Annotated in this window: 85 protein-coding genes, 29 tRNA genes and 1 riboswitch (1 of these 115 cut by a window edge); of the genes, 86 read left to right on the top strand and 28 right to left on the bottom strand. The window is 31.5% G+C overall.

Annotation, left to right across the window (positions count from 1 at the left end; genetic code table 11):
- Positions 1–2: 2 nt before the first annotated feature.
- The 20 genes from ACJTHF_RS05145 (at position 3) to ACJTHF_RS05050 (ending at position 1,989) form a co-directional block, all read left to right on the top strand.
- Positions 3–84 (top strand) — tRNA-Leu (locus ACJTHF_RS05145).
- A 32-nt stretch (positions 85–116) separates the two neighbouring features.
- A tRNA-Gly gene (locus ACJTHF_RS05140) sits at positions 117–191 on the top strand.
- A gap of 6 nt (positions 192–197) precedes the next feature.
- A tRNA-Leu gene (locus ACJTHF_RS05135) sits at positions 198–286 on the top strand.
- Between the two features lie 9 nt (positions 287–295).
- A tRNA-Arg gene (locus ACJTHF_RS05130) sits at positions 296–369 on the top strand.
- A gap of 18 nt (positions 370–387) precedes the next feature.
- Positions 388–461, top strand: a tRNA-Pro gene (locus ACJTHF_RS05125).
- Between the two features lie 25 nt (positions 462–486).
- A tRNA-Ala gene (locus ACJTHF_RS05120) sits at positions 487–562 on the top strand.
- Positions 563–583: 21 nt separating this feature from the next.
- Positions 584–657 (top strand) — tRNA-Met (locus ACJTHF_RS05115).
- A gap of 36 nt (positions 658–693) precedes the next feature.
- A tRNA-Ile gene (locus tag ACJTHF_RS05110) sits at positions 694–767 on the top strand.
- A 12-nt stretch (positions 768–779) separates the two neighbouring features.
- A tRNA-Ser gene (locus ACJTHF_RS05105) sits at positions 780–872 on the top strand.
- A 26-nt stretch (positions 873–898) separates the two neighbouring features.
- Positions 899–972, top strand: a tRNA-Met gene (locus ACJTHF_RS05100).
- Between the two features lie 13 nt (positions 973–985).
- Positions 986–1,061: transfer RNA gene (locus ACJTHF_RS05095), tRNA-Asp, on the top strand.
- A gap of 20 nt (positions 1,062–1,081) precedes the next feature.
- A tRNA-Phe gene (locus ACJTHF_RS05090) sits at positions 1,082–1,154 on the top strand.
- Between the two features lie 14 nt (positions 1,155–1,168).
- Positions 1,169–1,244 (top strand) — tRNA-Thr (locus ACJTHF_RS05085).
- A gap of 6 nt (positions 1,245–1,250) precedes the next feature.
- Positions 1,251–1,334 (top strand) — tRNA-Tyr (locus ACJTHF_RS05080).
- Between the two features lie 18 nt (positions 1,335–1,352).
- Positions 1,353–1,426, top strand: a tRNA-Trp gene (locus ACJTHF_RS05075).
- A gap of 2 nt (positions 1,427–1,428) precedes the next feature.
- Positions 1,429–1,501 (top strand) — tRNA-His (locus ACJTHF_RS05070).
- A 15-nt stretch (positions 1,502–1,516) separates the two neighbouring features.
- Positions 1,517–1,588: transfer RNA gene (locus tag ACJTHF_RS05065), tRNA-Gln, on the top strand.
- Between the two features lie 6 nt (positions 1,589–1,594).
- Positions 1,595–1,669: transfer RNA gene (locus ACJTHF_RS05060), tRNA-Cys, on the top strand.
- 11 nt (positions 1,670–1,680) lie between these two features.
- A tRNA-Gly gene (locus ACJTHF_RS05055) sits at positions 1,681–1,755 on the top strand.
- Positions 1,756–1,904: 149 nt separating this feature from the next.
- Positions 1,905–1,989, top strand: a tRNA-Leu gene (locus tag ACJTHF_RS05050).
- A gap of 305 nt (positions 1,990–2,294) precedes the next feature.
- Here ACJTHF_RS05050 and ACJTHF_RS05045 read toward each other — a convergent pair.
- The gene (locus tag ACJTHF_RS05045) at positions 2,295–2,510 is read right to left on the bottom strand and encodes a hypothetical protein (protein WP_048539822.1); all 216 of its coding nucleotides are present in this window, start codon (positions 2,508–2,510) and stop codon (positions 2,295–2,297) included.
- Positions 2,511–2,570: 60 nt separating this feature from the next.
- The gene (locus ACJTHF_RS05040; protein ID WP_171992077.1) at positions 2,571–3,536 is read right to left on the bottom strand and encodes a LacI family DNA-binding transcriptional regulator; all 966 of its coding nucleotides are present in this window, start codon (positions 3,534–3,536) and stop codon (positions 2,571–2,573) included.
- 90 nt (positions 3,537–3,626) lie between these two features.
- Here ACJTHF_RS05040 and ACJTHF_RS05035 point away from each other — a divergent pair, with 90 nt between their 5' ends.
- Positions 3,627–3,965 (top strand): DUF4440 domain-containing protein, encoded by a 339-nt coding sequence (locus ACJTHF_RS05035; protein ID WP_078355963.1) that lies wholly within the window; start codon positions 3,627–3,629, stop codon positions 3,963–3,965.
- 28 nt (positions 3,966–3,993) lie between these two features.
- Here the strand turns inward: ACJTHF_RS05035 and ACJTHF_RS05030 are convergent, their stop codons facing one another.
- Complete coding sequence (locus ACJTHF_RS05030) at positions 3,994–4,944, bottom strand: LacI family DNA-binding transcriptional regulator (protein WP_048539825.1); 951 nt, start codon at positions 4,942–4,944, stop codon at positions 3,994–3,996.
- A 160-nt stretch (positions 4,945–5,104) separates the two neighbouring features.
- Between ACJTHF_RS05030 and ACJTHF_RS05025 the strand changes: the two genes are divergently transcribed.
- From ACJTHF_RS05025 to uxaC, 4 genes are read left to right on the top strand one after another with little or no spacing between them, the layout of a single operon-like run.
- Positions 5,105–6,106, top strand: coding sequence for a TRAP transporter substrate-binding protein (locus tag ACJTHF_RS05025; protein WP_078355962.1), 1,002 nt, complete (start codon positions 5,105–5,107; stop codon positions 6,104–6,106).
- Positions 6,099–6,587 (top strand): TRAP transporter small permease, encoded by a 489-nt coding sequence (locus tag ACJTHF_RS05020; protein WP_048539827.1) that lies wholly within the window; start codon positions 6,099–6,101, stop codon positions 6,585–6,587. The genes ACJTHF_RS05025 and ACJTHF_RS05020 overlap by 8 nt, the downstream gene beginning before the upstream one ends.
- Positions 6,587–7,882 carry a TRAP transporter large permease gene (locus tag ACJTHF_RS05015; RefSeq protein ID WP_119650168.1) on the top strand — a complete coding sequence of 432 codons (1,296 nt, stop codon included), beginning with the start codon at positions 6,587–6,589 and terminating at the stop codon, positions 7,880–7,882. The genes ACJTHF_RS05020 and ACJTHF_RS05015 overlap by 1 nt, the downstream gene beginning before the upstream one ends.
- 15 nt (positions 7,883–7,897) lie before the next feature.
- A complete protein-coding gene (gene uxaC / locus ACJTHF_RS05010; RefSeq protein WP_232157086.1) occupies positions 7,898–9,304 on the top strand; it encodes a glucuronate isomerase in 1,407 nt (468 codons plus the stop codon).
- A gap of 43 nt (positions 9,305–9,347) precedes the next feature.
- Here the strand turns inward: uxaC and ACJTHF_RS05005 are convergent, their stop codons facing one another.
- Positions 9,348–11,441, bottom strand: a complete 2,094-nt coding sequence (locus tag ACJTHF_RS05005) for a TIM-barrel domain-containing protein (RefSeq protein WP_078355959.1) — start codon at positions 11,439–11,441, stop codon at positions 9,348–9,350.
- 140 nt (positions 11,442–11,581) lie between these two features.
- On the opposite strand from ACJTHF_RS05005, the gene ACJTHF_RS05000 reads away from it, so the two are divergent.
- From ACJTHF_RS05000 to trmL, 9 genes are all read left to right on the top strand, one after another.
- Positions 11,582–12,634: a PTS transporter subunit IIC gene (locus tag ACJTHF_RS05000; RefSeq protein ID WP_078355958.1), complete on the top strand. Its 1,053-nt coding sequence runs from the start codon at positions 11,582–11,584 to the stop codon at positions 12,632–12,634.
- 416 nt (positions 12,635–13,050) lie between these two features.
- A complete protein-coding gene (locus ACJTHF_RS04995; protein ID WP_058591074.1) occupies positions 13,051–14,049 on the top strand; it encodes a D-2-hydroxyacid dehydrogenase in 999 nt (332 codons plus the stop codon).
- 97 nt (positions 14,050–14,146) lie between these two features.
- Positions 14,147–15,610 (top strand): ABC transporter permease subunit, encoded by a 1,464-nt coding sequence (locus ACJTHF_RS04990; protein ID WP_037589738.1) that lies wholly within the window; start codon positions 14,147–14,149, stop codon positions 15,608–15,610.
- Complete coding sequence (locus ACJTHF_RS04985; RefSeq protein WP_048539832.1) at positions 15,603–16,328, top strand: amino acid ABC transporter ATP-binding protein; 726 nt, start codon at positions 15,603–15,605, stop codon at positions 16,326–16,328. Before ACJTHF_RS04990 ends, ACJTHF_RS04985 begins: the two co-directional genes overlap by 8 nt.
- A 25-nt stretch (positions 16,329–16,353) precedes the next feature.
- Entirely contained in the window at positions 16,354–17,388 is a 1,035-nt protein-coding gene (argC, locus tag ACJTHF_RS04980) for an N-acetyl-gamma-glutamyl-phosphate reductase (RefSeq protein WP_078355957.1), read from the top strand.
- A 15-nt stretch (positions 17,389–17,403) separates the two neighbouring features.
- Positions 17,404–18,642 carry a bifunctional glutamate N-acetyltransferase/amino-acid acetyltransferase ArgJ gene (gene argJ, locus ACJTHF_RS04975; RefSeq protein WP_078355956.1) on the top strand — a complete coding sequence of 413 codons (1,239 nt, stop codon included), beginning with the start codon at positions 17,404–17,406 and terminating at the stop codon, positions 18,640–18,642.
- 14 nt (positions 18,643–18,656) lie between these two features.
- The gene (gene argB, locus ACJTHF_RS04970; RefSeq protein WP_048539835.1) at positions 18,657–19,418 is read left to right on the top strand and encodes an acetylglutamate kinase; all 762 of its coding nucleotides are present in this window, start codon (positions 18,657–18,659) and stop codon (positions 19,416–19,418) included.
- Between the two features lie 529 nt (positions 19,419–19,947).
- On the top strand, positions 19,948–21,075 hold the full coding sequence (gene queG, locus ACJTHF_RS04965; RefSeq protein WP_078355955.1) for a tRNA epoxyqueuosine(34) reductase QueG: 1,128 nt from the start codon (positions 19,948–19,950) through the stop codon (positions 21,073–21,075).
- Positions 21,076–21,078: 3 nt separating this feature from the next.
- Positions 21,079–21,552, top strand: a complete 474-nt coding sequence (gene trmL / locus ACJTHF_RS04960) for a tRNA (uridine(34)/cytosine(34)/5-carboxymethylaminomethyluridine(34)-2'-O)-methyltransferase TrmL (RefSeq protein WP_025904798.1) — start codon at positions 21,079–21,081, stop codon at positions 21,550–21,552.
- Between the two features lie 34 nt (positions 21,553–21,586).
- Here trmL and ACJTHF_RS04955 read toward each other — a convergent pair whose 3' ends face one another.
- Positions 21,587–21,727, bottom strand: coding sequence for a hypothetical protein (locus tag ACJTHF_RS04955; RefSeq protein ID WP_162841915.1), 141 nt, complete (start codon positions 21,725–21,727; stop codon positions 21,587–21,589).
- An 86-nt stretch (positions 21,728–21,813) separates the two neighbouring features.
- Here ACJTHF_RS04955 and nagA point away from each other — a divergent pair, with 86 nt between their 5' ends.
- From nagA to ACJTHF_RS04925, 6 genes are all read left to right on the top strand, one after another.
- Positions 21,814–22,965, top strand: a complete 1,152-nt coding sequence (gene nagA, locus ACJTHF_RS04950) for an N-acetylglucosamine-6-phosphate deacetylase (protein ID WP_078355954.1) — start codon at positions 21,814–21,816, stop codon at positions 22,963–22,965.
- A 48-nt stretch (positions 22,966–23,013) separates the two neighbouring features.
- Positions 23,014–23,613, top strand: a complete 600-nt coding sequence (locus ACJTHF_RS04945; protein WP_048539838.1) for a 6-phosphogluconolactonase — start codon at positions 23,014–23,016, stop codon at positions 23,611–23,613.
- Positions 23,552–23,764, top strand: a complete 213-nt coding sequence (locus ACJTHF_RS04940; RefSeq protein WP_370622769.1) for an SAS053 family DNA gyrase inhibitor — start codon at positions 23,552–23,554, stop codon at positions 23,762–23,764. Before ACJTHF_RS04945 ends, ACJTHF_RS04940 begins: the two co-directional genes overlap by 62 nt.
- Before the next feature lie 152 nt (positions 23,765–23,916).
- Positions 23,917–25,305 carry a class II fumarate hydratase gene (fumC, locus tag ACJTHF_RS04935; protein ID WP_048539839.1) on the top strand — a complete coding sequence of 463 codons (1,389 nt, stop codon included), beginning with the start codon at positions 23,917–23,919 and terminating at the stop codon, positions 25,303–25,305.
- 89 nt (positions 25,306–25,394) lie between these two features.
- Complete coding sequence (gene ppx, locus ACJTHF_RS04930) at positions 25,395–26,921, top strand: exopolyphosphatase (protein ID WP_058591068.1); 1,527 nt, start codon at positions 25,395–25,397, stop codon at positions 26,919–26,921.
- Positions 26,922–26,992: 71 nt separating this feature from the next.
- Positions 26,993–29,158: an RNA degradosome polyphosphate kinase gene (locus tag ACJTHF_RS04925; RefSeq protein WP_058591067.1), complete on the top strand. Its 2,166-nt coding sequence runs from the start codon at positions 26,993–26,995 to the stop codon at positions 29,156–29,158.
- Positions 29,159–29,205: 47 nt separating this feature from the next.
- Here the strand turns inward: ACJTHF_RS04925 and ACJTHF_RS04920 are convergent, their stop codons facing one another.
- On the bottom strand, positions 29,206–30,027 hold the full coding sequence (locus ACJTHF_RS04920; RefSeq protein WP_048539842.1) for an RluA family pseudouridine synthase: 822 nt from the start codon (positions 30,025–30,027) through the stop codon (positions 29,206–29,208).
- 104 nt (positions 30,028–30,131) lie between these two features.
- On the opposite strand from ACJTHF_RS04920, the gene ACJTHF_RS04915 reads away from it, so the two are divergent.
- The 10 genes from ACJTHF_RS04915 (at position 30,132) to yhaM (ending at position 42,790) form a co-directional block, all read left to right on the top strand.
- On the top strand, positions 30,132–31,670 hold the full coding sequence (locus tag ACJTHF_RS04915; protein ID WP_058591066.1) for a bifunctional GNAT family N-acetyltransferase/carbon-nitrogen hydrolase family protein: 1,539 nt from the start codon (positions 30,132–30,134) through the stop codon (positions 31,668–31,670).
- A gap of 17 nt (positions 31,671–31,687) precedes the next feature.
- Positions 31,688–32,797, top strand: a complete 1,110-nt coding sequence (locus ACJTHF_RS04910; protein ID WP_078355953.1) for a GAF domain-containing sensor histidine kinase — start codon at positions 31,688–31,690, stop codon at positions 32,795–32,797.
- Between the two features lie 18 nt (positions 32,798–32,815).
- On the top strand, positions 32,816–33,445 hold the full coding sequence (locus ACJTHF_RS04905; protein WP_058591064.1) for a response regulator: 630 nt from the start codon (positions 32,816–32,818) through the stop codon (positions 33,443–33,445).
- Positions 33,446–33,604: 159 nt separating this feature from the next.
- Positions 33,605–34,882: a dicarboxylate/amino acid:cation symporter gene (locus ACJTHF_RS04900; protein ID WP_078355952.1), complete on the top strand. Its 1,278-nt coding sequence runs from the start codon at positions 33,605–33,607 to the stop codon at positions 34,880–34,882.
- A 162-nt stretch (positions 34,883–35,044) separates the two neighbouring features.
- Positions 35,045–35,503, top strand: coding sequence for a helix-turn-helix transcriptional regulator (locus ACJTHF_RS04895; protein ID WP_025904809.1), 459 nt, complete (start codon positions 35,045–35,047; stop codon positions 35,501–35,503).
- Between the two features lie 75 nt (positions 35,504–35,578).
- Positions 35,579–36,709, top strand: a complete 1,131-nt coding sequence (locus tag ACJTHF_RS04890; protein ID WP_078355951.1) for a DUF445 domain-containing protein — start codon at positions 35,579–35,581, stop codon at positions 36,707–36,709.
- Positions 36,710–36,783: 74 nt separating this feature from the next.
- Positions 36,784–37,152: a YlbF family regulator gene (locus ACJTHF_RS04885; protein ID WP_048539848.1), complete on the top strand. Its 369-nt coding sequence runs from the start codon at positions 36,784–36,786 to the stop codon at positions 37,150–37,152.
- A 577-nt stretch (positions 37,153–37,729) separates the two neighbouring features.
- A complete protein-coding gene (locus tag ACJTHF_RS04880; protein WP_058591061.1) occupies positions 37,730–38,914 on the top strand; it encodes a metallophosphoesterase family protein in 1,185 nt (394 codons plus the stop codon).
- 4 nt (positions 38,915–38,918) lie between these two features.
- A complete protein-coding gene (locus ACJTHF_RS04875; RefSeq protein ID WP_058591060.1) occupies positions 38,919–41,852 on the top strand; it encodes an ATP-binding protein in 2,934 nt (977 codons plus the stop codon).
- The gene (gene yhaM, locus ACJTHF_RS04870; RefSeq protein ID WP_078355950.1) at positions 41,849–42,790 is read left to right on the top strand and encodes a 3'-5' exoribonuclease YhaM; all 942 of its coding nucleotides are present in this window, start codon (positions 41,849–41,851) and stop codon (positions 42,788–42,790) included. The genes ACJTHF_RS04875 and yhaM overlap by 4 nt, the downstream gene beginning before the upstream one ends.
- Before the next feature lie 50 nt (positions 42,791–42,840).
- On the opposite strand, the gene ACJTHF_RS04865 is transcribed toward yhaM, so the two are convergent.
- The 5 genes from ACJTHF_RS04865 to ACJTHF_RS04845 all read right to left on the bottom strand — a co-directional run bounded on the left by ACJTHF_RS04865 (position 42,841) and on the right by ACJTHF_RS04845 (position 45,991).
- Positions 42,841–43,812: a peptidylprolyl isomerase gene (locus ACJTHF_RS04865; RefSeq protein WP_078355949.1), complete on the bottom strand. Its 972-nt coding sequence runs from the start codon at positions 43,810–43,812 to the stop codon at positions 42,841–42,843.
- 71 nt (positions 43,813–43,883) lie between these two features.
- Positions 43,884–44,447 (bottom strand): DUF3267 domain-containing protein, encoded by a 564-nt coding sequence (locus ACJTHF_RS04860; protein ID WP_025904816.1) that lies wholly within the window; start codon positions 44,445–44,447, stop codon positions 43,884–43,886.
- 38 nt (positions 44,448–44,485) lie between these two features.
- The gene (locus ACJTHF_RS04855) at positions 44,486–45,031 is read right to left on the bottom strand and encodes an HTH-type transcriptional regulator Hpr (RefSeq protein ID WP_025904817.1); all 546 of its coding nucleotides are present in this window, start codon (positions 45,029–45,031) and stop codon (positions 44,486–44,488) included.
- 95 nt (positions 45,032–45,126) lie between these two features.
- Positions 45,127–45,504: a YtxH domain-containing protein gene (locus tag ACJTHF_RS04850; protein WP_025904818.1), complete on the bottom strand. Its 378-nt coding sequence runs from the start codon at positions 45,502–45,504 to the stop codon at positions 45,127–45,129.
- Between the two features lie 64 nt (positions 45,505–45,568).
- Positions 45,569–45,991, bottom strand: a complete 423-nt coding sequence (locus ACJTHF_RS04845) for an HIT family protein (RefSeq protein WP_025904819.1) — start codon at positions 45,989–45,991, stop codon at positions 45,569–45,571.
- Between the two features lie 128 nt (positions 45,992–46,119).
- Here ACJTHF_RS04845 and ACJTHF_RS04840 point away from each other — a divergent pair, with 128 nt between their 5' ends.
- Positions 46,120–46,857 carry an ABC transporter ATP-binding protein gene (locus ACJTHF_RS04840; protein ID WP_058591057.1) on the top strand — a complete coding sequence of 246 codons (738 nt, stop codon included), beginning with the start codon at positions 46,120–46,122 and terminating at the stop codon, positions 46,855–46,857.
- Positions 46,850–48,070, top strand: a complete 1,221-nt coding sequence (ecsB, locus tag ACJTHF_RS04835; RefSeq protein ID WP_058591056.1) for an ABC transporter permease EcsB — start codon at positions 46,850–46,852, stop codon at positions 48,068–48,070. Before ACJTHF_RS04840 ends, ecsB begins: the two co-directional genes overlap by 8 nt.
- Positions 48,071–48,129: 59 nt before the next feature.
- Here the strand turns inward: ecsB and ACJTHF_RS04830 are convergent, their stop codons facing one another.
- Positions 48,130–48,657, bottom strand: a complete 528-nt coding sequence (locus ACJTHF_RS04830) for an antibiotic biosynthesis monooxygenase family protein (protein ID WP_058591055.1) — start codon at positions 48,655–48,657, stop codon at positions 48,130–48,132.
- A gap of 166 nt (positions 48,658–48,823) precedes the next feature.
- On the opposite strand from ACJTHF_RS04830, the gene hemE reads away from it, so the two are divergent.
- Genes hemE through hemY form a run of 3 tightly spaced genes read left to right on the top strand, consistent with a single transcriptional unit; the run spans position 48,824 to position 52,264 of the window.
- Positions 48,824–49,876 (top strand): uroporphyrinogen decarboxylase, encoded by a 1,053-nt coding sequence (gene hemE / locus ACJTHF_RS04825; RefSeq protein ID WP_058591054.1) that lies wholly within the window; start codon positions 48,824–48,826, stop codon positions 49,874–49,876.
- 40 nt (positions 49,877–49,916) lie between these two features.
- The gene (hemH, locus tag ACJTHF_RS04820) at positions 49,917–50,837 is read left to right on the top strand and encodes a ferrochelatase (protein ID WP_025904824.1); all 921 of its coding nucleotides are present in this window, start codon (positions 49,917–49,919) and stop codon (positions 50,835–50,837) included.
- Between the two features lie 32 nt (positions 50,838–50,869).
- Positions 50,870–52,264, top strand: a complete 1,395-nt coding sequence (gene hemY, locus ACJTHF_RS04815) for a protoporphyrinogen oxidase (RefSeq protein ID WP_078355948.1) — start codon at positions 50,870–50,872, stop codon at positions 52,262–52,264.
- 524 nt (positions 52,265–52,788) lie between these two features.
- Here hemY and ACJTHF_RS04810 read toward each other — a convergent pair.
- Positions 52,789–53,304, bottom strand: a complete 516-nt coding sequence (locus tag ACJTHF_RS04810) for a GNAT family N-acetyltransferase (protein WP_078355947.1) — start codon at positions 53,302–53,304, stop codon at positions 52,789–52,791.
- A 234-nt stretch (positions 53,305–53,538) separates the two neighbouring features.
- On the opposite strand from ACJTHF_RS04810, the gene ACJTHF_RS04805 reads away from it, so the two are divergent.
- From ACJTHF_RS04805 to ACJTHF_RS04755, 11 genes are all read left to right on the top strand, one after another.
- On the top strand, positions 53,539–54,231 hold the full coding sequence (locus ACJTHF_RS04805) for a DUF5986 family protein (protein ID WP_078355946.1): 693 nt from the start codon (positions 53,539–53,541) through the stop codon (positions 54,229–54,231).
- Between the two features lie 19 nt (positions 54,232–54,250).
- Positions 54,251–55,417 carry an XRE family transcriptional regulator gene (locus tag ACJTHF_RS04800; RefSeq protein WP_078355945.1) on the top strand — a complete coding sequence of 389 codons (1,167 nt, stop codon included), beginning with the start codon at positions 54,251–54,253 and terminating at the stop codon, positions 55,415–55,417.
- A 312-nt stretch (positions 55,418–55,729) separates the two neighbouring features.
- Positions 55,730–55,804, top strand: a tRNA-Glu gene (locus ACJTHF_RS04795).
- 87 nt (positions 55,805–55,891) lie between these two features.
- A tRNA-Met gene (locus ACJTHF_RS04790) sits at positions 55,892–55,965 on the top strand.
- A gap of 14 nt (positions 55,966–55,979) precedes the next feature.
- Positions 55,980–56,055: transfer RNA gene (locus ACJTHF_RS04785), tRNA-Asp, on the top strand.
- 10 nt (positions 56,056–56,065) lie between these two features.
- Positions 56,066–56,138 (top strand) — tRNA-Phe (locus ACJTHF_RS04780).
- Between the two features lie 20 nt (positions 56,139–56,158).
- Positions 56,159–56,234, top strand: a tRNA-His gene (locus ACJTHF_RS04775).
- A gap of 20 nt (positions 56,235–56,254) precedes the next feature.
- Positions 56,255–56,328: transfer RNA gene (locus tag ACJTHF_RS04770), tRNA-Gly, on the top strand.
- Positions 56,329–56,335: 7 nt separating this feature from the next.
- Positions 56,336–56,410 (top strand) — tRNA-Asn (locus tag ACJTHF_RS04765).
- Between the two features lie 3 nt (positions 56,411–56,413).
- Positions 56,414–56,485, top strand: a tRNA-Glu gene (locus ACJTHF_RS04760).
- Positions 56,486–56,527: 42 nt separating this feature from the next.
- A tRNA-Ser gene (locus ACJTHF_RS04755) sits at positions 56,528–56,616 on the top strand.
- Positions 56,617–56,764: 148 nt separating this feature from the next.
- Here the strand turns inward: ACJTHF_RS04755 and ACJTHF_RS04750 are convergent.
- Complete coding sequence (locus ACJTHF_RS04750) at positions 56,765–57,358, bottom strand: NUDIX hydrolase (RefSeq protein ID WP_078355944.1); 594 nt, start codon at positions 57,356–57,358, stop codon at positions 56,765–56,767.
- A gap of 214 nt (positions 57,359–57,572) precedes the next feature.
- Here ACJTHF_RS04750 and ACJTHF_RS04745 point away from each other — a divergent pair, with 214 nt between their 5' ends.
- Both ACJTHF_RS04745 and ACJTHF_RS04740 read left to right on the top strand, forming a co-directional pair.
- Positions 57,573–58,088 (top strand): Panacea domain-containing protein, encoded by a 516-nt coding sequence (locus tag ACJTHF_RS04745; RefSeq protein ID WP_078355943.1) that lies wholly within the window; start codon positions 57,573–57,575, stop codon positions 58,086–58,088.
- Positions 58,075–58,389: a hypothetical protein gene (locus tag ACJTHF_RS04740; RefSeq protein WP_078355942.1), complete on the top strand. Its 315-nt coding sequence runs from the start codon at positions 58,075–58,077 to the stop codon at positions 58,387–58,389. Before ACJTHF_RS04745 ends, ACJTHF_RS04740 begins: the two co-directional genes overlap by 14 nt.
- A 34-nt stretch (positions 58,390–58,423) precedes the next feature.
- Here ACJTHF_RS04740 and ACJTHF_RS04735 read toward each other — a convergent pair whose 3' ends face one another.
- Positions 58,424–59,503, bottom strand: coding sequence for a PolC-type DNA polymerase III (locus ACJTHF_RS04735; RefSeq protein WP_171992076.1), 1,080 nt, complete (start codon positions 59,501–59,503; stop codon positions 58,424–58,426).
- A gap of 603 nt (positions 59,504–60,106) precedes the next feature.
- Between ACJTHF_RS04735 and ACJTHF_RS04730 the strand changes: the two genes are divergently transcribed.
- A complete protein-coding gene (locus tag ACJTHF_RS04730; protein WP_078355940.1) occupies positions 60,107–60,781 on the top strand; it encodes a type 1 glutamine amidotransferase in 675 nt (224 codons plus the stop codon).
- 78 nt (positions 60,782–60,859) lie between these two features.
- Here the strand turns inward: ACJTHF_RS04730 and ACJTHF_RS04725 are convergent, their stop codons facing one another.
- Together ACJTHF_RS04725 and ACJTHF_RS04720 are read right to left on the bottom strand one after the other, a co-directional pair.
- Entirely contained in the window at positions 60,860–61,729 is an 870-nt protein-coding gene (locus tag ACJTHF_RS04725) for a DMT family transporter (protein ID WP_078355939.1), read from the bottom strand.
- A gap of 20 nt (positions 61,730–61,749) precedes the next feature.
- On the bottom strand, positions 61,750–62,181 hold the full coding sequence (locus ACJTHF_RS04720) for a GNAT family N-acetyltransferase (RefSeq protein ID WP_078355938.1): 432 nt from the start codon (positions 62,179–62,181) through the stop codon (positions 61,750–61,752).
- A gap of 362 nt (positions 62,182–62,543) precedes the next feature.
- Here ACJTHF_RS04720 and ACJTHF_RS04715 point away from each other — a divergent pair, with 362 nt between their 5' ends.
- The 4 genes from ACJTHF_RS04715 (at position 62,544) to menC (ending at position 67,202) form a co-directional block, all read left to right on the top strand.
- Complete coding sequence (locus tag ACJTHF_RS04715; protein ID WP_106417457.1) at positions 62,544–63,383, top strand: DegV family protein; 840 nt, start codon at positions 62,544–62,546, stop codon at positions 63,381–63,383.
- A 141-nt stretch (positions 63,384–63,524) separates the two neighbouring features.
- Complete coding sequence (locus ACJTHF_RS04710) at positions 63,525–64,691, top strand: MFS transporter (protein WP_232157088.1); 1,167 nt, start codon at positions 63,525–63,527, stop codon at positions 64,689–64,691.
- A 116-nt stretch (positions 64,692–64,807) separates the two neighbouring features.
- On the top strand, positions 64,808–66,217 hold the full coding sequence (gene menE / locus ACJTHF_RS04705) for an o-succinylbenzoate--CoA ligase (RefSeq protein WP_078355936.1): 1,410 nt from the start codon (positions 64,808–64,810) through the stop codon (positions 66,215–66,217).
- Positions 66,204–67,202 (top strand): o-succinylbenzoate synthase, encoded by a 999-nt coding sequence (menC, locus tag ACJTHF_RS04700; RefSeq protein ID WP_058591983.1) that lies wholly within the window; start codon positions 66,204–66,206, stop codon positions 67,200–67,202. The genes menE and menC overlap by 14 nt, the downstream gene beginning before the upstream one ends.
- 46 nt (positions 67,203–67,248) lie before the next feature.
- Here menC and yidD read toward each other — a convergent pair whose 3' ends face one another.
- Together yidD and ACJTHF_RS04690 are read right to left on the bottom strand one after the other, a co-directional pair.
- The gene (yidD, locus tag ACJTHF_RS04695) at positions 67,249–67,473 is read right to left on the bottom strand and encodes a membrane protein insertion efficiency factor YidD (RefSeq protein WP_025905546.1); all 225 of its coding nucleotides are present in this window, start codon (positions 67,471–67,473) and stop codon (positions 67,249–67,251) included.
- Between the two features lie 10 nt (positions 67,474–67,483).
- A complete protein-coding gene (locus ACJTHF_RS04690) occupies positions 67,484–68,269 on the bottom strand; it encodes a hypothetical protein (protein WP_058591984.1) in 786 nt (261 codons plus the stop codon).
- Positions 68,270–68,335: 66 nt separating this feature from the next.
- Between ACJTHF_RS04690 and ytkD the strand changes: the two genes are divergently transcribed.
- Together ytkD and ACJTHF_RS04680 are read left to right on the top strand one after the other, a co-directional pair.
- The gene (ytkD, locus tag ACJTHF_RS04685) at positions 68,336–68,800 is read left to right on the top strand and encodes an RNA deprotection pyrophosphohydrolase (protein WP_048539511.1); all 465 of its coding nucleotides are present in this window, start codon (positions 68,336–68,338) and stop codon (positions 68,798–68,800) included.
- Entirely contained in the window at positions 68,784–69,560 is a 777-nt protein-coding gene (locus ACJTHF_RS04680) for an alpha/beta hydrolase family protein (protein WP_172968511.1), read from the top strand. The genes ytkD and ACJTHF_RS04680 overlap by 17 nt, the downstream gene beginning before the upstream one ends.
- Positions 69,561–69,581: 21 nt before the next feature.
- On the opposite strand, the gene pckA is transcribed toward ACJTHF_RS04680, so the two are convergent.
- Positions 69,582–71,183 carry a phosphoenolpyruvate carboxykinase (ATP) gene (gene pckA, locus ACJTHF_RS04675; RefSeq protein ID WP_048539512.1) on the bottom strand — a complete coding sequence of 534 codons (1,602 nt, stop codon included), beginning with the start codon at positions 71,181–71,183 and terminating at the stop codon, positions 69,582–69,584.
- A gap of 182 nt (positions 71,184–71,365) precedes the next feature.
- Positions 71,366–71,477, top strand: a riboswitch (SAM riboswitch).
- Between the two features lie 103 nt (positions 71,478–71,580).
- Here pckA and metK point away from each other — a divergent pair.
- The 4 genes from metK (at position 71,581) to ACJTHF_RS04655 (ending at position 76,638) form a co-directional block, all read left to right on the top strand.
- Entirely contained in the window at positions 71,581–72,774 is a 1,194-nt protein-coding gene (metK, locus tag ACJTHF_RS04670) for a methionine adenosyltransferase (protein ID WP_232157093.1), read from the top strand.
- Between the two features lie 640 nt (positions 72,775–73,414).
- A complete protein-coding gene (locus ACJTHF_RS04665; RefSeq protein ID WP_048539514.1) occupies positions 73,415–74,326 on the top strand; it encodes a nuclease-related domain-containing protein in 912 nt (303 codons plus the stop codon).
- A gap of 58 nt (positions 74,327–74,384) precedes the next feature.
- Positions 74,385–75,767: an NAD-dependent succinate-semialdehyde dehydrogenase gene (locus ACJTHF_RS04660; protein WP_084755470.1), complete on the top strand. Its 1,383-nt coding sequence runs from the start codon at positions 74,385–74,387 to the stop codon at positions 75,765–75,767.
- A gap of 28 nt (positions 75,768–75,795) precedes the next feature.
- The gene (locus ACJTHF_RS04655) at positions 75,796–76,638 is read left to right on the top strand and encodes an aldo/keto reductase (protein WP_078355935.1); all 843 of its coding nucleotides are present in this window, start codon (positions 75,796–75,798) and stop codon (positions 76,636–76,638) included.
- Positions 76,639–76,727: 89 nt separating this feature from the next.
- Here the strand turns inward: ACJTHF_RS04655 and ACJTHF_RS04650 are convergent, their stop codons facing one another.
- From ACJTHF_RS04650 to ACJTHF_RS04635, 4 genes are read right to left on the bottom strand one after another with little or no spacing between them, the layout of a single operon-like run.
- Positions 76,728–77,075, bottom strand: a complete 348-nt coding sequence (locus ACJTHF_RS04650) for a fluoride efflux transporter FluC (protein ID WP_058591988.1) — start codon at positions 77,073–77,075, stop codon at positions 76,728–76,730.
- Positions 77,072–77,437 (bottom strand): fluoride efflux transporter CrcB, encoded by a 366-nt coding sequence (gene crcB, locus ACJTHF_RS04645; protein ID WP_058591989.1) that lies wholly within the window; start codon positions 77,435–77,437, stop codon positions 77,072–77,074. Before crcB ends, ACJTHF_RS04650 begins: the two co-directional genes overlap by 4 nt.
- A gap of 43 nt (positions 77,438–77,480) precedes the next feature.
- Positions 77,481–77,783 carry a hypothetical protein gene (locus tag ACJTHF_RS04640; RefSeq protein ID WP_078355934.1) on the bottom strand — a complete coding sequence of 101 codons (303 nt, stop codon included), beginning with the start codon at positions 77,781–77,783 and terminating at the stop codon, positions 77,481–77,483.
- Positions 77,784–77,829: 46 nt separating this feature from the next.
- Positions 77,830–78,678 carry a hypothetical protein gene (locus ACJTHF_RS04635; RefSeq protein ID WP_048539520.1) on the bottom strand — a complete coding sequence of 283 codons (849 nt, stop codon included), beginning with the start codon at positions 78,676–78,678 and terminating at the stop codon, positions 77,830–77,832.
- 197 nt (positions 78,679–78,875) lie between these two features.
- Between ACJTHF_RS04635 and ACJTHF_RS04630 the strand changes: the two genes are divergently transcribed.
- The 3 genes from ACJTHF_RS04630 (at position 78,876) to ACJTHF_RS04620 (ending at position 81,026) form a co-directional block, all read left to right on the top strand.
- Entirely contained in the window at positions 78,876–79,586 is a 711-nt protein-coding gene (locus ACJTHF_RS04630; protein WP_058591991.1) for a transaldolase, read from the top strand.
- Between the two features lie 321 nt (positions 79,587–79,907).
- Entirely contained in the window at positions 79,908–80,765 is an 858-nt protein-coding gene (locus tag ACJTHF_RS04625) for a cation diffusion facilitator family transporter (RefSeq protein WP_078355933.1), read from the top strand.
- 96 nt (positions 80,766–80,861) lie between these two features.
- Positions 80,862–81,026 (top strand): hypothetical protein, encoded by a 165-nt coding sequence (locus tag ACJTHF_RS04620; RefSeq protein WP_162841912.1) that lies wholly within the window; start codon positions 80,862–80,864, stop codon positions 81,024–81,026.
- Between the two features lie 97 nt (positions 81,027–81,123).
- Here ACJTHF_RS04620 and ACJTHF_RS04615 read toward each other — a convergent pair whose 3' ends face one another.
- A complete protein-coding gene (locus tag ACJTHF_RS04615) occupies positions 81,124–82,473 on the bottom strand; it encodes a PepSY-associated TM helix domain-containing protein (protein WP_107603220.1) in 1,350 nt (449 codons plus the stop codon).
- A gap of 211 nt (positions 82,474–82,684) precedes the next feature.
- On the opposite strand from ACJTHF_RS04615, the gene ACJTHF_RS04610 reads away from it, so the two are divergent.
- Together ACJTHF_RS04610 and ACJTHF_RS04605 are read left to right on the top strand one after the other, a co-directional pair.
- Complete coding sequence (locus ACJTHF_RS04610) at positions 82,685–83,074, top strand: hypothetical protein (protein WP_058591994.1); 390 nt, start codon at positions 82,685–82,687, stop codon at positions 83,072–83,074.
- 66 nt (positions 83,075–83,140) lie between these two features.
- Positions 83,141–83,773, top strand: a complete 633-nt coding sequence (locus ACJTHF_RS04605; protein WP_058591995.1) for an HAD family hydrolase — start codon at positions 83,141–83,143, stop codon at positions 83,771–83,773.
- Here ACJTHF_RS04605 and ACJTHF_RS04600 read toward each other — a convergent pair.
- Positions 83,764–84,435 carry a helix-turn-helix domain-containing protein gene (locus tag ACJTHF_RS04600; protein WP_158258787.1) on the bottom strand — a complete coding sequence of 224 codons (672 nt, stop codon included), beginning with the start codon at positions 84,433–84,435 and terminating at the stop codon, positions 83,764–83,766. The two genes, ACJTHF_RS04605 and ACJTHF_RS04600, sit on opposite strands and share 10 nt — an antisense overlap.
- A gap of 97 nt (positions 84,436–84,532) precedes the next feature.
- Between ACJTHF_RS04600 and ACJTHF_RS04595 the strand changes: the two genes are divergently transcribed.
- Positions 84,533–84,988 carry a hypothetical protein gene (locus ACJTHF_RS04595; protein WP_078355930.1) on the top strand — a complete coding sequence of 152 codons (456 nt, stop codon included), beginning with the start codon at positions 84,533–84,535 and terminating at the stop codon, positions 84,986–84,988.
- A gap of 24 nt (positions 84,989–85,012) precedes the next feature.
- The gene (locus ACJTHF_RS04590) at positions 85,013–85,834 is read left to right on the top strand and encodes a DUF5996 family protein (protein ID WP_084755484.1); all 822 of its coding nucleotides are present in this window, start codon (positions 85,013–85,015) and stop codon (positions 85,832–85,834) included.
- Between the two features lie 25 nt (positions 85,835–85,859).
- Here ACJTHF_RS04590 and ACJTHF_RS04585 read toward each other — a convergent pair whose 3' ends face one another.
- Both ACJTHF_RS04585 and ACJTHF_RS04580 read right to left on the bottom strand, forming a co-directional pair.
- On the bottom strand, positions 85,860–86,348 hold the full coding sequence (locus ACJTHF_RS04585) for a competence protein ComK (protein WP_232157095.1): 489 nt from the start codon (positions 86,346–86,348) through the stop codon (positions 85,860–85,862).
- 74 nt (positions 86,349–86,422) lie between these two features.
- Positions 86,423–86,755: the 3' portion of a sigma-70 family RNA polymerase sigma factor gene (locus ACJTHF_RS04580; RefSeq protein ID WP_107603218.1), read on the bottom strand. 144 nt of this gene lie beyond the right edge of the window; only the last 333 of its 477 coding nucleotides appear in the window; its start codon lies off the right edge, out of view; its stop codon occupies positions 86,423–86,425.

Below are 86,755 nucleotides of genomic sequence, written 5' to 3'. Positions count from 1 at the left end.
AAGCGGGTGTGGCGGAATTGGCAGACGCACTAGACTTAGGATCTAGCGCCGCAAGGCGTGGGGGTTCGACTCCCTTCACCCGCATTATTATTAATATGATTTAAGCATTTAATTTTGCAGAAGTAGTTCAGCGGTAGAATACAACCTTGCCAAGGTTGGGGTCGCGGGTTCGAATCCCGTCTTCTGCTCCATTATTTGCCGGGGTGGCGGAACTGGCAGACGCACAGGACTTAAAATCCTGCGGTAAGTGATTACCGTACCGGTTCGATTCCGGTCCTCGGCACCATATTAATATGCGCCCGTAGCTCAATTGGATAGAGCGTTTGACTACGGATCAAGAGGCTAGGGGTTCGACTCCTCTCGGGCGCGTAATGACCATTTTGGTTACGGGAAGTAGCTCAGCTTGGTAGAGCACTTGGTTTGGGACCAAGGGGTCGCAGGTTCGAATCCTGTCTTCCCGACTCTTTAAAAATATACATATTAAATGGGGGCTTAGCTCAGATGGGAGAGCGCCTGCTTTGCACGCAGGAGGTCAGCGGTTCGATCCCGCTAGTCTCCACCATTTAAAAAATAATATCATCATGGCGGCGTAGCTCAGCTGGCTAGAGCGTACGGTTCATACCCGTGAGGTCGGGGGTTCGATCCCCTCCGCCGCCATTAAAATTTTCAATATGATTACATATTTTAAATTTTGGACCTTTAGCTCAGTTGGTCAGAGCAAACGGCTCATAACCGTTGGGTCGCAGGTTCGAGTCCTGCAAGGTCCATACTTATATATTGGAGGAATACCCAAGTCCGGCTGAAGGGATCGGTCTTGAAAACCGACAGGGGCTTAACGGCTCGCGGGGGTTCGAATCCCTCTTCCTCCGCCATTATATTTGTAACTTAATATTATTATCGCGGGATGGAGCAGTTCGGTAGCTCGTCGGGCTCATAACCCGAAGGTCGGTGGTTCAAATCCGCCTCCCGCAATAGCTTTAATGATGGTCCCGTGGTGTAGCGGTTAACATGCCTGCCTGTCACGCAGGAGATCGCGGGTTCGATTCCCGTCGGGACCGCCATTTTTTAAAAATTAATGTATGGCTCAGTAGCTCAGTCGGTAGAGCAAAGGACTGAAAATCCTTGTGTCGGCGGTTCGATTCCGTCCTGAGCCATCTTTTAACTTTTTGCCGGCCTAGCTCAACTGGTAGAGCAACTGACTTGTAATCAGTAGGTTGGGGGTTCAAGTCCTCTGGCCGGCACCATCTAACGGAGGGGTAGCGAAGTGGCTAAACGCGGCGGACTGTAAATCCGCTCCTTCGGGTTCGGCAGTTCGAATCTGCCCCCCTCCACCATTATTATTTTAATTTAATAGGGGCATAGTTCAACGGTAGAATAGAGGTCTCCAAAACCTTTGGTGTGGGTTCGATTCCTACTGCCCCTGCCATGGCGGCTGTGGCGAAGTGGTTAACGCATCGGATTGTGGTTCCGACACTCGTGGGTTCGATTCCCATCAGCCGCCCTTATTTTATATTAATGGGCTATAGCCAAGCGGTAAGGCAACGGACTTTGACTCCGTCACTCGCTGGTTCGAATCCAGCTAGCCCAGTAGTCTGGCGGCATAGCCAAGTGGTAAGGCCGAGGTCTGCAAAACCTCTATTCACCGGTTCAAATCCGGTTGCCGCCTCCATTAATAACTTTGCGGGAGTATTTCAACTTTTAGAATACATTCCTTCCCGGAATGAGATATAGGTGCAAGTCCTATCTTCCGCTCCATTATTATTAATACTGCTATTTATTAAAATGCGGGAGTATTTCAACTCTTAGAATACATTCCTTCCCGGAATGAGATATAGGTGTAAGTCCTATCTTCCGCTCCATTTATTTCTTCCATTGGGAAGATTTTTTTGTAGGATTTTTATTAAGCCGGTGTGGTGGAATTGGCAGACACGCGGGACTCAAAATCCCGTGTCCGTTGAGGACGTGTCGGTTCGAACCCGACCACCGGTATATATTAATAAACCATTTAGAACTATTTAAGTCGTAAACGTTGATTTTACGGCTTTTTTGTTTGTTAATAAACTATTTAGAAACATATAAGTTCAAATTTTTGGTCACAGTTAGGGCTATAAGATCAGACTATATTAACGATTTTGTTAAGTGCTGACGCCTGAGGAAAAAGTATGAGTGAGAGACTACAGGCTCGAACCATAGCCTAAGCAAGCATGGACGTACAAAATCGTAGATTATAAAAAATAACATCTCATTTTTACTGTGAATCAGTAGAATGAGATGTTATTTTTTTAGAGTTTCTTTTAAAGTTTAATAATATAATCAATCTTCTTATCTTTATACATCTTACTTCTTGTCATTACTTGAGGGATATCATATTTGTTTTTCATACTAATTGCTTTCGATAGGCTCTCATCAGTACAAGCGACAATATCAATATTGCTAGTGTGTTGAAGTATTTCTACATAAATTTCTGAAGTAATATTACAACCATCAATACCAACTTTTTGTTTGTTCATTTTAATTACCCCCTAATATTTGTGATTGATTAAAGGATAATCTATGAAATGCATTTCATGTCAATGGTTTAATTTAAATACTGAGTTTCTTTTAATAAGTTTTGTTTCAAATAAATAGTTATTCAGTTTATCTTCATATAGTTGATTAAACAAACTTTTACCAATTTGAAAGAGGGGAATCTCTATTGTAGTAAGGTTTAGCAACTTAGATATTTTATGATTTTCAAACCCAATGATAGATATGTTTTTCTTCTTTTCTTCATCTAAACTTATAAATAATCCTGCTGCTGTGTTATCTCCTGATACAACAATTGCTGTTGTTGGATTTTCTTTATTTTCAATTTCTTGTGCGAGTCTTTGACCATCTTCTAATAATACAAAATTCTCATATATATCTTGATCATTGTAAGTTATAGAATTCTCACTGCAAAAGTCTTTATATGCTTGTATTCTTAAAATTGAACTAGTGCTATTTCTTCTATTTATGGCACATGCAATATGTCTATGTCCATTATTGTATAGATGATTTAATGCTTGTTTGAAGGCATTATAGTGATCAATATATGTAGTTCTAAATTTAGAGTTTGAAATATTTTCGAATATAGAAATTGGACCAAACTCTATATACTGTTCAACTATATTTAATGAAATATTCCTTGAACATATAATGAGTGCGTCTATTTGTTTTAATTTTAACATTTCCAAAGCGTCAATTTCTTGATCAGTATCATAGGCAGTTTGGAACAAAACAATTTTTTTGTTTGATTTAATCGCTTCTTCAGAAATACCTTGAATTAACTGTGAAAAATAGGGATGATTAGAGAATGGTAAAACGACACCTATCAAATTTGTTTTACCTTTTTTTAAATGAATTGCATTGATATTTGGTATATAATTTAATTCTTCTATAGTATCAAGTACTTTTTGTCTTTTTTCTTCATTAACATAAGGGTGGTTATTAATTACTCGTGATACAGTACTTGGTGAAACGCCAGCTCGTTTAGCTACTTCTTTTAAATTTGTCATTTGCATACCCCCTCGATTATACTTATTACTATGTTATTATTTTAGCATATAAATTGAACTATATTTACAAAGATAAAGTAGGTGTAATTTATTAAACAGCAATTTTATGAATTAGAATGTGCACATTTGGATGCTAGTAATAGAAATGATAAGTCGTTTATCATAAATTTACTTGATGATGAATTTAAAGAAATAGGTAAGTCTGGTAGAATGATACATAAACGTGATATTGAAGAGGGCACTTTACATACATTTGATTATGAGATTTCGGATTTTATAGTTGAAAAAATCCAAAAAGGTATTGTACTAACGACTTATGAATTAATCAATAAAACTGATCATATTACAACTAAGCGAAGTACATTATGGATTAGAAAACAATCTGAGTGGAAGATGAGATTCCATCAAGGAACAATAGTAAAAAAATGACTACAAAATTGTAGTCATTTTTTTGTCTTTATTTCCGCTTTACTAATTCAGGCTCAAGATGATAGACATCTGGTTGATTTTCCTTATATTCAATTGCATTGATAAGGATATTAACTAATGTTTCAGCAATTTTTTTAGTAGGGACACCAACTGAATGAATCACTGTATCCATATGGTCAAATTGAGGTACATTGTCGTATGAGTATACAATATGTTGATCAAGTGAATCTTTTAAAGTGTGTATGAGTCCTAAAGTAATATCATAACTTCCACAAATGATACCTTCTGGTAAAGTATGATTGGTTAAATATGATTTTAATGCAAAAAATGTATCTTCAGCAGATAATCCTTTTGAATCAATCATATTATAATTAAGATGGTGTTCTTTACAATAATGTTCAAAGGTTTCTTTCTTTATAATTTGTCGAATATCATCGGTGTTAAGATCTCCAATATAACAAATATTTGTTATATTATTTTGCATTAAATCATCTAATGAAAGAATCATTGCATGTTTATGATTGACATTTACAATAGGGTATTCGAGCTTTCGGTCTGTACCATAGGCAACTACTGGAATATTAGAACTTATGATACTTGGTAAGGTAGAAGCTTCACCTTCATCAAATACGATGATGCCATCAAAACGTAATTCTAAAAATTTATGTGCAGCAGTTTCCACATCATCGATTGATACAGACATAAAATATCCAGTATTCTTTAAAAAGTTATTAATTTCTGAAACAAGAGTTGAAACTGCAACTCTGTCTACTGATGGCCAAATGAGTCCAATTGTTTGGCTCTTATTTGAGACTAAAGAGCGAGCGGAATTATTAGGTATATAATTCATTTCTTTTGCCTTTTGTTGTATGCGCTCTGTTGTTTCAGCAGTAACTAAAGGAGAATTTTTTAATGCTTTACTTACTGTTGAATAACTAACACCACAGGCATTTGCAATGTCTTTTAATGTTACAGCCATGTGAGTCTCCTTTAAATATTATTTTCTATATTATACCATAAGCATACAATTTCTATAAATAACAACGTTGTTATTTTGATTCATTTCATTTATACTTATCAATAAGAATTAAAGATGTAATCAAATTGATTACTTTTTTAGAATTAATGGGGGATGAGAGATGAAAAAAATTTTACTGTTAATTGTAAGCGTATTCATAATTTTGTACGGATGCCAACAAAGTGACGCACAAGATAAAGATGTTAAGACTTTAACATTAGCACATAACCAATCAACAACACATCCAGTACATAAATCTTTAGAAGAATTTAAAAAAGAAGTAGAAAGGAAATCTCATGGAAAATTAAAAATCAAAATATATGCGAACGGACAACTTGGAAGTGAGCGAGAAGCGATTGAAATGACGCAAACAAATGCCATTCAATTTACAAAAGTTTCAGCAAGTGCACTTGAAAGTTTCTCTGAATCGTATTCTTTATTCAGTATGCCTTATCTATTTAAATCTCAAGATAGTTTCCGATCCATTATGAAAAAACCTGAAGTACAAAATTCATTCTTTAATACGACAAAAGACAACGGGTTTGTAGGTATTACTTACTATGACGCAGGATTAAGAAATATTTATACAAAAGATAGAGAGATAAAAACGAATAAAGATTTACATGGTTTAAAAACACGTGTTCAACCTAGTAAAACAAGTGTTGAACTTATTAAATCATTAGGTGGTACACCAACACCAATGGCGTTTGGTGAAGTTTATACAGCACTACAATCTGGTGTTATTGATGCAGCTGAGAATAATGAAACAGCATTGACTGACAATAAACATGGTGAAGTCGCAAAAAATTATTATAATACAGAACACGCTATTGTTCCTGATATTTTAATCATGAATAAGGATGCATATAATGATTTATCTAAAGAAGAAAAAGGATGGATAAAAAGTGCAGCAAGATCTTCAACTGAAAAGCACGAAGTTATCTGGGATAAAGCTATTAAAGAAGGGATTAAGACAGCTAAAGAAGATATGAATGTTAAGTTTCATGATGTAGATAAATCATCTTTCAAAAAAGCTGTAAAACCTTTACAAGAAGAATTTAAAAATAATAAAGGAACTGAAAAACAATACAAATTGATTAAGGAGGCAGAACAAAATGAATAAATTAACACATTATATCGATAGAACTTTGCTTTCTGTTTCAGGTGTATTGGTAACTGTAATGGTTATTTTATCAGTTTGGCAAGTGATAACTAGATATATATTAAACACGCCAAGTACGACAAGTGAAGAAATCATTCGTTTCTTGTTAATCTGGTTTGCATTATTAAGTGCAGCATATGTATTTGGTAAGAAAAAGCATATTGCCATTTTATTTATTAGAGAAAAGTTTCCAGTTAAAGCGCAGTTATTTATAGAAAGGCTGACGAATATCATTATTTTATTAGTTGCTTTAATTTTGATGATTTATGGCGGTATTAAAATTGTTGCACTTACTTGGACTCAAATAGCACCATCTACTGGTGTATCAATGGCGTTAATGTATGGTGCGTTACCTATATCAGGACTTTTCATTGCTTTCTATTCAATTCGAGGCATTATAACAAATGAGTTACCAGAAAATGATGAAGGCGGTGAAGTGTAATGACGACAATTGCTGGAATCGTATTATTTGTATCTTTAGCCGTATTTTTAGCTTTTGGTATTCCAATCGCAATTTCAATAATTTTAAGTTCATTATTAACGTTAATACTTATTTTCCCATTTGATGTCACAATACTTACGGCAGCTCAAAGAATGATAACAGGTATTGATAACTTTACAATGCTTGCCATTCCGCTATTTGTACTTGCCGGAATATTGATGAATAACGGTGGTATTGCATTTAGATTAATTAACTTTGCGAAAGTGTTAGTAGGTAGATTACCTGGTTCTTTAGCACATACGAACATTGTAGGTAATATGTTGTTTGGTTCTATTTCAGGATCAAGTGTTGCAGCTGCTGCAGCAATGGGGAGAATCATGACCCCCATGGAAACAACACAAGGTTATAAAAAATCATATTCTGCAGCTGCTAATATTGCTTCAGCACCTTCAGGATTATTAATTCCACCAAGTTCATTATTGATTGTTTATTCACTTGTAAGTGGTGGAACATCAATTGCTGCATTATTCATTGCAGGTTACATTCCAGGGATTTTATGGGGTCTAGGTTGTATGGTTGTTGCTTACTTTTTAGCAAAAAAACATGGCTATTCAGTTTCTGAAAAAGTGAGTTGGAAAGATAAATTATTTTTAACTTTAGATGCCATTCCAAGTTTACTATTAATTATTATTGTAATCGGTGGTATTGTAGCTGGAATATTCACAGCTACAGAGGGTGCAGCTGTCGCAGTTCTATATGCATTTATACTGTCTCTTATCTATAGAAATTTAAAAATAAAAGATATACCTGCGATTATTATAGAAACGGTTGAAATTACAGGTATGATTTTATTCTTAATTACTGCATCTGCATTATTCTCACTCGTTATGAGTTTCACAGGATTACCAGAAGCAATTTCTGGCGGTATATTATCATTAACTGAAAATCCTATTTTATTATTATTGTTAATGAATTTAATTTTACTAATTGTTGGTACATTTATGGACATAACGCCAGCAGTACTTATATTCACACCAATTTTCTTACCAATTGCAGATAGTATCGGTTTAGACCCGATTCATTTCGGTATTGTGATCGCATTTAACTTATGTATTGGTAATATAACTCCTCCAGTAGGTAGTGCGTTATTTGTTGGTAGTAGTGTTGCAAATGTACGAATTGAAAGTGTCATTAAGACATTAATACCATATTTTATTATTTTAATTATTCTGTTGTTATTAATTACATTCGTACCACAATTATCGTTATTTTTACCAAAATTACTTGGGCTATAGGAAAGGTGAGTATTTATGAGTATGATTCAAGAAAATTTTATTGTTCAATCTAAAAAAGGACAAGCATTATATAAAGTTGCTAAAGATATCCCGATTTTTGATTTTCATTGTCATTTAGATCCGAAAGAAATCTATGAGAATAAACCTTTTACTACGATTACTGAAGTTTGGCTTAAACATGACCATTATAAATGGCGCTTAATGCGCGCATATGGAATTGATGAGTCGTATATTACAGGAGATAAATCCGACAAAGAAAAATTCGATGCTTTTATAAGTTTATTGCCAAAAAGTATTATGAATCCGATGTATCACTGGTGTCATTTAGAGTTAGCAAGGTATTTCAATATCAATGGAAATTTAAATAAAATTGATAAAGAACAATTATATAATCAGTTGAATGAAAGTTTACAACAACCAGAATTTCTTCCAAGAAAATTAATAGAAAGAAGCAACGTCCAAATCATTTGTACAACTGATGATCCGTGTGATGATTTGAAATATCATCAATTACTTCGTGAAGATAAGTCATTTGATGTTAAAGTGTTACCAACATTTAGACCTGATCGTTATATCGCCTTAACGAGAGATAATGTAGAAGCATCAATTAATCAATTAGAAAATGCTACAGGAACAAGAATAAATCATTTGGAAGAATATATTAATGCGCTCAATGAACGTATTGAATACTTTCATCAAAATGGCGCAAGAAGTTCTGATCAAAGCTTTGCGAAAGTACTTAAAGTGGATGTAACAAAAGAACAAGCTGATCAGTATTTTGAACAGATTAAACAAGGTGAAGACTTAGATGAGGAAGATTTAAGTAGATTATCTGGGTATATTTTAACTGAAGTAAGTAAAACGTATAAAAAATATAATTGGGTTGTACAGTTTCATCTTGGACCAGTAAGAAATAATAATACATTATTGTTTGAAGAAGTTGGTCCAGATGCTGGATTTGATAGTGTAGGTGATATGCTCAGTTCGTCTGATTTAAATAGATTTTTAGATCATTTAAATCAAAATGATGCTTTATCAGATACAATTATTTATCCTAATAATGCAAATGATCACTTAATGGTGCAAGCTACAGCTGGAAACTTTACTTCAGATAAAGTCAAAGTGCAACTAGGTGCTGCATGGTGGTTCAATGATACTAAAGAAGGAATGGAACAACATTTAGTAGAATACGCAAATGTTGGATTGATATCTACTTTCGTTGGTATGTTAACTGATTCAAGAAGCTTATTATCGTATACAAGACATGAATATTTTAGAAGAATATTATGTGAAATGATTGGTAAACGTGTGGAAAGAGGAGAAATCATTGATGATGATGAAATTTTTTCTGAAATTATTAAGGATATATGCTTTAATAACGCCGTGACTCTATATAATATCGAAGGTGTAGATGCTATATAATAATTAAGAACCTAAGACAGCATCGTCTTAGGTTCTTTTACATTTAGAACTTTAGATTTTCAATTGTTTTTAAATCATCTTTATAAACTGGTATCTCTGCGCCTTTTACTACAAATGTTGGGATATGTTGTAAAGTCGTTTTTACGGTTATTGTTTGACCACCTTCAAATTGTTTGCCGCTATGAAAATCAATCCAACCTTTGTTGTTGTTAGGTAAATAGATTGTTCTTTCTTGTTGAGATTTTTCTACGATAGGGGCAATTAACATATGCTCACCTAACATAAATTCATCATTTTCTACAAAAGTAGTGATATCATTTTCATATTGGTAAAAAGTAGGTCTTATAATTGGTTCATACGATTCATGTGCCTGTATAACTAATGACTGAAGATATGGTTTAAGCTTTTCATGGAAGTGCATGGCTTGCTTAACTTCAGATAATACTTTTTGATGCATCCAAGGTTCATTTACAGTACCATCATCATTCCATGAGTGGATTGAAAATCTCGGATAATAAGCACCACATTGCACCCATCTTAAAAATAATTCCGCTTCTGGTTTATCTCCAGAAAAACCGCCAATATCATGTCCGAAATTATAAACACCAGATAGACTTAAACCAATTGCCATAGCATTATTATATTTTAATGTATGCCAACTCGTATAGTTATCACCTGTCCAAGTTTGAACATATTTACTCATACCAGCTGCACCAGTTCTACTAATGATATAAGGATATTCTTCTTTATGATATTTTTGTTGAATTTCTCTTGATGCTTTCATCATTAATATAGGCATGATTGCTTTATAATCTTGGAAATTCGCTTCATTTCCGAATCCATTTACGATAGCTTTATCATCCCAAATTTCGAACTCGTTATTATCATTCCATGTGCAATTCACATGATTAGATAATAATTGTTGTTCTATTTTTGATTGCCACCATTTAATAGTGTCTTTATTTGTAAAGTCTAAGTAGTATCCTTTTTCATCCCAAAATTGTACAAGAAGCGGTTTGCCATTCATATCTTTAATAAATCCATCTATGGCTAATACCTCATCTAGTAGAGGATGATCTGTAAGTAGGGTAGGTTTAATATTAGCAACTAATTCTACATTCTGGTCTGTATAAGCTTTACCAAAAGATTTTGGGTCTTTAAATTTATCGTAATTCCAATTAAAAACGTATCTCTTATCATGAATGGATGTATAACCTGATGATAGGTGGAAAGATCTAATCGTTATATTATGTGTGTTACACTGATCTAGAAAAGACAACAATCTTTCATCTGAATTTGGTAAATCTGTATATTGCATTGTTGAGCCAGAATAAGACAAACTCCATTCAGGCATCAGTGTTGGTCTTCCTGTTAAATGACTAAAACGCGTCGTTACTTGTTGAATAGACGGACCAGCAATAACGTAATAATCAAGAAAATCTGATTTAGTTTCATAATATCTATAATGACCGTGATAATTATCTAACTCTTGTCCAAGATCTACAATAGAGTCTTGATAATCATCATAGAAGATACCAAATGCTATATTTTCGTCAGTATTGTATGTGAGATAATAAGGAATATGTTTATAAAGCGGATCAGTCGTTTCAGCATTATAACCCATAGCATCTATATTCTTCATTCTAAATCGTCTGCCATGCTTATTCACTTTTCCACTCTTTTCTCCGAGTCCAAAATACATTTCATTTTTATCTCGATTTAAATAATGACAAGTCGGGTGATTTTTTGATATTTGATGATGATAGCTGCCTGTCTGACGGTCTTGCATGATTTTAATTTCTTTGTCAGATGAACTTAAATCATACCAACTACAATAGAAATCTTCTTTATCAATAATGAGTTTTAATAATTTTGTCTCAATTATAATATTGTGTTGTTCTTCTGAAATTTCATATTGAGGACATGAAAAGTTAGATTGATCGTATCTTGAGAGACCTTCAAACGGTAAGTCAGTATCTCCAGGTGTAATGGTCCAAGTTGGTAAAGATATATCTTTCTGTGTAGAAGATTTAATATTGATTAAGTAATCTTCTAATATGCGAATTGTAAAGAAATGCTCATTTTGCTTGTCACTGATTACAATTGTATTTTTATCTTGTGAAATCATATTAAACATGTAAATAGCCTCCTATAACAACGTTGTTATTTAGACTATTACATTAATCTATACCAAAGTAAAGTAAAATAGTAAAAATAGCATTGTCTATGAAAATAAAGTCATATATCATTAATACATATTATTTCAGGAGGCTTTTTATGGATAAACATTTCACAGTAAAGGAATTTTTCTTTAATATTTTAAATGGTATAGGTGTAGGTATTGTTATAGCATTAATACCAAACGCCATACTTGGTGTGTTATTTAGTTATTTATCACAGTTTCATCCGCTATTAGAAATGTTTAATCAAGCATTATTACTCATGCAGTTTGCGATGAGTTTAATTATAGGGATCGTTGTTGCACATCAATTTAAATTCCAAGCTACTGATGCGGTTATGATTGGCGCTGCAGGATTAATAGGTTCAGGCGCTGTAAAAATACAAAATGGTCAATTTATATTTGTGAGTATAGGGGATGTCGTCAATTTAATCGTTGTGTTAATTATCAGTTGTTATTTGATGATTAAATTGAAAGGTAAATTTGGTTCTTTAGATATGTTGATTATGCCAATTATTATTTCAGTAGTTAGTGGATTTATAGGTATGCTGACACTTCCATATGTTAGTAATGTAACTAAAGGCATCGGCAAATTAATAGAACAATTTTCTACATTGAATCCGTTAATGATGTGTATATTGATCGCGATTACATATGCATTATTAATGGTTACGCCAATTTCAGTTGTTGCAATAGCTACTGCAGTCGGTTTAAACGGTTTAAGTTCAGGAGCTGGCAATATGGGTATTGTTGCAGCATGTGTGACTTTCTTAATGGGCTCATGGAAAGTAAACGAAAAAGGTATCAATATCGTACTTATAATCGGTGCAGCTAAAATGATGATTCCAGTATATTTCAAAAATCCAATCATCGCAGTACCATTAATCATAAATGGATTAATGAGTGGATTACTAACTTATTTCATAGGCATAAAAGGTACACCAATGTCTACAGGATTTGGTTATACCGGATTTGTTGGACCAGCAAACGCATTAAAATTTATGGAAGGATCAGTATTTTTAAATATATTAATACTTGGCGTAGCATATTTCGTCATACCGTTTGTATTTGCATATATCGTACATAAAGTTTGTTTAAAAATACTTCCAAAATACAATCAAGAAATGTTTTTATTTAAAGAAAATAATTAAAATGAAGAGAAGGCTGAGACAAGAAAAATGTCTCAGCCTTTAAATTTGTCTTAATACTGGTGCCTTTATTAGCAAGTTTGGCGAGAAGTGCAAATAAGGAGATCAGTAATTACAATTCTCAGTAGTTTTGTAATTAAGGCTGTCCATAGTAACACTTCAGCTGACTTTTGTAATTAACAACCCCGTTATAAACAAGTTTGGCAAGAAGTGTTCACAAGGCTATCGTTATGAACAAGTTTAGACAAAACTGTTCACAAGGACACTAATTAGTAACACTTCTTGTTAGTTGTGTTATTAACCATACTGCATACATACATTTTTAATTGTAAGAATATTATGAAAAAGAGATTGTTTGTTTTCATAAAGTGTTGTAGAATTAATCATTATTATTTTTTTACTGAAAGGAAGAACATATTATGAAATTTAAATTATTTAATATAAGAGAAGATGAAAAGCCTTATGCATATCAATGGGGGCAATCTAATGGTCATGAAATTGAATGTACTGAAGAGGATTTAACTTTAAATAATGTCCATACTTTATCATCTTTTGATGGTGTGAGTACTCAACAGCTATTTAAGTTTGATGACAGAATATATGAAGCACTTAAAGATGTAGGTATTAAACAAATTGCTGGTCGTGCTGCTGGGTTTGATATGTTTAATTTAACTGAAGCTGCTAAACATGATTTAAAAATAACAAATATTCCTTCATACAGTCCAAATGCGATAGCGGAATTTGCAGTTTGTAGAGCATTAGAATTAGTAAGAAACATTAATAAAATAAATAAAAAAGTAGAACGTCAAGATTTTACTTGGGATGAAACAGTAATCGCTACAGAACTAAGAAATATGACGGTACTGGTTATTGGTGTTGGTAGAATTGGTAAAGTGTCAGCACAATTATTTAAAGGATTTGGTGCGGAAGTTATCGGTTATGACCCATATGATCAATCGTTACGCGATATTGAATATGTACAAAGTTTACAAGAAGGACTATCTAAAGCTGATTTAATTACATTACATGTTCCTGCAAATGAAGAAACGACACATATTATTAATGAAGAGACGATTAAATATATGAAAAATGGTGCATATTTAGTGAATACAGCTAGAGGTGCGACAGTGAATACTAATGATGTCATTCAAGCATTAAATAGCGGTAAATTACATAGTGTCGCTTTAGATGTATATGAAAATGAGTTTGCATATTTCTCATATGATTATAAAGACAAAGAAATTGAAGATCCTACTTTAAAAGAATTGATGTCACGTGATGATGTTTTAATTTCACCTCATATTGCATTTTATACGTATACAGCAGTACAAAATATGGTTGAAATTTCATTAGATAGTGCACTTGAAGTTATCACAACTGGATACAGTGAAAATGAAGTTCAATTAAGTAAAGTATGAATGAACGTTCGTTCATACTTTTTTTATAAAAAGCTATTGCATAAAATTTCATAAATGCGTATAATAATGAATATTATTAATTCAGGAGGTAACGAATTTGAAAAGAAATGTATTTACTAAAGTAGTTATAGCAACAATTTGTTTACTACTTACAATTCCTTATTTAGCCCCCATAAAGTCACAAGCTGCAGAAACTGATCAATGGGATAAAGCTAAAGAACGAGGCGAGTTAAGAGTAGGCTTATCAGCAGATTATGCACCTTATGAGTTTGAGCACACTAAAGATGGTGAACGTGAATATGCTGGGATAGATATAGAACTTGCTAAAAAAATTGCAAAAGACAATGATATTAAACTTAAGATTGTGAATATGCAATTTGATAGTTTACTAGGTGCTTTAAAAACTGGAAAAATCGATATGATTATTTCTGGTATGGCTCCAACTCCTGAGAGAAAGAAACAAGTTGATTTTTCTGATGATTATATGGAAGTTAATCAGAGAATGATTATACAGAAAAAAGATAAAGACAAATTAAAAACGATTGATGATTTTAAAGGTAAAATGGTCGGTGTGCAAAAGCAAACGACTCAAGAAGAATTGGCAAAAACAGAAATGCCAGAATCTCAAGTTAGCTCATTAACGAGAGTACCGGAAGTTATTATGTCACTTAATTCTGGAAAAGTAGATGGCATGATTATTGAAGGGCCTGTTGCTGATGCGTACCTAGAGAAGAATCCTAATTTAACATATTCAGATGTAACATTTTCAGATGCAGACAAGACAACAGCTATTGCATTACCGAAAAATTCACCTGAATTAATGAAGAGAGTTAATAAGAGTGTTAAAGAAGTTCGTGACAATAATTTGATTAAAGACTATCAAGATAAAGCAACTGAAGCGATGTTCGATGATGGTTCTTTCTTCAGTAAATATGGTTCATATTTCTTACATGGTGTAGGTTATACGATTTTATTATCATTCTTAGGTGTAGTAGCTGGGGCATTAATTGGTTGCTTCTTAGCACTTATGAAATTAAGTAATAGTAAAATATTTAAATCGATTGCTTCAGTTTACATTGAATTTATAAGAGGCACACCATTACTTGTTCAAGTATTTTTAGTTTACTTCGGTACAACAGCAGTACTTGGATTAGATTTATCAGCATTAATTTGTGGTATTATCGCACTCATCATTAACTGTAGTGCTTATATTGCAGAAATTATTAGAGCTGGTATTAACGCAGTAGATAATGGCCAAATGGAAGCAGCTAGATCACTAGGATTAAATAAATCGCAAGCAATGACTAAAGTTATCTTGCCACAAGCCATTAAAAATATTTTACCTGCATTAGGTAATGAATTTGTAACAGTTATTAAAGAATCTTCTATAGTTTCTGTTATCGGCGTAAGTGAATTGATGTTTAATGCTCAAGTTGTTCAAGGGGCATCATTTGATCCATTTACACCATTATTAGTAGCAGCAGTATTGTACTTTATCTTAACGTTTACGTTATCTAGAGTGATGTACTTTGCTGAAAGGAGGTTTAGTGTAAGTGATTAAAGTTAACGATTTACACAAATCATTTGGTAAAAATGAAGTATTAAAAGGTATTAATTTAAATATTGAAAAAGGGGAAGTTGTTGCGATTATCGGCCCATCTGGTAGTGGTAAAAGTACGCTTCTTAGATGTTTGAATTTATTAGAAGAACCTTCCTCTGGACAGATTGTATTTGAAAATAATGATTTAACAAATACTAAAGGTGCAAAGTTGGATCAATTAAGACAAAAAATGGGCATGGTTTTCCAAGGTTTTAATCTTTTTCCACATAAAAAAGTAATCGAAAATATTACACTAACACCTTTAACTTTGAAAAAAGGACAAAAATCCGAATTAGAAGATCAAGCTAAACAATTACTTCAAAAAGTTGGTCTAGAAGATAAAGCAGACGTTTATCCTTCTAAATTATCAGGTGGACAAAAGCAACGTGTAGCGATTGCTCGTGCGTTAGCGATGAACCCAGCAGTTATTTTATTTGATGAACCAACATCAGCATTAGACCCCGAAGTTGTTGGTGAGGTATTAAGTGTTATGAAAGATTTAGCCAAAGAAGGTATGACAATGGTCGTTGTAACACATGAAATGGGATTTGCTAAAAATGTCAGCGATCATGTGATTTTTATGGATGAAGGTATTGTTCAAGAAGAAGGTACACCTGAACAAATATTTGATAATCCTCAAAACGAAAGAACGAAACAATTTTTATCTAAAGTATTATAATACTAAAAATAGAAGAGGTGTTTTCGTGTTAGATATAGGTATAGTCGGTGGAAGTGGATACGGTGCAATCGAATTGATGAGATTATTAAATCAGCATAAAGAAGTGAACATCAAATATGTATTCTCACATTCGAAATCTGGTCAAGATATTAAGGAAACATATCCACATTTACAAAATAATATTATTGAACAATTCACAAGTTTAGATGTAGAAACAGTGCAATGTGATTTAATATTTTTTGCGACCCCCTCAAATGTGAGCAAGAATTTTATTCCTAAATTAATAGAACGTGGTATTAAAGTAATCGATTTATCTGGAGACTTTAGGTTAAAAGACCCCACAATTTATGAAAAATATTACGGAGAAAAGCCAGCTCCTCAGAGTGTATTGGATGAAGCGATGTATAGCTTGCCTGAGTGGTCAAGTGTGGATGGATCATCGACACAAATTATTGCAAACCCGGGTTGTTTCCCAACGGCAATACTCTTATCTTTACACCCTCTTTTAGAAAGTGACTTAATTAATAAAGACACGATTGTAATAGACGCTAAAACTGGTGTTTCAGGTGCTGGTAGAACATTAAGTCAAAATGTTCATTTTGGCGAAGCAAATGAAAACTTTTCAGCTTATAAATTAGGATCCCATAAGCATACACCAGAAATTGAACAGTATTTATCACAAGTCTCGAAATCAGACATAAAAGTGACATTCACACCTCATCTCGTTCCTATGACAAGAGGTATATTGGCAACTATTTATGTAGATTTAAAAGATCAAACAAGTGAAGAAGCATTACATCAAATATATAAACAGAAATATGATGACAAACCATTTGTTCGTGTAAGAGACCTTGGCGAATTCCCTACAACAAAAGAAGTTCTAGGCAGTAATTACTGCGATATAGGTATTTATGTTGATGAAGACAGACAAAAAGCTATTATCGTTGCAGTTATAGATAATCTCGTTAAAGGTGCAAGTGGTCAAGCAATTCAGAACATGAATAGATTATTTGGATTTAATGAAGATGAAGGATTAAATTTATTACCAATATACCCATAGAATAGGAGGAATTTGATGTTAGATAAGACTGAAGAATTAATTGACTCTGAAATGATCATTATAGAAGAAGGTGATGTCGCATCACCTAAAGGATACATTGCTGGCGGCATGCATGTTGGTTTACGTAGAGAAAAGAAAGACTTTGGTTGGTTATATTCATCAGTTCCAGCTAATTGTGCAGCGGTATATACACAAAATGCTTTTAAAGCAGCCCCATTAAAAGTCACTGAAGAAAGTATTAATGTTGAACACAAACTTTCGGCAATTGTTATTAATTCTGCCATCGCAAATGCTTGTACAGGTCAAAGAGGTTTGGATGATGCAAAGCAAACTCAGAAATGGACTTCATCTAAACTACAACTACCTGAACATCAAATCGCAATTGCATCTACAGGCTTGATTGGTGAATTTTTACCTATGCAAAAAATTGAATATGGTGTGAATAATATTGATATTCTCAATAATGCGCATTCTTCTGATTTTAATGAAGCTATTTTAACAACTGATAAAGAGACTAAACATATAGCAGTACATATTAAAATTGATGATGAAGTTATTACGATTGGCGGTTCATGTAAAGGATCAGGCATGATTCATCCAAATATGGCTACAATGCTTGGCTTTATGACTACAGATGCAAATGTTGACTCTGAAGATTTGAATGACTTATTAAAAGAATCTGTTGATGAAACGTTTAATATGATTACAGTTGATGGTGATACAAGTACAAATGATATGGTTATACTTTTAGCTAACGGTGAAAGTGGCCAACATACATTAACTAAATCACATCCAGAATGGGAGAAGTTCGCTCAAGCTGTCCAATATGTGAGTCAATATTTAGCTCAGAGTATTGCAAGAGATGGTGAAGGTGCGACGAAGCTAATCAAAGTTAATGTCAAAGGTGCTAAGACTAAAGCTCAAAATAGTGCAATTGCTAAAACAATTGTTGGTTCAAGCTTAGTGAAAACAGCAATACACGGTGCTGATCCAAACTTTGGAAGAATCGTAACTTCAATCGGTTATGCAGATCATACTGTAGATACTAACGAAGTAGACGTTTGGCTTTGTGGACATTTATTAGTCAGTAAAGGTATGAATGTAACATTTGATGAGTTAGATTTAAAAGCTAAGATGGAGCAAGATATAATTGAAATAGAAGCAAAAGTTGGAAATTCTCATCATTCATCTACCGCTTTCGGATGCGATTTGAGTTATGATTACGTAAAAATTAATGCATTATATAGAACTTAATAGGAGGTCATTAAGTGAAGTATGCAGTCATTAAAATTGGTGGAAGTGTATTAAGCAACTTAAGTCAAACGATAATAGAAGATATACTTACTTTAAAAAGTCAAAATTATATGCCAATCATTGTCCACGGCGGCGGCCCGTTTATTAATAAACAACTAACTAAAATTGGTATTGAAAGTAAATTTGTAGATGGATTACGTGTTACTGATGAAGAAGTGTTACTACAAACTTCAAGTACATTGATAGGTGAAGTCAATCCACAAGTTGTGTATCAAATTAATCAACACGACTCATTAGCATTAGGAATAAATGGCATTGATATGAATTTATTTGACATTAAACCTTTAGATTCTAAATATGGATTTGTAGCAGAATGTACATCCGTTAATAAAGAAACACTGGCTAATATATGTTCGAACAGTATTCCAGTTATCGCACCAATCGGTATCGATAGAAATACTGGTCAAAGATATAATATTAATGCAGATAGCCTTGCATATAAAATAGCGAGTGAAATGGAAGGCGACTTATTCTTAATAAGTGATATTCCAGGTGTACTGATTAAAGATGAAGTACAAAGTCATTTAAGTATAAATGATATTCATAATTATATAGAAACAACTGAAATATATGGAGGTATGATCCCTAAAGTTACTGGCGCAATTTCTGCAATAAAAGAAGGCTGTAAAAGCGTCAAGATTATTTCAGGATCATCAGACCATGCATTATTAAAAAGTTCTCATTCAAATAAAATAGGTACAACAATTACATTATAAATTAAAAAATTCGACAGCGTTTTTGAGCACTGTCGGATTTTTTGTTCGCTTATTAGCAGATTTGGATGGAAGTGCAAATACTGGTGTCGTTATTAGCAGATTTGGTTAGAAGTGCAAATAACGAGTGTCTTGTTTACATTTCTCAGGACTTTTGTAATTATGGCTATCCATAGTAACAGTTCGGCCAAGTTTTGTAACTAACGCCCCGTTATGAACAAGTTTGGGCGAAAGTGTTCACAAGAACCCCGTTATGAACAAGTTTGGGCGAAAGTGTTCACAACACCCTCGTTATGAACAAGTTTAGGCAGAAGTGTTCACAACACCCTCGTTATGAACAAGTTTAGGCAGAAGTGTTCACAACAGCCCCCCACCACAAACAAGCTAAATAATGTCTTGCCAAACCATTTACCATATAGTTTATGAAAGCAATTTTTATATACTTATTTAATGGAATTAATACGAATACCGTAAATTTATTTATTAAATGTGTTAAAATGTATTAGCATGTTTGATAGTGAGGTGAATAAATTTGAATTTAGATCAATTGAAGCAAGAAGTGATAGATTATGCACATTCTATTGGTATTGATAGTATTGGATTTACAACTGCTGATCCTTTTGATGAATTAAAGAAAAAGTTAGAAGATTATCATTCTAAAGGATATGCTTCTGGGTTTGAAGAAAGTGATATTGAATTAAGAACAGTCCCTAAATTATCATTACCATCTGCTCGCTCAATTATAGCAATTGCTGTAGGGTATCCGAATAAATTAAAGGGTGCTCCTAAAAGTGTTAGAGGAGATAGAAGAGGTATGTTTGCGCGTGCTTCATGGGGCCAAGATTATCATACTATTATGAGAAATCGCCTTGATAAACTCAGTTTATTCCTAAAAGAAAAAGTGCCTGATGTAGAAATTAAATCAATGGTCGATACAGGTGTCTTGTCTGACCGTTCAGTAGCTGAAAGAGCTGGGTTAGGATTTGCAGGTAAAAATGGATTTATTATTAATGAAGAACTAGGTACTTGGAGTTATCTTGGTGAAATGTTAGTCAGTATACCATTTAAACCTGATGATCCAGTTATAGATAGTTGTGGTGATTGTAACATTTGTGTTGATAGATGTCCGACAGGTGCCTTAGTAGGTAATGGTCAATTAAATAGTCAAAAATGTATCAGCTTTTTAACACAAACAAAAGGTTATTTAAAAGATGAATACCGCTATAAAATAGGAAATCGTCTTTATGGATGTGACACATGCCAACAAGTATGTCCACGAAATAGAGGGATTAATACTGAACATGACGACATTATATTAGAACCTGAGGTACTAAAACCTAGACTTGTACCACTACTCAAAATGTCTAATAAAGAATTTAAAAATACTTATGGACATTTAGCTGGTGCATGGAGAGGTAAAAAGCCGATTCAACGAAATGCGATTGTCGCACTTGCTCACTTTAATGAAGAAAGTGCAATACCTGATTTAATAGATGTTGCGTTAACAGATCCGCGACCAATGATAAGAGGCACTGCGTTTTGGGCTATCGGTCAAATACAAGGTGAAGAGGCAAGACCATTCATTATGTCACACTATGAACGTGAAATAGAAGAAGTCCAAGAAGAAATGATAAAAGGATTAGAGATTAGGAGAAAATAAATTATGACAAATCATGTAGTTTTATATCAACCAGAAATTCCAGCGAATACTGGGAATATTGCACGTAGTTGTGCAGCAACAGATACAACTTTACATTTAATTAGACCATTAGGTTTTAGTACTGATGATAAAATGTTAAGAAGAGCTGGTCTAGATTACTGGAAATTTGTAAATATTGTTTATTATGATAGTATTGAAGAATTTTTCGAAAAGACTGAAGGTGGCAACTATTACTTACTAACGAAGTTTGGTACTCAACCACATACTCAGTTTGATTACAGTAATGTTGAAGAAAATCATTACTTTATATTTGGTAGAGAAACAACAGGACTTCCTGATTGGGTTAAAGAAAAATATAAAGATACAGCATTAAGAATTCCAATGAATGATAATGTAAGATCTTTAAATTTATCTAATACTGCTGCAATATTAATTTATGAAGCGTTAAGACAACAAAACTATCCTAATTTATCATAGAAATAAAAAAACTGAGGCCATATGGCCTCAGTTATTAATTATTATTTGATTTTAAAGATTCAAGTTCTTTGTTTAAATCTTCTTCCTTAAGACCGTAGTCTTTAGAATCGCGACCAGCAGTTAACATCGCAGTAATAAATGCTACACCAACCATACAGATTAATAGCGTATTCATTTAATTAGCCCCCTCGTAATGTTATGTTATCTTTATTATATACGAATTAAGGCAATAATTAAATACATTTTTAAGGAGACATTGATATGGATAATTATATTTTGAAAAATGCACAAATTTATACTGAAACATATAAAATTGATCATGGCTATATCGAAGTGCGTAATGGGTGTATTCACGATATTCAAGAAGGGGAATATACAGGTACATTACATACGATTGATGCGAATGGTCAACACGTACTTCCAGGATTTATTGATATACATATTCATGGCGGTTATGGCCAAGATGCAATGGATGCAACACCAGAAACATTGAATTTATTGTCTGAGAAATTATTATCTGAAGGTACGACTAGCTTTTTAGCCACTACGATGACGCAATCAACTGAAGCCATCAATGCTGCATTAGAAAATGTTGCAAACTATAAACAGATAGATGATAAACGTGCTGAAATACTCGGTGTACATTTAGAAGGTCCATTTATTTCTGAACATAAAGTTGGTGCTCAAAATCCTGCATTTGTTGCAAGACCTACAGTGCAAAAATTCAAAGATTTTCAAGAAAAAGCAAATGGCGCGATTAAAGTAGTGACAATTGCGCCAGAAGTTGAAGGTGCAGAAGAAGTTATTAAAGCACTTCATCAAGATGTTATTTTTTCAGCAGGACATACCGTATCTGATTACGATGGCGTTGAAAAAGCAGTTCAAAATGGTCTTAAGCATATTACACACTTATATAATGCCCAAACGACATTTACACATAGAGAACCAGGCGTATTTGGTGCCGCTCTGACAGATGAAAGATTAACAACAGAAGTCATTGTTGATGGTATTCATTCTCATCCTGCTGCAGTAAAATTAGCGTATCTTGCTAAAGGAAATGAGAATTTCTGCATTATTACAGATGCAATGCGTGCAAAAGGTATGAAAAATGGTAAATACGATCTTGGAGGTCAAGATGTATTTGTTAAAAATAACGAAGCAAGATTAGAAACAGGTTCACTTGCAGGAAGTATATTACTTATGAACAAAGGCTTAAAAAATTTAATGGACTTTGCAAATATACCACTTGAAGAAGCATGGCGTACAGCAAGTTTAAATCAAGCTATTCGATTGAAAGTTGATGATAGAATTGGCTCAATCAAAGTTGGAAAACAAGCAGATCTTGTTATAGCTGATTCAGAATTAAATGTTTTAACTACTATTAAAAAAGGGTATATTATAAATAATGACTAAAGGTTATGATTTTTGTAAATAGACAAGTTGAAATGAGGAGTGGACAAAATGGCTTTAAACTTTAAAGTATTTGAAACAAAAGATATTGCTGCACGATATGCTGCAGATGTAGTTCGCAAACAATTTAATTCAGACAGCACTTCAGTTGTCGGTGTACATTTAGAAGCTGAGCAAACATCATTTTTTGATGAACTATTAGATGATGTTAAGAAAAATCCTGTGAACTTCAGTCAAATTCATATTTTAGATTTTGACGGTAAAGAAGATTATTACACAGAATTAGGTGTCCCAGCTAAACAAGTATTAAAAACTGATGTCGGTAGTGATGTTGAAGCATTTATTAAAGAAAAAGTGAATACTGACAAAAAGAAAAACAAATTGATGTTAGATGTTGTCACTTTAACTGAAGATAGTAGAACTGGATTAGACTATAATCAAGCAATTCACCCAGCAAGAGAAGTTATCGTACTTGTCACTGGTAAAGAAAAAGCTAAAGCAGTAAGTCAGTTATATCAAGAACCTGCAAATGGTTCTGTTGAATCCGCTAAATTAAAACAACATAGAATGGTAACAGTTGTATTAGATAATGAAGCGGCACAAGGCTTACCTGAAGACGTTAGATCTTACTTCTCAATTCAATTTTCATAAGAAGGTGAGAAATTTGAATAAAAATCTAGAAGAAGAAAATGAAATGGTTCAAGACCTAGAAGATGTTAAAGAACTAGGTAAAGAAATGGAACAAATATCAGAACAAAATGATGAAGCTTTTGAAGAAAAGAAATCTGAACAAGAGTCTTAAAAAACGAGTCTGGGACATAATGTAATGTCTCAGTCTCTTTTTTTCGTTAATTTAAATTATCTGACAACTGAGAGTTTAAATCGCTTTCTTTATACGATATAATAGAGATGAATAAAGAATGATGAATTCAAGAAATAAAGGGGAGTATTGAAATGAGTTACAGAATTGAACATGATACATTTGGTGAAATTAAAGTTCCAAGTGAGAAATATTGGAAAGCACAAACACAAAGAAGTAAACAGAATTTCCCAGTAGGTAAAGAACAAATGCCAATTGAAGTGATTTATGGATTTGCACATTTAAAAAGAGCAGCAGCGATTTCAAATCATGAACTTGGTAAATTATCTGATGATAAGAAAGATGCCATTGTATATGCTACTGATGAAATTTTAAAAGGAAACTTAGATGAACATTTTCCTCTAGTAGTTTGGCAAACAGGTAGTGGTACACAAAGTAATATGAACGTGAACGAAGTTGTGAGCTACGTTGCCAATGAATACTTGAAAGAAAAAGGTTCAGAAGAGTCCGTTCATCCAAATGATCATGTTAATATGTCTCAAAGTTCAAATGATACATATCCAACTGCGATGCATGTTGCTTTATACCATGAAATTGAATCTAAATTATTACCAGCAATTGGTACGTTAAGAGATACATTTAAGAAAAAAGAAGAAAATTTCAAAGATATTATTAAAATCGGTAGAACACATTTACAAGATGCAACACCTTTAACTTTAGGTCAAGAAGTTAGTGGTTGGAGATATATGTTAGATAAATGTGAATCATTATTAAATGAATCTAAAGGTCAATTATTAAACTTAGCAATTGGTGGTACAGCAGTTGGTACTGGTATCAATGCACATCCAGAATTCGGCGATAAAGTGGCTAAACAGATTAGCGAACAATTAGGTTATCCATTTGTATCATCTGAAAATAAATTCCATGCATTAACTGCTCATGATGAAGTTGTTTATGTTCATGGCGCACTTAAAGCATTAGCAAGTGACTTAATGAAAATTGCAAATGACGTAAGATGGTTAGCTTCTGGCCCAAGAGCTGGATTAGCTGAAATCTCAATTCCAGAGAATGAACCAGGTTCATCAATCATGCCAGGTAAAGTAAACCCAACTCAATGTGAAATGTTAACAATGGTTGCTGTTCAAGTATTAGGAAATGATGCAGCAGTAGGTATAGCAGCATCACAAGGTAACTTTGAATTAAATGTATTTAAACCAGTTATTTTATACAATACATTACAATCTATTTATTTATTAACTGATGGTATTGAAACATTTAATAACAATTGTGCAGTTGGAATTGAACCGATTGAAGAAAATATCGATAAATATTTAAATCAATCATTGATGCTTGTTACTGCTTTAAATCCACATATTGGATATGAAAATGCAGCAGCAATTGCGAAAAATGCTCACAAAAATGGATTAACATTAAAAGAATCTGCAATTGAATCAGGACTTCTAACAGAAGAACAATTCGATGAGTGGATTAAACCAGAAGATATGATAAGCTCTAAAAAATAATAGCAGCTTTAAGACACAAATATAAAGAACAGAAAAAAGGTGCTATAGGCACCTTTTTCTGTATCAAAATATAACTTTGGAGGCAATTTATGAAGAGATTAGGATTAATAGATATAGGTTCCAATACTATAAGACTTGTTATTTTTGAATACTCTAAAGATACAGGTTTAAATGAACTACAAAACGTTAAAACACCAGCACGTTTGAGTCAATATTTAGAAGAAGATAAAACAATGAACAAAGATGGAATCAATATTTTAGTAGAAACATTAAATAGTTTTAAAAAAGTTGCCGAAAAATTTCAAGTGGAAGAACTTGTCCCTGCAGCTACAGCAGCAGTAAGACAATCTAAAAATATAGATGAAATTATAAAAAGTGTAAAAGACAAAACGAATCTCGATATTGAAATTATTCCAGAACAAGATGAGGCGTTTTACGGATTTTATGCAGCAACACATACTTTAAATATAAATAACGGTATTACAGTTGATATAGGTGGTGGTTCAACAGAAATAACTTATTTTGAAGATAAAAAGTTAAAAGAGGCAATAAGTTTTCCTTTTGGTGTTGTAACTTTAGAGAAAATATTTTTCTCTGATAAAGATCACAATGATAAAAATGCGATAAAAAAATGTGAGAAGTATGTTAAAGAACAGTTTGAGTCTGAAAAATGGATAAAAGATAAAAACGTTCCTATTATAGGAATTGGTGGATCTGCCCGAAATAATGCGCGTATACATCAGTCATTAAATAATTATCCAATTGCAGGTGTACATGGGTATGACATGACTAAAAAAGGACTTGAAGAAGTGTTTGATGTCTTGAAAAAATCTGATAAAAGTGAATTAAAAGATTTAGATGGTTTAAGTAGAGACCGTACAGATATCATTTTACCTAGTTCTATTGTCTTTAATACATTATATGATATCGCAGATGCAAAACGTTTTACGTTCTCAAGAAAAGGTCTACGTGAAGGTTTAGTGATGACAAGAATTAAAGAAGAATTTCCAAAGGCATTTAATAAAAATAATGTTACAAGTGATGCATTAAAACATATAGCAAATGAATATAATATCAATGCTTCAAATGGTAAACAGCGCATGAAATTAGCTGAAGATTTGTTAAACAAATTAGAAGATATCACTAGCTTCAAAATTTCAAAAGAAGATAGAGAAATATTTAAAGAAGCTGCATATTTATATTATTTAGGTTCATTTATTGATGCAGATTCTAGTTCACAACATACGTATTATATTATAGCCAATTCAAGTATTAATGGTTTATCGCATAAAGAAAGGGTTAAATTAGCACTTCTGGCAAGCTTTAAAAACAAGACATTATTAAAGTTCTATATAAAGGGAACGCCTTGGTTTGATGATGAAGAAATGGAAATTATTCATAAGCTTGGCGGCATCATTAAGTTTGCGCATGCTTTAAATGTTTCTAATACGGATTGCATTGAATCAATGGCATTAATTGAAAAGAAAAATGAATTTGAATTAAAAGCCAAATATGTTACAGACCCAATCGCTGAAGAATATCAGTCAGATAGACAGAAAAAACATTTAGAAAAGTTACTACCGAAAAAACTTAATATTATATTTACACAAGATTAATAAACTTACGTTTAAATGAAGTAGTGTGATTTTATAATCTTGATTGGAAATTTGTAAAGGGTGAGATAATTATGGAAGCACAAGCGGAACAATTTTATTTAGACAATCCAGAATATTACAACAACCGAGAATTAAGTTGGCTAGACTTTAATTATCGTGTTCTTGAAGAAGCAATTGATCCTAACAATCCTTTATTAGAACAGTTGAAATTTTTAGCAATTCATAGTTCTAATTTAGATGAATTTTTTATGGTTAGAGTAGCGGGGTTGAAAGACCAAGTTAAGATGAATTTTAATGAACCAGAGAATAAAGCGCAATTGACACCTAAAGAACAACTAATCGGCATTGAAAAGAAAAATAGAGTGAACGTCGAGCTTCAATATAAGCGATTTAATGAATTAAAAGAATTGTTAAAGAGCTATAAAATATTTATTACACAACCAGAAAGATTGCCAGAACCTTTGATTGAGCAGCTTCAACATCAATTTAACACTGAAATATTACCAACACTTTCACCATTAGGAATAGATGCATACAGGCCGTTTCCAAAATTAAATAATAAAATGTTGAATTTATTTGTAGATATTAGGCTAAATGATGGCGAAATTAAATCGGCAATCGTTCCTGTTCCAACATTATTAGATAGAATTATTAAGTTAGAACATGAAGGCGTTAAATATATTGTATTTCTTGAAGATGTCATTTCATTATTTATAGAACAATTATTTAATGGATATGAAGTGATTAATACGTACACATTCAGAGTAACAAGAAATGCAGATTTAACAATTCATGAAGAAGGTGCAGAAGATTTATTAATAGAAATAGAACGATTTTTAAAAGAAAGAAAAAGTGGTGCAGCAGTACGACTTGAAATTGATAGTAGACATATAGACGCAGAAGTGAAGAGTATTTTCTTAATGAATGAACTTGAGTTATCAAACGAAGATATATACAGAGTTAATGGTCCACTAGATTTAACAGTGTTATTCTCTCTTGTAGGACAATTAGAAGATTTATTCCCAGAACTACTATTTAAACCTTATACACCACAAATACCTTCCTCATTAAGTAAAAATAATGTTTTTGAATTAGCATTGGAAAGAGATGTATTTTTCCATCATCCATATGAATCTTTTGAGCCGATTGTTGAATTTATAAAAGAAGCTTCAGAAGATCCAGATACACTTGCTATCAAGCAAACACTTTACCGTGTAAGTAGTGATTCACCAATCATTCAAGCTTTAAAAAATGCAGCTGAAAATGGTAAACAAGTTACAGTTCTTGTTGAATTGAAAGCTCGATTTGATGAAGAAAACAATGTTCAGTGGGCAAGAATGCTGGAGGATGCAGGTTGTAATGTTATTTATGGTATGACATTCCTTAAAACACATAGTAAAATTACGCTAGTTATTAAGAAAGTTAAAGGAAAAGTGATACCTTTTGTGCATCTAGGAACAGGGAATTACAATGATAAGACAGCTAAAATATATACAGATATGGGAATTATTACGACAAACCCTCAAATAGGACAAGATGCGATTAACTTCTTTAATTATTTAAGTGGTTATTCATTAAAGCCTGATTATAATGAGTTAATCGTCGCACCATTTGAAATACGAGATTTCTTTGTTGAACATATCGAACAAGAAATGGAATCTCATAAAGAACATGGTAATGGTCTCATTATAGCTAAAATGAATTCGTTAACAGATAAAAAAGTAATTAAAAAATTATTTGAAGCATCACAGTGTGGCGTCAAAATTAAACTGATAATTCGAGGTATTTGTTGTCTAAAACCAGGTATTAAAGGTGTAAGTGAAAATATCGAAGTCATCAGTATTGTAGGTAGATTTTTAGAACACTCAAGAATCTATTATTTCTACCATAATGGACAAGAAAAAATGTATCTTTCTTCAGCTGATATGATGACAAGAAATATGATTAAACGTGTTGAAATATTATTCCCAGTATTAGATCCTAATTTAGTTAAACGTTTAAAAGGTATTGTTGATTTACAACTCAATGATGGACTAAAAGGTCGTATTCAAAATAATGAAGGTTTATACCAATACAATGATGCAGGGAATAAACATATGAACTCACAAGAAATGTTAATGGATGAGGCTATGTTAGCAGGGAAAGAAATGAGAAAGTCTCACTTAAATATAGGGAGACCTGTAACGAGTAAAAGAAGTAACTTTATTAATAAATTTAAACAAAGATTAAAGAGATAAATAGAAAAAGCCAACAAAGTTAAAGCTTTGTTGGCTTTTCGCGTTATTTAATCGTCTAATGTAACTGAAATCAATTCATCTTTAAATGGATGTTCGAATTCTATTTTGTAGCTGTGTAATTTTAATTTTCTAAGTTTACTGTTGTTGTAAAGTGGATCACCGACAACTGGATGTCCTATTTCTGCAAGGTGGACACGGATTTGGTGTGTTCTACCCGTATCTAATTTTAATTCTACTTCTGCTGTATGTTCATCAATCATATGACTTTCAAGTATATGTGTGATCGCACGTTGACCTGTTGGTGATACACGTCTTTTGTTTGGATGGAACTTGTCTTTACCAATTGGCATATCAATTGTTTGTGGTTTAAGTGGTAATAGACTATCAACTTGCGCTTTATATGTTCTTGTAATTTCTCTATCTTCTAACATACGATCTAATATTTTTTTAGCGATAGGGTGTTTTGCGACTAATAATAAACCAACAGTTTCTTGGTCAAGTCTATGGACAGGCTCAGCATAATCTGAATCTAACGTATAGATCACGTGATTCATAAGTGTGTTTGCTTCTTTTAAATCATTTGGATGTGTTTTAACACCTTTAGGTTTAACAACAATAGCTAAGTATTCATCTTCGTATTTAATTTCAGCTAATCGGTAACTAGAAACATATTGGCTTGATTCGTCAAATAATGGGATATTGAGTTTATCTCCAGCATTTACAGTATTTCTTAATGTACACACTTCGTCATTTATCGTAAGTTCTTTTGACATTCTTAAAAGGTGAAGTTCTTTCTTTGGTAGATGTAAAGATTTAAACATCTCTTCGATTGTTTGACCTTCAAATTTTGATGGTATTGTAATTAGCATAGCGCCCTCCAGGAATATTTCTCTCAAAATCGGGAAAAATTATATTATAACAAAAAATAAGTTATAATTATTATAACAAGAAAAAGAGATGAGGAGTATGTTTCATGTCAAAATCAATCGATAATAATGAATTTAACGTAAGTATTAATACTAGACAGATGACTTTTGATGATATTGAAGAAGTTATTGAATTACAGTCTAAATGTTTTCCAGGGATGGAACCGTGGGAGAGAGGACACCTTGAAAGTCATTTAAGAATGTTTCCGAGAGGACAAATTGTTGTAGAATTTGAAGGTGAAATAATAGGTTCATGTTCTTCACTTATCATCAATTTTGATGAATATGATGACAGACATACTTGGGATAGTATTACGAATAATGGTTATATTACAAACCATAATGATCACGGTCATAATTTATATGGTATTGAAGTCATGGTTCATCCTGATTATAGAGGGATGAAAGTAGGCGCAAGATTGTATGAAGCGCGTAGAGAGATTGCCTATGAATTAAACTTAAAGAGTATCATTATAGGCGGTAGAATTCCTAACTATCATCAATATAGTGATGAATTAACGCCACGTGAATATGTACAAGGTGTCATTAAACATCGTATTAAAGATCCCGTATTAACATTTCAATTGATGAATGATTTTACGTTAATGCGTATTAATCCCAATTATTTAAATGATGATGTAAAAAGTATGAAATTTGCTACTTTGATGGAATGGAATAATCCTGATTACATAGCAAGAAGTAATGTTCATTTTAAAACGAGTGAACCTGTGAGAATATGCACAGTTAATTATATGATGCGTAAAATTAATTCATTTGAAGAGTTTGCAAACCAAATTGAATACTTTATTGATGTTGCATACGATGCGGATAGTGATTTTATCGTCTTTCCAGAATTGTTAACGACACAATTAATGAGCTTTGATGAACAAAGTAATCCGGCAGAATCTATTAGAAAATTAACTACTTATACATCTCAATATATTGAGATGTTCAATCAGTTTGCGATGAAATATAATATCAACATTATTGGTGGTTCTCATTTCGTTGAAGAAGGGGAAGATATTTATAATATTTCATATTTATTTAGACGAGATGGATCTATCGAAAAACAATATAAAATCCATGTAACACCAAATGAAAGAAAATGGTGGGGTGTATCACCTGGTAATGGCGTTGAAGTATTCGATACTGATTGTGGTAAAATAGCGATTCAAATTTGTTACGATAGTGAATTCCCTGAAATGGCTAGAATCGCAATGGAAAAAGGTGCAAAAATTATATTTACACCATTCTCAACAGAAGATAGACAAAGTTATTTACGTGTAAAATATTGTTGTATGGCACGCGCTATAGAAAACCAAGTTTATACAGTGACTTCAGGTACATGCGGTAACTTGCCACAAACTGAGAATATGGATATCCAATATAGTGCTTCAGCGATATATTCTCCTTCAGACTATGGTTTTGCTCGTGATGGTATCGTGAGTGAAACAGGTGAGAATTTAGAAATGGTTGCTATCGGTGAAATTGATTTAGAAGTATTAAGAAGAGGTAGAGAAAACGGAACTGTTAGACATCTTAGAGATAGACGACATGACGTATATAATATTACGTATAATCAATAATAATAAAGGTGATTGATATGGAAAAACCAACGCGTACAAGCCTTTTAAAAGAAATTGCGGAATTTTTAAATGAAGAGACTGAAATGTATAGTATGATGCATGGCGCACTTAAAAAATTAGTGAGTGGTAGTAACTTTCATACAGGTTGGATATTTTTTATTGATGAAGAAGGTAAACATGAACTTGTTGCTGAAGAAGCGTTACCGCCCGCTTTAACACATAATAGCTGCCAATACATGACAGAAGGTACGTGTTGGTGTGTAACAGCATATCAAAATAAAAAACTAACGAAAGCTTCAAATATTATTACATGTTCGAGAATTGTAAAAGCAACTAAAGAACATCATGATAAGACGGATGGGATTACACATCATGCAACTGTACCACTGCGTTCTGGTAATGAACAATTTGGACTGCTTAATATTGCGACACCAAATACGAAACGATATTCAGAAGAAGATTTAGAATTGTTAGAGTCTGTAGCATTTCAAATCGGCTCTGCTATTAAACGGATATTATTAACCGATCAAGAAAAAGAAGCAGCTCGTATAAATGAAAGAAATAGGTTAGCAAGAGATTTACATGATTCTGTTAATCAAATGCTATTTTCTTTAAAAATCACTGCTCATGCTGCGAAAAGTCTTGATGATCATGAAGCGGCTAAGAAAGCTTTTCAAACAATTGAAGAGACGAGTCAAAGTGCTGTCAATGAAATGAGAGCACTAATATGGCAACTTAAACCGATAGGATTAGAACAAGGTTTAATATCAGCTATTAAACAATATAGTCAGTTAATTCATATTGAACCTGAATTTGAAGTTGAAGGACTTATTGATTTGCCGAATACAATTGAAGAGAATGTTTATCGTATTATTCAAGAATCATTAAATAATATTCATAAACACTCAGGTGTAAATAGTGCGAAATTATATCTAGAACAAAATAAAAAATCGTTTAAATTTAAAGTTGTAGATAACGGTAAAGGATTTGAAAGTCAAGATTTAGACAATAAGCTATCTCACGGTTTGAGAAATATTAAGCAACGTGTTCAAGGAATGAAGGGACATGTAGATATTAAATCAAAATTGAATGAAGGAACAGAAATTGTGATTTCTATTCCACTTTAAATGTTAGGAGTATCACACATGAGTTATAAAATAATCTTAGTAGATGACCATCATATTGTGCGACAAGGATTAAGTTTCTTACTAGATACTGTTCCAGATTTCAATATACAAGCTGATTTCTCAAGTGGCGTGTTATTGCTAGAGTACTTAGAACAACATGAATCACCAGATATTGTTCTGTTAGATTTAGTTATGCCCGATATGAATGGCATTGAAATCACAAGTATCATGAAAAAGAAATATCCAAACATTAAGATATTAGTCTTAACAAGCTTTTATGATGAAGAACATGTCATATCAGCTATTGATAAAGGTGCAGATGGTTATGAAATTAAAGATGTAGAACCTGATTCACTTATACAAACAATTAGATCTGTATTAAATGGTGAGAAGAAAATTCATCCAAAAGTACAGTCTGTTATTTCTGAAAGTGAACGGAAACCACATAGAGAAAATAAATTATCAAAAAGAGAACTTGAAGTATTAGCAGAATTGGTGAAAGGTAAAACCAATAAAGAAATTGCAGAAACACTATTTGTATCTGAAAAAACAATCAAAACACATGTCAGTCATATACTAAATAAATTAAAAGTATCAGACAGAACACAAGCAGCAGTCTATGCAATGGAACACCAATTATTAATTTAAATACAGATATAATATTTTTACGAGTAAGTATTGTCATATTCAATACTTACTCGTTTTTATGTAAAATTACAAAAATAAATTTACAAAATGAAAGCCCTTAAAGTATAATATGTTACATGGGAGAAATGATTTTACATACTTTATAGGGGGTAGTTTAATATGAAAGTCAGGAAAAACTTAACTTTAAAAATTGTTATCGCTTTAGTATTAGGTATAACAGTTGGATCGATTTTTAATATGTTTGCCGGAACGGGTTTCGTTCAAGGTACAAATCAATATGTATTTAATGTAATTGGTCAAATATTCCTAAACCTCATTTTTATGCTTGTAGTACCAGTCGTATTTGTTTCAATTGTATTAGGGGTTATTGGCGTAGGTGATCCAAAATTACTAGGTGGTATAGGATTAAAAACCGTTACATTCTTCTTATGTACTACGGCAATTGCGATTATTATCGCAATGTTATTAGCTTTAGTATTTAAACCAGGTGTTGGTCAATCAGATTTATTAAATAGTGATGATGTTAAAAAATATGGTGCTGAACAAAAAGCTAAATCATCAGATCAAGCTGCACCAGAAAATCAAACATTTGATCAAACATTGATTAATTTGTTCCCACAAAATCCAATGAAATCTATGGTGGAACAAGATATGTTACCAATTATTACATTTGCAATCTTTATTGGTGTAGGAATGATTGCACTTGGTAGTAAGGTTGAAGCGGTGAAAAAAGTCTTCGAGCAGACCAATGATATACTCATGTATATCGTTACTATGATTATGAATTACTTCGCACCAATTGGTACATTTGGACTAGTTGCAACAGCTTTTACAAACGCAGGATTTGGCGCAATTAAACAACTTGGAATGTACTTCTTTGTTGTATTATTAGCTTTAGCAGTGCACTTCTTTGTGATCTATGGTGGAGCAGTTAAATTATTAGCAGGTAAGAATCCTTTCTGGTTCTTCAAAAAATTCTTCCCAGCTATGACAGTTGGCTTTAGTTCATCAAGTTCAAACGCAACATTACCGATTTCACTAGAATGTACTAAAGAAATGGGTGTGAGAAAAGAAATTAGTTCATTCGTACAGCCTTTAGGTGCTACGATAAATATGGATGGAACAGCTATTATGCAAGGTGTCGCAACGATATTTATAGCTCAAGTATCAGGTATCGATTTATCAATTATGCAAATGGTAACTGTTGTTGTTGTTGCCGTTATTGCTTCAATTGGTACTGCAGGTGTTCCTGGTGTTGGCCTTGTAATGTTAGCAATGGTACTGACTTCAGTCGGATTAGACCCCGCAGCAATAGGTATTATTTTAGGTATAGATAGATTGTTAGATATGACAAGAACTTCTGTAAATATTACTGGAGATGCTGCATGTGCACTAATTTTATCTGAAAGAGAAAAGTCAAAATTTGTAAAAGAATAAATAATTTAGTGTATTAAAGGGGTAAATTGATATTAAATTCAATTTACCTCTTTTAATTTGGTTAAAAATGTATTATGATGTTACTTGTGCTTGAAAAAATCGTGTATTTTTGCAACATATTAAATCAATTAATATAAATATTAAAAAGAAAGGTAGATATAGATGGATAAACAAACATTTACAACAATAATCCAAACAAAATTCAAAATGGTTCGTATTGAGGCTGGATACACTCAAGATACTATGGCGAACACAGTAGGATTATCTAAGAAAACTTTAGTGCAAATTGAAAAAGAGAGAGTATTACCTAACTGGACGACATGTGTATCAATTTGTGCATTATTCAGAGATTCAGATGTTTTAAATACTACTTTTGGTTGTGACCCATTAGAAGTTATTCAAATCATATCTCGTCATCATTGTGCATATCCAAACCATGACAATACTAGCGATATTTACTGGGTAACACTTGATGCTAAATCTGGCTATATTTTACAATCTAATAAAAAATCAGATCTTTACAGAGTCTTAAACGAAGAACGTCAACCAATCTTCGGTACTGCGAAAAAACGTGAAGCAGAAACTTATTTCCTACGTAAAACGCAATCATTGTTTGTTTAAAATTTGTATAATATTTGTTAAAAGCTACTTCTTGGATTATTCTAAAGAAGTAGCTTTTTTAGAAGGAGAATTTCCATGTCAACAATTATAACCGTATTTAGCATGATGGTAATTGGTGCGTTAATAGGTGGATTTACAAACTTTATTGCAATTAAAATGTTATTTCATCCATACCATGAAATTAGATGGTTTGGATATAAATTACCGTTCACACCAGGATTAATACCAAAAAGAAGAAATGAATTATCAGAAAAAGTAGGTGAGATGGTTACTAAACATCTCTTAACACCTGAAGTATTTAAAGAAAAACTTGTGAACCCAAGTACGAAGAAAGTGCTTGAAGATACGATTAAAGTCCAATTTAATACTTTGAAAGAGAAAAAATATACCGTTCAAAACTTTGTGGATCGAATTGATTATCCACTTGAAGAGAAATTAAATGAAACGATTAAATCTACTATTAAAGAAAAGATTGATCAATATTATACATCTCATAAAAATGAAGACATTAAATCACTTATTCCAGAAGAAATACTTGAGCAATTAAATATTCAACTTAATCGTGTAACACCAGAAATTTTAACAAAGATTGATGAATATTTAGTTTCTGAAAAAGGAGAACAAGATATTCATTCGATGGTTGAAGAATTTTTTGAACAAAAAGGTAGAATGGTCGGCATGATTCAAATGTTTATGACAACTGAAGATATCGTATATAGAGTTAAAAAAGAACTAAGAAATGTCATTAAACAAGAAAAAATCAAAAATATGATTAATCTACAAGTGCATAATCAATACGACAAATGGATGGCTAAACCTTTACAAGAAGTATTAACAGATGAAAGTAAAGAAAAAGCCAAAACATTATTCGCAACTGAGATTACAGAATCTATTAATGTTAATAAATATTTAAATACTCCTTTAGATGAACTCGTTCCAAATTTATTTGTATATATGGAAGGAAGAGGAACAGAAAGATTTATAGACTATATGATTGGTAAAGTCGGTGATAATATTAGCTTAATTTTGGAAAGAATGAAATTAGCAGAATTGATTAAAGATCAAATTGATCGATTTGAATTATCTTATTTAGAAAAATTAGTCATAGAAATCTCTAATAAAGAATTAAAATTAATTACATTATTAGGCTTTGTATTAGGTGGAATTATTGGATTATTACAAGGAATAATCGCTATTTTTGTATAAGACCTAGAATTATGATACAGTATTATTGGAATTGATTTTCTAATACATTTATTTATTATAGGAGCGAATTAATTATGGCAGAAGTAAACATTTACGACAAAGCGAATGAACTAGAACAAACTTTACGTGCAAGTGAAGAATATAACAAAATTAAAGAACAATATGAAAAAGTTAATGCAAACCCAGAAACAAAAAAATTATTCGATGAATTCCGTGAAATTCAATTAGAATTACAAACTAAACAAATGCAAGGCGAAGAAATTTCAGAAGTAGATATCGCTAGAGCTCAAAAATCTGCTCAAGAAATTGAACAAAACGAAACAATCGCTGAATTAATGCAAGCTGAACAAGCAATGAGTCAATTAATTCAAGATTTAAACCGTGTTATCATGAAACCATTAGAAGATATCTATGGTAGCCTTGAAGAAAACCAAGAAGGTTAATTAATTAACTTTTATGAGTCGACAAAGTCATTAGACTTTGTCGGCTTTTTTGTGGGAATTTTTATGACAGATTATATAGAGTGGGGAATGTTGATGAGAGTAGGCTGTTATTAGCAGTTTTGGCTGAAGGTGCAAATAGTGGTGTCGTTATTAGCAGTTTTGATGAAAATTGCAAATAGTGAGTGCGTTAGTAACACTTCGGCTGAGTTTTGTAATTAACGCCCTCGTTACGAACAAGTTTGGGCGAAAGTGTTCACAAGATCCTCGTTATGAACAAGTTTGGCAGAAAGTGTTCACAAGCCCCTCGTTATGAACAAGTTTAGCCGAAAGTGTTCACAACACCCTCGTTACGAACAAGTTTAGCCAGAAGTGTTCATAACATATCCATTACAATCTTCCATAGTAATAATTCATATGTCACTTTTTTGTTGTTCATTCTTATATGTGCGATGTATCGTATACGCGCGGAATATGGTAAAATTAAAGCATTAAAAATCTTTATAAATCTGATTATTCTATTGGTTGAGCTTGAATATAATAATTAAGAAATGAGCTAATATTGAAAGAGGTTAGGTATATGATTAAATTTATACATTGTGCGGATTTACACCTTGATAGTCCATTTAAGTCTAGACATTATTTAAGCCCTTCTATTTTAAGCGATGTAAAGCAAAGTGCATATAATAGTTTTAGAAAAATTGTTGACGACGCAATTAAAGAGCAAGTTGACTTCATCGTAATTGCAGGGGATTTATTTGATCAAAATAATAGAACTTTGCGTGCAGAAGTGTTTTTAAGAGAGCAATTTCTTAGATTACAAGATGAACAAATTTTTGTTTATATCATACATGGTAACCACGATCCTTTATCTGTGGGTGTCCATACAGTTTGGCCAGAGAATGTAACAGTCTTCTCTGATAAAGTTTCTACTTATCAACTTATTACGAAAAATGGACAAGTTGTTTATTTACATGGTTTTAGTTATCAAAAAGATCAAAGTTATGAGAATAAAATTGATGAATATCCTGAATCTACAGGTAACAAAGGGATACATATTGGTGTATTACATGGTACATATTCACAAGCTTCAGGTGTGAAGCAAAGATATACTGAATTCAATATTGAAGATTTAAATAGCAAATTATATCATTACTGGGCTTTGGGTCATATTCATGAAAGAGCTATGATTAGTGAGTTATCTCAAGTTCACTATCCTGGTAATATACAAGCCCGTCATTTTAAAGAAAAAGGTGAAAAGGGTTATTTATTTGTTGAAGGCGATGAGTCTAAATTACAAGCATCATTCAAACCAACTCAATATATTAGGTTTGAAAAAGCAGTCATTGAAACACAAGCTAAAGGTAAACACGCATTATACGAAGCGATACAAAAATTCAAAGATAGTGTGAGAACAGAAGGTAAGGCTTTTTATCAATTAGACGTTTATGTCAAACATGATGAGATTTTAAAGCAAGATGAAATTAACCAAGTTATACAATTGATTCAAGAGTATGAAGAGAATCAAACAAACTTTATCTTTGTTGAACAGTTGAATGTCTTTTTTGATCAAGATTCAGAAGTAGCATTAGCGAATGAGTTCAATGATGATATTTTACAAGATGAGAACATTCTTGAAGAAGCCCTCAGTGATTTGTATATGAATCCAAAAGCAAATAGATTTTTAGAGCCATTTAGTGATGTTGATAAACAAGCACTTATTGAGCGTGGGGAAGCAATTTTAAAAAGAAGAATGAGAGGTTAAAGCGATGAAAATTAAATCTTTAGAAATTTATGGCTATGGCCAACTCATGTCTAGAACAATAAAATTTGATCAAAGTTTTATGCAAATATATGGAGAGAATGAAGCGGGCAAATCAACGATACAAGCGTTTATTCATTCTATATTATTTGGCTTTCCAACTAAAAAAGAAAATGAACCAAGATTAGAACCAAGACTAGGGAACCAATACGGCGGTAAGTTAGTGTTAGACTTCGATGGTCAAATTGTTGAAGTAGAACGAGTTAAAGGTCGTGTAACAGGTGACGTTAAAGTATATCTTTCTAATGGTAAAGTTAAAGATGAAGAATGGCTGAAACAAAAGTTAAATTTCATTAATAAGCGAACTTATCAAGGTATTTTCTCTTTTAATGTATTAGGTTTACAAGATATTCATAAGAACTTAACTGAAGACCAGCTTCAAATGTATTTACTTCAAGCAGGTGCACTAGGTTCAACTGAGTTCACTGGTATGAGCGATTTAATGCAAGTTGAGAAAGATGCATTATATAAGAAAAATGGTAAAAATCCAGTGCTAAATGTTCAATTAGAGCAGTTGAATGATTTAGAAATTAAGATCAAAAATGAAGAAAAGAAACTTTCAGAATATGAAAGACTTCAAGATGAACGTGATAAAACATCTCGAAGATTAAATCAATTAAAAGAGAATCTCGGCAAACTTACTGACAGGTTAACGAGTAAAGAAAAGGAAATTTCACTACATAACGAAGTGGTTGAATGGAAGAAGTTAGAAAGCAATTTAAATATAGAACCATATGAATTCCCTGAACAAGGGATAGAGCGCTACGAATCAGCTGTACGTTCAAATGAAAGTATTAAACGTGATTTAACGTTAAGAAATGAAAAGCTTGGACAAGTCGTACATACTTTAGAAAATGTAAAAGTCATGTCCGAACGAGATGAAAAAGCGCTCAATAGTATTAGACAAAGAGAATCAGATATTAAAGAAAAACATCAAGAATTAAAACAATTAAACCAGCAAATCGATAATGCTGAACGTGATAATGAATTACTTAGACAAGATATCGGCTGGAATGAAGAATTTTTAGATGTAGATACGTCTGATGCGATGAAGACACATATAGCTGAAGTCAATCGCATTAGAGAAGAAAACGTTGCAGAACGAGAGCAAATTAAACGTTCACTCAACCAATTATCTATAGAACAAGAGCGTTATACTAATAATGTTGATAAATTGCATAATGATCTCGTATCTGATGAGAATTATGAACAAAAGAAAGTATATAATCAAAAAGCGCTAGAGCTCGGTGAAAAGAAATCGCTATACAAAAAAATGGAAGAAAGCTTTAATAAGCAAAAAGAAGAAAGTGAAAAGAGAAGTAAACAATATAGACTTGCTTCTGGAATTGGTGGCATATTATTAATCGCAATTGCAATTTATGCGTTTATCGCATCACAAATCGTATTTAGTGCTATATTCGCTGTTGTAGGTGTCGTATTAGTAGGATTAGCCTTTATGATTAAATCTAAAGAATTAAACCATGATCAAGCATTTTCTAAGGAAATTGATGAACTAGAAGAAAAAGTACAACACTTAAAGCAATTTTATGATTTAGACTTTAATCTTGATGAACAAACGAAAATTAGACAAGAATTAGAAAGTTATTATCAGTCTCAAGAGATTTTATCTACTAAGCAAACTGAATTAAATAAAGAACTTGAACAAGTAGAAGAAATTATTGAGAACAAAGAAAGAGCACTTAAAGAAACTAAAGTGAGTTTACATGTTTCTAATCAAATTTCTTCTCAATTATTAAATGATGCATTGTCGACAATTAGAAAAATTAAACAAAATAGATTAGAAATCACACGCATTACTAAAATAAGAGACGAGAAACAAGCGGCTTTAGAAGCATTTTATAGAGAAGCTGATAGCATTGTGAGTCATGCAGGATTACATTATCAAGAGATTTCACTATTTCATGATGTCAAACAAGCTTTAGACGAACATCAAAAAGAATTTAATATTCAATCACGCAATAACGACCAACAAGCATTATTAACAAATGAAATAAATGCATTGAATGCACGTTTAGAAGAAAATAACAATGTGATTCAATCTTTATTTGACTTCATTAGTGTAGATAATGAAGAAGCTTATTATCGTCATCATAAAGCCTTTGTGTCTTATCACGAAGATTTAAAACGATTTAATTATTTAACAGATTTATTGAACAATCAAAATTACGATTACGATAAAAATACACAACTAAGTTATATGACAAAAACAGACTTAGAAAATGAACGTACTCAGTTAGAAGGTCAAGTTGATGAATATAATGATCGCTATTTAAATGTTCAATCAGAATTAAGTGATTTAAATGCTCAAATCAATCATATGGAAACAGATGAAACACTTTCAGCTTTAAGACATGAATACCATTTACTTAAAGATAAAGTGAATGAAACTGCAAATGATTGGGCAGCATTAAGTTATTTACAAAACTTAGTTGAAGCACATATTAAACAAATTAAAGATAAACGACTACCATATGTAGTGAAGGATGCTACAGATATCTTAAAAGCATTAACAGAAGGCAGATATAATCAAGTTATTTATGAAGAACAAAATGTACAAGTTAGACATGAAAATGGACAAGTATTCCATCCTACTGAATTAAGTCAGTCAACGAAAGAATTATTATATATCGCGTTAAGATTTAGTTTAATTAAATCTTTACAAAAATATTATCCATTCCCAATTATCGTTGATGATGCATTTGTGCATTTTGATAAACATCGTAAAGAAATTATGATTAAATATTTAATGAGTATGAAAGATGATATTCAAATACTTTATTTCACTTGTAATAAAGATCAAAATGTACCTCAGAAGCAAACAATTACGCTGACAAAAATAGAAGGAGCTAAGAGCAAATGAGAACTATAGAGACATTAAAACCAGGAGACTCAGTAGATCATTACTTTTTGATTCATAGAGCAACTCAAGGTGTTACAGCTCAAGGTAAACCATATATGACACTTTATCTTAAAGATAAAAGTGGTGATATAGAAGCAAAAGTATGGACGGTAACAAATGAGGATATTCAATTACTCGTACCTGAAACGATTATTCGTGTGAAAGGTGACGTTATTGATTATCGCGGAAGAAAACAAATGAAAGTTAATCAATTTAGAGTGGCTGTAGATGAAGATAATGTGAAGTTGGAAAACTTTCTAGAAGCGGCGCCATTATCAATAGAAGATATGTCAGAAGAAATTATGACGTATATACTAGATATTGAAAATGCTAAATTACAAAGAATTACACGTATATTACTGAAAAAGTATCAAAAAGAGTATTTTACATTCCCAGCAGCTAGCTCACATCATCATAATTTTGTTTCTGGCTTAAGCTATCATGTTGTTACAATGTTAAGACAAGCGAAAGCATTGTGTGATATTTATCCAATTTTAAATAGAAGCTTATTATATAGTGGTATTATTCTACATGACTTAGGTAAAGTAAAAGAGTTATCAGGACCAGTCGCAACATCATACACAGTTGAAGGGAACTTGTTAGGTCATATTTCAATCGTAAGTGATGAAATTGCTCAAGTTGCAAAAGAGCACAATATAGAAGGTGAAGAAGTCCTCTTATTGAGACATTTAGTTTTAAGTCATCATGGTAAATTAGAGTATGGATCTCCAAAATTACCTATGATTAAAGAAGCAGAAATTCTTCATTTTATTGATAATATTGATGCAAGAATGATGATGTTTGAAAAACATCTTAAAAAAGTAGATAAAGGTCAATTTACAGAGCGTATCTTTGCTTTAGAAAATAGACAATTTTATAAACCTGAAACTTTAGATTAATCAAAAAAGCTATGAAGAAACATTTAATGTTTCTTCATAGCTTTTTAATTTTAGCTTGCTGATGATTGTTGTGCTGCTTGCATTTGTTGTTGTTGTAATGCTTTTTCGTTTAAGATATTATCTTCGATTGCTTTTTTAATATCTTTATCTTTGTAATCAACTTTGTATTCATCTAATAATTTTTTGTAAGCATTAATGATGATCTTAGGTTCTTTTTGGATTTTTAGTTGACGATATTGTTCTTTAAGGCTAGCTTTTTCTTTCTTAGATGGTTCGCCTTTATCTGCTTTTATAATATGGTAACCATATTGAGATTTAACAACATCTGAAATTTCGTCATCTTTTTTAAGTTTGAATAATGCTTTTTCAAATGATTCATCCATTTGACCTTTCAATACAAATCCTAAAGCACCGCCTTTAGATTTTGTACCTTCATCTTGTGATTCTTTTTTAGCGATTTTTTCGAAATCATCTGGATTTTTCTTAATTTGAGCTAGTAATTTTTCAGCTTTTTTCTTAGCTGCTTTATCACTTAAGCCTTCTTCTGAATCTTCTGATTTAACTTTAATTAAGATATGAGAACCTTTTTTAGTGTTTTCATCGATTTCTCTGTCAGAAACTTTTACGGCATCGTTGATAAATTCTTCTTGATATTTAGAAGTCTTTTGAGATTCTTTAAAGTCTTTAATAGTAGCACCTGGTTTTTCTTGTTGTAGTGCTTCTTCAAATTTCTTCTTACCACCATATTGCTCGATTTGTTTATCAACTTGTTCGTCTAATTTCTTCGTATCAACTTTGTCTTCGTATTTATCTTTTAAGACTTTGTTAAGTACAATTTGAAATGCATTTTGTGCGACTTCGTTATTACCCATTTTGTCTAGTACGTCTTGTGAAGTTACGTTTCCGGCTTTAGTTTCTACTAAGGTTTCTCCAGAATTATCTGAACCATTACCACAAGCGCCTAAAGTTAATACTGATGCTGAAAGTGTTACAGGTAACACTATTTTTTTAATTGATTTCATAAATAGAACTCCTTTTGTAAGAATACAATGATAAATATAGCATATTTGCTATTTTAATTACAAAAAATAACCTATAAATGTTCGGCATCCAGTGAACGTTTTGTTAACAATTCGATACCATTTTTTCTTTCTTCAATATAAGTACCTTTTTTTGTGAATAAAATAATCTTCAAATAAAGTAAGTCAATAATTGATATGCCAATATTAATAGACATTATAAATAAAATGTAATGTCCGTATTGTGGAATTATATTTACGAGTGCAATAGATAGGGTAGTTATCGTTACGAGCGGGCAAATAAGTGCAAAACAAAATACAATCTTATTAACTGGTTGATCTACTCTAATATTATATAAAGGTAAAGCGCGTTTAGCTTTAGTTGTTTTGTTCATTTTAAATGACTTACGATAATACATTAATACAATCAAATGCAACAATTTATGAATTGGATAAATTAAGCAAAGGACGAATAAGAATAGTATAAACTTATCGTCCTTTAAAGGTTCTGTTTGTATATAATTGAATATTTCGTAAGTGACGATAAATGTTAAGAATGAAACTAAAGCACTAATTAATACAATTCTCTGTAATCCGTAACGAGACTGTATATTTATTGATTTAGAACACAAAAACATAAGAAATGTCACCTTCTAAGATATGATTTATCTTGATATTATGCATCATCCTCAGACTGTTCGTCAAGTAGATATTTTCTTAATTGTTCATGGTTTTGTTCAATGTGATGAATAAAGTCGCTACCGTATATTTGACCAACGATATATTTCACATCTGTAAATTCTGGCATATTGTACATGACCTTTTCATAATCTGCAGCAATTTCATATAATCTGTTTGTATCATTTGAATAGTTTAAATATGTCTTTCTTAGCACTGCAAGACCTTTATCCGTTAACTCTAAATAAGTTGTTCGCTTATCGTGCTGACTTTTAGGCATTGTTAAATAGCCACGTTTTTCTAAATTTTTAGCGAAATTGAAAACAGTAGATACATGCATAACACCATATTTACTCACTTCAGAAATTGTAGCTTCATTTAAACTTCTAATAATAATTAAAATATGATGTTCATTAATATTTAAGTCGAAAGGCTTAATCCACTGCTGCCAATCTTTCTCGATTGTCTTCCATAAAGCTTTAGATAACTGTGAAACCTTATGAGTAAATAACATTTTCTCAATCATGTCCAATTCATTCGACATAGTTACATCCCCCTTTTTTGTATAATAAAAGCATGATACTAATGTATCATGCTTAGTTATAACACTTTAATAATATAATAATTTTAACATGTTTTCTAATTTTTTAGAAATGGAAGCTTAGTATTTTGAATTTCTTTTTGAATTTCATTGCCACGATTACTAATATTTTCAATATTTTTCTGGATTTGTTCAATATTGGGGTTAATATCAGCTTTAAATTCATTAATCATCGTTTTAATTTCTTCACTTAATGATTGAATGGCAATTTGGCTTTCGTCTTTTGTCTTTAATACATAATCTTTTATTTCAATAGCATTGTCTTTAATTTCACTTAATTGAATTTTAGAACCGTCAGCAGTTGATTTTAAATCTGTCTTTAAAGCATCACCAGAACGGTCTGTATTTAAAATAGCTGTTGTAAAACCTGTTACAAATCCTACACCAACACCAATTGCGAGTCTTGAAAATTTCATAATTATCCTCCTTGATATCTCTTATTTAAATATATACCCTCAATTTTTGTAAACATGCAGTGTATTAAAAATGCTGTTGAATTGTTTGTGCGATTTCTGCTTTTTTTTCATCATCTAATTGATCTTCATTCGTATTCCAAATATAACCGAAACCATCGATATCTTCTTTATATCTAGGGATTAAGTGGAAGTGGATATGGAATACAGATTGTGAAGCATACTCACCATTATTTTGAATAATATTTAAACCATCAGGGTTGAAAGCTTTCTTGATGGCATTCGCGACGATTGGTAAAGCTTCAGCTATGTGTTTCATTGTTTCTGGATCTGTTTCATAAATATTAGGTGAAGCTTTCTTTGGTATAAGTAATGTATGACCTTTACTTACTTGAGAAATATCTAAGAATGCATATACATAATCATTTTCGTAAACTTTGAATGATGGAATTTCACCGTCGATAATTTTGCTGAATATTGTTTCTGACATACTATCATCTCCTATGTAAATATTAGTTTTATTATATCATGCTCGTAATATCATCTCACTGATAAAGATAATATTTAATGAATGTAACATTGAGAACATGCTACAATATATTTTGGAGGTGTGTTCACGTGACAATTAAAGTGAATAATTTAACAGGTGGATACGGTAAAAAAGCTGTTATCCATGATATCTCATTTGAATGTAAACCAAATGAAGTAGTAGGACTTATTGGTTTAAATGGTGCAGGGAAGAGTACAACAATTAAACATATACTTGGCTTATTAACACCACAACAAGGTGAGATGTCCATTAATAATATAGATATTAAAGCAGATATAGAATCTTATAGAAGAAATCTTACATATATACCAGAAAGTCCAGTTTTATATGATGAATTAACTTTAGAAGAACATATATACATGACTGCTATGGCATATGGTATAGATAAAGACACTGCACTTGAAAAGGCAATGCCACTATTGAAAAGACTAAGACTTGAAAATGAATTAAAAGTCTTTCCGATACATTTTTCAAAAGGTATGAAACAAAAAGTTATGATTGTTTGCGCATTCTTAGTTGAACCGACCCAATATATTATAGATGAACCATTCTTAGGGTTAGATCCATTAGGTATACAAACAATGTTAGATTTAATAGTAGAAAGACGTAATCAAGGATCTTCAGTATTAATGTCTACACATATACTTGCAACTGCTGAAAGATATTGCGACAGATTTATTATATTACATCAAGGTCGTTTAGTAGCGATGGGCGATTTAGAAGAACTGAGAGAAAAAACAGGACTTAACAATGCAACGCTAGATGATATTTATATACATTTAACACAAGGTGAAGCGTATGAATGATGTAAATACTTTATATAAGGTTAGACAAAGAGAAGAAGTATTAGAGAAAATGAATTACAATAAATTCATTTTTAATGGTCATTTCTTAATATTTATAACTATTATGATTGGCGCATTCGCGTTAGGCTATAGTAATTGGTTAAAAGACATTCCACAAAATATTAACTATCGACTAATCTTTTCGGTTATATTATCTATTTGTTCGATATTTCCAATGAGGACTTTCTTTAGAGAAGCGGATAAGTTATATTTATTACCATTTGAGAAACACTTAATGGTTTATATTAGAAAAGCACTGACATATAGTTATTTTAATCGACTATTTTTACCAGTCGTGATTTTAGTGATAGGTCTACCATTATTCTATCAATTAATGGGTGGTAAATTTTACTTATATATCACGGTTATGATATTGAGTTTCGTCTTTCCAATTCTAGGACTGATTATGAAATGGTTCTGGTTAAAATATGGATTAGAAATTTGGGGAATTAATGTATTACTCTTTATCGTGTATGCGAGTGGTTATTACACAACTTTAAAAGTAGGGGCATTATCAGGTCTATTATCTATTGTCGTATTGATTGCTTTAATTATTTTATTAGAAAATATCAATAGAGGTACTTTTTATCAGTGGGAAACACTAATTGCTATCGAACATAATCATAAGATGAATTATTATAAATTCGTTAATATGTTTACAGATGTAAAAGTATTAAATGAAAGAACAGTTCGCAGAAGATATTTAGATGTCTTCTTAAAAGTTCCAAGTTCAAAGAAATTTAATCAAGATTATATGTATAAATTTTTATTTGTAAGAAGTTTTGCAAGAGGGAAAGATGCATTCTTTATCGTCTTAAGATTATTGATTATCGGACTTTTACTCATTTGGTGGATTGATCAGTCAGTTATATCAGCAATATTAGGTGCTTTAATCATGTACTTGTTAATATTACAATTATCTCAATTTTATAAACAACAAGCATATGGATTGTGGCCTCAAGTATGGCCGGTAAGTGAAGGACAAGTTGTTAAAGGCTATCATCAGTTTTTAATTAATATCATGATTGTCTTAGGTATTATTTTATCAATCATATATATCTTGAAATTTGGTACAGCGATTTATTTCGTTATATTATTCTTCATTGTTGGTTGGTTAACAATAGATTCTTCTATTAAGAAAATTAAGAAACATCAAGAGCTACTTAGAGATTAATAACAATAAACAAGAAGAAGTGACTCAGTGAGAGTCATTTCTTCTTGTTTATTTTATAATTATGCTTGTTCGTTTTCAGTTTCTTCATCTTCTTCAGGTCTATACCAGTACTTTGTATAATTTGCTGTTGAATATTGTTCAGCACCAGAGAATTTACGAGTAGCCTCTCTAGAGAAATATTCAGCGTAGAAAGATGATTTAGTGAAATCTTCATATAATTCGTTTGAATCGAAACCAACTAATATCATATAAGTATCGCCTTTTCGAGGTTTGAGTAATCTAAACGATTCGAACCCTTCGAAATTATCGAATTGACTGTCGATATCTACATAATGATTTTCGAATCGATGTTGCATTTCATCAGATACAGGAATGTAGCTTGCTGCTATAAATTCATGATTGATAAAAACACCTTTTGATTCTAATATTCGATATTCTCTAGGTTGTGCAAATACTGTATCACCATTTGTTTCATGAATAAGTACTGTCGTATCTTGTCTCGTATAATGATGAATATCTTCATCTGGATGTTTCTTCATTATACTGTGCAGAAAATGATACGTACCTGTTGTTATATAACATTTCATAATGATATACCTCCTATATCTCTTTAATTAGATTATAAACATGTAAGCGCTAAAATCAACCAATTCATGAAATCTTTTGTATAATTTATGAATTTTTGTGCACAGAGATGTCTTTATAATAGAATATGTTAAAATAGATTGTAATGATTATAATGAGGTGAAATAAATGAGTGTACCGTTTAACGATACAATTTTAAAAGCAGCAAAGGGAGAAAAAACATCTCATACTCCAGTTTGGTTTATGAGGCAAGCAGGTAGATCACAGCCTGAATACAGAAAAATTAAAGAAAAGTATTCACTATTTGAAATTACACATCAACCAGAACTTTGTGCATATGTTACAAAATTACCAGTAGACCAATATAATACTGATGCTGCAATTTTATATAAAGATATTATGACACCTTTAACTGGAATTGGTGTAGATGTAGAAATAAAATCTGGAATAGGACCTGTTATACATAACCCTATTAAAGACATTTCTGATATTAATCGATTAGGTCAAATTAATCCTGAAGAAGACGTGAAATATGTCTTAGATACGATTAAACTTTTAACAGAAGAACAACTTAACGTACCATTAATAGGATTTACAGGCGCACCATTCACATTAGCGAGCTATATGATTGAAGGTGGACCATCTAAAAATTATAATAAGACTAAAGCGTTTATGTATAAACAGCCAGAAGCTTGGTTTAAATTAATGGATACATTAGCTGATATGGCAATTCGCTATACACATGCTCAAATTGATGCTGGATGTAAGATGATTCAAGTATTCGATTCATGGGTAGGTGCGTTAAATGCTGAAGATTATCATTATTTCATTAGACCATCTATGAATAAAATTTTTGCAGCAATTAAAGAAAAGAACGTACCTGTTACAACATTTGGTGTTGGAGCAAGCCATTTAATAGAAGAATGGAATCAATTACCGGTTGATGTAATCGGGCTAGATTGGCGCTTACAAATCAAAGAAGCTAGGGAAAAAGGTATTACTAAGACGTTACAAGGCAACTTAGATCCAGCTATTTTACTAGCACCATGGGAAGTTATTGAACAAAGACTCGTTCAAATATTGGATCAAGGTTTAGTAGACCATAATTATATCTTTAATCTTGGACATGGTGTCTTTCCAGAAGTACAACCTGATACATTGAGAAGAGTTGCTCAGTTTGTGCATGATTATTCAGCAAAATATAAATTACAACAAAGATAGGTTATTAAACAGCTTAATTATATTAAAGGGAGTATAGAAGATGAATAAAAAAGTGGGACTTTTAGTTATGGCATATGGTACACCTTATAAAGAAAGTGACATTGTGCCTTATTACACACACATTAGACATGGTCGTAAGCCATCTGATGAGCAAATTGAAGACTTAAAAGGACGTTATAAAGCGATTGGTGGTATTTCACCATTAGCAGGTACAACAGAGAAACAAGCAGAAAGTTTACTTGGCGCATTAAATGAAGCATATGAAGATGTTGAATTTAAATTATACATTGGTTTAAAACATATTCATCCATTTATTGAAGATGCAGTAGAACAAATGCATAATGATGGTATTGAAGAAGCGGTTACGATTGTATTAGCACCTCATTATTCTAATTTCTCAGTTGGAAGTTATAATAAACGTGCTCAAGAAGAAGCTGATAAATACGGTATTTCAATGCATCACGTTGAGCAATTTTATAATGAACCGGCATTCATTTCTTACTGGACAAACATGATTGATGAAACATTACAAACAATTCCAGAAGAAAGTCATGATGAAACAGTATTAATCGTTTCAGCGCACAGTTTGCCTGAAAAAATTAAAAAAGCAAACGACCCATATCCTGATCAATTAGAAGAAACTGCTAAAATTTTAAGTGAAGAATCTAACATTAAACATGTATCAGTAGGTTGGCAATCAGAAGGTCAAACTGGAGAACCTTGGTTAGGACCAGATGTTCAAGATTTAACGAGAGACTTATACAATGAACATGGCTATAAACACTTTATATATACACCAGTAGGATTTGTATGTGAACATTTAGAAGTATTATATGACAACGACTATGAATGTAAAGTTGTTTGTGATGAATTAGGCGTGAAATATCACAGACCACCAATGCCAAATATTGATCCTAAATTTATAGAAGCAATGGTATCAGCAATTAAGAAAAAATTCTAATTCGATATTCGAATAAGAAAGAAGTGTTAAGTATGTCAAAACGAATTGCAATAATAGGGGCAGGGATAACTGGGTTATCTGCTGCCCATTATTTAAGAAGAGATTATCCAGATGCACAAATTGATGTATATGAACAATCAGACAGAGTAGGCGGCAAAATTAAAACGTATCGTAAAAATGGTTATACAATTGAACTAGGGCCAGAATCATACTTAGGTAGAAAAACAATTATGACAGAATTGGCTGAAGAAATTGGGATTGCTGATGATTTAGTAACAAATAAAACAGGGCAATCATATATTTACAGCCATAATAAGTTATATCCAATACCAGGTGGTTCAATTATGGGTATACCTACAGAAATTAAACCATTTCTTAAAACACAATTGATTTCTCCAGCAGCTAAATTAAGAGCGGGTTTAGATTATTTCTTACCTGTTAAACCGATGCATACAGATATATCAATCGGCCATTTCTTTAGACAAAGATTAGGTGATGAAGTATTAGAAAACTTAATCGAACCTTTAATGGCAGGTATTTATGGTGCAAATATTGATAAATTAAGCTTAAAAACAACATTTCCTCATTTTAAAGAACAAGAAGAAAAAGAGGGTGGCTTAATAAAAGGTATGATAGCTCAAAAAGCTAAAAATAATGCCGATAAAAAAGTAACAGTCAAACCAAAAGGCCAATTTAAACAATTTAGACATGGCCTTGAATCATTCATTCAAACTTTAAGTGATAGTCTTGAAAATAAAGGTGTTCAAATACATTTAAATGCTTCAGTTCAAAATTTAGTAGAAAAAGATAATAAAACAATTTTAACTATAAATAATGAAGAACACGAATATGATGGTGTAATCGTTACAATACCACACCAACATTTCGTTAAATGGTTTGAAGATGATCTTAAATTGGATTACTTTAACTATATGCCTTCAACAAGTGTTGCAACAGTTGTTATGGCATTTGATAAGGATCAAGTCGTTAATGATAAAGACGGAACTGGATTTGTAATCGCAAGAACAAGTGATACAGCCATCACAGCTTGTACATGGACAAATAAAAAATGGCCACATACAACACCAGAAGGAAAAGTCTTATTAAGAGCGTATGTAGGTAAACCAGGCTCAAATATTATTCATCATAAAGACGAAGAACAATTGAAACAAGTCGCTCTAAATGATCTGAATAAAATCATGACGATAAAAGGAGAACCAGAATTCTCTATCGTAACGAAATTACCACACAGCATGCCTCAATATGAAGTCGGTCATATCGATCGTATTCGAGATATACAAGAACATATCGATCAGAATTATCATAACCTTATCATAACAGGTGCATCATTTGATGCAGTCGGATTACCAGATTGTGTACAAATGGCTAAGAACGCTAGTGACAAGATGATAGAGTATTTGAATTAAATAGTTGTAAGTAGATAGTGCGCGGAAGTGCATGGAAGAGGATGGAAGCGTATTGAAGCGGGACAGAAATTCTAATTTAACATTAGAATTTCTGTTTTTTTGTTGTTGGAGGAGGCTGAATGTTGCTAGTGGAGCGTGACAAGCAATATTGGAGGTCTGAATGTTGCTAGTGGAGTGTGACAAGCAACATAGAGCCGCTGTAAATTGCAAGACTAACCAAACAAGCAACATAGAGCCGCTGTAAATTGCAAGATTGAACAAACAAGCAACATAGAGCCGCTGTAAATTGCAAGATTGAACAAACAAGCAACATAGAGCCGCTGTAAATTGCAAGATTTAGTAAACAAACAACATAGAGTCGTTGTAAATTGCAAGACTGGCCAAACAAGCAACATAGAGCCATTGTAAGTTGCAAGACTGAGTAAACAAGCAATTTAGAATCGTCGTATATTACAAGATTGAGTAAACAAGCTAGATATCAGAAGTAATTTAGATACTAATTAATAATAAGAATATAATTTTGGTTATCGATTTGCTTTATTCCATTCCATATAGAAATATGAATCTTCTTGCTTAAAAATTTTAAATCCACATTTTTTATATGATTTAATAGCCCTAATATTATTAATTTTTACATCTAATACAATTGAATCCACATTAAGTTCTAATACTAAGTAATTTAATATCATTTTTATGAATTCTGTACCTATTCCTTTACCCCATATAGAGCGATCTGCTAAAAATTGGTCAATACCATATACATTAAGTTCTAAATCAAAATTTAACTTTTTATGTAGAGAAGAATCAATTTTATAAAACTGCATATAGCCGACTGCAACATTATTAATCTCTAAAATACAAGGTGTTACTTTACCAGTATCATTTATACGTGGTAAGTATTTTTTTATAATTGCATCATTATTTTCAAATCTTTCATCATAAATCTTTGTTAAATCTTTATTGTTAAACCATTTTATTAAATTAGATAAGTCACTTTGTTCCATGTTTCGTATTGTCATATTCTTGTTTTTAATTAACATAAAATTTCATCCTTTAAAAATTGGCTGATAATTAATTCACTAAAATAATGATGTATTTTTTAATGAGTTATTTTCATAGTACATTTGAATGATTTTTATTACAACAGTTAATATAGAAGAATAACTATATGTAAATAGTTGACTTTTTTTAAGAAAAAAGTTAAATTATATATATAATTTATGAAAATGTACATTTGTGGTATATTGTATTTAAACTAACTAAGGGGGCAAATTATGATTAAAACTAGTAATGAAAGTATAAAATTTTTAGTAGACAGTTGTATTAACCCAGACACAGATGCATTAAAAAGTCAGGCAGTAAGTGTTGGTAAAAAGAGAAAGGAACATACACATAATTCAAAATGGTTTAGTACTTGGGATATTAGATATAATAAAATAGTTGACTGGGGTGGAGAACATGGGTTTGAATCAATTAAAATATCTAGAGGTAATTTATGGGAAGCAATAGGAGCTTATCATAGAGAAAATAAAGAGTTATTTTTAGTTTTTAAAAAGCCAAACTTAAATAAAATTATCAAGTATCCTTTTAATGGACATTATGCTTCAATTGCTAGTGTTGTTAATGGTGATTTGCCAAATATTCAAACAGAACTATTTGAATTAAACTCAACTGAAGAAGAACGAATTGTTGAGTATGAAAAAATGAATGAAGAATTAATAGGAAAGTTTGATATTAAGCCTGAAAGAGTGATACTATGTGGTTTTTCACAATTTTCATTTGAAGCAATAATAGTGAACAAATGGCAACAACTGGCATACACTTTTGATTACTCTGAGCTGATTGATCATTCTTATAATGAAGAATCAAAAGAGCAACCTGAAATTGATCCACCTAAAGACAGCAAAAAGAAAAATATATCAAAAACAAGAGAACCTAAGCCTAGAATAAAAGGGTTGAAGAAATAATAGATTAGGGTGAAATAATATGAATTCATCTTTTAATGGTGAAAGACTTAAGGAAGCAAGATTATTTAATAAATTATCTATAACTGAGCTAGCAGAGAAATTAAATGTCACAAAACAAATGATTTCTAAATATGAAAACGGGAAAAGTATACCAAGTACTGAAAAATCATTATTATTAAACGGTATTTTAAATTATCCACGTGAATTTTTTTACACTAAAGAAAATTTTAATTATGAAAGTAAAGGAACATTTTTCAGATCTAGATTAACTGCAACAAGGAAATCAAAGATACCAGCAGAGTATCTATTAAAATATTCAATTGTAGTTAGAGATTTTCTAGATGAATATATAGAATTTCCACAATTAATTGAAGTAGATAAATTTTCAGATCAAAATGATATCGAAAAAATAACTTTAAAACTTAGAGAAATAATGAATTTACATGATGATCCAATTGAAGATATGATAGAAGTTGTAGAATTAATGGGGATAATAGCTGTCAAATTTGGATATGATGAGGAAAAAGTAGACGCATTTAGTGCGTTAACTGAATTAAATAATAAATCTTATTTTACGATTGTTACTGGGAATTCTAGATCTTTCTTTAGACAACAATTTAGTTTAGCTCATGAAATAGGACATTGGGTATTACATCAAGACTACATTCCAGAGGAATTAGATAAAGAAGAATACAAAGTAATGGAACAAGAAGCAAATGCATTTGCTGCATCCTTTTTGATGCCCTCACAAAGTTTTAGTGAGGATTTTAAAAGTATAAACTTAAATTTACCAAACTTATTAAATTTAAAAAGAAAATGGAATGTATCAATAGCTGCAATAATTGAAAGAGCTCATCAATTAAACCTATTAAGTATAGATAAGAAATCTCAATTATATAGAAAAATGAATTATCATAAGTGGAGAAACCCTGAGCCTCTAGATTCAGATACACCTGTTACTGAACCCTTGGCGTTATCACAAGCAATTGAATTATTAATAGATGAAAATATCTTAACAGGTTATGAAATAAAAAAGCACATAATGGAAAAATATAATCTGTATATTTCACAAAAAATGTTAGCAGAAGTATGTAACACATCCGAAAGTATTTTTAATCATAGAAACAAGTTAGAATTAAATATTAAGATGAAAAAATTCACTAAGAATATCGATGAATATAATTAAGACAGGTAGCAATTTAGCTGCCTGTCTTATTTTAAGACTCAATGAATTAATGGGTAAAATAGATATACTGTATATGCATGAATTAAAATTACAATTTCTAAAAATCTTTTTTATGATCACTTTTTTCAATAAAAATCATGAATAAATAATACTTCTAAAGATAAAAAAGAGGGTGTTTTGAATGATTATTTCTCCCTTTAGTGACAATTGTCACATAGATGTTAAAAGTTCAAATTTTTTATTAAGAAAAGTAAAGAAATAGCATTGACGTTCTTAATATTTCTATATATACTTAAGTAGTTCTCAATTAGAGGCCCCTTGGTCAAGCGGTTAAGACACCGCCCTTTCACGGCGGTAACACGGGTTCGAATCCCGTAGGGGTCACCATTTTCAATAAAAAATTATTAAAATTTTATTGACATAATATTAATGAATGTGTTATATTAATAAGGTAGCCAAATTACTTATTATTAGCGCGGGATGGAGCAGTTCGGTAGCTCGTCGGGCTCATAACCCGAAGGTCGGTGGTTCAAATCCGCCTCCCGCAATACTTTTTAATGATGGTCCCGTGGTGTAGCGGTTAACATGCCTGCCTGTCACGCAGGAGATCGCGGGTTCGATTCCCGTCGGGACCGCCATTTTTATTTTGGCTCAGTAGCTCAGTCGGTAGAGCAAAGGACTGAAAATCCTTGTGTCGGCGGTTCGATTCCGTCCTGAGCCATACTTTTTTAAACAAGTATGGCGATTGTGGCGAAGTGGTTAACGCATCGGATTGTGGTTCCGACATTCGTGGGTTCGATTCCCATCAGTCGCCCCATATATATATTATTTACTTAAGCGGGTGTAGTTTAGTGGTAAAACCTCAGCCTTCCAAGCTGATGTTGTCGGTTCGATTCCGATCACCCGCTCCATTATTATTCCACAGTAGCTCAGTGGTAGAGCTATCGGCTGTTAACCGATCGGTCGTAGGTTCGAGTCCTACCTGTGGAGCCATAAGGCCCCTTGGTCAAGCGGTTAAGACACCGCCCTTTCACGGCGGTAACACGGGTTCGAATCCCGTAGGGGTCATATAATCAGAGGTGAAATATCGCTTCTGATTTTTTTGTTTGTGGAGAGTTGTCCGAGTTGGCCGAAGGAGCACGCCTGGAAAGTGTGTAGGCGTCACAAGCGTCTCGAGGGTTCGAATCCCTCACTCTCCGTTTGTACCTTAATAATCAACTAATCCAAGACGTTGATATTGCTGGATTTTCTTGCATTTGGTAAGTTGATCCGTTTGAGCAAGTGTCAAAAAAGTGTCTAGAGAAAATTTCTCTTACTTTTTGACACTTGCTCTTTTTTATTACTTAATTATTCAATAATCGTATGATTTATTCTATTTTCAAAGCATTCTTTAATTTGTTTTGTTGTATTTCTTTTAGTCGATAGTTCAGGTAAATTATTGATTCCAAAGTATTTAACTGAACTGGTTTCAACACTTGTTGTTAATTCTCCACTAACTCTATTACAGAAATAAATTAGCTTATAATAATGATTTAATGAATTGTCTGGATTAGATTTATTTGTATCATAAACTGCAATAAGATTACTAACAGAAATCTTTAATCCAGTTTCTTCTTTGACTTCCTTGATAACGTTTTCTACTGGTGAAATTCCGATATCTGCAAATCCACCTGGAAGTGACCAAGTTTTACTCGTTGCGTCTTCGACAAGCAATATATTGTCATTGTCATCTAGTATTACCGCTCTTACATCTACTTTAGGTGTGGGATATCCTTTTTCTTTTTCAAAGTGAATATTATTATTAGTTAGGTTTGAATTTATAAATTCTTGAGTAATGTTATAAATATCATTAAAACGTTCTATATCATAAGGATCATTAGAATAATTGATCCCAGAATTTGATATAGCCAATAATCTTTGAAATAACTCTGTTTCTTTCATTTTTTCACCTCTTTAAATGGGTTTACCTATATGATACTAGATTAATGATTAGGAAACTAATAAAAAAGGTTGCATTTCTTAAATGAAATAGTGGATAAATATTTACGCGAAATAAGGATTAGGATAAGCTCTTAATCGTTTTTTAAATTTGTATATTTTGATATTAACTTATAGTCTAAAATATTATATTATAAATGAGATAGGAGTGATTTTAATGGCAGATGTTAAAGATGTTGCTAATTACCTTATATACTCATATGAACTTAAAACTGGTACTAAGTTTGAAAATAACGAATTGAAATTACAAAAGTTAATATATTTTACACAAAGAGAACCTTTAGCTTTAACGGGCGAGGTTCTTTTTAATGACAGAATCGAAGGGTGGAAATTTGGTCCGGTTATACCTAAATTAAGGTATTATTTAGATGAAATGTATGAACCAAGCGATACTGATAAATTAAATGATACTGAAAAATATGTCATTAATAATGTTATCTCTCAATATGGCATGTATTCTGGTTGGTATCTAAGAGAACTATCCCATCATGAAAAATGTTGGAAAAAAAGTAGAATTAATTTGAACAATAATGAGATAGGGAATAGAGAAATAACACCAGAGGATATAATCGAAGATGCTAAAAGCATTGGGCTATACAATCATGTTTATGATATGTACATAGATGAATTTGAAGATTTAAATGAGGAGGAAGTTCATCTTGGATTTAGTTAATACTCCTCGTGATTTAATTAATAAAATAGTATATGCAAGTTTTCCATATTTTGATTTAAAAACAAATAAAAAAGGCAATAAATTACGGCCAGTATTAATCATTGGTGCTGAAAAAGATTGCTTTGAATGTGATTTAACGATGTTACCAATATCTACTGTTTCTAATAAAATGAATTTACATTCTGTTTATTCTAAAGATATTGTTACTTCAAAAAAATTTGACGACTTATCAATAACTTATCAGGCGAAACTTAAAGAAATTAAATTTAAAGTATCGGAATTCAATAAGACTTTATTTTAACTCCAAAATGATACTTATATTACTACTTTATTGATCACTGTCTACTCATCAAAAGTAATAGTAAGTTCCCGGTTGCTCTACAATCATTAATTGCGTTATGTGATTCGCCATCGTCTAAATTGAAATGTTCTTTTAAAGTTTGTAGTTTGTGATTAGGTGTTTCTCTGATTAGTTTTCTTGAAAAAGTAAGTGTGTCGATAACTCTCAATTTCTCGTGTTCAATATTATTGATCTGGAGTTGGTAAAGTAAGAACTTCATATCAAATGGTGCATTATGTGCGACTATCGTTCTTCTTCTAATGATATTATATAATTCCTCTAATTCATTCTTTCCTAAACTAGGTTTATCTTCTAAAAACTCATTTGTAATACCTGTGATTTTTTCTATTCTTTTACTTATTGGTTTACTTGGTTTGAAGTATTCATTATATTCACTTATGATTTTTCCATCTTCGTATTCAATAATGCCACATTGTATAATTTCGTTTTCGTTATATTTTAAACCTGTAGTTTCGAAATCTAGAACAATAAAGGAATCTGTTAATTTTCGTACTTTTGTATAACTTAAATCCACTGAATTATTTGAACGATTATAAGTACTTCTTGGCGCACGATAGGGTGGTATATAAGATTTTTGATTATGCATATTATCAAGAAGCACGCGATTCTCTTCATTTAATTTAATGATTTCATTTCTTAATTGAAAATTTTCTTTAATCAATTGTTCATTTTTATGTTGAAGTGCTTTTATATCATCATTGTTATAATGATTATTCTCTCTTTCTAGCTTTAAAGTTTTGTAAAATACTTGAATTGCATGAACTGGATCACTCGATGAAAAAGAAAAGATTAACATTCGATTTTCACCATAATCTAAAATTAATTTACTAGAAATAAAGTTTTCTATTGTATCTAATGAAACAATCTCTGACCACGGGATTTGAAAAGTTAAATTTGCTTTATGCTGCACTAATATAATTTCTTGTATTGTCACAAATATTGAACCTATTACATACTCTTTATCAATCTTAGTTGATGTTTCAGATTCTAGTAAGACCTCAACTTCAGGGAATTTAGATTGAAACAACATTTTATCTATTTTTTTAGCTTTCAATATCATTTCACCCTTTCTAATTATTTATAACGCTAGTGAACACGAGTATTTATAAAAGTATATTAGTCTTCTTTCTTTTTAATACTAAAAATTAATAAAACAAGTGGAACACTAAACATTACAGGCATTATAAAAATAAGTGGCAAAGTCATAAGAGCCATGTATAAAAAAGTGCTGTCTAATGTGTATTTGGACATGTGTATCATTCCTTTGAAATTATTTATTTTTTATCCATTTCAGAGAAAATATATTATAATAGAGTTGTTAAAGTATGATAATTCAATGTGATAGATAACAGATAAAATCGCTAAAATCATACGAAATATAAGATTTGGAGTTGATCACATTGTCAAATATTACAAGAATAAGGATCAGAACGGTTTTGAACTATACCACTGGTATAGCATTACTTGGTTTAACGTTTTATTTACTATTTTTATTGTAACCTTGTTAAGATATATGGGCAAAACAAAGGCTAGGACTGATGTAAAAAAGTCCTAGCCTTTAATTTTTCTGAAATAAAGGATTTTCACATTATTTTGCTTAAATGGCTTATAATATAGTTATTAGAATTTGTTAATTATATAAGGAGTTGCGTATTTTATGAGAATAAATGTTTTACAACATACGCCAAATGAAGGTGTTGGGTCAATAGGTGATTGGGCTAAAGAAAGAGGACATGATTTGTATATTTATCATCCGTATTTTTATAATGGTGTATTACCTTCTGCTGAAGAAACTGATTTACTAATTATTTTGGGCGGTCCAATGAGTCCGAATGATACAGATGATTGGATTTTTAAAGAAAGAGAGTTAATAAGAGAGTTATTGAAAGATAACAAACCAATGTTTGGAGCTTGCTATGGTGCTCAACAAATAACAAAAGCAATAGGTTATACAGTGAGTAAATCACCAGTAAAAGAAGTGGGCTGGGATAAAGTTTACATTGAAAGTGATACTATACCGGATCTACCGAAAGAATTAATGGCATTGCATTGGCATGAAGAAACATTCCAAATTCCTAAAAATGCAGAATTGCTATTTTCAAGTGAGTACTTAACAAACCAAGGCTTCTTATTAAAAGATAATGTTATTGGCTTACAATTTCATTTTGAACCTGGACCTTTTGATGTTAAAGAAATTGTTACGAATGACTTTTCTTATGCAGTAGATTCTGTATTGAATCAAACACCTAAAGAAATAATTGACTATGAAGTACCTAAAGTAAATAAAGATGTGATGTTTAAATTATTAGATTTTATAACAAAAAGTAAATAATATATTTATTAATATCAAATCAAAACAAAGGCTAGGACTTTTTTATTTAAGTCCTAGCCTTTAAATATTCTTAAATATTCATGTCACTTCAGTTTTCTGTGCTTTTAAGAAGAAATACACACCTAAGAGTACGATACCGATACCGAGTATTTGTACGTATCCTAAGTATTCTTTAAGGATAAATATTGCTAGTATTGAGGCGCCTACGGGTTCTAATAGCATGCTCATTGATATGGTTGTTGGATTGATTATATTTAAGAGATAATTAAATATGACGTGTGCTATTGTTGGGAAAATTGCCAATGATATAAATAAGAGCCATTCTTTCATTGAATAGTTTACTAATGTAGCATGCGTAATGATGTTATAAATGAGTAAAAAAACGCCTGCTAAGAAGAACACAATGATGCTATAAAACCAATGTGTGAGTTTGAGCATTGCATTCTTTCCGATCATTAGGTAACACACTATAGATATTACGCTTAATAAGGACAATACATTACCAATCATTACAGTTAAGTCAGTTAAATTAAAGTCGCCCCAACTTACGATTACAACACCGATAAATGATATTAAAATTGTACTCAAAACTTTTAGCATTATTTTTTCTTTATAAAATAAGAAACTTGCGATAATCGCAATAATGGGTTGTAAAGATAATATGACTGTTGAACTAGCAACGGTTGTTAATTTTAATGAACCAAACCATAATCCGAAATGAAGTGCTAAAAATAGACCGGCTAATACAAGATATAGAAAATCTTTAATACTTAATTTAAAGATTTCTTTTTTATATCGATATGCAAAAGGTACTAGTAAGATGACTGCTATAAACATCCTGTTCATGCTTATCACGCTAGAAGGGGCGTTTGATAGCTTTACCAATATTGCAGCTAGTGAAATGGCAATAACTGAAATAAGTAACAATATATTTGTCTGTTTGTTCATAAGCAAAACCTCAATTTAAATTATAATTTTAGATGTATAATTGGATAATCTCTCCCTTGTTCATCATGTGAAGATTCTTTATATGGTTTGAATCCATTTTTGATATAAAAGTTCAAGGCTTGCTCGTTATCTTTGTTTACGTCAACTTTTTGGATATGATCTTCTGTTAACAAGTGTTGAAGTATCTCAGTTCCAAATCCTTTTCTAAAGTGTTCAGGATCTATAAATAACATTTCTAAGTTATCTTCATTGATACCTGAAAATCCAACAGCTTCTCCAACGTATAGCCATAAGTTTGCATCTACGTATTTAAAGTATGTTGGTATTTCTTTTTTTAATGCAATTCTGTCTTCCTCTTTTAAAAAGTGATGAGTTGCGAGTACGGAGCGTTCCCAAATTTTTAACGCAAGTGGATAATCTTTCTCTTGTAGTTCTGTTTTTAATAAACTCATTGTTATGACTCCTATCTAGTTATCAATATTAAAATGATAGCATATGAAGGTTAAATGCGTATAGGTTATCATCATTTTTTAATAAACTTTTAAATCTTGTAAATAATATATTTTAATAATAATTTTTATGGATTTTTTTAGAGATTTATTTTTATTCATTGTTGTGAAAGTATTACGTTTTCTATATGTTTGGTTATTTATTATACTAGAATTACATTTATAGTATTTATTATATGATTGCTTTAACTTATCTGTTCTGTTTTTAATTGTTTCAATATTGATTATATGTTATTAATTAAGTTAGGTTAAAAATACTTAGTTATAAAGTGAATGCATTTATTGTATATACAATGGAGGAAGTAATGAAATTAGCGTGGTTAATTGATACAACAACTTATATTGATCAAAATATGGATGATAAAGATTTATTTGTCGTTTCTTTATCTACAATTATTAATGACAAACCTTATAAAGACTCAGAATTTGAAAGTTCAAAGTTATTTTTTGATATGTTAAAAGAAAATGGTAATGGTGCAAAAACGGCTCAACCTACACCTCAAGATTTTATTGAAACGTATGAGCAAATTCAAGAAGAAGGCTATACACATGTTATTGCAGTTCATCCTTCTAGTAGTTTATCAGGCACATATGCATCATCGCTATCAACTGCACAATCTTTCCCAATGGAAATTCATGTAATTGATAGTGGAACAGGTAGCTTTCCTCAAAAAGAATTAGTCGAGTATGGTAGAAAACTTTATGATGAGGACTATTCATTTGAAGAAATCATTAATAAGTTAGAAGAAGTTAAACATACAAGTGAATTATATTTGTTGCCAAGAAACTTACAACAATTAAAGAATAGTGGAAGGGTTTCGAACAGCAAATATTTATTAAGTAGTTTGCTTCATATTAAGTTACTATTGAAATTAGAGAACAGTACAATCGACTTAGAACTTAAGTCTAGAGGCAACAAGAAAATAGAAGCTTATTTAATCACACATATTAAAGAAATTATTGATAAAGGTGTTACACATATTGGTGTATTACATGCTGGGAATGAGCAAGAAGCACATGTGTGGAAAGAGCGTATTTTAACTTTAAATAAAGATGTAAGTGTATATATCGAACCGTTAGTTCCAGTAGCATCTGTTCATACTGGATATGGCACGATTGGAATAGGTTGGATACAAACTCAATAATGAAAACGTTTAAAAACCTGAGAAAAAATTAACTCAGGTTTTTTTCTATACAAAATTCAAAAAAACTCTTGTAATTGCTTAGCAAAAGTACTAATATGGATAAATCTGATTAAAATAATAAGATTAAAGGAGCGTTGAGACATGAAAAAATATCCTTTAGCGATTTGGATACTTAGCCTTGGTGCTTTTGCGATAGGTATGACTGAATTTGTAATCATGGGTTTGTTACCTAATATAGCAAGAGATCTCGATGTAACGGTATCCGATGCGGGTCAATTGATTACAGGTTATGCATTGAGTGTTGCAATTGGCGGACCGATTATAGTGTTAGCGACTTATAAATTACCTCGAAAAAATTTACTCGTCTTATTAATGGCTATTTTTATAGTAGGTAACGGGATAGGTGGTATTGCGCCTAATTATGGTTCGCTTATGTTAAGTAGAATTATTGCCGCTTTAGCACACGGTTCATTCTTTGGTATAGGTTCAATACTTGCAGCAAGTATGGTACCCCCTCATAAAAGAGCAAGTGCAATGGCTTTAATGTTTATGGGATTAACAATGAGCAACATCATTGGTGTACCATTCGGAACATTTGTTGGCCAAATTTTTGGCTGGAAAATGACATTTATTATTATTAGTGTTCTAGGATTATTAACATTAATAGGTATTATTCGATTTGTACCTAATCAAAAAGATACACAGCCGATTTCAATTAAAAATGAATTGAGTGTATTAAAAGATGTTAAACTTTGGCTGACACTAGGTGTAACACTGTTCGGATTCAGTAGTGTATTTGCTTATTTCACGTATATTTCTCAAATATTAATTAACGTTTCGCATATAGAAGAACGTTGGATTTCATTTGTGCTTATTATATTCGGTGTTGGTGTAACATTTGGTAATATTATTGGTGGCAAATTAGCAGACTGGAATTTAAATAAAGCATTGAATACGATATTTGTCGTCTTTCCAATATATATCTTTATGATGTACTTTATTCAAAATTATAGCTTGCTAATGGTTGTTGGTATTTTTGTATTTGGTTTGATTGGATTTAGTATGAGTCCATCATTACAATTTAAAAGTATGGTCATTTCACAAGATGCACCAATGCTTGCTAGTACGATGAATCAATCTGCATTTAACATCGGTAATGCTCTTGGCGCGTTCATCGGCGGTATGGTAGTAAGTCAATTAGAAGTTAAGGACCTAGCGTTAGTCGCGCCATTCTTAACAATTATAGGCCTTGTCTTCTTATTACTTGAACGATTCGTTACACAAAGAAGAGAAAAAGAATCAATCTAATATGCTGAAAACCTAGGTGAATTTGTCACCTAGGTTTTTTGATGTTTTAAAGCATTTTTTATGTTTAAATTCAAAAATATCGTTATAATGAATAATGGTATAAGGAGGTCCAAACGATGAAACATTGGATTGAACAACAGGTGTCTCGAACACCACATAAAATTGCAATTCAACAAGGTGATGTTGAATTAACTTATAAAGAGCTATTTAACGATTCTAAAAACAAAGCACATTACATTAAGCAACTACAATTGAAAAGAGTTGGACTATATATAAAGAATGATATTAAACATGCATCACTTATCATTGCAGCTTGGTTAGCAAATGTAGAAGTGGTTATGATTAATACAAAGTTAACACCAGTCGAAATTGAACAACAATTGGACAGTATTGGTGTTCAAACTGTCTTTACGTATAAACCTTTACATATTAAACAAAATTGTATCGATATCGAGGATATATATTTGGACGACATTAAACATGAGGATTATGATTTTACGTTTGATATGGATGATATTGCGACGATTATGTTTACTTCTGGTACAACTGGTCCTGCAAAAGCTGTACCACAAACTTTTTCAAATCATTATTTTAGTGCAATAGGTTGCAAAGAAAGTCTCGGCTATGATGAATCAACGAGATGGTTGTCCGTATTACCGATATACCATATTTCAGGTTTAAGTGTGTTAATTCGTAGTTTAATTGAAGGTTTTACTCTTATTTTAGAACCGAAATTTGATGTTGATCGCGTGATATATTTAATTAAAAATGATAACATCACACATATTTCATTAGTGCCTCAAACACTACAATGGTTGATGCAAGATGAGTTAACACGACCATATCAATTAGAAAAAATATTGTTAGGCGGCGCAAAGTTATCTGAAACGATGATTAATAAAGCGTTAGACAATCAATTGCCGATATATAATTCGTTTGGTATGACTGAAACATGCTCTCAGTTTGTTACAGCAAGTCCAGAGATGTTACGTGAAGAACCAAGTACAGTAGGGAAAGTACCTTCAAATGTAAGACTCAAAATTTTAAATCAAAATGAAGAAGGACATGGGGAAGTCGCTGTATCCGGTGGCAATGTGATGAATGGCTATTTAACAGGTAGTCAGAATTCAGATACATTTGAAGATGGTTATTTTAAAACAGGTGATGTTGGATCAATAGATGATTCCGGTTATGTATATATTTATGATAGAAGAAAAGATTTAATCATTAGTGGTGGAGAAAATATTTATCCATTTGAAATTGAACATGTTATATTAATTCATCCGGATGTTCAAAATTGTGTTGTTGTACCAGTTGATGATAAAAAGTGGGGTCAAGTACCTGCATTAGTGTATGAAGCGGAACAGACTATCCAAGATGATACATTTAAAAATATACTCAATAATAAATTAGCAAAGTATAAACACCCAAAATACTTTTATAAAATAAACGAAATTCCAAGAACTTCAACTGGTAAACTTTCAAGATATAAAGTAAAGGCGTGGGTCATGAATGAGAAAAAATAGTTTGCATTTCTATAGATTCAAAGCACCTTTCAGAGTACCGATACGAACACCTTTAATAGCATTAAATGAGCGAGAAGCATTAATTGTAGAATGGCAAGATATGAATGGGTCTACGTATTATGGTGAATGTAATGCGTTTAATAGTGACTGGTATCATTTCGAGACAATAGATAAAGTTGAAGAAACTTTAATAAAATGGTTTGAAAAGCATGAATTTGTTGATTTTAATAGTTATCCATTATGTTGTGAATTAATAGATGAACTCATCGAATATCCGAATGCACGTAGCGTTATGTCTATGATATTCTTTCAGAAATTCCATGAGTTAAAGCCGATTGAAGTGGCATATGGTGCAACAATTAATCAAAATATTGAATACTATTTTAAGCAATATAATGGTGAATTACCAACGAGAATTAAATTAAAATGGCATGAAGAAGTTAATCGAGATATAGATTTTTTAACAGAACATTATCCACAAATACAAAGAGCGATTGATGCAAATGGTGTGTTAAATCATGAACATGTGTCTTTATTAAATACATTTAAAGATGAACAATTTATATATATTGAGCAGCCATTTTCTAAATATGAGGACTATTTTGAGCATATTAGTGCGCTTAAGTTACCAGTATTTATTGATGAAAGTGCTCTAAATTTAGAGCAAATTATTCAATTTAATCAGCATAACCTGATCGATGGTGTTGTGATTAAACCTTCACGTGTTGGAGGTATAGATAAAGCGCTTGAAATTATAGAATATTGTCGCGAACATCAACTTAAATATGTCATAGGTGGGATGTATGAATTTGGACTCAGTAGTTACTATACTGCATACTTAGCTCAGCAAAGTTCTTATCCGAGTGATGTAACACCAAGTGATTATTACTTTACAGAAGATTTCGTTGTTAATAGTGCAAAGACTCAAGGTCATCAAATTAAATATTTGCCACCAATCGTTGATAAAGATAAATTAACAAAATAAAAGGCATATGTGCTAAATTTTTAGCGCATATGCCTTTAAATAAATGTTATGAATCTTTTTTAGGTGGAACAGGATCGTATCCACCTGGATGAAATGGGTGGCATTTTAAGATACGTTTCGTACCTAACCAAGTTCCTTTTATGACACCATATTCTGAAATAGCTTCAACAGCATAGTTAGAACATGTAGGTTGGAACCTGCATGTAGGTGGTGTCAATGGGGATATATATCGTTGATAAAGGCGTATTAATTTAATAAATACTTTTTTCATATCAATGCTCCTATTTATAATTGTTTTTCGTTAAGTTCTGGTATGGTTTAACATCAGTGGAATTGAATTTATAGAAAGCTGTTGTCTGTTTCATATGGATGTTAATCGTTTCATTTTTAATTTTTCCAGTTGCTTTAATGTTAAAGGTTAACGTTTTTGGTAATGTTTTGTCTTTTTGGAATGTAAGTTTAAACTTACCACTTTTAATTTTTAAGTCATTAATATTGCTTAATGACGCTTGATCTGCCAGTGGTGATTGACTAAATCCTAGTTGATAGAGATACTCCATAACTTTTCCTGTACCTTCATATGAAAGAGTATTGTTTTCTAAAGTGACATCATCTTCAATAGGTTTTAGTAAACTTTGATTAAAAGTCGTTAAATCGAACCAATCTTGCCCAATTTTTTGATAATAATCGATCTCGGCATTTTTTGCATGAAAATTTAAATACTTAGATTTAGGGGAGGATTTGATTTCGTTTGAATCAATCCAAACACTTTTATTATGCACTGGAATTTGTTTTGTATTACTTTTTTGTTCGACATTAAATGCAAGTTTATCATGGTGGTTTGTTCGGCCATGTGACAGTTGTTTAAGCGTTGTTTTTTTATCTTGAAAATCAACTGTTGTTTCGTTACTAGATTTAATCGAATGTGAATCTACTTTTTTAATGTTTTTTTGAAAAGCTTCGATAGCATCGCTACTATCATCAAATTTATTTTGACCTTCTGGACTACAACTTGCTAGAATAAGAGTAATTGTTAATACTAAGGTCGTTAAGGTTAACTTTTTCAATATCTTCTACCTTCCTAATAATATGTATATACAGTTTATCATAATTGAAGAAAGAGGTCGTGTATCATGCGCTACAAAGATCCAAATGGATTGGATGTTGATTTAGTATATAAATGTCCAACAGATCAACAAAATGCGAAACATGTTCTTGGTATTCCGATTTTTAATAATGAATATGTGTTAACGCATCATAAGATAAGAGGTATCGAATTTCCTGGTGGGAAAGTTGAACCAAATGAAACGAATAAAGAGGCTGTTCAGCGTGAATTATATGAAGAAACGGGTGCGGTCGCTAAAAATATAACGTTTATAGCTTCATATACTGTACATGATAAAATCCCATTTAATAAAGATGTCTATTTTATTGAGGTCGAATCATTGGATAGCAATAAAGCATATTTCGAAACTTATGGACCCGTTATTGCTAAAGAAATCAATGATATACCTGAAGAAGAAAAGAGCTTTCTTTTAAAAGATACAGCAATATTAAAGTGCGTTGAAAGGGTGTATAAACTTGGATTTCTACAGTAAGAAAAAAATGCCAGTTTTCTTTAATCATCATCTAACTGAAGAAGTGATATATGAAGTGGATGAATTGAAAGTCAGAGGCATGTTGATGACACCAAATAAACGTGTTAATCGCATAGTTGTATATTTACGTGGTGGCAAAGGACAAGTAGGTAGAGTGAGACCAGGTCGTATGGCGCAATTTAAAGATAAACATACACTTGTATTTGCACCTTATTACAGAGGTAGTAACGGTAGTGAAGGTAGAGACGAATTTTGTGGTGATGACCTTCATGATGTTATAGAAGGGATAGAAATATTAAAATCACACTATCCAAATGTTCCTGTTCATATGATTGGATTCTCTAGAGGAGGTATTCAAGGCCTACTTACGTATCAAAAAGTGAAAGCAACGAGTTATATTATATGGGGCGGCGTGTCAGATTTACTAATGATGTACGAAGAACGAATAGATCTAAGAGGGATGTTAAAAAGAATGGTTGGACATCCTAAAAAACAATTTGAAGCTTATGCACGTAGAAATGCATTGCAATCTATTCATAAAGACAGTCCACCTATATTAATCGTTCATGGTGATAAAGATAAGCAAGTAAATATTAACATGGCATATCATTTAGAAGAACATTTAAAGCAAGAAGCGGTTGAACATCAAACGATCTATTTAAATGGAGAAGGGCATGTTTTAAGACCAGAAATAGAAAAGCAAACATTGTTACAAATCAAAGAATGGATGTATAAATGTGAAAAAAGCTTGGACCAATAAGGCCCAAGCTCTTTTAGTATTTTATAAGCGATTATACGTAAATCCGCCTTCTTCTTGAATATGTTCAGAAGACTCTCCGAATTTACTGAAGTTTTCTTTGAAGTTCTTAGCAAGTAATTTTGCTTTTTCGTCATATGCGTCAGAAGATACCCATGTATTACGTGGATATAATATTTCCGAAGGTACACCTGGTACATGTTTCGGGATATTAAGGCCAAAGATATCATCTTGAACAAATTCTGAATTCTTAATTTCTCCACTAATTGCACGACGAATCATTGAACGGGTATGTTTCAAATCCATTCTTGAACCTACTCCGTATTCGCCACCAGTCCAACCAGTGTTTACAAGATAAACATCTACATTATGTTCATCAATTAATTTACCAAGTAATTCAGCGTATTCAGTCGCATGTAATGGTAAGAAAGGTGAACCGAAACATGTTGAGAATACTGGTTGAGGGCTTGTTACGCCTCTTTCTGTACCTGCTAACTTAGAAGTGAAACCACTTAAGAAATGATACATAGCTTGAGATTTATCTAATTTAGAAATAGGTGGTAATACGCCAAATGCATCTGCAGTTAAGAAGATAATTGTATTTGGGTGACCAGCTATTGATGGTGTAATAATATTATCGATAAAATCTATTGGGTATGCAGCCCTTGTATTTTCAGTTAATGTAGTGTCGTCATAATCAACTGAACCATTAGGATTTACGGTAACATTTTCTAGAACTGTACCATAACGAATAGCATCGTAAATTTGTGGTTCTTTTTCACGACTAAGACTTACTGTTTTAGCGTAGCAACCACCTTCAATATTGAAGACACCATTTTCGTTCCAGCCATGTTCATCGTCTCCGATTAATTTTCTATTAGGATCTGCAGATAACGTTGTTTTACCTGTACCAGATAGACCAAAGAATAAAGCTACATCTTTGTTATAACCTACGTTTGCTGAACAGTGCATACTCATAATGCCTTTTTTAGGTAATAAATAGTTCATTACTGAGAATATACCTTTTTTCATTTCACCAGCGTATTCAGTACCGCCAATTAGTATGACACGGTGTTTGAACGAAGTTATAATGAATGTCTCAGAATTTGTACCGTCTTTTTCTGGATCAGCTTTAAATCCTGGTGCACTAATAACAGTGAAATTAGGGCTGATATTAAGTGCTTCTTCTTTAGTTTCTGGGCGGATAAACATGTTCTGTGCAAATAAATTATGCCAAGGCATTTCGTTAATCACGCGTAAATTTAATCGTGATGATTCATCTGCACCTGCATATCCATTAAAGACATAAAGTTGTGATTTTTGGTTTAAGTAGTCAATAACTTGGTCATATAAATTTAAAAAGTTACTTTCTGAGATAGGTTGGTTGATTGTACCCCAATCAATATCTTGTTCAGTATCTTCCTCTTTAACGATAAATTTGTCTTTAGGAGAGCGACCTGTGTATTTACCAGTTTCCATTCTGATTGCGCCAGATTCTGTTAATACGCCTTCTCCTGCTTCTAGAATGTGATTATATAATTCAGTTCTAGAAAGTTGCTGTAGTGTTGTGTCCTTCTTTAAAAGGTTTGAAAGTTCGATTGATTCGGTAATTGACTGTATTGCCATAAATGACGACCCCCATGTCTAATATTAGTGTTGTAAGCATTTTCATGGAATTAGTATAACACATTAAAATATATAGTCTATACTAATGAGTAAATTTGTTATAAAAAATTTTTGGAAATTTGAATGTGTTTCGTTCCATTGACATATTATGAAAACTTTAGTATTATCATTTCTGACGGATTCTCTTATCCTGAGTGGTGGAGGGACATGGACCCAATGAAACCCAGCAACCTCTTTCTAATGAAAGAAAGGTGCCAAACCGTTTGCAGACCAATATTGTCTGAACGATAAGAGCGAATGGACGAGTGTGCCTTCTCTCTATATCTTTATTGAGAGAGGGCACTTTTTATTTGCGCTGAGGAAGAGACCGTACAACTTTATTTAAAGGAGATTTTTTATGTCAAAGAATAGAAGACTCTTCACATCAGAATCAGTAACAGAAGGGCATCCAGATAAAATTGCGGACCAAATTTCCGATGCTATCCTGGATGAATTATTAAAAGGCGATCCTAAAGCAAGAGTCGCTTGTGAAACAACAGTAACAACTGGTATGGCTTTAATTGCAGGGGAAATATCGACTTCAACATATGTAGATATTCCCAAAGTAGTTAGACAAACAGTAAAAGATATAGGATACACAAGAGCGAAGTATGGTTATGATTTCCAAACGATGGCGATTTTAACTGCTATTGATGAGCAATCACCAGATATTGCACAAGGTGTAGATTGCGCACTAGAAGATAGAGATGATTTATCAGATAGAGAAATAGAATCAATTGGTGCAGGTGACCAAGGTCTTATGTTTGGTTTTGCTACAAATGAAACGGAAACATACATGCCTTTACCAGGATATTTAGCTCACCAACTTGCGAAGAAATTAACAGATGTACGTAAAGACGGTACTTTAGAATATTTACGTCCAGATGGTAAGACACAAGTAACAGTTGAATATGACGAAAATGACAAACCAGTAAGAGTAGATACAATCGTTATTTCTTCACAACATCATGAAAAAATTGAATTAGAAAAAATTCAACAAGATATTAAAGATCATGTTATCTATCCAATCGTACCTAAAGAATTATTAGATGAAGAAACTAAATTCTTTATCAATCCAACAGGTAGATTTGTAATTGGCGGACCACAAGGAGATGCTGGATTAACGGGTAGAAAAATCATTGTAGATACATACGGTGGTTATGCAAGACACGGCGGAGGATGTTTCAGTGGTAAAGATCCTACTAAAGTAGATAGATCAGGTGCATACGCTGCTAGATATGTCGCTAAAAATATAGTAGCAAGTGGATTAGCAGATAAATGTGAAGTTCAATTAGCATATGCAATTGGAGTAGCACAACCAGTATCCATTTCAATAGATACTTTTGGTACAGGTAAAGTAGAAGAAACTGTATTAGTAGAAAAAATAAGAGAAGTATTTGATTTAAGACCAGCAGGCATTATTCAAATGTTGAACTTAAGACAACCAATCTACAAAAAGACAGCAGCATACGGTCACTTCGGTAGAACAGATGTTCGATTACCATGGGAACAATTAGATAAAGTAGATTTATTAAAAGACTTATTAAAATAAACAATTACGCTCTGTATAGAATCTTACGGGATTTATGCAGAGTTTTTATTTTATTTTAGAAGGAAGTTGGGGTGTTATTAGCAGTTTTAGTTAGAAGTGCAAATAAGGATACCGGTATTAACACTTCTAAGTAGTTTTGTAATTAAGGCGGTCCATAGTAACATTTCAGCCGACTTTTGTAATTATAGACGCCCATAGTAACACTTCAGCTGACTTTTGTAATTAACGCCCTCGTTATGAACAGGTGTAGGCGAAAGTGTTCACAACGCCCTCGTTATGAACAAGTTTAGGCAGAAGTGTTCACAACAGCCCCGTTACCAACAAGTTTGGGTAGAAGTGTTCGCAACGCCCTCGTTATGAACAAGTTTGGGCGAAAGTGTTCACAACGCCCCCGTTATGGACAAGTTTGGCCTGAAGTGTTCACAACAACGCTCATAATTACAATTCATGCAAGTTTTGTAACAGCAATCCGCTGTATATTCATAAAATATTTACTATTAAAGTGTGGTTTAACTACTCAAATGTATGAAGTATAAGAAATTACGTTATATTATCAATATATTTCATGATATATACTGAATTTATTTGTAATTTTTACTATAATGGAATTAATACATATGAAAGGGAGCGATCTAAAATTATGAGTCAATTAGAACCGATTCATTATGGATTAATCGCAGCGGTCGTCATTGCGATACTATTTATTATATTATTCTTTGTTTCATTAAAACAGAAACAAAAATCTTTGAATAAGATTCAAGAAGCTCATAAAAAAGAAAATGAGACGCTTAAATCTGAACATAAAGAAAAGTTAGATCATGAAAGAGTTGAAAATAAAAAGGTTCTAACGAAACAAGAAGAAACACATCAAGAAGCAATTTCACAAAAAGAAAGAGAAATTGACTCATTAAAGTTATTTTCTAAGAATGAAGGGGAATATATAACTGATAGACACTTGTTAGAGTTAAGAGACCAACTTGTAAATGAACGTCGTATCAGACCTGAAGACATGCATATTATGGCTAACATCTTCTTACCTAAAGATCCATTAGGTAAAGTTCGACAAATAGATCATTTAGTCTTAACAAGAACGGGTATTTATGTAATTGACTCTAATTTAGTAAGTGGTCATATCTATCACGGTATTACAGAACAGCAGTTTAGTGATTTTCCAGTATTAGGACAAGTCTTTGAAACATTGGATTTAAACCCAAACAAAGAACAAACGTTATTACTTGAAAAACAACCAAATAATAAAACTGCAGCTTTTCATTCATATACTAATGAAGTTAAAGAAGTTGATAATACAACTGAAGAATTACAAAGACAGTTAGAACTTAAATATACACCGACACCTATTATTTACTTCCATCCAAATGAAGTAAGTGAAGCAACTATCAGTAATTATTCACAAGACCCTAACATTAAAGTGTTAGTTGGTGAAAAACAACTTCAACACTTCTTTAATAAATTTGTATTTCATGGTAGATTCCAATATAGTGTGGAAGACCTTGAGAGAATTATGGATGAAATTGAAAAGTTTAACCCGTAATAACTAAGCGCTGCATATTATGTAGCGCTATTTTTATACTAAAAAGGTGGTTATAAGTATGGTAAAAGAAAATTTTGAAGTTAAAAATCCTGCAACTGGTGAAGTAATCGAAACGATTAAAAACAATACGGAAGAAGATATTAACAGCAAGATTGAAAAGGCACATGATGCTTTTCAAACATACAAAAAGAAACCAGCTCATGAACGTAGTGCATTGTTATATAAATGGTATGAATTGATTCTCGAAAATAAAGAAGAAATTGCCTTAATTATGACAAAAGAAAGTGGGAAGCCATTAAAAGAAGCTTTAGGTGAAGTAAAATATGCGTCAGATTATATATTATGGTTTGCTGAAGAAGCTAAACGTACATATGGTAGAACTATTCCAGAACATGTTGATAACAAACGACTCATCGTTACACGTGCACCTGTTGGCGTTGTAGCGAGCATAACACCTTGGAACTTCCCAGCAGCGATGATGACTAGAAAAGCAGCACCAGCATTAGCAGCAGGGTGTACATTTATATGTAAGCCAGCACAAGATACACCTCTTACAACAATGAAATTAGTTGATCTTGCACATGAAGCAGGATTTGATCAAAGTGTTATCCAATATGTAAATGGTTCAGGTAAAGACGTCGGTGCAATTTTCACAAAGCATTCTTTAATTTCAAAAATTACTTATACAGGTTCAACGCCTGTAGGTAAGCAATTAATGGAACAATCTAGTTCGACATTGAAGAAAGTAACGCTTGAATTAGGTGGTCATGCACCTTTAATTGTTCACGAAGATGCAAATATAGATAAAGCAGTTCAAGGAACAATTGCATCTAAATTCAGAAATGCAGGACAAACTTGTGTATGTGCAAATAGAATTTACGTACAAGAATCTATTAAAGACGCGTTTGAAGATGCGCTCAGAACAGAGGTCAGTAAATTAAAAGTAGGCGATGGTCAAGATGAATCAACAGATATAGGTCCTGTTATTAACGTAGATGGTTTTGAAAAAATTAAATCTCATATTGAAGATGCAACAAGTAAAGGCGCACGTGTGATTACTGGAGGGGATAGCTATAAAGATGGTGGTTATTTTATTACACCAACTGTTCTATCTGACGTTTCAGACGATATGAAAATCATGGTAGAAGAAACATTCGGACCAGTAGCACCAATTCAAACTTATAAAGATTTAGATGAAGTTATCATAAAAGCAAACGATACACCATTTGGTTTGGCAGCATATTTCTTTACTGAAAACTATAGTAATGGTATAAAGTTGTATGAGAACTTAGATTATGGTGTAATTGGTTGGAACGATGGTGGACCAAGTGCAGCTCATATTCCATTCGGTGGAATGAAGGAAAGTGGATTTGGTAGAGAAGGTGGTTCAGAAGGTATTGAACCATATTTAGAAACTAAAGTTGTTTCAATTTTAATTTAAGTATCGTCTAAAATTAGGAGGCAGTAAAATGACACAGAAAATAATTGAGTTTTACAACGGAAATTCTATACCAGCTTTAGGGTTAGGGACATTCAGAGTAGAAAATAATGATGAATGTAGAGAAGCGGTTAAACATGCTATTATAAGTGGTTATAGACATATAGATACTGCTCAAACTTATCACAACGAAGAAAAAGTCGGACAAGGTATCAAAGAAGGATTAGAAGCAACAGGATTAAATAGAGAAGATTTATTTATTACAACTAAACTTTGGATGACAGATTACGGTAGAGAGAATGTTCAATCAGCCTATGAAGCATCTTTAAAAAGATTAGGTTTAGATTATGTAGATTTATATTTAATCCATTGGCCAGGTCAAGATAAAGATCTTATTACTGAAACATGGAAATCTATGGAAGATTTATACAATGAAGGTAAACTTAAAAACATTGGTGTAAGTAACTTCCATGTACATCATTTAGAAGAATTATTACAAGAAGCTTCTATTAAACCAGTTATTAATCAAATAGAATGTCATCCATACTTAACTCAAAAAGAATTAAGAACGTATTTAGAAGCACAAAAAATTGTTGCACAATCATGGTCTCCTTTAATGAACGGACAAATACTGGAAGATGAAGTTGTAAAAGAAATTGCAAATGAGTTAGGTAAAACACCAGCTCAAGTTATTATAAGATGGAATATTGATGAAAATATTGTTGTTATTCCTAAATCAGTAACACCATCAAGAATTGAAGAAAACTTAAACGTATTTGATTTTGAGTTATCAGAAGATCAACTTTCAAGATTAAATGCTTTAAATAAAGACGAAAGAATCGGACCAGACCCAGAAGTCTTTACTGGTCAATAATTAACACAAAAGGACTGATAAGAAAATTTATTCTTATCAGTCCTTTTTCTTTTGTCTTAGATATAAAGGTACCTATTACGTAAGTGATTTTATAAGTGATATCCTAAATAACATGCTCCAATTGATAGTATGACTGTAGATATTATATAAATAGTCATCATTTTATATGATTTTAATAAGTATCGTTCATAAATTTCTAAAAAGTGAGTAGAGAATGTTGTAAATCCACCGCAAAAGCCTATTGCGATAATTGCATATGAATAAGAATCGTCATTTAAATATTGAGCGGCAAATCCAATTATAAGGCTACCAATTACGTTGACTGTTAAAGTAGCGATTGGGAAGTGGTTTGTATACAGTTTAGTGAAGAATTCATTCACTAAATTTCTGCAAAGTGCACCTATACCTGAACTTATCATAATATATAATAACGTCATGCTTGGTCAGTTCCTTTCCTATAACCTATTGCAATAAATATGAAACCTAGAAGTAAACTAACGAGTAAATAAGTACCTGCAACTAATATATGTCCATGTTCTAGTAGCTCGACTGTTTCTAAGCTTAAAGATGAATAGGTTGTTAAAGCACCTAAGAAGCCTGTTGTTATTAATTTTTTAATATTTGGGTGTAAATTGAAATAGCTAATAAAATATGTAGAGAATATACCCATTAAAAGTGCTCCGATTACGTTAACAGTCAATGTGGGGAATGGGAAGGCGTCATTAGTGATCGTTAACGAAACTAAATATCTTAGCCCTCCACCTATAGCACCGCCTAAAAATATTGCTAAATATACCATTTAATAAACCTCCTCATTAAAAAAAGGAAACATTATGTTTCCCTTAAATTATTCCGAAAAATCTTATTATAACGACAATATGATATAAAATGACGATGAATAAAACGAGTGGTAAAAGTTTATTCAATTTTGAAAGCGTTGTGTGTTTATCAGTTTGATATTTAATTGACTTATCAGTTGTAAAGACAGCAATTAATAATAAAATACCGTTTAAAATACTACTTATTAGTACGAGCGAAACTAAAGAACCAAACATCGTTTCTAAAAGTGGATTTTGTGCACTTAAAAATAAACTAATAATAATAAGTATAATTGATATATAAAAATAGCGTTTAGCTTTATCCATGATGCCCTCCAAAAATTCCGTATAATCGTTTATGTTATCACATAAATTATTTTATTGCATCTAATAATTCCATTACTTCTTCAAAGTCGTCCATTTTTTTACAATGACTAGGAATGATGAAAAGAGAGGTATTCGCATTTTCTTTTAAATCAATAAGCTTTAAATGGGTTTCAATGAAAAGTTCGCCGTTGTATGCTTTGCGCAACAATCTTTTAGTAGGAAGGTCATTCTTTTGAATATTTGAACGGCACCATGCGGCATCGCTACACATAAAAATCATTAAATTAGAAAATGTCATCATTAAGCCGAATTGACCTGGCATGGCTCCTGGCAAATCAAAACTAACTAATGCATCTTGATTAAAGACTTTATATCCTTTACCCAAAATAGGATGTTCAGTTTGTACAAAATCTTCTACAAATTCAATGCGTTCTTTAAAGTTATTTGGCATAACATGAAAGCTTAATTGAAGGTTGTTGTTGGAAACTTGTTGTGTAATAAAATCATGATAAGCTTCACTTGAGGTTATGATAGTTGCATTTTTAAATGCGTTTAAATAACCGAGATGATGGCTTGAAAAGTTTGTGATAATACAATAATCAATTTCATCTGGGTGTATATGGTCTTTTAATAATTGGCTTGGTAAAGTTTCATACACTTTATAGTCTTGTCTGCGAAATAATTTTAAAGTTTTTAAATCAGTACTTGGTTTAACATGTTCTGAAAAGCCTGTGTTAATGAGTATTTTGAAATCGTTAATTTCTAAATAATAGGAAAAAATATAGTAACGCTCAACTCGGCTCGTAGGGCTATTATTGATGACTGCTTCGTCACCTAAAAATGACCCAGTCGTATAAAGTTTGAAATGCTTTATTGTTTCTATATTATCAGCCATCAAAATACACCACCTAAGCAATTATATTTATATTACTTAAAAAATATTATTTGGTTATTATTAATTCTTATTATGCCATAAAGCACTTCAAAATACATTTAAAATAACTTGGATATTGTGTTTTAATCAAATAGTTTAGTAAGCGATTGCAAATTATGGTACGATAAATGCACAACAAGTAGAAAGGAATGAAATTCATGAGTAATCTTAAAGTACAAGTTTTTGCTGATGGTGCGGACATTGAAGAAATGAAACAAGCCTATCAGAATAAAGAAGTTGATGGTTTTACAACAAATCCAAGTTTAATGAAAAAAGCAGGTGTAACGGATTATAAAACATTTGCTGAAGATGTGGTTAAAGCAATACCAGATGCTTCGATTTCATTTGAAGTATTTGCAGATGATATAGAAACAATGGCTAAAGAAGCAGAAATTTTAAAACAATATGGTGAAAACGTATTTGTCAAAATTCCTGTTGTAAATACACAAGGTGAATCAATGATTCCTTTAATTAAAAAATTATCAGAAAATGATGTTAAAGTTAATGTCACTGCTGTTTATACAATTGAACAAGTTAAAGAAATAGTAGAAGCAATTAAACCAGGTGTTGAAACATACGTTTCTGTATTCGCAGGTAGAATTGCTGATACAGGTGTAGATCCACTACCATTAATGAAAGAAGCAGAAAAAGTTTGTCATAGTAAAGAGGGCGTTAAATTATTATGGGCAAGTTGCCGTGAATTATTTAATGTTATTCAAGCAGACGAAATCGGCGTCGATATCATTACTTGTCCTAAAGATGTGGTAGCAAAAGTACCAAATATCGGAAGAGATATTAATGAATTATCTGTTGATACAGTTCAAGGATTTGCTAAAGATATTAAAGCAAGCGGATTAAGCATTTTATAAGAATGAAGTTCATCAAACCCAGCGAAGTTATCTAACTTTGCTGGGTTTTTAGTTTGCTAAGAAAAATGATTTTTAGGCGTTAGAAAAGTCGGGCGAAGTGTAACTAAGGGCGTCCATAGTAACAAATATCATAAGAACATATATTGAAAATTTTTAGATATATAAATAATATATTATAAGAGAATATGTATTTGAAATATAGGTATACCTAAAACATAAATATGCGAATTAATTTATATTATTTTACGATAACTAATTCATTAACTTGTCTCAAATTTTGTTATATAATCATATTTCAGTGAAAAAATTGGAGTGTTGGAAATGGCAAATAATTTGAGAATTGCACAACGTGGCGCATATATAAGTTTGGTTACTTATATTATTCTTTCTATTTTGAAATTTGCAGTTGGTACAACTTATAATTCATCTGCATTAAAGGCGGATAGTTTAAACAACTTAACAGATATATTTGTTTCTGTGGCAGTACTTATAGGTTTGAAGATTTCAATCAAACCTGCTGATAAAAATCACCCTTACGGACATATGAAGACTGAAAATATTACAACTTTGATTGTATCTTTTATCATTATGTTTGTCGGGATAGAAGTTATTTCTAGCAACATTCCTAAATTACTTCAAGGTGACTATAGTGAACCTAGCACACTGACAATATGGGTTAGTTTTATAAGTGGTATTATAATGATTTTAGTATATTTATTTAATTGGAAGTTAGCGATTAAAACTAAAAGTACATCATTAAAATCAGCAGCAAAAGATAATCTGTCTGATGCGTTAGTCAGTATTGGTACTGGTATTGGTCTTATATTCACACAATTTGGTCTACCTATAATTGATATTATACTTGCTGTTATTCTAGGCTTAATTATTGTTTATACTGGTTTTACTATTTTTAAAGAATCAATATTTACTTTAAGTGATGGTTTTCATGAAAAAGATTTAAATAATTATATAGAAGAAATTGAAAATATAGACGGCGTATTAGACGTGCCATCTATAAAAGGGCGTTATCATGGTAATAGTGTATTTCTTGATGTAACGATCATTGTCGATAAAGATTTAACCCTAGATGAAGCCCATGATATTTGTGATTTAGTTGAACAACAATTAAAAGAAGCAGGCGCATATTCTTCTTATGTTCATCCTGAGCCCAACTTGTAATTAATTTATTATGAAATTAAAATATTAAAATAAATTAAATAAGTATGATATTATTAGTATATGAGTGTTTGATAAATATCTAAGGGGATGTTATTCATGCAAATACTAGGAAAAGGATATGAAAATGACCATCATTATTTTCATGTTATTACTGATAAAAATCATCTTATAAAAGTTAGAGTGCCTGATGATATGGATGATCATGATTTAAGACACTTACTTGAAGCAGTTTGTAACGATTATGACGAGGCTAATAGCTAAGTTTAATGAATATATGAATGCATTTAAATATTTGTATAAAAATAAGCATATCACGTGTTATCTGAATTTAATTTCAGAAGCGTGATATGCTTTTTATTTACACTGTATTTAACTTTTTATGTCGTTTCCATAAGAAGAATTCTATAATAGCGACTGGAATTAGCGATAATCCGAATAATGGCATTGCGATTCCTAATATAACTAAGAATACAATGAGTCCAATTGGAACTTGATTACTAGTTCTTATTGGTGCGCTAAATGAGTTGGATTTCTTTCGTTTCATCCATGATAAGAAACCAAATGTAATGCCGCTAATAAAGGCTAAACAAACTAATAGGTTAATGATTTTATTTGCAGTTCCAAATAGGTGACCTTCATGTAAAGGTATACCGAAACTGAACCATTTACCGATAATACCATAATCATCATAATCTACTTTATCTAAAAGTTTACCTGAGTATTGATCGAAATATGCTGTCGTTTCCTCTTTAGGTGGAACATCTAATCCTGTAACGCCAGTATTACTACTTTTAGAAACGGTAAATACACCTTTTTCATCAGTAGGGTAAACGATAGAGAATGGCTTTTTAATGCCATTTTCTTCAGCATCTGCGATAATATTTTCTAAACTTTGTTGTCCATCTGCACCAATTACATTACTGGTAGAACCATGATGTGCGGCATGTGGATCTTTTTTAGATGAAGGTTTCTCCTTAGTACGCGTTGCCCATGGTAATTCATTATCTTCTGATTCTGGTGGGTTAGCTTTTAACGCTGAATAACCGATCGTTGGATGATCTTCGGCAAATTGGTTAATTTGTTTACCCATAAGCGCTGACCACGGTAAGCCTGTTAGTACGATTATAAATATTGGAATAGCTATAATAAGTCCTATAATCGCGTGTAATCGTCTATTAAATAAGAATGATGATTTCTTTTTAGTTGGTTTCAATGCTTTTGATTTAAAAGTTAAATAAATACCTGATATAATCATAAAAATTGTCCAACATGCTGCTAGCTCAACTAAATAATTTACAAAACTACCACCAACAAATAAAGAACTATGTGTTTCTCTTAATACGTTGGAATATGTATATTTAGCGTTTTGATTTGCAACTCTTTGGTTATGTTCGTCCAAGAAAATATAGCGTGAATCACCATCTTCATTCCCGATGGTAACTCTGTTATTGTATGGCTCGTCCATAATACTGACTTTTTGAATGTCGAATCCTTTATATACATCTCTAATTTCTTGAATAGCATCATCTAATGATTGATGACCCTTCGTTACGCTATCATTGAAAAATTCATCATGGTAAATGTTATTTTCTACATTTGTAAAAAATAAATAACCAATACCAGTAAGTGAGAGTGTTAATAATAAAGGTGTAATAAAGAAAGCAGCATAAAAATGTAACCTTCTCAATGGATTAAAACTTTTGTTCATGTACTCAACCTCTATTTCAAATAATATATAAGTTCTATTTAACGTTATTATTTTTTGAAATAAATTACAATATGGAAACGACGTAATTTTTGAACCTTTCGTGAAAACCGAAAAAATTATGTAATAAATGACTTGAAAATGTAATAATAAAATACTCTAAATATTCAGTTTAAAATGTTAAAATATAAGCAACGGGATGAGGTGAATGACTATGTTAACAAACCTAAAATTATTCAACGATAACGATAATCGTACACAAATTATTAATCAATTTTACACAGGATTAAATCAAGAGAATATACACGATGCTGTTATTTCTTTAGAAGAGAGAAAGTATCATGATTTTCCGCATGGTTCAGTATATTTCAAGAATGATTTATCTAATGCTAAACAAGATGAATTAAACTTAAATGAGTCAGATGGTTTATTTATAATTGAAGAGAACGGGTCCCAAAAAGGATCCATTATTCCATTACATGAAATCGTGCAATATTTAGCGACAAATAGAGAACGCATTGCACTGGAAAAATCACTGAGTTTAATTCAATTAGAGAACATTATCGATCGTTTAGAATTGACACTTAAATCAGAAGATTTATAATCAAAATAAGAGACCGGGATTAAGAATAGTCCTAGTCTCTTATTTTTTAGAATGGAGTGTTTAAACATGTACGATGCAATAATATTTGATTTTGATGGTACGATAATAGATACAGAAATTAATTTATTTAATACTCTAAATAAACATATTGATCAAAAGAATAACGAAAAAATAAGTTTAGATGAATATAAAGCTTCTATCGGATCAGTATCAGAAGAATTAAATGATAAAATATTAAATGCATTAGGTTCGAAAAAGGCTTTAGAAGAGATGTTTGAAGATCATTATGAAGGTACGAAATCTTTACCTATAAAACCAGTGGTCAAAGAATTAATAGATTATGGTCGTGAAAACCAGAAAAAAATGGGTATAGCAACTAGTAGTTATAAAGCGCATATTATGCCTAACATACAAAGATTAGAATTGGATCAATATGTCGATGTTATAAAAGGGCGTGAAGATGTTGCTTTTGTTAAACCCAATCCAGAATTATATATTCAAGCAGCACATGATCTTAATGTAGAACCAGATAAGTGTTTAGCAATTGAAGATACGACGAATGGTGCACAAGCTGCAATAGAAGCTGGAATGGATGTAATCGTTATAACGCATGAAATTACAGAAGATTTGAATTTTGATTCATTAAATATTTTAGCGAAGAATATAGAGGCTGAAGAAATCATCAATCGCTATTTATAATGTGAATATATATTGTATCTTTTTCTAAAATGAAGCGGCGTCATGTTTCGATGATTTTTAAAGACCTTTGTAAAGTGAGCTTGGTCATAAAAACCATATTCTATAGCTATGTCTGAAATAGATTGATTTGTATTGAATATAAGTGCAACAGTAGCTTCAAATAAATGACGTTGCCAATAATGATTGTGGTGGTTATATCTTACATAAGAATCGTTAGTTGGAATTTCAGAATAGGGTGGTTGTTTAACATCATCTAATAGCGTAATGATACTCGTTGAAACATTCGTCGTTAATCTTTCCTTATGATACGGTGCAAGTAGGTTAAGAATATTTAAGTGATTACTTACTTTATCAAATTTGTAAGATTGAATAATGGGAAAGAAATTTTTGAGTAAGAAATATTCATAAATATTTGAAGCTAATGTATATACCATTAATTTATTAATATTAAGTATACATATTTGACCATTAATTGCATAAATAAAGCTATATTCATCAAATGGTACAATGCACAAAAATCCTTTATCCAATGTCATCATGTAATTCGATGTATGATAAAAAATATTAATATAGCCATTTGTGACATATATGATTGATGCATCTTCATTATGATAAATCCATTTATTTTCGTGTGAAATATGGTTGATATTAAAATTAAACATCATTTTCACTCCTTCAAAATAGCAATTTTGAAAAATAATCAACGTATAGATTGATTAATGTTATAATTAAAATATTAATGAATTTTAGAGGTGTGTAATGAATAACGAACAATATAAATCTATTGTTTATAAAAAGCTTTGGTTTATAAATAAAAAAGAAAAAAATTTAGCGCATGAAAAATTAAACCATCATGCAGATAAAAATTTAATCGATAAATATGGTAAACCAAGTAAATTTGTGAATGAATTTGTTGAAAAAGAAATTATAGATAAAGCAACACCACCAAGTAGTTTGTATAAAGTGATTACGTTAGGTGGCTTATTATTTGGAAATGTCTTAATGGCAGGCATTTTAATAACAGCTGCTTTGTTGATATTGGGGACATTTACTTTATATTTTACAAAACCAATTGGTGAAGCATTAACATTACAAGCCTTATATCTTGTCTTAGGTATTGTGCTATTTTATATAGGTTATAAAGGTATCAAATGGGTAAATGCATTCTTTACAAGGCGTTTGCTAATTGCTAGAAGATTTAAAGAATTTTCATAGATTACTGACTAGGGGGTGTTGTAGATGAGCTTGTTATATTTTGATGAATGGCGTGATACACGTGCAACAATAAGATATATTGTTCAAATTATGGGGAAATGTTGTTTAGCTGTGAATACACCTGAACCGTTATATAAGCACGTCATGTTAACAGTTAATCAAGTTGGGTTATCTACAGGCGAATTAAAAAAGGACAATCATACATTTGAAATTAACTTAGATTTAATTGATCAGTTAATAGTCGTTAAAATAGATGAAAAAGAAGAAACTATGATCGTCAAATCAGGACGTACGATTCAAGAATATTATCAATTTATATTTGATACATTGCATGATAACGGCATTGATATCACAATCAATACGAAGCCATATAATATTCCATATGAAAAAACGCTAGATGAAGATGACAAAGAACGAATCTTTAATCCAAAGACTGCATATCATGCACTTAGATTAATGCAGCAAGCTCAATATGATCATTATCAATTTTTACATTCAAGGAATATTAAAGATGTCAAAACAGGTTTGTTTTGGGATAAATTTGATGTAACATCTATTTTTTATGTAGAAGGTAATGATGAGTATACTGTATCACTTTGTTATTACTTTGGAGATAAATATAGAGAGTCTCCTTATTATATTATAAAGATTAATCCTTTTAAACAAGATAAAATCAACTTGAAACAAGTAGAACCATCATATGCTGAATATAATGGTAAAGATGGAAGCTTTTTAATCTATGAAGAAGATTTAGAAAGTATTATTAGAAGAGATGAAGTACTACTGACATTCTTTAATAGTGCATACCAAGCATTGTTATCAGGTGTAAGTAGCAAGTTAATATAGAATGACAAATAAAGCCGTTACGCAATTAGTGCGTAACGACTTTTTTAATATTTACAGAAGGATTTTGACTGTAAAGATGATGCTTTTGAAACTGAATGAGTCTTAATGATTCACCGAGTTTCCTACTGATTATATGATTTTCATGATATATGACTTTAGTTTGCTGATTAATTAATAACAATTTAGTGTAATGTTTGTATGCGTCGATATGAACAATGTGTTTACTGTTAATGAGCATATAATTATAGTTAGATTTTGCGCTTGTTGGAAATAATACGAAATCTTCAGAGGCATATATGAGAATGGGAAGAAGTTTAGAAATGTTTAAGACATATTTAGCGTAATGTTCTCTTGATTTTAAACTTGCCCCTTCAATTTTTAGTGCGTCATTAATAAGATAGGGGATAGAGTGATTGGTATAAACAGTTGATTGATTTAAATATTCAATTTGGAATCTATAAGCTGAATCATCAGAGTATTTCAGTAATGTCATATTAGGATTGATCAAATTCATATGTTGCACCTCCTATATAACATGTTACTTGAATTTTGGGAAAAATATTGTAATTTTTGAAGAAATATTTGTAATTAAATTAAAAAATGTGATTTCAATTTACGTCGCGCATTTTTACGATAATACTTAATGGAGGATTCACTTTTATTTAAATATATCGCAATTTCTTGGGTTGAGAATCCTTGTAATGTTAGCTTTAACCACATGAGTTCATCTTGAGATAAAATCTCTAACATACTAAATGTTTCAAATTGATGAGATTCAATAAAGCTTTGGTCTAACATTTCATGATTTGAAGTGGGTGATACACGGTTTGAATCTTTACTTTGCTTTCTGATGCAGTCAATGAGGTAGTACTTTAATTTCGTATATAAATATTTATCTAGTGAAGTGGTCTTTGAAAAATC

Origin of the sequence: Mammaliicoccus sp. RAM2, assembly GCF_045897195.1 — a bacterium.
GTDB lineage: Bacteria > Bacillota > Bacilli > Staphylococcales > Staphylococcaceae > Mammaliicoccus > Mammaliicoccus sciuri.
Note: the sequence above shows the minus strand (reverse complement) of the source record. Positions and strands in the feature narration are given on the sequence as shown.

Excerpts from the sequence above, each read along its gene's own strand:
- ACJTHF_RS04625 (WP_078355933.1), top strand. The coding sequence starts at position 79,908 with ATGGCAAATAATTTGAGAATTGCACAACGTGGCGCATATATAAGTTTG.
- ACJTHF_RS04830 (WP_058591055.1), bottom strand. The coding sequence starts at position 48,657 with ATGAAATGTTATATAACAACAGGTACGTATCATTTTCTGCACAGTATA.
- hemE (WP_058591054.1), top strand. The coding sequence starts at position 48,824 with ATGAGTGTACCGTTTAACGATACAATTTTAAAAGCAGCAAAGGGAGAA.
- ACJTHF_RS04590 (WP_084755484.1), top strand. The coding sequence starts at position 85,013 with ATGAGCTTGTTATATTTTGATGAATGGCGTGATACACGTGCAACAATA.
- ACJTHF_RS04895 (WP_025904809.1), top strand. The coding sequence starts at position 35,045 with ATGGATAAACAAACATTTACAACAATAATCCAAACAAAATTCAAAATG.
- ACJTHF_RS04715 (WP_106417457.1), top strand. The coding sequence starts at position 62,544 with ATGAAATTAGCGTGGTTAATTGATACAACAACTTATATTGATCAAAAT.
- ecsB (WP_058591056.1), top strand. The coding sequence starts at position 46,850 with ATGAATGATGTAAATACTTTATATAAGGTTAGACAAAGAGAAGAAGTA.
- ACJTHF_RS04885 (WP_048539848.1), top strand. The coding sequence starts at position 36,784 with ATGGCAGAAGTAAACATTTACGACAAAGCGAATGAACTAGAACAAACT.
- ACJTHF_RS04610 (WP_058591994.1), top strand. The coding sequence starts at position 82,685 with ATGTTAACAAACCTAAAATTATTCAACGATAACGATAATCGTACACAA.
- yidD (WP_025905546.1), bottom strand. The coding sequence starts at position 67,473 with ATGAAAAAAGTATTTATTAAATTAATACGCCTTTATCAACGATATATA.
- ACJTHF_RS04855 (WP_025904817.1), bottom strand. The coding sequence starts at position 45,031 with ATGTCGAATGAATTGGACATGATTGAGAAAATGTTATTTACTCATAAG.
- argJ (WP_078355956.1), top strand. The coding sequence starts at position 17,404 with ATGTTAGATAAGACTGAAGAATTAATTGACTCTGAAATGATCATTATA.
- ACJTHF_RS04615 (WP_107603220.1), bottom strand. The coding sequence starts at position 82,473 with ATGAACAAAAGTTTTAATCCATTGAGAAGGTTACATTTTTATGCTGCT.
- trmL (WP_025904798.1), top strand. The coding sequence starts at position 21,079 with ATGACAAATCATGTAGTTTTATATCAACCAGAAATTCCAGCGAATACT.
- nagA (WP_078355954.1), top strand. The coding sequence starts at position 21,814 with ATGGATAATTATATTTTGAAAAATGCACAAATTTATACTGAAACATAT.
- ACJTHF_RS04860 (WP_025904816.1), bottom strand. The coding sequence starts at position 44,447 with ATGTTTTTGTGTTCTAAATCAATAAATATACAGTCTCGTTACGGATTA.
- ACJTHF_RS04595 (WP_078355930.1), top strand. The coding sequence starts at position 84,533 with ATGAATAACGAACAATATAAATCTATTGTTTATAAAAAGCTTTGGTTT.
- ACJTHF_RS05020 (WP_048539827.1), top strand. The coding sequence starts at position 6,099 with ATGAATAAATTAACACATTATATCGATAGAACTTTGCTTTCTGTTTCA.
- ACJTHF_RS04945 (WP_048539838.1), top strand. The coding sequence starts at position 23,014 with ATGGCTTTAAACTTTAAAGTATTTGAAACAAAAGATATTGCTGCACGA.
- ACJTHF_RS04925 (WP_058591067.1), top strand. The coding sequence starts at position 26,993 with ATGGAAGCACAAGCGGAACAATTTTATTTAGACAATCCAGAATATTAC.
- ACJTHF_RS05015 (WP_119650168.1), top strand. The coding sequence starts at position 6,587 with ATGACGACAATTGCTGGAATCGTATTATTTGTATCTTTAGCCGTATTT.
- ACJTHF_RS04850 (WP_025904818.1), bottom strand. The coding sequence starts at position 45,504 with ATGAAATTTTCAAGACTCGCAATTGGTGTTGGTGTAGGATTTGTAACA.
- fumC (WP_048539839.1), top strand. The coding sequence starts at position 23,917 with ATGAGTTACAGAATTGAACATGATACATTTGGTGAAATTAAAGTTCCA.
- ACJTHF_RS04745 (WP_078355943.1), top strand. The coding sequence starts at position 57,573 with ATGGCAGATGTTAAAGATGTTGCTAATTACCTTATATACTCATATGAA.
- ACJTHF_RS04730 (WP_078355940.1), top strand. The coding sequence starts at position 60,107 with ATGAGAATAAATGTTTTACAACATACGCCAAATGAAGGTGTTGGGTCA.
- ACJTHF_RS04915 (WP_058591066.1), top strand. The coding sequence starts at position 30,132 with ATGTCAAAATCAATCGATAATAATGAATTTAACGTAAGTATTAATACT.
- ACJTHF_RS04875 (WP_058591060.1), top strand. The coding sequence starts at position 38,919 with ATGAAAATTAAATCTTTAGAAATTTATGGCTATGGCCAACTCATGTCT.
- menC (WP_058591983.1), top strand. The coding sequence starts at position 66,204 with ATGAGAAAAAATAGTTTGCATTTCTATAGATTCAAAGCACCTTTCAGA.
- ACJTHF_RS04725 (WP_078355939.1), bottom strand. The coding sequence starts at position 61,729 with ATGAACAAACAGACAAATATATTGTTACTTATTTCAGTTATTGCCATT.
- metK (WP_232157093.1), top strand. The coding sequence starts at position 71,581 with ATGTCAAAGAATAGAAGACTCTTCACATCAGAATCAGTAACAGAAGGG.
- ACJTHF_RS04955 (WP_162841915.1), bottom strand. The coding sequence starts at position 21,727 with ATGAATACGCTATTAATCTGTATGGTTGGTGTAGCATTTATTACTGCG.
- ACJTHF_RS04650 (WP_058591988.1), bottom strand. The coding sequence starts at position 77,075 with ATGACGTTATTATATATTATGATAAGTTCAGGTATAGGTGCACTTTGC.
- ACJTHF_RS04845 (WP_025904819.1), bottom strand. The coding sequence starts at position 45,991 with ATGTCAGAAACAATATTCAGCAAAATTATCGACGGTGAAATTCCATCA.
- ACJTHF_RS04660 (WP_084755470.1), top strand. The coding sequence starts at position 74,385 with ATGGTAAAAGAAAATTTTGAAGTTAAAAATCCTGCAACTGGTGAAGTA.
- hemY (WP_078355948.1), top strand. The coding sequence starts at position 50,870 with ATGTCAAAACGAATTGCAATAATAGGGGCAGGGATAACTGGGTTATCT.
- ACJTHF_RS04750 (WP_078355944.1), bottom strand. The coding sequence starts at position 57,358 with ATGAAAGAAACAGAGTTATTTCAAAGATTATTGGCTATATCAAATTCT.
- ACJTHF_RS04710 (WP_232157088.1), top strand. The coding sequence starts at position 63,525 with ATGAAAAAATATCCTTTAGCGATTTGGATACTTAGCCTTGGTGCTTTT.
- uxaC (WP_232157086.1), top strand. The coding sequence starts at position 7,898 with ATGAGTATGATTCAAGAAAATTTTATTGTTCAATCTAAAAAAGGACAA.
- ppx (WP_058591068.1), top strand. The coding sequence starts at position 25,395 with ATGAAGAGATTAGGATTAATAGATATAGGTTCCAATACTATAAGACTT.
- ACJTHF_RS04905 (WP_058591064.1), top strand. The coding sequence starts at position 32,816 with ATGAGTTATAAAATAATCTTAGTAGATGACCATCATATTGTGCGACAA.
- hemH (WP_025904824.1), top strand. The coding sequence starts at position 49,917 with ATGAATAAAAAAGTGGGACTTTTAGTTATGGCATATGGTACACCTTAT.
- ACJTHF_RS04600 (WP_158258787.1), bottom strand. The coding sequence starts at position 84,435 with ATGTTTAATTTTAATATCAACCATATTTCACACGAAAATAAATGGATT.
- ACJTHF_RS05000 (WP_078355958.1), top strand. The coding sequence starts at position 11,582 with ATGGATAAACATTTCACAGTAAAGGAATTTTTCTTTAATATTTTAAAT.
- ACJTHF_RS04620 (WP_162841912.1), top strand. The coding sequence starts at position 80,862 with ATGCAAATACTAGGAAAAGGATATGAAAATGACCATCATTATTTTCAT.
- ACJTHF_RS04995 (WP_058591074.1), top strand. The coding sequence starts at position 13,051 with ATGAAATTTAAATTATTTAATATAAGAGAAGATGAAAAGCCTTATGCA.
- crcB (WP_058591989.1), bottom strand. The coding sequence starts at position 77,437 with ATGGTATATTTAGCAATATTTTTAGGCGGTGCTATAGGTGGAGGGCTA.
- ACJTHF_RS04900 (WP_078355952.1), top strand. The coding sequence starts at position 33,605 with ATGAAAGTCAGGAAAAACTTAACTTTAAAAATTGTTATCGCTTTAGTA.
- ACJTHF_RS04890 (WP_078355951.1), top strand. The coding sequence starts at position 35,579 with ATGTCAACAATTATAACCGTATTTAGCATGATGGTAATTGGTGCGTTA.
- ACJTHF_RS04805 (WP_078355946.1), top strand. The coding sequence starts at position 53,539 with ATGATTAAAACTAGTAATGAAAGTATAAAATTTTTAGTAGACAGTTGT.
- ACJTHF_RS04800 (WP_078355945.1), top strand. The coding sequence starts at position 54,251 with ATGAATTCATCTTTTAATGGTGAAAGACTTAAGGAAGCAAGATTATTT.
- ACJTHF_RS04940 (WP_370622769.1), top strand. The coding sequence starts at position 23,552 with ATGAAGCGGCACAAGGCTTACCTGAAGACGTTAGATCTTACTTCTCAA.
- ACJTHF_RS04635 (WP_048539520.1), bottom strand. The coding sequence starts at position 78,678 with ATGGCTGATAATATAGAAACAATAAAGCATTTCAAACTTTATACGACT.
- ACJTHF_RS05045 (WP_048539822.1), bottom strand. The coding sequence starts at position 2,510 with ATGAACAAACAAAAAGTTGGTATTGATGGTTGTAATATTACTTCAGAA.
- ACJTHF_RS04880 (WP_058591061.1), top strand. The coding sequence starts at position 37,730 with ATGATTAAATTTATACATTGTGCGGATTTACACCTTGATAGTCCATTT.
- yhaM (WP_078355950.1), top strand. The coding sequence starts at position 41,849 with ATGAGAACTATAGAGACATTAAAACCAGGAGACTCAGTAGATCATTAC.
- ACJTHF_RS04865 (WP_078355949.1), bottom strand. The coding sequence starts at position 43,812 with ATGAAATCAATTAAAAAAATAGTGTTACCTGTAACACTTTCAGCATCA.
- ACJTHF_RS04810 (WP_078355947.1), bottom strand. The coding sequence starts at position 53,304 with ATGTTAATTAAAAACAAGAATATGACAATACGAAACATGGAACAAAGT.
- ACJTHF_RS05030 (WP_048539825.1), bottom strand. The coding sequence starts at position 4,944 with ATGGCTGTAACATTAAAAGACATTGCAAATGCCTGTGGTGTTAGTTAT.
- ACJTHF_RS05040 (WP_171992077.1), bottom strand. The coding sequence starts at position 3,536 with ATGACAAATTTAAAAGAAGTAGCTAAACGAGCTGGCGTTTCACCAAGT.
- ACJTHF_RS04585 (WP_232157095.1), bottom strand. The coding sequence starts at position 86,348 with ATGAATTTGATCAATCCTAATATGACATTACTGAAATACTCTGATGAT.
- ACJTHF_RS04910 (WP_078355953.1), top strand. The coding sequence starts at position 31,688 with ATGGAAAAACCAACGCGTACAAGCCTTTTAAAAGAAATTGCGGAATTT.
- ACJTHF_RS04720 (WP_078355938.1), bottom strand. The coding sequence starts at position 62,181 with ATGAGTTTATTAAAAACAGAACTACAAGAGAAAGATTATCCACTTGCG.
- ACJTHF_RS04920 (WP_048539842.1), bottom strand. The coding sequence starts at position 30,027 with ATGCTAATTACAATACCATCAAAATTTGAAGGTCAAACAATCGAAGAG.
- ACJTHF_RS04605 (WP_058591995.1), top strand. The coding sequence starts at position 83,141 with ATGTACGATGCAATAATATTTGATTTTGATGGTACGATAATAGATACA.
- pckA (WP_048539512.1), bottom strand. The coding sequence starts at position 71,183 with ATGGCAATACAGTCAATTACCGAATCAATCGAACTTTCAAACCTTTTA.
- ACJTHF_RS05005 (WP_078355959.1), bottom strand. The coding sequence starts at position 11,441 with ATGTTTAATATGATTTCACAAGATAAAAATACAATTGTAATCAGTGAC.
- menE (WP_078355936.1), top strand. The coding sequence starts at position 64,808 with ATGAAACATTGGATTGAACAACAGGTGTCTCGAACACCACATAAAATT.
- ACJTHF_RS05025 (WP_078355962.1), top strand. The coding sequence starts at position 5,105 with ATGAAAAAAATTTTACTGTTAATTGTAAGCGTATTCATAATTTTGTAC.
- ytkD (WP_048539511.1), top strand. The coding sequence starts at position 68,336 with ATGCGCTACAAAGATCCAAATGGATTGGATGTTGATTTAGTATATAAA.
- ACJTHF_RS04655 (WP_078355935.1), top strand. The coding sequence starts at position 75,796 with ATGACACAGAAAATAATTGAGTTTTACAACGGAAATTCTATACCAGCT.
- ACJTHF_RS04630 (WP_058591991.1), top strand. The coding sequence starts at position 78,876 with ATGAGTAATCTTAAAGTACAAGTTTTTGCTGATGGTGCGGACATTGAA.
- ACJTHF_RS04665 (WP_048539514.1), top strand. The coding sequence starts at position 73,415 with ATGAGTCAATTAGAACCGATTCATTATGGATTAATCGCAGCGGTCGTC.
- ACJTHF_RS04640 (WP_078355934.1), bottom strand. The coding sequence starts at position 77,783 with ATGGATAAAGCTAAACGCTATTTTTATATATCAATTATACTTATTATT.